The 112,296-nt window shown below is 74.1% G+C and carries 104 protein-coding genes (1 of these 104 only partly in view); 55 read left to right on the top strand and 49 right to left on the bottom strand.

Features of this window, described 5'->3' with window-relative positions:
* Nucleotides 1-26: 26 nt before the first annotated feature.
* From ATJ97_RS12650 to ATJ97_RS12640, 3 genes are all read left to right on the top strand, one after another.
* Nucleotides 27-2,135: a bifunctional copper resistance protein CopD/cytochrome c oxidase assembly protein gene (locus ATJ97_RS12650; RefSeq protein WP_098484052.1), complete on the top strand. Its 2,109-nt coding sequence runs from the start codon at nucleotides 27-29 to the stop codon at nucleotides 2,133-2,135.
* 66 nt (nucleotides 2,136-2,201) lie between these two features.
* Nucleotides 2,202-3,401, top strand: a complete 1,200-nt coding sequence (locus tag ATJ97_RS12645) for a sensor histidine kinase (protein WP_098484051.1) — start codon at nucleotides 2,202-2,204, stop codon at nucleotides 3,399-3,401.
* On the top strand, nucleotides 3,398-4,516 hold the full coding sequence (locus ATJ97_RS12640) for a hypothetical protein (RefSeq protein WP_143427016.1): 1,119 nt from the start codon (nucleotides 3,398-3,400) through the stop codon (nucleotides 4,514-4,516). Before ATJ97_RS12645 ends, ATJ97_RS12640 begins: the two co-directional genes overlap by 4 nt.
* Here the strand turns inward: ATJ97_RS12640 and ATJ97_RS12635 are convergent.
* Nucleotides 4,421-5,098 carry an LmeA family phospholipid-binding protein gene (locus tag ATJ97_RS12635; RefSeq protein ID WP_098484049.1) on the bottom strand — a complete coding sequence of 226 codons (678 nt, stop codon included), beginning with the start codon at nucleotides 5,096-5,098 and terminating at the stop codon, nucleotides 4,421-4,423. The two genes, ATJ97_RS12640 and ATJ97_RS12635, sit on opposite strands and share 96 nt — an antisense overlap.
* A 103-nt stretch (nucleotides 5,099-5,201) precedes the next feature.
* Here ATJ97_RS12635 and ATJ97_RS12630 point away from each other — a divergent pair, with 103 nt between their 5' ends.
* Together ATJ97_RS12630 and ATJ97_RS12625 are read left to right on the top strand one after the other, a co-directional pair.
* Nucleotides 5,202-5,849: a response regulator transcription factor gene (locus tag ATJ97_RS12630; protein WP_211287227.1), complete on the top strand. Its 648-nt coding sequence runs from the start codon at nucleotides 5,202-5,204 to the stop codon at nucleotides 5,847-5,849.
* A gap of 127 nt (nucleotides 5,850-5,976) precedes the next feature.
* A complete protein-coding gene (locus ATJ97_RS12625; protein ID WP_098484047.1) occupies nucleotides 5,977-7,641 on the top strand; it encodes a variant leucine-rich repeat-containing protein in 1,665 nt (554 codons plus the stop codon).
* A gap of 25 nt (nucleotides 7,642-7,666) precedes the next feature.
* Here the strand turns inward: ATJ97_RS12625 and ATJ97_RS12620 are convergent, their stop codons facing one another.
* On the bottom strand, nucleotides 7,667-8,530 hold the full coding sequence (locus ATJ97_RS12620; protein WP_211287225.1) for an N-acetylmuramoyl-L-alanine amidase: 864 nt from the start codon (nucleotides 8,528-8,530) through the stop codon (nucleotides 7,667-7,669).
* 142 nt (nucleotides 8,531-8,672) lie between these two features.
* On the opposite strand from ATJ97_RS12620, the gene ATJ97_RS12615 reads away from it, so the two are divergent.
* Nucleotides 8,673-10,766: a S9 family peptidase gene (locus ATJ97_RS12615; protein ID WP_245862473.1), complete on the top strand. Its 2,094-nt coding sequence runs from the start codon at nucleotides 8,673-8,675 to the stop codon at nucleotides 10,764-10,766.
* A 60-nt stretch (nucleotides 10,767-10,826) separates the two neighbouring features.
* On the opposite strand, the gene ATJ97_RS19850 is transcribed toward ATJ97_RS12615, so the two are convergent.
* On the bottom strand, nucleotides 10,827-10,982 hold the full coding sequence (locus tag ATJ97_RS19850) for a hypothetical protein (RefSeq protein ID WP_170037438.1): 156 nt from the start codon (nucleotides 10,980-10,982) through the stop codon (nucleotides 10,827-10,829).
* 241 nt (nucleotides 10,983-11,223) lie between these two features.
* On the opposite strand from ATJ97_RS19850, the gene ATJ97_RS12610 reads away from it, so the two are divergent.
* On the top strand, nucleotides 11,224-12,201 hold the full coding sequence (locus ATJ97_RS12610) for a helix-turn-helix transcriptional regulator (protein ID WP_170037436.1): 978 nt from the start codon (nucleotides 11,224-11,226) through the stop codon (nucleotides 12,199-12,201).
* A gap of 143 nt (nucleotides 12,202-12,344) precedes the next feature.
* On the opposite strand, the gene ATJ97_RS12605 is transcribed toward ATJ97_RS12610, so the two are convergent.
* A complete protein-coding gene (locus tag ATJ97_RS12605) occupies nucleotides 12,345-13,523 on the bottom strand; it encodes a lanthionine synthetase C family protein (protein ID WP_143427015.1) in 1,179 nt (392 codons plus the stop codon).
* A gap of 215 nt (nucleotides 13,524-13,738) precedes the next feature.
* Nucleotides 13,739-14,563: a UbiA family prenyltransferase gene (locus ATJ97_RS12600; RefSeq protein WP_245862470.1), complete on the bottom strand. Its 825-nt coding sequence runs from the start codon at nucleotides 14,561-14,563 to the stop codon at nucleotides 13,739-13,741.
* Between the two features lie 154 nt (nucleotides 14,564-14,717).
* On the opposite strand from ATJ97_RS12600, the gene ATJ97_RS12595 reads away from it, so the two are divergent.
* From ATJ97_RS12595 to ATJ97_RS12585, 3 genes are read left to right on the top strand one after another with little or no spacing between them, the layout of a single operon-like run.
* Nucleotides 14,718-15,782 carry a type III polyketide synthase gene (locus ATJ97_RS12595; protein WP_098484041.1) on the top strand — a complete coding sequence of 355 codons (1,065 nt, stop codon included), beginning with the start codon at nucleotides 14,718-14,720 and terminating at the stop codon, nucleotides 15,780-15,782.
* A 1-nt stretch (nucleotide 15,783) separates the two neighbouring features.
* On the top strand, nucleotides 15,784-16,308 hold the full coding sequence (locus tag ATJ97_RS12590) for an isoprenylcysteine carboxyl methyltransferase family protein (protein WP_098484040.1): 525 nt from the start codon (nucleotides 15,784-15,786) through the stop codon (nucleotides 16,306-16,308).
* Nucleotides 16,305-17,324: an NAD(P)/FAD-dependent oxidoreductase gene (locus ATJ97_RS12585; RefSeq protein ID WP_098484039.1), complete on the top strand. Its 1,020-nt coding sequence runs from the start codon at nucleotides 16,305-16,307 to the stop codon at nucleotides 17,322-17,324. The genes ATJ97_RS12590 and ATJ97_RS12585 overlap by 4 nt, the downstream gene beginning before the upstream one ends.
* 210 nt (nucleotides 17,325-17,534) lie before the next feature.
* Here the strand turns inward: ATJ97_RS12585 and ATJ97_RS12580 are convergent, their stop codons facing one another.
* The 3 genes from ATJ97_RS12580 to pdhA all read right to left on the bottom strand — a co-directional run bounded on the left by ATJ97_RS12580 (nucleotide 17,535) and on the right by pdhA (nucleotide 21,343).
* Nucleotides 17,535-19,130 (bottom strand): dihydrolipoamide acetyltransferase family protein, encoded by a 1,596-nt coding sequence (locus ATJ97_RS12580; protein WP_098484038.1) that lies wholly within the window; start codon nucleotides 19,128-19,130, stop codon nucleotides 17,535-17,537.
* 69 nt (nucleotides 19,131-19,199) lie between these two features.
* Nucleotides 19,200-20,198 (bottom strand): alpha-ketoacid dehydrogenase subunit beta, encoded by a 999-nt coding sequence (locus ATJ97_RS12575; RefSeq protein WP_098484037.1) that lies wholly within the window; start codon nucleotides 20,196-20,198, stop codon nucleotides 19,200-19,202.
* Complete coding sequence (pdhA, locus tag ATJ97_RS12570; RefSeq protein WP_245862467.1) at nucleotides 20,195-21,343, bottom strand: pyruvate dehydrogenase (acetyl-transferring) E1 component subunit alpha; 1,149 nt, start codon at nucleotides 21,341-21,343, stop codon at nucleotides 20,195-20,197. Before pdhA ends, ATJ97_RS12575 begins: the two co-directional genes overlap by 4 nt.
* A 406-nt stretch (nucleotides 21,344-21,749) precedes the next feature.
* Here pdhA and ATJ97_RS12565 point away from each other — a divergent pair, with 406 nt between their 5' ends.
* Nucleotides 21,750-22,613: a YwiC-like family protein gene (locus ATJ97_RS12565; RefSeq protein ID WP_245862464.1), complete on the top strand. Its 864-nt coding sequence runs from the start codon at nucleotides 21,750-21,752 to the stop codon at nucleotides 22,611-22,613.
* Between the two features lie 40 nt (nucleotides 22,614-22,653).
* Here ATJ97_RS12565 and ATJ97_RS12560 read toward each other — a convergent pair whose 3' ends face one another.
* From ATJ97_RS12560 to ATJ97_RS12550, 3 genes are all read right to left on the bottom strand, one after another.
* A complete protein-coding gene (locus tag ATJ97_RS12560; RefSeq protein ID WP_098485410.1) occupies nucleotides 22,654-23,706 on the bottom strand; it encodes an IS110 family RNA-guided transposase in 1,053 nt (350 codons plus the stop codon).
* A 267-nt stretch (nucleotides 23,707-23,973) separates the two neighbouring features.
* A complete protein-coding gene (gene hisC, locus ATJ97_RS12555) occupies nucleotides 23,974-25,074 on the bottom strand; it encodes a histidinol-phosphate transaminase (protein ID WP_098484034.1) in 1,101 nt (366 codons plus the stop codon).
* A gap of 194 nt (nucleotides 25,075-25,268) precedes the next feature.
* A complete protein-coding gene (locus tag ATJ97_RS12550; RefSeq protein WP_245862462.1) occupies nucleotides 25,269-25,868 on the bottom strand; it encodes a LysE/ArgO family amino acid transporter in 600 nt (199 codons plus the stop codon).
* Between the two features lie 64 nt (nucleotides 25,869-25,932).
* Between ATJ97_RS12550 and ATJ97_RS12545 the strand changes: the two genes are divergently transcribed.
* Entirely contained in the window at nucleotides 25,933-26,313 is a 381-nt protein-coding gene (locus tag ATJ97_RS12545) for a phage holin family protein (protein WP_098484032.1), read from the top strand.
* Nucleotides 26,314-26,333: 20 nt separating this feature from the next.
* Nucleotides 26,334-27,059, top strand: coding sequence for a PIG-L deacetylase family protein (locus ATJ97_RS12540; protein WP_098484031.1), 726 nt, complete (start codon nucleotides 26,334-26,336; stop codon nucleotides 27,057-27,059).
* A gap of 9 nt (nucleotides 27,060-27,068) precedes the next feature.
* On the opposite strand, the gene ATJ97_RS12535 is transcribed toward ATJ97_RS12540, so the two are convergent.
* Nucleotides 27,069-28,556, bottom strand: coding sequence for a hypothetical protein (locus tag ATJ97_RS12535; RefSeq protein WP_098484030.1), 1,488 nt, complete (start codon nucleotides 28,554-28,556; stop codon nucleotides 27,069-27,071).
* The gene (locus tag ATJ97_RS12530; RefSeq protein ID WP_098484029.1) at nucleotides 28,553-28,831 is read right to left on the bottom strand and encodes a hypothetical protein; all 279 of its coding nucleotides are present in this window, start codon (nucleotides 28,829-28,831) and stop codon (nucleotides 28,553-28,555) included. The genes ATJ97_RS12535 and ATJ97_RS12530 overlap by 4 nt, the downstream gene beginning before the upstream one ends.
* A gap of 257 nt (nucleotides 28,832-29,088) precedes the next feature.
* Here ATJ97_RS12530 and ATJ97_RS12525 point away from each other — a divergent pair, with 257 nt between their 5' ends.
* Nucleotides 29,089-29,880 carry a fructosamine kinase family protein gene (locus ATJ97_RS12525; protein WP_098484028.1) on the top strand — a complete coding sequence of 264 codons (792 nt, stop codon included), beginning with the start codon at nucleotides 29,089-29,091 and terminating at the stop codon, nucleotides 29,878-29,880.
* On the opposite strand, the gene hemQ is transcribed toward ATJ97_RS12525, so the two are convergent.
* The 3 genes from hemQ to ATJ97_RS12510 form a co-directional block, all read right to left on the bottom strand.
* Entirely contained in the window at nucleotides 29,881-30,600 is a 720-nt protein-coding gene (gene hemQ, locus ATJ97_RS12520; RefSeq protein WP_098484027.1) for a hydrogen peroxide-dependent heme synthase, read from the bottom strand. It abuts the gene before it with no gap.
* 158 nt (nucleotides 30,601-30,758) lie between these two features.
* A complete protein-coding gene (locus tag ATJ97_RS12515) occupies nucleotides 30,759-31,886 on the bottom strand; it encodes a ferrochelatase (RefSeq protein ID WP_098484026.1) in 1,128 nt (375 codons plus the stop codon).
* A complete protein-coding gene (locus ATJ97_RS12510) occupies nucleotides 31,883-33,490 on the bottom strand; it encodes a glutamyl-tRNA reductase (protein WP_170037433.1) in 1,608 nt (535 codons plus the stop codon). The genes ATJ97_RS12515 and ATJ97_RS12510 overlap by 4 nt, the downstream gene beginning before the upstream one ends.
* 51 nt (nucleotides 33,491-33,541) lie before the next feature.
* Between ATJ97_RS12510 and hemE the strand changes: the two genes are divergently transcribed.
* The 6 genes from hemE (at nucleotide 33,542) to hemL (ending at nucleotide 40,648) form a co-directional block, all read left to right on the top strand.
* On the top strand, nucleotides 33,542-34,609 hold the full coding sequence (gene hemE / locus ATJ97_RS12505; protein WP_098484024.1) for a uroporphyrinogen decarboxylase: 1,068 nt from the start codon (nucleotides 33,542-33,544) through the stop codon (nucleotides 34,607-34,609).
* On the top strand, nucleotides 34,606-36,024 hold the full coding sequence (locus tag ATJ97_RS12500) for a protoporphyrinogen/coproporphyrinogen oxidase (RefSeq protein ID WP_098484023.1): 1,419 nt from the start codon (nucleotides 34,606-34,608) through the stop codon (nucleotides 36,022-36,024). The genes hemE and ATJ97_RS12500 overlap by 4 nt, the downstream gene beginning before the upstream one ends.
* 158 nt (nucleotides 36,025-36,182) lie before the next feature.
* Nucleotides 36,183-37,250: a hydroxymethylbilane synthase gene (hemC, locus tag ATJ97_RS12495; protein WP_245862456.1), complete on the top strand. Its 1,068-nt coding sequence runs from the start codon at nucleotides 36,183-36,185 to the stop codon at nucleotides 37,248-37,250.
* Nucleotides 37,247-38,044, top strand: coding sequence for a uroporphyrinogen-III synthase (locus ATJ97_RS12490; RefSeq protein WP_098484022.1), 798 nt, complete (start codon nucleotides 37,247-37,249; stop codon nucleotides 38,042-38,044). Before hemC ends, ATJ97_RS12490 begins: the two co-directional genes overlap by 4 nt.
* A gap of 89 nt (nucleotides 38,045-38,133) precedes the next feature.
* On the top strand, nucleotides 38,134-39,105 hold the full coding sequence (gene hemB, locus ATJ97_RS12485) for a porphobilinogen synthase (RefSeq protein ID WP_245862849.1): 972 nt from the start codon (nucleotides 38,134-38,136) through the stop codon (nucleotides 39,103-39,105).
* Nucleotides 39,106-39,292: 187 nt separating this feature from the next.
* A complete protein-coding gene (hemL, locus tag ATJ97_RS12480) occupies nucleotides 39,293-40,648 on the top strand; it encodes a glutamate-1-semialdehyde 2,1-aminomutase (RefSeq protein ID WP_098484020.1) in 1,356 nt (451 codons plus the stop codon).
* A gap of 64 nt (nucleotides 40,649-40,712) precedes the next feature.
* Here hemL and mgtE read toward each other — a convergent pair whose 3' ends face one another.
* From mgtE to ATJ97_RS12460, 4 genes are all read right to left on the bottom strand, one after another.
* Nucleotides 40,713-42,074 (bottom strand): magnesium transporter, encoded by a 1,362-nt coding sequence (gene mgtE / locus ATJ97_RS12475; protein ID WP_098484019.1) that lies wholly within the window; start codon nucleotides 42,072-42,074, stop codon nucleotides 40,713-40,715.
* Nucleotides 42,075-42,193: 119 nt separating this feature from the next.
* The gene (ligD, locus tag ATJ97_RS12470) at nucleotides 42,194-43,156 is read right to left on the bottom strand and encodes a non-homologous end-joining DNA ligase (RefSeq protein ID WP_098484018.1); all 963 of its coding nucleotides are present in this window, start codon (nucleotides 43,154-43,156) and stop codon (nucleotides 42,194-42,196) included.
* 88 nt (nucleotides 43,157-43,244) lie between these two features.
* Entirely contained in the window at nucleotides 43,245-44,015 is a 771-nt protein-coding gene (locus ATJ97_RS12465) for an HAAS signaling domain-containing protein (RefSeq protein WP_098484017.1), read from the bottom strand.
* Complete coding sequence (locus ATJ97_RS12460) at nucleotides 44,012-44,362, bottom strand: PadR family transcriptional regulator (protein WP_098484016.1); 351 nt, start codon at nucleotides 44,360-44,362, stop codon at nucleotides 44,012-44,014. Before ATJ97_RS12460 ends, ATJ97_RS12465 begins: the two co-directional genes overlap by 4 nt.
* Nucleotides 44,363-44,604: 242 nt before the next feature.
* On the opposite strand from ATJ97_RS12460, the gene ATJ97_RS12455 reads away from it, so the two are divergent.
* Genes ATJ97_RS12455 through ATJ97_RS12435 form a run of 5 tightly spaced genes read left to right on the top strand, consistent with a single transcriptional unit; the run spans nucleotide 44,605 to nucleotide 50,353 of the window.
* Nucleotides 44,605-45,081, top strand: coding sequence for a hypothetical protein (locus ATJ97_RS12455; protein ID WP_211287223.1), 477 nt, complete (start codon nucleotides 44,605-44,607; stop codon nucleotides 45,079-45,081).
* Nucleotides 45,078-45,776 (top strand): gluconate 2-dehydrogenase subunit 3 family protein, encoded by a 699-nt coding sequence (locus ATJ97_RS12450; protein WP_098484015.1) that lies wholly within the window; start codon nucleotides 45,078-45,080, stop codon nucleotides 45,774-45,776. The genes ATJ97_RS12455 and ATJ97_RS12450 overlap by 4 nt, the downstream gene beginning before the upstream one ends.
* On the top strand, nucleotides 45,773-47,404 hold the full coding sequence (locus ATJ97_RS12445; RefSeq protein ID WP_098484014.1) for a GMC family oxidoreductase: 1,632 nt from the start codon (nucleotides 45,773-45,775) through the stop codon (nucleotides 47,402-47,404). Before ATJ97_RS12450 ends, ATJ97_RS12445 begins: the two co-directional genes overlap by 4 nt.
* A gap of 55 nt (nucleotides 47,405-47,459) precedes the next feature.
* On the top strand, nucleotides 47,460-49,250 hold the full coding sequence (locus tag ATJ97_RS12440; RefSeq protein WP_098484013.1) for a thiamine pyrophosphate-requiring protein: 1,791 nt from the start codon (nucleotides 47,460-47,462) through the stop codon (nucleotides 49,248-49,250).
* The gene (locus tag ATJ97_RS12435) at nucleotides 49,247-50,353 is read left to right on the top strand and encodes an enolase C-terminal domain-like protein (protein ID WP_098484012.1); all 1,107 of its coding nucleotides are present in this window, start codon (nucleotides 49,247-49,249) and stop codon (nucleotides 50,351-50,353) included. Before ATJ97_RS12440 ends, ATJ97_RS12435 begins: the two co-directional genes overlap by 4 nt.
* A gap of 82 nt (nucleotides 50,354-50,435) precedes the next feature.
* Here ATJ97_RS12435 and ATJ97_RS12430 read toward each other — a convergent pair whose 3' ends face one another.
* Nucleotides 50,436-51,026 carry a histidine phosphatase family protein gene (locus ATJ97_RS12430; protein ID WP_098484011.1) on the bottom strand — a complete coding sequence of 197 codons (591 nt, stop codon included), beginning with the start codon at nucleotides 51,024-51,026 and terminating at the stop codon, nucleotides 50,436-50,438.
* Between the two features lie 198 nt (nucleotides 51,027-51,224).
* Entirely contained in the window at nucleotides 51,225-52,109 is an 885-nt protein-coding gene (locus ATJ97_RS20595) for an RDD family protein (RefSeq protein ID WP_098484010.1), read from the bottom strand.
* Between the two features lie 160 nt (nucleotides 52,110-52,269).
* Here ATJ97_RS20595 and purB point away from each other — a divergent pair, with 160 nt between their 5' ends.
* Nucleotides 52,270-53,706 (top strand): adenylosuccinate lyase, encoded by a 1,437-nt coding sequence (gene purB, locus ATJ97_RS12420; protein ID WP_098485440.1) that lies wholly within the window; start codon nucleotides 52,270-52,272, stop codon nucleotides 53,704-53,706.
* Between the two features lie 98 nt (nucleotides 53,707-53,804).
* On the opposite strand, the gene ATJ97_RS12415 is transcribed toward purB, so the two are convergent.
* Complete coding sequence (locus tag ATJ97_RS12415; protein WP_098484009.1) at nucleotides 53,805-54,677, bottom strand: aminoglycoside phosphotransferase family protein; 873 nt, start codon at nucleotides 54,675-54,677, stop codon at nucleotides 53,805-53,807.
* 292 nt (nucleotides 54,678-54,969) lie between these two features.
* On the opposite strand from ATJ97_RS12415, the gene ATJ97_RS12410 reads away from it, so the two are divergent.
* The 4 genes from ATJ97_RS12410 (at nucleotide 54,970) to ATJ97_RS12395 (ending at nucleotide 59,462) form a co-directional block, all read left to right on the top strand.
* On the top strand, nucleotides 54,970-55,683 hold the full coding sequence (locus tag ATJ97_RS12410; RefSeq protein ID WP_483866853.1) for a DedA family protein: 714 nt from the start codon (nucleotides 54,970-54,972) through the stop codon (nucleotides 55,681-55,683).
* Nucleotides 55,684-55,862: 179 nt separating this feature from the next.
* Nucleotides 55,863-56,261, top strand: coding sequence for a YciI family protein (locus tag ATJ97_RS12405; RefSeq protein ID WP_098484008.1), 399 nt, complete (start codon nucleotides 55,863-55,865; stop codon nucleotides 56,259-56,261).
* 72 nt (nucleotides 56,262-56,333) lie between these two features.
* A complete protein-coding gene (locus tag ATJ97_RS12400; RefSeq protein WP_245862449.1) occupies nucleotides 56,334-57,632 on the top strand; it encodes an RNA polymerase sigma factor in 1,299 nt (432 codons plus the stop codon).
* 225 nt (nucleotides 57,633-57,857) lie between these two features.
* Complete coding sequence (locus tag ATJ97_RS12395) at nucleotides 57,858-59,462, top strand: Na+/H+ antiporter NhaC family protein (protein WP_098484006.1); 1,605 nt, start codon at nucleotides 57,858-57,860, stop codon at nucleotides 59,460-59,462.
* Nucleotides 59,463-59,557: 95 nt separating this feature from the next.
* Here the strand turns inward: ATJ97_RS12395 and ATJ97_RS12390 are convergent, their stop codons facing one another.
* Nucleotides 59,558-60,493, bottom strand: coding sequence for a Ppx/GppA family phosphatase (locus ATJ97_RS12390; RefSeq protein ID WP_098484005.1), 936 nt, complete (start codon nucleotides 60,491-60,493; stop codon nucleotides 59,558-59,560).
* Nucleotides 60,494-60,705: 212 nt separating this feature from the next.
* On the opposite strand from ATJ97_RS12390, the gene ATJ97_RS12385 reads away from it, so the two are divergent.
* The 4 genes from ATJ97_RS12385 to ATJ97_RS12370 all read left to right on the top strand — a co-directional run bounded on the left by ATJ97_RS12385 (nucleotide 60,706) and on the right by ATJ97_RS12370 (nucleotide 65,964).
* A complete protein-coding gene (locus tag ATJ97_RS12385; RefSeq protein WP_098484004.1) occupies nucleotides 60,706-62,217 on the top strand; it encodes a hypothetical protein in 1,512 nt (503 codons plus the stop codon).
* A gap of 286 nt (nucleotides 62,218-62,503) precedes the next feature.
* Nucleotides 62,504-62,785 carry a metal-sensitive transcriptional regulator gene (locus tag ATJ97_RS12380; protein ID WP_043497005.1) on the top strand — a complete coding sequence of 94 codons (282 nt, stop codon included), beginning with the start codon at nucleotides 62,504-62,506 and terminating at the stop codon, nucleotides 62,783-62,785.
* Nucleotides 62,786-62,805: 20 nt separating this feature from the next.
* A complete protein-coding gene (locus ATJ97_RS12375) occupies nucleotides 62,806-63,054 on the top strand; it encodes a heavy-metal-associated domain-containing protein (RefSeq protein WP_098484003.1) in 249 nt (82 codons plus the stop codon).
* 162 nt (nucleotides 63,055-63,216) lie between these two features.
* Nucleotides 63,217-65,964: a heavy metal translocating P-type ATPase gene (locus ATJ97_RS12370; RefSeq protein WP_098484002.1), complete on the top strand. Its 2,748-nt coding sequence runs from the start codon at nucleotides 63,217-63,219 to the stop codon at nucleotides 65,962-65,964.
* A 62-nt stretch (nucleotides 65,965-66,026) separates the two neighbouring features.
* On the opposite strand, the gene ATJ97_RS12365 is transcribed toward ATJ97_RS12370, so the two are convergent.
* A complete protein-coding gene (locus ATJ97_RS12365) occupies nucleotides 66,027-66,698 on the bottom strand; it encodes an HAD family hydrolase (RefSeq protein ID WP_098484001.1) in 672 nt (223 codons plus the stop codon).
* Between the two features lie 215 nt (nucleotides 66,699-66,913).
* Between ATJ97_RS12365 and ATJ97_RS12360 the strand changes: the two genes are divergently transcribed.
* The 4 genes from ATJ97_RS12360 to metH all read left to right on the top strand — a co-directional run bounded on the left by ATJ97_RS12360 (nucleotide 66,914) and on the right by metH (nucleotide 73,448).
* Entirely contained in the window at nucleotides 66,914-67,654 is a 741-nt protein-coding gene (locus ATJ97_RS12360; protein WP_098485438.1) for a CPBP family intramembrane glutamic endopeptidase, read from the top strand.
* A 17-nt stretch (nucleotides 67,655-67,671) separates the two neighbouring features.
* The gene (locus tag ATJ97_RS12355; RefSeq protein ID WP_098484000.1) at nucleotides 67,672-68,514 is read left to right on the top strand and encodes an SMI1/KNR4 family protein; all 843 of its coding nucleotides are present in this window, start codon (nucleotides 67,672-67,674) and stop codon (nucleotides 68,512-68,514) included.
* Between the two features lie 240 nt (nucleotides 68,515-68,754).
* Complete coding sequence (locus tag ATJ97_RS12350; RefSeq protein ID WP_098483999.1) at nucleotides 68,755-69,693, top strand: methylenetetrahydrofolate reductase; 939 nt, start codon at nucleotides 68,755-68,757, stop codon at nucleotides 69,691-69,693.
* 125 nt (nucleotides 69,694-69,818) lie between these two features.
* Complete coding sequence (gene metH, locus ATJ97_RS12345; RefSeq protein ID WP_098483998.1) at nucleotides 69,819-73,448, top strand: methionine synthase; 3,630 nt, start codon at nucleotides 69,819-69,821, stop codon at nucleotides 73,446-73,448.
* 91 nt (nucleotides 73,449-73,539) lie between these two features.
* Here the strand turns inward: metH and ATJ97_RS12340 are convergent, their stop codons facing one another.
* Both ATJ97_RS12340 and ATJ97_RS19845 read right to left on the bottom strand, forming a co-directional pair.
* Nucleotides 73,540-73,971, bottom strand: a complete 432-nt coding sequence (locus tag ATJ97_RS12340; RefSeq protein ID WP_098483997.1) for a hypothetical protein — start codon at nucleotides 73,969-73,971, stop codon at nucleotides 73,540-73,542.
* Nucleotides 73,972-74,102: 131 nt separating this feature from the next.
* Nucleotides 74,103-74,687 carry an HdeD family acid-resistance protein gene (locus ATJ97_RS19845; protein ID WP_170037430.1) on the bottom strand — a complete coding sequence of 195 codons (585 nt, stop codon included), beginning with the start codon at nucleotides 74,685-74,687 and terminating at the stop codon, nucleotides 74,103-74,105.
* A 181-nt stretch (nucleotides 74,688-74,868) separates the two neighbouring features.
* Between ATJ97_RS19845 and ATJ97_RS12330 the strand changes: the two genes are divergently transcribed.
* The 7 genes from ATJ97_RS12330 to ATJ97_RS12300 all read left to right on the top strand — a co-directional run bounded on the left by ATJ97_RS12330 (nucleotide 74,869) and on the right by ATJ97_RS12300 (nucleotide 83,798).
* Complete coding sequence (locus ATJ97_RS12330) at nucleotides 74,869-77,580, top strand: lysylphosphatidylglycerol synthase transmembrane domain-containing protein (protein WP_211287214.1); 2,712 nt, start codon at nucleotides 74,869-74,871, stop codon at nucleotides 77,578-77,580.
* The gene (locus tag ATJ97_RS20590) at nucleotides 77,577-78,905 is read left to right on the top strand and encodes a DUF4352 domain-containing protein (protein ID WP_143427014.1); all 1,329 of its coding nucleotides are present in this window, start codon (nucleotides 77,577-77,579) and stop codon (nucleotides 78,903-78,905) included. The genes ATJ97_RS12330 and ATJ97_RS20590 overlap by 4 nt, the downstream gene beginning before the upstream one ends.
* 142 nt (nucleotides 78,906-79,047) lie before the next feature.
* Nucleotides 79,048-80,580: a DUF2079 domain-containing protein gene (locus ATJ97_RS12320; protein ID WP_211287212.1), complete on the top strand. Its 1,533-nt coding sequence runs from the start codon at nucleotides 79,048-79,050 to the stop codon at nucleotides 80,578-80,580.
* 45 nt (nucleotides 80,581-80,625) lie between these two features.
* Entirely contained in the window at nucleotides 80,626-81,228 is a 603-nt protein-coding gene (locus ATJ97_RS12315; protein WP_098483993.1) for a copper resistance CopC family protein, read from the top strand.
* An 88-nt stretch (nucleotides 81,229-81,316) separates the two neighbouring features.
* Complete coding sequence (locus ATJ97_RS20065; protein ID WP_211287210.1) at nucleotides 81,317-82,240, top strand: helix-turn-helix transcriptional regulator; 924 nt, start codon at nucleotides 81,317-81,319, stop codon at nucleotides 82,238-82,240.
* On the top strand, nucleotides 82,170-82,793 hold the full coding sequence (locus ATJ97_RS12305; RefSeq protein ID WP_170037427.1) for a class I SAM-dependent methyltransferase: 624 nt from the start codon (nucleotides 82,170-82,172) through the stop codon (nucleotides 82,791-82,793). The genes ATJ97_RS20065 and ATJ97_RS12305 overlap by 71 nt, the downstream gene beginning before the upstream one ends.
* Nucleotides 82,794-82,856: 63 nt before the next feature.
* Entirely contained in the window at nucleotides 82,857-83,798 is a 942-nt protein-coding gene (locus tag ATJ97_RS12300) for a phosphoglycerate dehydrogenase (protein WP_098483991.1), read from the top strand.
* A gap of 170 nt (nucleotides 83,799-83,968) precedes the next feature.
* Here ATJ97_RS12300 and ATJ97_RS12295 read toward each other — a convergent pair whose 3' ends face one another.
* From ATJ97_RS12295 to ATJ97_RS12275, 5 genes are all read right to left on the bottom strand, one after another.
* Nucleotides 83,969-84,430 carry a hypothetical protein gene (locus tag ATJ97_RS12295; protein WP_098483990.1) on the bottom strand — a complete coding sequence of 154 codons (462 nt, stop codon included), beginning with the start codon at nucleotides 84,428-84,430 and terminating at the stop codon, nucleotides 83,969-83,971.
* A gap of 166 nt (nucleotides 84,431-84,596) precedes the next feature.
* Nucleotides 84,597-85,265 (bottom strand): histidine phosphatase family protein, encoded by a 669-nt coding sequence (locus ATJ97_RS12290; RefSeq protein ID WP_098483989.1) that lies wholly within the window; start codon nucleotides 85,263-85,265, stop codon nucleotides 84,597-84,599.
* A gap of 45 nt (nucleotides 85,266-85,310) precedes the next feature.
* Nucleotides 85,311-85,841, bottom strand: coding sequence for a gluconokinase (locus tag ATJ97_RS12285; RefSeq protein ID WP_098485435.1), 531 nt, complete (start codon nucleotides 85,839-85,841; stop codon nucleotides 85,311-85,313).
* A 122-nt stretch (nucleotides 85,842-85,963) separates the two neighbouring features.
* On the bottom strand, nucleotides 85,964-86,599 hold the full coding sequence (locus ATJ97_RS12280) for an SGNH/GDSL hydrolase family protein (RefSeq protein ID WP_170037424.1): 636 nt from the start codon (nucleotides 86,597-86,599) through the stop codon (nucleotides 85,964-85,966).
* A gap of 13 nt (nucleotides 86,600-86,612) precedes the next feature.
* Nucleotides 86,613-87,374: a 2,3-bisphosphoglycerate-dependent phosphoglycerate mutase gene (locus ATJ97_RS12275; RefSeq protein WP_245862442.1), complete on the bottom strand. Its 762-nt coding sequence runs from the start codon at nucleotides 87,372-87,374 to the stop codon at nucleotides 86,613-86,615.
* A 152-nt stretch (nucleotides 87,375-87,526) separates the two neighbouring features.
* Here ATJ97_RS12275 and ATJ97_RS12270 point away from each other — a divergent pair, with 152 nt between their 5' ends.
* On the top strand, nucleotides 87,527-88,084 hold the full coding sequence (locus ATJ97_RS12270) for a DUF488 domain-containing protein (protein WP_211287208.1): 558 nt from the start codon (nucleotides 87,527-87,529) through the stop codon (nucleotides 88,082-88,084).
* 61 nt (nucleotides 88,085-88,145) lie between these two features.
* On the opposite strand, the gene ATJ97_RS12265 is transcribed toward ATJ97_RS12270, so the two are convergent.
* Nucleotides 88,146-89,168 carry a Gfo/Idh/MocA family protein gene (locus tag ATJ97_RS12265; RefSeq protein WP_098483987.1) on the bottom strand — a complete coding sequence of 341 codons (1,023 nt, stop codon included), beginning with the start codon at nucleotides 89,166-89,168 and terminating at the stop codon, nucleotides 88,146-88,148.
* A gap of 72 nt (nucleotides 89,169-89,240) precedes the next feature.
* Here ATJ97_RS12265 and ATJ97_RS12260 point away from each other — a divergent pair, with 72 nt between their 5' ends.
* The 3 genes from ATJ97_RS12260 to pcm are packed head-to-tail and all read left to right on the top strand — an operon-like array spanning nucleotide 89,241 to nucleotide 90,781.
* On the top strand, nucleotides 89,241-89,387 hold the full coding sequence (locus ATJ97_RS12260) for a ribbon-helix-helix domain-containing protein (protein WP_098483986.1): 147 nt from the start codon (nucleotides 89,241-89,243) through the stop codon (nucleotides 89,385-89,387).
* Complete coding sequence (locus ATJ97_RS12255; protein ID WP_098483985.1) at nucleotides 89,384-90,151, top strand: VOC family protein; 768 nt, start codon at nucleotides 89,384-89,386, stop codon at nucleotides 90,149-90,151. Before ATJ97_RS12260 ends, ATJ97_RS12255 begins: the two co-directional genes overlap by 4 nt.
* A gap of 45 nt (nucleotides 90,152-90,196) precedes the next feature.
* Nucleotides 90,197-90,781, top strand: coding sequence for a protein-L-isoaspartate O-methyltransferase (gene pcm / locus ATJ97_RS12250; protein WP_342746897.1), 585 nt, complete (start codon nucleotides 90,197-90,199; stop codon nucleotides 90,779-90,781).
* 8 nt (nucleotides 90,782-90,789) lie between these two features.
* On the opposite strand, the gene ATJ97_RS12245 is transcribed toward pcm, so the two are convergent.
* Nucleotides 90,790-91,179 (bottom strand): VOC family protein, encoded by a 390-nt coding sequence (locus tag ATJ97_RS12245; protein WP_098483983.1) that lies wholly within the window; start codon nucleotides 91,177-91,179, stop codon nucleotides 90,790-90,792.
* A gap of 79 nt (nucleotides 91,180-91,258) precedes the next feature.
* On the opposite strand from ATJ97_RS12245, the gene ATJ97_RS12240 reads away from it, so the two are divergent.
* A complete protein-coding gene (locus ATJ97_RS12240; protein ID WP_211287206.1) occupies nucleotides 91,259-92,023 on the top strand; it encodes a TetR/AcrR family transcriptional regulator in 765 nt (254 codons plus the stop codon).
* A 4-nt stretch (nucleotides 92,024-92,027) separates the two neighbouring features.
* Here the strand turns inward: ATJ97_RS12240 and ATJ97_RS12235 are convergent, their stop codons facing one another.
* The 4 genes from ATJ97_RS12235 to ATJ97_RS12220 form a co-directional block, all read right to left on the bottom strand.
* On the bottom strand, nucleotides 92,028-92,828 hold the full coding sequence (locus ATJ97_RS12235; RefSeq protein ID WP_143427013.1) for a hypothetical protein: 801 nt from the start codon (nucleotides 92,826-92,828) through the stop codon (nucleotides 92,028-92,030).
* 114 nt (nucleotides 92,829-92,942) lie between these two features.
* Nucleotides 92,943-93,956: a glycine betaine ABC transporter substrate-binding protein gene (locus ATJ97_RS12230; RefSeq protein WP_098483980.1), complete on the bottom strand. Its 1,014-nt coding sequence runs from the start codon at nucleotides 93,954-93,956 to the stop codon at nucleotides 92,943-92,945.
* 89 nt (nucleotides 93,957-94,045) lie between these two features.
* Nucleotides 94,046-94,768, bottom strand: a complete 723-nt coding sequence (locus ATJ97_RS12225; RefSeq protein WP_098483979.1) for an ABC transporter permease — start codon at nucleotides 94,766-94,768, stop codon at nucleotides 94,046-94,048.
* Complete coding sequence (locus ATJ97_RS12220; protein WP_483866852.1) at nucleotides 94,765-95,427, bottom strand: ABC transporter permease; 663 nt, start codon at nucleotides 95,425-95,427, stop codon at nucleotides 94,765-94,767. Before ATJ97_RS12220 ends, ATJ97_RS12225 begins: the two co-directional genes overlap by 4 nt.
* Before the next feature lie 136 nt (nucleotides 95,428-95,563).
* Here ATJ97_RS12220 and ATJ97_RS12215 point away from each other — a divergent pair, with 136 nt between their 5' ends.
* Nucleotides 95,564-96,697, top strand: coding sequence for an LLM class flavin-dependent oxidoreductase (locus tag ATJ97_RS12215; RefSeq protein WP_098483978.1), 1,134 nt, complete (start codon nucleotides 95,564-95,566; stop codon nucleotides 96,695-96,697).
* 86 nt (nucleotides 96,698-96,783) lie between these two features.
* A complete protein-coding gene (locus ATJ97_RS12210; RefSeq protein WP_098485431.1) occupies nucleotides 96,784-97,770 on the top strand; it encodes an ABC transporter ATP-binding protein in 987 nt (328 codons plus the stop codon).
* A gap of 32 nt (nucleotides 97,771-97,802) precedes the next feature.
* On the opposite strand, the gene ATJ97_RS12205 is transcribed toward ATJ97_RS12210, so the two are convergent.
* The 10 genes from ATJ97_RS12205 to ATJ97_RS12160 all read right to left on the bottom strand — a co-directional run bounded on the left by ATJ97_RS12205 (nucleotide 97,803) and on the right by ATJ97_RS12160 (nucleotide 107,825).
* A complete protein-coding gene (locus ATJ97_RS12205; RefSeq protein WP_098483977.1) occupies nucleotides 97,803-98,264 on the bottom strand; it encodes a hypothetical protein in 462 nt (153 codons plus the stop codon).
* Nucleotides 98,265-98,330: 66 nt separating this feature from the next.
* Complete coding sequence (locus tag ATJ97_RS12200; protein ID WP_098483976.1) at nucleotides 98,331-99,599, bottom strand: aminotransferase class I/II-fold pyridoxal phosphate-dependent enzyme; 1,269 nt, start codon at nucleotides 99,597-99,599, stop codon at nucleotides 98,331-98,333.
* Between the two features lie 242 nt (nucleotides 99,600-99,841).
* Nucleotides 99,842-101,236, bottom strand: coding sequence for a dihydrolipoyl dehydrogenase family protein (locus ATJ97_RS12195; protein ID WP_245862439.1), 1,395 nt, complete (start codon nucleotides 101,234-101,236; stop codon nucleotides 99,842-99,844).
* A gap of 122 nt (nucleotides 101,237-101,358) precedes the next feature.
* The gene (locus ATJ97_RS12190) at nucleotides 101,359-102,132 is read right to left on the bottom strand and encodes a YqjF family protein (RefSeq protein WP_098485429.1); all 774 of its coding nucleotides are present in this window, start codon (nucleotides 102,130-102,132) and stop codon (nucleotides 101,359-101,361) included.
* A gap of 53 nt (nucleotides 102,133-102,185) precedes the next feature.
* The gene (locus ATJ97_RS12185; protein WP_098483975.1) at nucleotides 102,186-102,917 is read right to left on the bottom strand and encodes a DUF3618 domain-containing protein; all 732 of its coding nucleotides are present in this window, start codon (nucleotides 102,915-102,917) and stop codon (nucleotides 102,186-102,188) included.
* Nucleotides 102,914-103,348 (bottom strand): phage holin family protein, encoded by a 435-nt coding sequence (locus tag ATJ97_RS12180; protein ID WP_098483974.1) that lies wholly within the window; start codon nucleotides 103,346-103,348, stop codon nucleotides 102,914-102,916. The genes ATJ97_RS12185 and ATJ97_RS12180 overlap by 4 nt, the downstream gene beginning before the upstream one ends.
* Nucleotides 103,345-104,232: a DUF883 C-terminal domain-containing protein gene (locus ATJ97_RS12175; RefSeq protein ID WP_098483973.1), complete on the bottom strand. Its 888-nt coding sequence runs from the start codon at nucleotides 104,230-104,232 to the stop codon at nucleotides 103,345-103,347. The genes ATJ97_RS12180 and ATJ97_RS12175 overlap by 4 nt, the downstream gene beginning before the upstream one ends.
* A 270-nt stretch (nucleotides 104,233-104,502) precedes the next feature.
* Nucleotides 104,503-105,462 (bottom strand): carbohydrate ABC transporter permease, encoded by a 960-nt coding sequence (locus ATJ97_RS12170; protein WP_098483972.1) that lies wholly within the window; start codon nucleotides 105,460-105,462, stop codon nucleotides 104,503-104,505.
* The gene (locus ATJ97_RS12165; protein ID WP_098483971.1) at nucleotides 105,459-106,415 is read right to left on the bottom strand and encodes a carbohydrate ABC transporter permease; all 957 of its coding nucleotides are present in this window, start codon (nucleotides 106,413-106,415) and stop codon (nucleotides 105,459-105,461) included. The genes ATJ97_RS12170 and ATJ97_RS12165 overlap by 4 nt, the downstream gene beginning before the upstream one ends.
* Before the next feature lie 3 nt (nucleotides 106,416-106,418).
* Nucleotides 106,419-107,825, bottom strand: a complete 1,407-nt coding sequence (locus ATJ97_RS12160) for an ABC transporter substrate-binding protein (protein WP_098483970.1) — start codon at nucleotides 107,823-107,825, stop codon at nucleotides 106,419-106,421.
* A 300-nt stretch (nucleotides 107,826-108,125) separates the two neighbouring features.
* Between ATJ97_RS12160 and ATJ97_RS12155 the strand changes: the two genes are divergently transcribed.
* From ATJ97_RS12155 to ATJ97_RS12145, 3 genes are all read left to right on the top strand, one after another.
* Nucleotides 108,126-109,094: a PfkB family carbohydrate kinase gene (locus tag ATJ97_RS12155; RefSeq protein WP_098483969.1), complete on the top strand. Its 969-nt coding sequence runs from the start codon at nucleotides 108,126-108,128 to the stop codon at nucleotides 109,092-109,094.
* A gap of 224 nt (nucleotides 109,095-109,318) precedes the next feature.
* Entirely contained in the window at nucleotides 109,319-110,818 is a 1,500-nt protein-coding gene (locus ATJ97_RS12150) for an FAD-dependent oxidoreductase (RefSeq protein WP_098483968.1), read from the top strand.
* Entirely contained in the window at nucleotides 110,815-112,113 is a 1,299-nt protein-coding gene (locus ATJ97_RS12145; protein ID WP_211287204.1) for a cytochrome P450, read from the top strand. The genes ATJ97_RS12150 and ATJ97_RS12145 overlap by 4 nt, the downstream gene beginning before the upstream one ends.
* 3 nt (nucleotides 112,114-112,116) lie before the next feature.
* Here the strand turns inward: ATJ97_RS12145 and mug are convergent, their stop codons facing one another.
* Nucleotides 112,117-112,296, bottom strand: partial view of a G/U mismatch-specific DNA glycosylase gene (gene mug, locus ATJ97_RS12140; RefSeq protein WP_098483967.1) — the 3' portion only. The gene runs 408 nt beyond the window's last position; 180 of the gene's 588 nt are visible here — the last part of the coding sequence; its start codon lies off the right edge, out of view; it ends in the stop codon at nucleotides 112,117-112,119.

Genomic DNA, 112,296 nt, shown 5'->3' with positions numbered 1-112,296 from the left:
GGTCGGGCCACGCCTACCCTGGTGAGGTGCCCGACTCGACCCCCACCACCCCCGCGGACCGCACCTGGGCATGGGCGCTCGGCGCCCTCCCGGCCGCCCTGCTGGCGCTGGTCGCCGGGCTCGCCGTCACCGGCGCCGCCGCCCCCTCCCCGCTGTTCGACCCCGGCGCGTTCGTGCGCTGGGGCCTGCCGGTGGTCACCGTGCTCATGCACTCCGCGGCGGCCCTCGCGGTCGGCGCGTTCGCGCTGTGCGCGCTCGTGCTCCCGGCCACGCCGCGCCCCGGTGCACGCACGCGCGGGCACGTCGCCCGCCCCTCCCGCGCCACCGCCGTCGACGGACGCGCCTGGGCCCGGGCCGCCCGGGTGGGGGCCCTGGCCTCCGTGGTGTGGGCGCTGGCCCAGCTCGCCCACCTCGTGCTCACCCTCGCCTCCGTGCTCGGCACGCTCGGCGGCCCCGGGTACGGGGCCCAGCTCCAGCAGTTCGTCACCGACATCGAGCTGGGCCGCAACCTCATGTGGTCCACGGTGCTCACCGCGGTGGTGGCGCTGGCGGCCGCCGCCGTCGCCTCCTACACCTCCGCCGCCTGGGCCGGGGTGCTCGCCCTCGTCGCGCTCGTCCCGCTGTCGCTGACCGGCCACGCCGCCGGCGCCGCCAGCCACGAGCTCGCGGTCTCCTCCTGGTGGATGCACGTCGGGGCGGTGTGCGTGTGGGCGGGCGGGCTCACGGTCCTGTGCCTCGTGGCGGCACGGCTGGGACGGGACCTGCCCGACGCCGCCGAGCGGTACTCGCGCACGGCCCTGTGGTGCTTCGTCATGGTGGCCTACTCCGGGGTCGTCAACTCCCTCATCCGGCTGGGCTCCCCGGCGGACCTCGTCACGGACCCCTACGGCCGGCTGCTCCTGACGAAGATCGTGCTGACCGTCGCGCTCGGCGTCGCCGGCTGGGCGCACCGCCGCGCCACCATCCCGGCGATCCGGGCAGGCTCCGACGGCGGACGACGCCCCGGCGCGCCCTTCTGGCGCCTGGCGGGCGGCGAGGTGCTGGTGATGGGCGCGGTGATCGGCGTCGCCGTCGCGCTCGGCTCCTCCGCCCCGCCGGTGCCGCAGGAACCGGTCACCGACGCCAGCCCGACGTACCTCATCACGCGCAACCCGGTGCCGCCGTACCCCACACCACTGACCTACCTGACCCAGTGGCGCCTCGAGCCGGTGCTCGCCTTCGCCGCCGTGGCGGCCGTCGTCGTCTACCTCGCCTGGGTGGTGCGGCTGCGCCGCCGCGGCGACACCTGGCCGGCCGGCCGCACGATCGCCTGGGTGGCCGGGCTGCTGCTGTTCTTCTGGGTGACGAACGCGGGCCCGACGGTCTACGGGTCGGTGCTGTTCAGCGCGCACATGCTCGAGCACATGCTTCTCGCGATGGTCGTGCCGATCTTCGTGGTGCTCGGCGCGCCGGTCACCCTCGCGGTGCGGGCCCTGCCGCACCGGCGGGACGGCTCGCGCGGTCCGCGGGAGTGGCTGCTGGCGCTCGTGCACTCGCGGGTGGCGGGCTTCTTCTCCAACCCCGTGGTCGCGGCCGTCAACTTCGCGGGCTCGCTCGTGGTCTTCTACTACACGCCGCTGTTCGAGCTCGCGCTGACCACCCACGTGGGGCACATCCTCATGGTCGTGCACTTCACGCTGGCGGGGTACCTCTTCGCCAACGCGCTCATCGGCATCGACCCGGGCCCCGCGCGCCCCTCCTACCCGCTGCGGCTGCTCCTGCTGCTGGCCACGATGGGCTTCCACGCCTTCTTCGGGATCTCGATCATCTCGCAGACCTCCCTGCTCGCCGCCGACTACTTCGGCTGGCTGGGGCTGCCGTGGGGCGTCGACGCCCTGGCGGACCAGGAGAAGGGCGGCGCCATCACCTGGGGCGTCGGCGAGCTGCCGACGCTCGCGCTCGCCATCGGGGTGGCGGTGGCCTGGGCGAAGGACGACACCCGCGCCGCCCGCCGGTCCGACCGCGCCGCCGACCGGGACCACGACGCCGAGCTGCGCGCCTACAACGCCATGCTCGCCGCCCGGGCCGGGCAGACGCCCCAGGAGGTGCCCGGCTCCGCCGTCGGCGGCGAGGAGCGGCCGACGCCGGAATCCTGACCCCGGACCCCTGCAACGGACGGCTCCGGCCCAGTACCGTCGGCCACGACGGGAGGCAGCATCGACGTGGAGCTGTACGAGCAGGCGCGCCGGCGAGGGCGGAGCGGGCCGAACCACGGCCATGACCACCTCGTCCACGTCGTCGGCGGGCTCATCGGCGTCGGGGGGCTCGCGTTCTCGATGACCGTCGTGCACCTGCCCGCCACGCACCGCGACGACATCGCCCCGTGGTGGGTGGTCTCCGCCGTGGTTCTCGTCGGCGGCCTGGTGGTCCTGGCGGCGCTGGGCCCGCTCGCCCGTGTGCCCGCCGCGGCGGTGCGGAGGGTCGCCGGAGCCTGGGCCCTGGCCTTCCTCGTGGTGACGGCGTCGGTGCCGGTGCTGATGCCGGTCGGCTCGGTGGACCCCGGGGACCAGACCACCTGGCTCACGGGCTTTGTCGGGGCCGCCCTGACGGCTGCCGCGCTCGCGTGGCGGCCGTCCGTGGCGGTGGGCTACCTGCTGCTGACGTGCACCCTCCTGGGGGTGGCCCGGTGGTGGGACACCGGCCGCGACCACGAGCTCGTCGCCGCCCAGGACGGCGTGTACGCGGCGACGGCGGGGCTGATCCTGGTGGCCGTCGTCTGGATCATGCTGCGCACCGCGCGGGTCGTCGACGCCGCCGCGGCCGCGGACGCCGCGCAGGCCGCCGCGGAGGCGCGCACGGCCTCCCGCGCGGCGGAGCGGGAGCGGCTCGCCGCCGTCGTCCACGACGGCGTGCTGGCCGCCCTGCTCGCGGGCTCGGCCGGCACGGTGCCGCCCGACGCCGTCGCCCTGGAGGCGCGGCGGGCGCTCGACGACCTCGACGAGCTGCGCCAGCCCGCGGCCGCGACCGGGGAGATCACCGCGGAGGAGCTGGTGCTGCGCCTGCACGTGCGTGCCGCCGTCGTCGGTGCGGGCGCCGAGCTGCAGGCCGACGTGCGGCCGGCCGAGGTGCCCGAGGCGGTCGCCGTGAAGCTGGTCGCCGCGGCCGCGGAGGCGTTGCGCAACAGCGTGCGGCACGCCGGCGCCGGCGCGAGGCGGACCGTCACCGTATCCGTGCGGCCCGGGTGGGCGGAGATCCGTGTGCACGACGACGGAGCCGGGTTCGACCCCGGCGCCGTCCCCGCCGCCCGCCTCGGCGTGCGGGGCAGCATCCTCGGGCGCATGTCCCGGCTGCCGGGCGGGTACGCCGAGGTTCGCTCCGCGCCGGGGGCCGGCACCGAGGTGGTCCTGGGGTGGCGGGCGTGAGCCGCGTGCCGGACGTCGTGCCCGAGCTCCGGCTGAGGGGGCCGTCCGGGTGGACCGTGGTGCTCGCCTACGTCGCGTGCAACGTCTTCCTCGTGGCCACCACCCGGGCGGGCACCAACCTGCTGTGGCCGCACGTCGTCGGCCTGGTGCTGTTCGCCGCCGCGGCCGCGACCGCCGCCCTCCTGCCGGACCGCCACCTCACCCGGCCGGTGACGGCGACGCTCGCCGTGGTGCCCGGGGTGCTGGCGGTGCTCGTCTCGTGGGAGCTGCCGCCCGAGGGGCTCACCGGCTACGCCGCCTGGCACCTCGGCGCCGGCTCCTTCGTCCTGTTCTTCCTCGCGACCCGGGCGCACCCCGTCTCGGCGTGGTGCGGGATGGCGGGTGTGCTGGCCGCGACCCTGGCCCGCGTCGGCACGACCGACCGGGACTGGCAGGCCCTGCCCGACCTGCTCCTCACCCACCTGAGTCTGCTTCTCATCGGCACGGTGAGTGGTGCCGTCCTGCACCGGGCCACCCGGCAGGCGGCCGCGGTGGCCGCGCGCACCGAGGCACGGTGGACGGCCCAGGCAACCCGGCTCGCCGAGGCCGCGGAGCGGAACCGCCGCGTCGCCGAGCTGGAGCGGATGGTGCGGCCGGCCCTGGAACGGCTGGCCGCCGGGCACGTCCCGGGACCGGAGGAACGTCGTCGGCTGGCGGCCCTCGAGGCCGAGCTGCGCGACCGGATCCGGGGGGCCGCGCTGGACGTCCCTGCTGTCGTCGCCGCCGTCCGGGCGGCCCGACTGCGGGGCGTCGTCGTGGAGATCATGGACGACGGCGGACTCGCCGCCGTGCCCGACGCCGCGGCGGTCCTCGCGCCGCTCCCCGGCATGCTGGAGGCGGTCCGGGAGGGCCGGGTGGTCATCCGCATCCTTCCGCCCCGCCGGCCGGCCGTGGTCTCCGTCGTCGTGGAGACCACGGAGGGCACCTCACGGTCGACGATCGACAGCACGGGCACCGCGCACCGCGCCGACGGGAACGGCTCAGGGGGCGGCGAGCACCACGTCCTCACCGGTCAGCGACAGCCGCAGCCCGCCGTCGCGCGGCGTGACGTCGACGAGGGTCAGCCCGAGCGGTAGGTCGGGCACCTCCAGGTCGAGGTCGAGCAGGTCCTCCCCCACCAGGGGCGCGAGGTCCTCGGTGTCGACCTGCGCGCCGCCGAGCTCGACGCGTGCGACCCGGACGCCGATCCCGCCGTCCTGGACCCGCGGCTCGGCGACGAGGGCGAGGTCGACCCCGAGGACGGTCGTGGTCAGGTGGACGCCGTCCGTGGCCGAGGTGACGGTCACGCCGGGCGCCTTCTCACGGACGAGCTGCTGCAGCGCCTCGTCGGGCAGGGTCCCGGTCAGGTCGAGCTGCCCGGCGGTGCTGGGAGTCTCCACGGTAACCGCGCGAGCGTGCGCGGTGACGTCGACGAGCCGGACGCCCTCCGTGGTCACCGCGTCGGCGCGGGCGCGGACGCTGTCGAGCTCACCGGCGGCGAGCTGGGTGAGGAACGGGAAGCCCTCGACGGTGACGTCCGGCTGCCCCGTGACGTCCACCGCCGCACCGAGCTCGCCCGCGATCCTCTCCTCCGCGCTCGCGTGCAGGAACCGGTCGACGACCAGGGCCGCCACCACGAGCAGGGCCGCCACGACGAGGACGGCGATCAGACGACGCATGACGACCACCGTAGGTTCTCGGGAACTTCGGCGCCCGATTCACTGCGGTAATCCTCCGATTCTGGAAACATCAAGTGATTGGGGGCTAGGAGGGACCGAAAACGTGACGGTGCGTGTGGGGATCGTGGACGACCACCAGTCGGTGGTGCTCGGCATCGAGGTGGCACTGGGGCGTGAGCCCGCGTGCGAGGTTGTCGCCTCCGCTGACACGGTGGGAGGACTCCTCGCCCTCGGCAAGGAGATCGACGTCGCCATCCTCGACCTGCGGCTCGGGGACAGCTCCCACCCCGGCGAGAACGTGCGCGCCCTGCGGGCCGCCGGCATGCGCGTGCTCGTCTTCACCGCCGGCGACGACCCCCACGCCATCCGGCTCGCCGCCGGGGCGGGTGCCGTCGGCGTGCTCCAGAAGGCGGCGCCGGTCGAGACGATCGCGGACGCCGTGCTCGCCGCCACCCAGGACGAGACCGTGCCCTCGGCCACCTGGGCCGCCGCCATCGACGGCGACCCCGACCTCGACTCCGCCGGCCTCTCGCCGCGCGAGGCGGAGGTGCTGTCGCTGTACGCGGCGGGCGAGAAGACCGTGCGGGTGGCTCACGCGCTGGGCATCAGCGAGCACACGGTGATCGAGCATCTGCGCTCGATCCGCGTCAAGTACGCGCGGGACGGCCGTGACGCCCCCACCAAGGTGGACCTGTACCGGCGCGCCGTCGAGGACGGGTTCCTCCCGGCACCACGCCGTCGCCTGCGGTAGCCGCTCGCCCGTCTGCCAGCGCCTCCCACCACCCCGCTCGCCAGGCTGGCCAGCGCCTCCCGCACCACCCCGTTGGGCACCGGCGTGCGCGCCCTGTGTAATGTCGGGTCGGATCGCGGAGGTGAGAATGGACGGCGGGAACGATCTGGAGCGTCAGGCGGCCGACCCCGGCACGCCGTTGACCACCCTCCAGCAGCTCGCGCAGCACCACCCGGAGCTGCGCGCCATCATCGCCGAGAACCCCTCGACCTACCCGGCGCTGCTCGAGTGGCTGGGCAGGCTGCGCATGCCCGACGTCGACGCCGCCCTGGCCCGGCGGGCAGCTCGCGCGGCCGGCGGTGCGGCAGGCATGGCCGCACCGGTGCCGCCACCGTCCGCCGGGACGCCGACGGCGGACCCCGCGACGCAGCCGATGGAGCGGGTCGACCCGGTCCGGCCCGCCGGGGCCACCCAGCCGACGGCCGCGGTGCAGCCTGCCGACGCGACCCAGCCGATGAGCGCGGCGCAGCCCACCGACGAGCCGCTCCGCGAGGGCCCGGACATCGACCCCTCGCCCACTGTCGTCGTGCCGCGGGTTCCCCTGGCCGAGCGCCGCCAGGCTCCAGTCGAGCGGGTCCCCGAAGAGGACCGGCCCCACGACGCCGAGGCCACGGCCGTCTACAGCGACCCCGACGAGCTCGCCGCCCGCACGGAGTCGCCGCCGTCGTTCGCCCCGACGCAGCGGGTCGAACCGCCGACCGCCGCACAGCCCGACGCCCCGACCACCGCGATGCCTCCCGTCGTCCCCACCTGGACACCGACGCGGGGCACCCCGGCGCAGTCCGCGTCGCAGCCTGCTGACGACTTCACGGCGCACGTCCTCGAGCCGGCCACCGCGCACGACCAGCACGGACCGCGCCGCAAGGTCGGCGACCGCGGCCACCACCCGACCACCCCCGCGCACGGCCGCCCGGTCGCGGCGGCGCCGCCCGGCGAGCGGCGGAAGTGGCCGTCCTGGCTGCCGCTCGCGATCCTCGCCGCGGTCGCGCTGATCCTGGTGCTGATCGTGATCTTCCAGCTCTCCGGCGGGGAGGACGAGGCGCCGCCACGGCCGGGCGCCACGTCCGCACAGGCGCAGAGCAGCGCCTCCGCGACCGCCGAGAGCAGTCCCGCGGACAACGGCGAGGCGGCCAGGGCCGCGCTCGTCGGGCTGCCGGAGGCCACCTCCTGCGCCGACCCGGCCACCGACGCCGGTACCTTCGGCGAGTTCGCGCAGACGGCCGCCCCGGACGGGGCCTGGGCCGATCCGGCTTCCGGCGAGCTCGTCATCACCACCCTGCAGCAGCTGCAGGCGTCGTGCGACAGCGTCTACGCGGTCTCGGTCGCCTCCGCCATCACCGGCGACGACGCGGCCCCCGAGGCGCTGCGCACCACGGTGACCGACGCGGGCACCGGCTGGGTCGAGCTCGTCCGGGCCGCCCCGCCCGGGGCGCAGGAGACGTCCAGCTTCGCCTCGCCGTCGCAGAACATCGCCTGCGAGCTCGGCGACTCGGCTCGGTGCACCATCGGCGAGCACGACTTCCCGCAGCCGGAGGACTGCTCCGGGCCGACGACGATGGCGGTGAGCCGGGACGCCGGCGCCGGACCCGACTGCTCCCAGCCCGTCGGCGGCGCCGACGGTGTCCTGGACTACGGCCAGTCCGCGACGTCGGGCTTCTTCGCCTGCACGAGCGAGGAGAGCGGCATGACGTGCTGGAACACGCTGACCGGCCGCGGGTTCTCCGTCGCCCGCGCGGGCTACCAGACGTTCTGACCGGTCCCGCGCCGTCCCCGCCGGCCTACTCCCGGGCCGCCGCCCACGCACGCAGGCCGGCGGCTACCGCCTCCGCGTAGCGCTGCCGCCCCTCCGGGCTCTCGGTGAGCGCGGCATCCTCGGCGTTGCGCATCTCCGCGAGCTCCAGCAGCACAGCCGGCCGCTCGGCCCAGTTCAGCGTGCCGAGGTCCGCGCGCTCGCTCAGCGCCCCGGCGTAGGAGCCCGACGGTGTGAACCCCGCCTCCTCGAGCGCGGTGAGCAGTCCCGCGGCCAGCTCGCGCGACGGCTCGCCCTGCGCGTCGTTGAGGGGCGGCTCCGACACGATCGCGAAGTAGCCCCGAGCGTCCGGGTTCTCCGAGCCGTTGGCGTGGATGGAGACCAGGACGTCGGCGTCCACGTCACCGACCGTGCCGCCGCGCACGTCGACGCAGGGCCCGACACTGTCGTCGTCCTGCCGGGTGAGCGTGACCTGCGCCCCGTCCGCCTCGAGCAGCTCCTGCGTGCGAACGGCGACGTCCCACGTGAACGCGTGCTCCGTGTACCCGCTGAGCGTGGACGTGCCCACCGTGTTGCAGGCCTTGGTCCCGCCGCGCCCGTCGCCGACGGCGGCGTTGACCTCCGCCGGCGCCGCCGCGTTCCCGCCGTTGTGGCCGGGGTCGAGGACCACGTGCAGACCCGCCAGCGGCAGTGCGTGGGTGGGGCTGGCCGTCGGGGAGGGCGACGGCGACGGACCGGTCGGGGCCGGCTCCGCCGTCGGGGAGGGCGACGGGCCGCCGGGCAGCGGCCGGGACCCGACGAGAAGTCCCGCGGCGATGACGACGAGGAGCAGGAGGACGCCGAGGGTGCGCAGCACCCACGGCGCGGACCGCGGGCGGCTGGCAGCTGGCACGCCGACCATCCTGGCACCCGCTCCTCCCGGGCGCGGGCCGAGGGCAGCTCCGCGGCGCGGGACACCCGTGGACCCGGGGATTCTCGGCGCGGCCCGGCCCGGGCTTCCACCGGACCGGGACCGTCCGTGGTGGGATGTCGGGGTGACCGAGACCACACCTACCCGCACGCCGTTCCATGACCTCGACGCCTACGTCGCGCTCCCGCGGCTGGCATCGCTCACCCTCTCCCCGGACGGGACCCGCCTGGTCACGGGCGTCAGCACGCTGGACGAGGACGACACCCGGTACGTCACCGCCCTGTGGGAGGTCGACCCCGCCGGCGAGCGGCCCGCCCGGCGGCTGACCCGCGGGGCGAAGGGCGAGTCGCAGGCGCGCTTCACCCCCGCCGGTGAACTCCTCTTCGTCGCCGCCCGCCCGGACGCCGGGAACGACGCGGACGACGACGTCCCCGCGCTGTGGACGCTGCCCGCCGGCGGCGGAGAGGCGCACGTGCTGGCCCGTCACCCGGGCGGGGTGGAGGGCGTGCGGCCCGCCGAGACGGGCGCCACCGTCGTCGTCCAGGGGTCCGCGCTGCCGCGGGCGTACGACCTCGGGGAGGAGTCGCGGCTGCGGAAGGAGCGCAAGGACAAGAAGGTCTCGGCGATCCTCCACGCGGGCTACCCCGTGCGGTACTGGGACCACGATCTCGGACCGGCAGCCCCGAAGCTCTACACCCTCCGGCTCGGCGAGGGCGGCGCTGTCGTGCCGACGGACGTGGCCGCGGCCGCCGACGAGCCGCTGGAGCTGCACGACCTCACCCCCGACGCCCGCACGCACCTGGTCGAGACCAGCCACGACGTCGCCGCCGACGGCTCCTTCCTCGTCACGGAGTGGGTGGTGCCGGAGGGGCGCGGCTCGCAGCGGGTGGACCTCGTGCGGGTGGACGTCGGGACGGGCGAGCGCACCACCCTGCTGGCCGCGGACGAGGACGTCGAGTACTCCTCCCCGCGGATCTCGCCGGACGGCCGGTCGCTGGTCTACGTGCACGAGGTGCGGTCGACCGCCGAGCGGGCTCCCGTGCCGACCCTGCGGCTGCTCGACCTCGCCTCGGGCGAGAGCCGCCGCCTCGGCGAGGACTGGGACCGCTGGCCCGGGCCCGTGCGGTGGCTGCCCGACGGCAGCGGCCTGCTGATGACCGCCGACGACGACGGCCGCGCACCCGTCTTCCACGTCGACGTCGCGACCGGGGCTGTCACCCGCCTGACGCAGGACGGCGCCTTCTCCGACCTGGTCGTCGCCCCGGACGGCACGGCCGCGTACGCCCTGCGCTCCTCCTACGCGCACCCCGCAGAGGTGGTCCGGATCGACCTGAGCTCCCTCGCCGAGGGCACGGCCGAGGTGACCGTGCTGCGGGGCCCGGTGGCCCGGCCCGAGCTGCCGGGCACCCTGCGGGAGGTGGAGACCACGACGGCGGACGGCGTCCGCGTGCGCTCGTGGCTCGCCCTGCCGGACGGTGCGTCGGCCGAGACGCCGGCGCCGCTGCTGCTGTGGATCCACGGCGGGCCGCTCGGCTCGTGGAACGCCTGGAGCTGGCGCTGGAACCCATGGCTGATGGTGGCGGAGGGCTATGCGGTCCTGCTGCCCGACCCCGCCCTGTCGACCGGCTACGGCCAGGACATGATCCAGCGCGGCTGGGGCCGGTGGGGCTTCGAGCCGTTCACCGACCTGATGGCCGCCACGGACGCCGCCGTCGCCCTGCCGGAGGTGGACGAGTCCCGCACCGCCGCGATGGGCGGATCGTTCGGCGGGTACATGGCGAACTGGGTGGCCGGCCACACCGACCGCTTCCGCGCGATCGTCACGCACGCGAGCCTGTGGGCTCTGGACAGCTTCGGGCCCACCACGGACGTCTCGTACTACTGGTCCCGGGAGATGAGCCCGGAGATGCAGGAGGTGAACTCACCGCACCGGTCCGTGGCGGACATCCGCACGCCGATGCTGGTGATCCACGGCGACAAGGACTACCGCGTCCCGGTCGGGGAAGGGCTGCGGCTGTGGTTCGAGCTGCTCTCGGCCTCAGGGCTGCCACAGGCCGAGGACGGGTCGACGGCGCACCGGTTCCTGTACTTCCCGGACGAGAACCACTGGGTGCTCACGCCGCAGCACGCGAAGATCTGGTACCAGGTGGTGCTGGCGTTCCTGGCCGAGCACGTGCTGGGCGAGGAGTCGCGCGAGCTGCCGGAACTACTCGGGTGATGCTGGCATGCAAGTACGGGCGGGAGCGCGGTCAGCACTCCCGCCCGTGTTCTGGCGGAGTCAGTTGATCCGCTTCTCCGGCCAGCAGAACGCGCACGCCGTGGAAACTCCCCCACCGTCGCCACCCTTGGCGGGCGCCGCGGTCGCAGGCACAGCGGCAGCCGTCACGGTCAGTCCCACCGCGAGCACCGCACTCGCCACAATCTTCCGAACCATGGTCACGACCTCCTCAGTCACTCCGATGCCCGTTCGGCCATCTGCATCGATAATCGCCGCTCGCTGCCCGCAATTATCAGGATTACAAGGTGGAGTTCCTGCCATGGCAGGAAGTCCCGCGCGACCGGAAATCAGTTGCGAGGGACGGCGTGAGACCGGTCGACTCATCCCCGCCGTGGCGATTCGGCCCGCATCTGCCCGACGATTACCATCGGTGCAGGTCCGAGAGACGAGGAGACGCATGTTCGAGCCGCTGGGACTGAGCGCGGACGCCATCGAGGCGTACCGCCTGCTCCTGGCGCACCCGGACATCTCCCAAGGAGACCTAGCGCGCCACCTTGAGCGCGATGACGACGAGGTCACCTCCCTCCTGGCGTCTCTGGAGGACAAGGGCTTCGTCCGGCGCTCGCACTCAGACCCGACAAACCGCCGGATCGAGTCCCCGCAGGTCGCCTTTGAGCGCCTCGTGGGGCAGCACGAGAAGGAACTCCATCGAGCACAGGAAGAGCTCAGTACGATGCGCTCCGGTGCTGCGGCTCTCGTGGACGAGTATCACCGCACCATCCAGAACGCTCGTCACGGTGAGTTCGAACGGCTCGTGGGAACAGACCAGATCTTCGCCCGGATCCTGGAACTCGGACAGAACGTCGAGTCGTCGGTGGACTCCATCGTGACTAAGGCCCCGCTTCCGCACGTCCTCGGCCAAGCTCGCGCAGATGAGGAGCCCGCACTGGCCCGTGGCGTCAGAATCAGGACGCTCTACCCAGCCTCCGCACGCCATGACGACGCCGTGGTGGAATACGCAGGATGGTTCCGTGAGCATGGCGGACAGGCCCGGACCGCCATCGCTCTGCCGGTACGGGTGCTGATCTACGACGAGAAGGTGGCCGTCGTCACGTCGGACCCGCATGACTTCTCCCGCGGCGCCATCGTGCTCAACACCCCTGGAGCGATCACTGCGCTACAGGCCCTGTTCGACCTGCTGTGGGAGGCGGGGGACGACCTTCCGTCGCCGCCGGCCAGCGAGAATGAGCTCCGTCCGGAGGAGCGGGAGCTCCTGCAGCTGCTCTCCCGGGGACTCAAGGACGAGGCCATCGCGCGCTCCCTCGGTATCTCGATCCGCACGGTCCGCCGCATGATCAACGTGCTGAGCAACCGGGTCGACGCGACGAGCCGGTTCGAGCTCGGCGCCCGGGCCGTCGAGCGCGGCTGGCTCTGAGCAGAGCGCCCGAGCGCCCAGTCAGCTAGTTCCGCGTAAGGCGTCCGGCTGCCCGCACGCCTGCCTGGAGGAGGACCGGCCCAACAACGAGATCGGGGCCGCCGGCCTCAGCCGGACGACCCCGAGTCGCAACAACTCCGAACTCACCAGAAGAACGGCACCCGCCGGTCCCCTGAGCCGAGCAGGCCGGCAAGCGCCAGAAGGTGACCGGCCGCGCCGGTCTCGCGCTCGTCGACCTCTTCACCGGTGAGGTGGAGGTGACGGCGACCGCCGCAGAGGTCGAGGCGTCCGAGGTGCAGCCGCACGAGCGCGATCCGCTCGTGGGACGGCGTCCAGGACTCGGAGTGCATCGTCTGGTAAGCCATCAGGGCGCCGGCCCGCGCACGGAAGAGGGCGGGCAGGTGCTCGAGGCGGCGACCGGTGGCCACGGCGGCCGACCGGTGCGTCTCCTGGAGCCACGGCACGTCGAGGTGCTTGACCGCCTCGTGCAGCACCATGACGATGCCGTCCGTCCCGGTCCACACGGACGAGTTCTCGGTCGTGTTCCAGCGCCGACCGTCGGGACCGAGCCCGAGCCCGGCGAGATCACGCTGCAACGCCCGCTCCACGCCGACGAGCAGCTCCTCGTCCTCCGTCAGCCCGTACAGGTGCAGGAGGAACAGCGCGGTACCGGATCCGCCGTGGAGAAGGCCCGGTCCCCCCGGCCACGGGTCTTCCACCGCGAGGCGGTCGAGCAGCTCCGCGCCGATCGCCGTCGCACGCGCCAGGAGCGCGTCGACGTCGCGCACGGGCGCCCTCTCGAGGAGGGCGAGCCCGACACCGGGCAGGCCGTCGGCCAGCCCGGTGCCGAGCTCCACCAGCGGTACCTGCTCGACCTGCCCCCACAGGCGAGCAGCCGCTTCCGCGCGTCCGAGCCGGTCGAGCGCCAGGGCGATGCCGCTGGCTCCGTCGAACAGTCCTGGACCAAGACCGTCCGAGTTCTCGACCGCGCGTACGAGCCAGTCCACGAGCTCGTCCGGCACCTCCACGCCCGCTTCGGCGAGGGCCCAGAGGACCCCGGTCGCGCCGTGCCCGAAGCTCACCTGGCCGGCGGCACCCCCAGCGCCGCCGGCCATGAGGGCTACGTTGTCAGGGAAGAGACGGTCCGTCCGCTCCGGCGTCGCCGTCGCGAGGATAGCCTGCCCCACCTCTTCGAGGAGGCGGGAATAGTCCGCGGACTCGAGAGCTGACAGGTCGACCGCCCCACGGGCCGCCATGTCCACCAGCACTCCGGCAGGTACGGCGCCCCCCAGCGCCTCCCGTGCCGGACGCACGGCGGCCATCGCGTGAGCAGCCGTTCGCAGTTCGAACGGCAGCAGCATCGAAGCCTCGGACATGACACCCCCCGGATTTTTCCCGGTTCCCAACGCACCCACCCCGGGCACACTCCGACGGTAGCCCGGGGTGTTCCCGACGGACGACCTCCGGAGCAGGGCAGTGGATGCCATGGCAACAACGTGCCAACCGCGCAGCTTCGGGCGCCGGCGCCCGTGGGGACCTACGCCCTGACCAGCAGCATCACGACGTTGACCACCGCGATGACGAGCGCGGACCGGAACGGGGCGCGCCCTCCCCGCAGCAGCGCCCCGACCGCGAGCACCCCCGCACCCACGAGGAGCGCCCACGCCCATCCCGGTGCGGGACCGTCCGGGCCGAGCACCGCGACGGCGGACCCTGTGGTCAGCACCAGGACGGCCAGGACGCCCGTGGCCCGGGCACCGAGACGGTGAGGGAGCCCGCGGACGCCGGTGGCGGCGTCGTCCGCGAGGTCCGGGATGACGTTCACCAGGTGCGCGCCGAACCCCAGGAGACTCCCGACCGCCATGGTCCACACCGGCGGCAGCTGGGGCGGGTCGAGCGCCAGCCACACCACCGCCGGCAGCGACCCGAACGCGACCACGTAGGGCAGCCAGGACAGCAGCGTGCGCTTGAGCACCAGGTTGTACGCCAGGCCGGAGCCGACGAGCAGCACGACGTGCGTCAGCCCGGCGGCCATCCCGAGCAGCGTCGAGGCGCCGAGGCACACCACGACCGCCCCGGCCAGGGCGCCGCGCAGCACGGGCACGGGCAGCTCGCCGGTCGCGACGGGCTTGTCGCCCCGGCCGACGGCGCGGTCCCGCTCGGCGTCGAGCAGGTCGTTGGACCAGCCGATGGTCAGCTGCCCGGCCAGCACCGCGAGAGTCACCAGCGCGACCCCGGCCGCCGTGTGCCCGGCGACGACGGCGGCGAGCCCGGCCAGCACCGTGACGGCGACCGTGGGGGCCGGGTGGCACGCGCGCGCGAGCGCCCCGGCGAGGGCTGGCACGCGCGTACGGGACGGCACGCGAGCAGCGTAGGCGCGGAGACGCCGGCATGGAGGGGCGGATCACCGCGGCAAGGTGGCAGGCACCAGCAGACACCGCCTCAAGGCACGGGCAGGAGCACGGCCGGGACTGCGATCGGCTGCCCTCGGCGCGTGCAGAACGTACGCTCACCGAATGACGCACCTCGTCGGGGTGGAGGCCGTCCTCCCCGAACACCGGTACGACCAGCGCGAGATCACCGACGTGCTCGCCAGGGTGATGCGCGCCGACCGGCGCACCGAGGTGCTGCTGCGCAAGGTCCACGGCAGCGCCGGCGTCGACAGCCGCCACCTGGCCCTGCCGCTCTCCCGCTACGGCACCCTGGACGACTTCGGCGCCGCCAACGACGAGTTCCTCTCCGCCGCGGTCGAGCTCGGCACCGTCGCCGTGGCCGGCGCGCTGGAGCGGGCGGGGCTCGTGCCGCAGGAGGTCGACGTCTTCGTCTCGACCACCGTCACCGGGCTGGCGGTGCCGTCCGTGGAGTCACGCATCGCCGCCCGGCTGGGCATGCGTGAGGACGTGGTGCGCGTGCCGCTGATGGGGCTGGGTTGCATGGCCGGCGCCGCCGGCACCGCCCGCGTGCACGACCTCCTCGCCGGGCGGCCCGACGGCGTCGCCGTGCTCGTCTCGGCGGAGCTGTGCTCCCTGACCGTCCAGCGCGACGACGTCTCGACGGCGAACCTGGTGGCCTCGGGGCTCTTCGGCGACGGCGTGGCCGCCGTCGTCGCCGTCGGTCCGGAGCACCCTGCGGCCGGCACCGCCGGAACTCCCGCGGTGATCGCCAGCCGCAGCCGCACCTACCCCGGCACCGAGGGGACCATGGGCTGGGACGTGCGCTCCACCGGCCTGCGCATCGTGCTGGGCGTGGAGGTGCCCGAGCTCGTGCGCAGCCACGTGGGCCGCGACGTCGCCGCGTTCCTCGCCGAGCACGACCTGCGGATCGAGGACGTCGGGTGGTGGGTGTGCCACCCGGGCGGGCCGAAGGTGATCGACTCGATGGTCGAGGCGCTCGGCGTCGACGCGGACGACCTCGCCCTGACCACGGAGTCGCTGCGCACGGTCGGGAACCTCTCCTCGGCGTCGGTGCTGCACATCCTGCGCGACACGCTCGACCGGCGGCCGCCCGAGCCCGGTTCGTACGGCGTCATGATGGCGATGGGGCCTGGCTTCAGCCTCGAGCTCGTGCTGCTGAGGGCCTGAGATGACGTCGGAGATGCTGTTCACGGCGTTCGTGCTGGCGGTCGGGCTCGAGCGGCTGGCGGAGCTGGTGGTGGCGCGCCGCAACGCGGCCTGGAGCTTCGCCCGCGGCGGGGTGGAGTCGGGCGCCGGCCACTACCCGGTGATGGTAGTGCTGCACACCGGCCTGCTGGTCGGCGCCCTCGCGGAGGTCTGGCTCCTGGGGCGGGTGTTCGTCCCGGCCCTCGGCTGGCTGATGCTCGCCCTCGCGGTGGGCTCCCAGGCGCTGCGGTGGTGGTGCATCCGGACGCTGGGACCACGCTGGAACACCCGGGTCATCGTCGTGCCGGGCCTGCCCCTGGTGGAGGGCGGCCCGTACCGGTGGTTCCGGCACCCGAACTACGTGGCCGTCGTCGTGGAGGGGTTCGCGCTCCCCCTCGTCCACAGCGCCTGGATCACCGCGTCCGTGTTCACGGTGGCGAACGCGGTCCTGCTGAGGGTGCGCATCCGCACCGAGAACCGCGCGCTCGCCGCGGCCTACGCGCCGTGATCGACCTGATCGTGGCCGGGGGCGGTCCCGCCGGGCTGGCCACCGCGCTGCACGGCGCCCGTGCGGGGCTCTCCGTCGTCGTCCGGGAGCCGCGCCCCGCCCCGATCGACAAGGCCTGCGGCGAGGGGCTCATGCCGGCCGCCGTCGCCCGCCTGGCGGGTCTGGGGGTGGACCCGGCCGGCCAGCCGCTCCACGGGATCCGGTACCTCTCCGACGGCGCAGCCGCCGAGGCCTGCTTCCCCGCCGGCCCGGGCCGCGGGGTCCGCCGCACCGTGCTGCACGCCGCGCTGCGCGAGGCCGTCGACGCCGCCGGGGTGCCGGTGGAGCGGGGCAGGGTCGGCGAGATCGTCCAGCATCGCGACGGCGTCGAGGTCGACGGCACCCCGGCCGGGCACCTGGTGGTGGCCGACGGGCTGCTCTCCCCCCTGCGCCACCGGCTGGGGCTGGCGGCCCCCGCGCGCGGCCCACGCCGGTTCGGGCTGCGCCGGCACGTCCGGGTCGCGCCGTGGACGGACCTGGTGGAGGTCCACTGGGCCGACCGCGCCGAGGCGTACGTGACGCCCGTGGGGCCGGACGAGGTGGGGGTGGCGCTGCTGACCTCGGACCGGCGCCCGTACGCGGACCAGCTCGCCGCGTTCCCGGTGCTGCTCGACCGGCTCGGCGGCGCGGAGGCCACCACGACCGTGCGCGGGGCGGGACCGCTGCGGCAGCGGTCCCGTCGCCGGGTGGCCGGGCGGGTGCTGCTCGTCGGGGACGCCGGGGGCTACGTCGACGCCCTGACGGGCGAGGGCGTCTCGCTGGCGCTGGCCCAGGCGGAGGCGGCTGTCGCGGCGATCGTCGCCGGTCGGCCGGAGGACTACGAGGCGCGGTGGCGCCGGATCGTGCGGCGCTACCGGCTGCTCACCGAGGTGCTGGTGGTGGCCGCGTCGGTCCCGCCCCTGCGCCGGGCGCTCGTGCCGGCCGCCCGGGCGCTGCCGCCGGTCTTCACGGCGGCGGTCCGGCAGATCGGCCGCTGAGGCGCCGTCGCTCGCTTGCCCCGCCGTGGCTCTGCCGCTCGGCAGCCAGGCGCCCGGCGCCCGGCGCCCGACAACGCCCTAAGTGCTCGTTTCCGCGTGGGAACGAGCACTTAGGGCGTTCTCGACGTGCGGGTTGGCTCGGCCAGCGCGGCGCGGGGTGTGGCTCGGCGAGCGCGAGCGCGGGTGTGGCGCGGCGTACCGGTGCGGTGCTCAGCTCCAGACGAGCGCCTGGGACGGGTCCTCCAGCACCTTCGCGACGTCGGCGAGCACCCTGGCGCCCAGGCCGCCGTCGACCAGCCGGTGGTCCATGGACAGCGCCAGCTGGGTGACCCAGCGCGGCTTCACCTGGCCCTTGTGCACCCACGGCTGGCGGCGGATCGCCCCGAACGCGAGGATCACGGACTCACCCGGGTTGAGGATCGGGGTGCCGGTGTCGATCCCGAAGACCCCGACGTTGGTGATCGAGATCGTCCCGTCCGACATGTCCTGGGGCGAGGTCTTGCCGGCCCGGGCCTTGGCGGTCAGCTCGCCGAGCGCCACCGCGAGCTCGTGGAGCTTCATGCGGTTGGCGTTCTTGATGTTCGGCACCACCAGCCCCCGGGGCGTCGCGGCCGCGATGCCGAGGTTCATGTAGTGCTTGTAGACGATCTCGTTGGTGGCGTTGTCCCAGGAGGCGTTGACCTCGGGGTGGCGGCGCACCGCGTGGATGAACGCCTTCATGACGATGAGCAGCGGCGTCACGTGGACGTCCGCGAACTCCTTGCCCTGCTTGAGCCGCTCGACGAGCTTCATCGTGCGGGTGACGTCGACCGTGTGGAAGACCGTCACGTGCGGCGCGGTGAACGCCGAGGCGACCATCGCCTCCGCGGTCCGCTTCCGTACCGAGCGGGCCGGCACCCGGGTCTGGCGGCCGTCGGCCGAGACGGTCCCGCCCTCGAGCCAGGGCTCCTCGTCGCCGGGGTAGGTGGCCAGCGGCTGCGCCTCGGTCCGGGCCTGCTGGGCCATCACGTCCTCGCGGGTGATGATCCCGCCGGGCCCGCTGCCGCCGACCGTGGTGAGGTCGACCCCGAGGTCCTTCGCCAGCTTGCGGACCGGGGGCTTCGCCAGGACCCGTACGGCGCCCGGGCCGGCGGGGCTCGGCGCGGAGGCCGAGCCGGCCGGCGACGGCGAGCGCGGCGCGGAGGCCGAGCCGGCCGGCGACGGCGAGCGCGGCGTGGACGCGGCCGGGACGGTGCCGGGCGTGGACGCGGCGGGGACGGTGCGGGGAGAGGTCACCGCCGGCGCCTTGTCGGACGACGCGCTCGCGGGCACGGCGGGTGCGGAACCCTGCGGACGGCTGTCGCGCGCCGGGGCGGCGGGTGCGCCGTCGTGGCTCACGGCGGACCTGCGCGGACGACGGCCGACGGACGCTGGCCGGGTGCCATAGCCGACCAGGACGCTGCCGGAGCTGTCCGCGCCCTCGCCCGCACCGCCGTCGCCGGTACCGCCGTCGTCCGACCCTGCGGCGGCCGACGGCTCGGCGCTCGCGGGGGCGGCTCCGCCGTCGGGCGCGGGACCGCCGGGGTCGACGTCGATGACGACGATCGGGGCCCCGACCTCCACCGTGGTGCCCTCGGGCACCAGCAGCTGGTGGACCTGGCCGGCGTAGGGGCTCGGCAGCTCGACGACGGACTTGGCCGTCTCGATCTCGCAGAGCTGCTGGTTGACGGCCACCGTGTCGCCCTCGGCCACGGACCAGGTGACGATGTCGGCCTCGGTCAGGCCCTCGCCGACGTCCGGGAGTCGGAACTGCTGGTAGCTCGGCACGGGTACGGCTCCTTCAGGTACGGTCCGGCCGCCGGCGCGGCCGCTGTCAGGTTCGGGTGGGCTGCGACGTCAGTAGGCGAGGACGCGGTCGACGGCGTCGAGGACCCTGTCGAGGTTGGGCAGGTAGGACTCCTCGTGCTTCGCGGTGGGGTACGGCGTGTGGTAGCCGCCGACCCGCAGCACCGGGGCCTCGAGGTGGTAGAAGCACCGCTCGGTGACGCGCGCCGCGATCTCGGCGCCCGGGCCGAAGAACGTCGGCGCCTCGTGCGCGACGACGAGCCGGCCGGTGCGCTGCACCGAGGCGGTGATCGCGTCGAAGTCGATCGGCGAGACGGACCGCAGGTCGATGACCTCCAGCTCCGTCCCCTCCCCGGCGGCGACCTCCGCGGCCGCGAGCAGCGTCTTGACGGTAGGGCCGTACCCGACGACGGTCGCGTGCGACCCGGGGCGCACCACGCGGGCCGCGTGCAGGCCGGTGGTCACGCCGGTCTCGGAGAGGTCCACCTCCGCCTGGAGGTCGACGTCGGCCTTGTCCCAGTAGCGGGACTTCGGCTCGAGGAACAGCACGGGGTCCGGCGAGGCGATGGCCTGCTGGATCATCGTGAAGCCGTCCGCGGCGGTGGCCGGGGCGACGATGCGCAGCCCGGGCGTGTGCGCGAACAGCGCCTCCGGGGACTCGCTGTGGTGCTCGATCGCGCCGATGCCGCCGCCGAAGGGCACCCGGATGACGACCGGCATCTGCAGGTCACCGAGCGAGCGGTAGGTGAGCTTGGCGAGCTGGGTGGTGATCTGGTCGAAGGCCGGGAAGATGAAGCCGTCGAACTGGATCTCGCACACGGGCCGGTACCCGGCCATGGCGAGGCCGATGGCCGTGCCGACGATGCCGGACTCGGCCAGCGGGGTGTCGACCACGCGGTCGGGCCCGAAGTCCTTGTGCAGGCCGTCGGTCACGCGGAACACGCCACCGAGCGGTCCGATGTCCTCGCCCATGAGGATGACCTTGTCGTCGCGCTCCATGGCGGCGCGCAGCCCGGCGTTGATGGCGCGGGCGAGAGCCGTGGCGGTCATCGGGCCCCCTCCTCGTCGGCGAAGCCGGCCTCGAACTCGGTCATCTGCGCGCGTTCCTCCGCCACCAGCGGGTGGGGCGCGGTGTAGACGTGGTCGAAGAGCTGCTCGGGCGGTCCGGCCTCGAGGGTGCGGCAGTGGTCCCGGACGGCGGCGGCGAGCTCGTCGGCCTCCTCGTCGACGCCGGCGAGGAACGCCTCGTCGGCGAGCGACTCGGCCAGCAGGTGGGCCTTGAGGCGCGCGATCGGGTCCTTGGCGCGCCACAGGTCCTCCTCGGCGCGGTCGCGGTAGCGCGTCGGGTCGTCGGAGGTGGTGTGCGCCCCCATCCTGTAGGTCACGGCCTCGACGAAGGAGGGGCCGGCGCCGGAGCGGGCCCGCTCGAGCGCCGCGCGCGTCACCGCGTAGCAGGCGATCGGGTCGTTGCCGTCCACCCGTACCGACGGCACCCCGAAGCCGGGGCCGCGCTGGGCCAGCGGCACGCGCGACTGGACGGTGGTGGGCACCGAGATCGCCCAGTGGTTGTTCTGGACGAAGAACACGACGGGCGCGTTCGCGGAGGCCGCGAAGACGAGGGCCTCGCTCACGTCGCCCTGGGAGGTGGCGCCGTCGCCGAAGTAGGCGACGACGGCGCGGTCGCGCTCCGGGTCGCCGGTCCCGACGTCGCCGTCGCGCTGGACCCCCATGGCGTACCCGACGGCGTGGAGCGTGTGGGAGCCGATGACGATCGAGTACAGGTGGAAGTTGTGCGCCCGCGGGTCCCAGCCGCCGTGGCGCGTGCCGCGGAAGAGCGGGAGCAGGTCGCGCAGGTCGACCCCCCGCACGAGCGCGACGCCGTGCTCGCGGTAGGAGGGGAAGACGAAGTCACGCGGGGCCAGGGCGTGGGCGGACCCGATCTGGGCGCCCTCCTGACCCAGGCACGGCGCCCACAGGCCGAGCTCACCCTGCCGCTGCAGGGAGGTGGCCTGGGTGTCGAACGCGCGCGTGAGAACCATGTCCCGATACATCGCGCGCAGGGCGTCGGCATCGAGATCGGCGGCGAAGGGGCCGTACTCGGGGTGGTGGTGACGGTGCCCTTCGGCATCGAGGAGCTGGACGATCGTCGTGGGATCTGACGCAGTCCCCGGCTGGACGGTGAGCGGCTCGGTCAAGCGTGTCCTCCTCGGCAACGGCGCCTCGTGCGCCGCACGGTACCTCACGTGCACCCGCCGCGCTCGGCACTTGGGTGCGTGCGAGCGCGGCGGGTTCGTCAGGACCGCCGTGGGTGGTGGCAGCCCGTAACCTACGCCAGCGTAGGCTACGGCACCGTAACCTCTGGTTCGTGGATTCCTCCAAAGATGGGCCGCCGTGGCTGGTGGCACCGCTGCGTCCGGTGGAGGTTTCCACAGCGTCTCCCGCTGTCCCATGCCGTTCGTGCCTGATTGCGAGGGCGCGCGGAGCACTTGCGGGTGGCCCGCCGAGTGCGACGACTCTCGGGGCCCGGTGGCCGATCGCGGGCCCAGCTGTCTGGGACCTTCGGCGGAGCTGGGCACCGGTCGCGCTGGTACTCGTGGAGGGGTGAGTTCAGCGACCGTGGGCCGGCCGGCCACCAGGCGTCCAGGACGACGCCGCCGCGCACCCGGGTGGGTGCCCGACCAGCACGGCGCGTGGGCCATGATCACGGTGCCGCCCCTCGTCGGGATCGCACTGTCGGGCCCGGCGTGGGCGCACGTCCCGCTGCTGGGGCTGTGGTGGGTCGGCTACCTGGCGTTCTTCGCCGTCGGGCTGTGGCTGCGGTCGCGCCGCAGGCCGCGCTACCTGCCCGCTGCTCGGACCTACGCCCTCGCCACCGTCCCCCTCGCCGCCGCGCTGCTGGTCACCGCCCCGTCGCTGGCGGTGTGGGCGCTGCCCTACGCCCCGCTGGTCGCCGTGACGCTGTGGTGCTCGGCCCGCCGCAAGGACCGCTCGCTCCTCAACGACGCCGTCACCGTCACCGCGGCCGGCCTCATGACCGCGGTCGCCTACGACGCCGGGACCGCCGGCTGGTGGGGCGCCCCCGGCTCCGCCGTCGGGCTGCCGGGGACCTCTCCCGACGGGGCGCTGACCGGCTGGGCGCGGACCTGGCTGGTGACCGGCCTGGTGACGGCGTACTTCCTCGGCACCGTCCTGTACGTCAAGACCAACATCCGTGAGCGCGGCAACCGCACCTACCTCCTCGCCTCGGTGGCGTTCCACCTCGCCGGGGCCGTGGCGACGGCGGCGCTCGCCGTGGTGGGCACGGTCGGCGCGGCGCACGCCGTCGTCTGGGCGGCCCTGGCTGTGCGGGCCGCGGCCGTCCCGCTGGTCGGCGCGCGACGGGGCCGCCCGGTGCGCCCGCTTGCGCTCGGCGTCGGGGAGATCGTGTTCTCGGTGCTCGTGGCGGTGACGCTCCTGGCGGGGTAGGGGCGCCTGGGCGGCGTCAGGACGACGCTCCTATGGTTCGTCAAGTGGTGGGTGAGGGGTTCTCGAGGAGTCGGTAGAGGTCTCGGGCGATGTAGCGCTTGAGGCAGCGTTTGATCTCTCGCGGAGTCTTGCCCTCGCTGGTGCGGCGGGCGGTGTAGTCGCGGGTGGGCTGGTGGTAGCGCTGCCGGGACAGGGCGACGGTGTGCAGGGCGCGGTTGAGCTGGCGGTCGCCGTAGCGGTTGAGGCGGTACCTGGTGGTGGTCTGGCCACTGTTGGCGGGGATCGGGGCGACGCCGGCGAGCATGGCGAACGCGGCCTCGGAGTGCACCCGCCCGGGGTGGGACCAGGCGCAGAGCACGGTCGCGGCGACGATGGGGCCGACGCCGATCTGGTCGAGGAGATCGGGGCGCCAGGCCCGCACGATGGCCAGGATCGCCTTCTCGTGTTCCGCGGCCTCGGCGGCGAGGTCACGGGCACGCCGGGCGAGAGAGCGCAGCACGGTCACGGTCGTGGTCGTCTCGGTGTCCCAGGACGGGTCCAGCCGCAACACGGCGGCGGTGGCGACCATGGCGGGAATCTTCTTTCCGCGGAACCGGGCCCGGATCGGTTCAGGGGCGGCGATGACCAGGCTGAAGAGCTGACGCTGAGCGAGGGTGGCTGCCTCGACCGCGGAGCGGCGGGCGGCGAGCAGGACGGACAGGGCCTGGCGGTCCCCGCCCGCACGCGGGGTGCCCAACCGGGTCCGGGCCATCGCCTCCCGGGCGGCACGCTCGGCGTCGAGCGGGTCGGACTTGGCCCCGTTGCGACGGCGGGCCCGCTCGGGCCGGTCGAGCTCGACCACGACCTCCTGGTCATGGGCGAGGTGACGGGCCAGCCCCGCGCCGTGGCCACCGGTGCCCTCGATCGCCCAGGCCCGCAGGGCGGCGTGCTCATCGGCGAAGGCGGTCAGCTCCTCGTACCCGGCCGGGGTCGTCTCCACCGTGATCTGGCCTAGCAGCGCCCCGGTGCGGGCCTCGACGGCCGCGGCGGTGTGGGTCTGGACATGGGTGTCGACACCGATGATGACGTCGACAACCTCGGACAGTCTGGTCACACTGGTCATGCGTTCTCCTGTTGCCTGGACGGACGCGAAACGGTTCCGGTCCAGGTCGGAGCTTCGGCAGGACTGTGACGGGACACGTCGGCGCGGCTACGCCGACGGTCAAGCTCCTGATCAGGCCAGCTGCTCCGGCTGGGCCGGGGCCGGCGACCACGAACGGACAAGTCGCGCGCAAGGCACGAAGCCAGTCAGTCGAAGGGTCACGTCCGCAATCACCGCCCACAGCCCACCATCAACAGGCTGCAAGAGGAATCCTCACAGTCAGGAGACGGGCAGACCCGCGCGGTCGCGCAGCCAGTCGGCCGCGATGTCGAGGAAGAGGTCGTTGCCCTCCCGCTCCCCCATCGAGACGCGCACGCCCTCGCCGGCGAAGGCCCGCACGAGCACCCCGCGCGCCCGCGCCGCGTCCGCGAACGCGGTGGCGCGCCGGCCGAGGTCGAGCCAGACGAAGTTGCCCTGCGGGTCGGGGATCTGCCAGCCCTGCTCAGCCAGGGCGGCGGTCACGCGGGTGCGCTCGGCGACGACCTGCTCCACCCGGTCCCTGACCTGGTCCTGGCAGTTCAGGGCCGCGACGGCGCCCGCGAGCGCCATGGAGTTGACGCCGAACGGGGTGGCCGCCGCACGGAAGCCGGTGGTGAGGCGGCGGCGGGCGACGGCGTAGCCGACCCGGAGCCCGGCCAGCCCGTAGGCCTTGGAGAAGGTCCGCAGCACCACCAGGTTCTTGTGCTCGTCGACCAGCGCGACGCCGTCGGTCGGGTCGTCCTGGCGGACGAACTCCAGGTAGGCCTCGTCGAGGAGCACCAGCACGCCCGGCGGGACGGTCCCGAGGAAGCGGCGCACCTCGGACTGGGTCAGCGCCGGTCCGGTCGGGTTGTTCGGGCTGCACAGCAGCACCGCACGGGTGCGGTCGGTGATCGCGGCCGCCATGGCGTCCAGGTCGTGCCGGCCGGCGTCGTCGACAGGCACCTGGACCGCCCGGGCGCCAGCCACCTGGACGGCGATGGGGTAGGCCTCGAAGGAGCGCCAGGCCATCACGACCTCGTCGCCCGGCTCGCAGACGGCGGTCAGGACGTGGGCGAGCACCGCGACGGAGCCGTTGCCGACCGTGATCCGCTCCGGCTTGGTGCCGTGGTGCGCGGCCAGCGCCTCGACCAGCTGCGTGGCGTGCATGTCGGGGTACCGGTTGAGGTCGGGGCCGACGTCCGACAGCGCGGCGGCGACGGCCGGCAGGATCGGGAACGGCACCTCGTTGCTGGAGAGCTTGTAGACCTGCCGCCCCCTCGTGCCCCGCTCGCCGGGGACGTAGGCGGGAAGGGCGTCGATGTCGGGCCGCAGGATGACGGAGGTGCGTGCGTTCGCCATGGGGTCATTGTCCACCCCGCCGAGGATGCCCTGTCCCGCCCGTCCGCCCACCCCCGGCGAGTCGTCAACTCCTCCCCGAGTCGTCAACTCCTCCCCGAGACGTCAAGTTCTCCGTGAGCGGTCAAAATCTCCGTGAGACGTCAAGTTCTCCGTGAGCCGTCACGTCCTCCCGGAGAGGTCGTGGGCGCGGCCGGTTACCCGAGGAGCAGGCGGACGGCCAGGGCGATCATGACGACGCCGATCACGAGGTCCAGCACCCGCCAGGTCACGGGCCGGGCGAGCACGTGCGACGCAGCCCGGGCGCCGAACCCGAGCGAGGTGAACCAGATGACGCTCCCGGTGGCGGCGCCGGCGGCGAACCACCACCTGCCCGGGTCGCCGTGCTGGTTGGCGATAGAGCCGAGCATGAGGACGGTGTCGAGGTAGACGTGCGGGTTGAGGTAGGTCAGCGCGAGGGTCGTGACGACGGCGGAGCCCAGGCTGCCCGCGCGGGTCTGCGCCGCGTCCAGCCCCTGCGGCCTGCGTAGCCGCAGCAGCGAGAGGACGCCGTACCCCAGCAGGTACGCGGCGCCCACCCACCGCAGGACGGTCAGCAGGGTGGGGTGGTCCCGCACGACGGCGCCCACGCCGCCCACCCCGGCCAGGATGAGCAGCGCGTCGGAGACGGCGCAGATCGCGACGACCACGCCGACGTGGCGGCGTGCGAGCCCCTGACGCAGGACGAAGGCGTTCTGCGCGCCGATGGCGACGATGAGCGACAGGCCGGTGAGGAGCCCGGCGAGGGCTGAGGACACGGGCGCCGATCGTACGCGGGCGAAGTCCGTCACTTCCCGGACGCCCGGTGGCAGGATCGGCTCCATGAGGTTCGTCGTGCAGCTTCTCGTCAACGCCGCCGCCATCTGGTTCTGCGCCTGGCTGCTCGACGGCATCGAGCTCGCCCCCACCTCGAGCACCGGGTCGACGCTGCTCGAGCTCGCCGTGGTGGCGGCGGTGTTCACGGTGGTGAACATGTTCGTCCGGCCGGTGGTGGCGCTGCTGTCGCTGCCCTTCTACATCCTCACGCTCGGGCTGTTCTTCCTGGTCGTGAACGCCCTGATGCTGATGCTGACCGGGTGGATCACCTCGTTCACCGACTTCGGCCTGCAGGTCGACGGGTTCTGGAACGCCCTCGTGGGCGGGCTGATCATCTCGGTCGCCACCTGGGTGCTGCAGCTGCTCATCCCCGGCGACCAGCGTTGACCCTCGGGCACGCTGGGGCCATGGAGACGCTCAGCCTGTTCGACGACACAGACCTCGCGAGGGTTCTCGCCGTGGTCGCCCACCCCGACGACATGGAGTACGGCGGCGCCGCCGCGGTGGCGTGCTGGACGGCGCGCGGCGTGGAGGTGGCCTACGCGGTGGTGACCAGCGGCGAGGCGGGGATCGACTCGCTCGCACCGGAGCGCGCCAAGCCGTTGCGCGAGCGCGAGCAGCGGGAGGCGTGCGCACGCGTCGGGGTGACCGACCTGTGCTTCCTCGGCTTCCCGGACGGGACGGTCGAGTACTCGCTCCAGCTGCGGCGGGCCATCGCCGCACAGGTTCGCCGGTTCCGGCCCGACACCGTGGTCACCGGCGGGTTCCGTGAGACCTGGCCGGGCGGCGTGCTGAACCAGGCCGACCACGTCGCCGTGGGCCGGGCGGTGGTGGACGCGGTGCGCGACGCGGGCAACCGGTGGGTCTTCCCCGACCTCGTCGGCGAGGGGCTCGAGCCCTGGAACGGTGTGCAGACGGTGCTCGCGTTCGGCTCGCCGCTCTCCGCGCACGCGGTGGACGTCACCGAAGGCTTCGCGGCCGGCGTGGCGTCGTTGGAGGCGCACGCGGAGTACCTGGCCGGCCTTGGCGACTCCGCCCCGGTGCCCGCCGAGATGCTCGGCGAGATGCTCGGGACGACCGGGCGTGCGGTGGGGGTGGCCCACGCTGTCGCCGTCGAGGTGCTGCGGCCCTGAGGCGCCGCGTCATCGGCGCCGGATCTCGAACACGAGAGACTCTGTCCGCGCCCCCTCCTCCGTCACGCCCATGGCGTCCCGGCTGCGCGTGAGCCACTGCTCCACCGCCGGGTCCTGGATGCCGGGCAGCAGGTCAGCCGCGGCCCGGTAGCCGGGCAGCCGGTGCGCGTCACCGAGAGAGGGCGGCTCGGGCCCGCCGACGGCGACCGTGACGTGGTTGGGGGCGGGCTCGTTGGGGGCGCCGTCGAGCCCGACGACGGGGTCCTGGACGTGCTCCAGGCTGAGCACCTCCACCCCGGCGGGCACCTTCACGGTGGCGACCGGGCTGCCGGCGGTGAGCACGGTGGAGATCCGGAACTCTCGCCGTAGGACAGGGTCCGCGGCCAGGCGCGTGGCGACCAGCCCTCCCTGGCTGTGGCCCACCAGGGCGACAGGCTCGCCGCGGGAGATGCCCGCCTGGTGCATCGCCGCCGCGACCCCGATCGCCAGGTCGGTGCGCAGGCCGGCCATCGCGCGCAGGTTCGTCTCGTTGTCCATCGGGTTCTCGCCACCGGCCCACGGGTCCTGCGTGCCCGGGATGACCACGGTCCAGTGCCGGCTCCCGTCCGGGGCGGTGGTGCGCAGGATCTCCACCGCCCCCGTGCCCCGGAGCGCGATCTCCTCCTCCAGCGCGGGGATGCGTCCGAGCACGTCCGACTCGGTGCGCGGGACCGGCACGGGCCTGCCCAGCGTGGTGGCGAGCGCGCCCGCGGCGACGCCGTCGTAGGTGCGTCCGCGGTTCGGCAGCACGGAGAGGTTGGTGAGCCAGGGCAGCATCCCCACCGCCGAGCGCTGCACCGGGGTGAGGTCGCTGACGTCCACCAGCTCGCCGTCGAGCACGACCTTGCCGAAGACCACCTCGTGGTTCATGTACTGCAGGTGCTCGGCGAGGGCCGCGGTGTGGCGCTGGGCGAGGATCGCGTCGGGCACCGCCGACTGCTGCAGGCTCGCGCGGGCCGAGACCAGATGACCGCCGACCCTTGCGACGTCGAGCCCACGGAGCGCCAGCCACACGCGCGTCGGCATGAGCTTCGGCGGCGCGAGCGCGACCGCGTAGCGCAACGGCGGCGGGCCGAAGGCGGTCGTCGCACGCCGTTCTGCCTCCTCGTACCAGAGCCGCTGGAGCTCGAGGTCGTCGGCGAGGTCCCGGATGCGCCGCTCGAGCGCCTGCAGGCCGTCACCGAGGAACCGCGCCTCGCGTAGCCGTTCCTGCACCGTCAGGACCGACGGGACCAGCTGGGTGAGGTAGTCCAGCACGTGCGCCTCGATGGCGCCCGCCCGCCGGTCGGCGTCCGCGACGAGATCCGCGGCGTCGAGCAGCCTCGCACGCAGGGCGGCCAGCTCGGCCGTGTCGACGGACATGGCCGCCCTGCCGCCGGTCACCATGACCCGCGTGGCCCACGGCTCGCGCCCGGCGGGTGTCCATCCGACGTCCGGCTCGCTGCGCAGTCTGGTCATACCGTCCCTCCCGCGAGGCGGGCCTCGAGCTCGGCGTCGGCCACCGCCGCGGCGTGGTCCGCCACCCGCAGCGCCCGGTCGACGGACTGGGAGTGGTGCAGGACGGACAGCACCACGTCGGTGAAGGTGCTCGCCCCGGCGCCGGTCCAGTCGGCCGGGAACGCCGCGCGCAGCTGCGCCTGGGCCTCCCCGAGCCGGCCGAGCGCCGCCTGGATGTCGGCCCGCATGGCCGAGATCCCGCCGTCGCCCGGGTAGCACCTCGGCGCCTCGCTCATCCGTGCCCCCTCCTCGTGGCAGCCGCCGCCCGGACTGCACCGGCCGCGCCGCCCCGGCCCCGTCCGTCCGTCCCGGTCAGCACGCTAGGCAGGGCCCGCGGGTGCCGGTCGTCCACCGGCGCGCCACTGTGGACGACGACGCACCCCACCCTCCTGTGGACGGCCCCCGTCGCACTCGGCAGCTGTGTCGACAGCCGCCCCTACGCGGCGGGCCTGATCGCTGTGCGGGCAGTCCGAGGGGCGGCCAGGATGGCGCCATGTCGACGTACCGGAAGTCGGACCACGGCAACCCGCGCACGCTGCACTACGAGGTGGCCGGGCTGCGCTGGCTGGCCGAGGCGTCGAGAGCGGGCGGGGTGGCGGTCGCGGAGGTGGTCGCCGTGTGGCCGGACGCCCTGGAGACGCGGATCATCAGCCACGGCGCCCCGACCGAGCAGACGGCGGAGGCCTTCGGCCGGGCGCTGGCCCGCACGCACGCGGCGGGCGCGCCGCACCACGGCTGCCCGCCGCCGGGGTTCGGCGGGCACGGCTTCATGGGCCGGGCGACGCTGCCGCTCCGGGACGCGCCGCCGGAGGACGGCGGCACGTGGGGCGAGTTCTACGCCACGGACCGGATCCTGCCCTACCTCGAGGACGCCGTCGCCAACGGCTCGATCGACGACGACGGCGCCCGCACCGTCCGGCGCTGCGCCGAGCGGGTGGGGGCCGGGACGTACGACGCGCCGCAGCCGGCCCTGGTGGACGGCGTGGCACGACTGCACGGGGACCTCTGGTCCGGAAACGTGCTCTGGGCTCCCGGGACCGGTGCCACGCTCATCGACCCCGCGGCGCAGGGCGGGCACGCCGAGTCCGACCTCGCGCAGCTGGCCGTGTTCGGGGCCCCGTACCTCGACCGGGTCCTGGCGGCCTACGACGAGGTCTCACCGCTCGCCGACGGGTGGCCAGAGCGCGTCGGGCTGCACCAGCTGCACATCCTCATCGTGCACGCCGCCCTGTTCGGCGGCCCGTACGGTGCGCGCACCGTCTCCGTGGCGGAGCGGTACGCGTAGTCACGCGCGGGGCTGGCGCTCCGCCCACTCGGCCAGCTCCACGCGCGGGCCGGTGAAGAAGGGGATCTCCTCGCGCACGTGGCGGCGGGCCCCGACGGCGCGCAGCTCCCGCATGACGTCGACGATGCGGTGCAGCTCGGGCGCCTCGAAGGCGAGGATCCACTCGTAGTCACCGAGCGCGAACGCGGAGACGGTGTTCGCGCGCACGTCCGGGTAGTCCACCGCGGCCATGCCGTGCTCGCGGAGCATCGCGCTGCGCTCCTCGGCGGGCAGCAGGTACCACTCGTAGGAGCGCACGAACGGGTACACGCACAGGTAGTCGCCGGGCTGCTCGCCGGCCAGGTAGGCCGGGACGTGCCGCTTGTTGAACTCCGCCTGGCGGTGGAGCCCGACGACGGACCAGACCGGCTCGAGGAAGGCACCGAGGTCCGAGGCGAGGAGGCGGTGGTAGGCGTCCTGCACCTCCTCGATGGTCGCGGCGTGCCACCACACCATGAGGTCGGCGTCCGCGCGCAGCCCAGCCACGTCGTACCAGCCGCGCACCTCCACGCCGGTGCCGGCCACGGCCTCCTGGGCGGCGGCCACGAGGGAGGCCCGCACGTCGGCGTCCCCGGGCAGCGGGGCGGCCGTGGCGAAGACGGACCACATCGTGTAGTTGATCGAGGCGTTGATGCTCTCGACGTCGGCACCCTCGCCGATGCGCGGGACGGGCTGACTCATGGACACTCCTTCATCTGTTCCGCGGGGCGCGGAGCTTGGGTCTCGCGGTGAGATGTCGGCGGCCCGCCGACGGTGGGTGACGTCCCGGAGGAGCTGACGTCTCACCGAGAACTTGACCTCTCGCCGAGAACTTGACCTCTCGGCGAGAACTTGACGGCTCAGCGAGTGAGTGACATCTCGGCGGGGTCGCCGCAGGCGGCGGGGACGGTGGACTCGACGCCGGCGCGCAGACGGCAGCACCCGGGGGCGCACACGTCGCGCCAGGGACCGAGGGCGCCGACGGTGACCTTCTCCGGGTTCTCGCCGCGCTCGGACGCCGCGCGCTCGACCAGCAGGTCGACGAGACCGGCGACGAACTCCGGCGCGGTGCCCGCGGTGGCCGCCCGCTCCATGCGCAGGCCGAGCTCGTCGGCCGTCTCGCGCGCCTCGGTGTCGAGGTCGTAGATGACCTCCATGTGGTCGGAGACGAACCCGATCGGCGCGAGGACGACGTGCTCGGCGCCGTCGGCCTTCAGCGCCGCCAGGGTCCGGTTGACGTCCGGCTCGGTCCACGGGGTGAAGGGCGTGCCGGAGCGGGAGCAGTAGGCGAGCTCCCACGGGATCTTGTGGCCGAGGCGCTCCGCCGCCCGCTCGACCACGGCGGCGGCGACGTCGAGGTGCTGGGCCGAGTAGCTGGCCCGCGACTCCGTGCCGGAGGCCACCTCCATCGTCGTCGGGATGGAGTGGGTGACGAACACGAGCGGCGCCTGCGGCGACGGCGCGGCCCCGAGGCGCTCGTAGGCCTCCACGACCGCGTCGACGTTGGCCGCGACGAACCCGGGGTCGTTGAAGTAGGCGCGGACCTTGTCGATCGCGAGTTCGCGGCCCTCCTCGGCCAGCGTGAGGATGGACGCCGCCAGGTTCTCGCGGTACTGCCGGCACCCGGAGTACGAGGCGAACGCGCTCGTCACCAGGGTGAGCACCCGGCGGGCGCCCGACTCGTGGAGGTCGCGCAGGACGTCGGTGAGGTAGGGGTCCCAGTTGCGGTTGCCCCACACCACCGGGACGTCGACCCCGCGGGCGGCGAGCTCGGTGCGCAGCTCGGCGAGCAGGGCCTTGTTCTGGTCGTTGATCGGGCTCCTGCCGCCGAAGGCGTAGTAGTGCTCGCCGACCTCCTCCAGGCGGGAGTCGGGGATCCCGCGCCCGGCGGTGACGTTGCGCAGGAAGGGCACGACGTCCTCGGGCTTCTCGGGCCCGCCGAAGGACAGCAGGAGGACGGCGTCGTACGGGGTGAGGCTGGTGGTCATCGGGCTCGTTCTGTCTCGGGCGGCACGGGGGCCGGGGGCGGCGCCTCCACGGAGGCGGGGGTCGGGGCAGGAACCTGCGCCTCTGACGAGGCGGGGGTCGAGGCTGGTGCCGGGGTCGAGGCTGGGGTCGGGGCGGGCGCCTGGGTCGAGGCGGGGGCCGGCGCCGCGGGCGAGGCGGGGGCCGGCGCCGCGGGCGAGGCGGGGGTCGCGGCGCGAGCCGCGGCGTCCTCGGGGACGACGAGCGGGGCGGCCACCGGCACCGTGGGCACCGAGGGGGCGTCGCTCGCCTCGTCGGGGCTCGGCACCCGGACACCGAGCGCGATCTCGAGGGCGCGCAGGTGCTCCTCGGTACGTCCCTCCCGCCCCGCGGAGCGGGCGAGCACCGTGGGCTCGTGCACGAGGCGGGCGGCCAGGCGGCGCAGCGCCTGGGCGGCACGCTCGGCCGAGATGGCGCCGTCCGCGGGCAGGCGGTCGAGCTCGGCGGCGACGGCGTCGGCCACCTTCGTCCGGAGGGCGACGACGGCGGCGTCCATCCGCCGCTCCGCCGTCAACTCCGCGAGCGTCCGCACCCCGTCGGCCACGATCTCCCGGGCGCGCAGCACCTCGGCGGCCGTGGTGGCCGGCGCGTGCTCACGCACCGTGGCGAGGTCGACGAGCAGCACCCCGGGCAGGTCGGCGACCGCGGGCTCGACGTCCCGGCGCAGCGCGAGGTCGACGAGGACGAGCGGCCCGGCCCCCTCGGGACGCCCGTCCGCCGCTGCGGCGACCGTGGCGACGTCGAGCACGGGGGTCCCGGTGCCGCGGCAGGTGACGACCAGGTCCGCGCCGCGCAGGGCCTCGGCCAGGTCGCTGGCCGCGACGGCGATGTCGTGGGAGGCGGCGAAGGCCTCCGCCCGGCCGGAGGCCGACCAGACGACGACGTCGTCGGCGCCGCGCTCGCGCAGGGCGGCCAGGGACGCGCCGGCGTAGGAGCCGGTGCCCACCAGCAGCGTCCGGTGCCCGGACCAGCTGCCGTGGGGGACGGGGCTCTCGTGCGGGTCGGCGGGCCACTCGGCGACGCCTCGTTCGCACGCCGTCGCGGCGAGGCGGGCGGCCGCGAGGTCCAGGGCGACGGACACGACGGAGCGGCCGGCCCGGGCCAGGTCGGTGGCGACGGCCACCTGCCGCGAGGTGCGGGTGGCGTGCTGGAGCGTCTGCTCGAGCAGCGGGGAGGTGGTGCCCTCGGCGCGGGCCGCCGCGAGCGCCCGGCGGACCTGCCCGGTGATCTCACGCTCACCCACCACCATCGAGTCCAGCCCGGCGGCCACCTCGAAGAGGTGGGAGACGGCCTGCTCCCCGCTGGCCGGCCTCATGAGGCGGGCGACCTCGTCGACGTCGGCGCCGGCGCTGCGGGCGACGGCGCGGTAGGCGGCGGCCGTGGCGGCGGCCTCCCCCGCAGAGTCGTCGGCGTCGACGTAGACCTCGAAGCGGTTGCAGGTGGCCAGCACGACGGCCCCGTTGACGGCAGGGTCCTCCGCCACGACCTGACGGCCGAGGTCGTGCGCGCCCGAGCTGAGGCGGTCGATGTCGGCGAGGTCCAGGTCGTGGTGGTTGGCAGAGAGCATCAGAAGCACCACAGGACCCATAGTGAACCATTCCCCGGCCGGGAAGGCACAATGGCCAGCGTGACAAATTCGACGACGACCTCAGAGGTATCGGTGGAAATTCCCGCACCCGCGCTGCTCCAGGCATTTGGAGGACACCGCCCGGACACCCTCCCGGTGTGGTTCATGCGACAGGCCGGCCGCTCGCTGCCGGAGTACCGGAAGCTGCGCGAGGGGGTCGGGATGCTCGACTCGTGCCTGCGCCCCGAGCTGGCGGCGGAGATCACGCTGCAGCCGGTGCGCCGCCACGGCGTGGACGCGGCGATCCTCTTCTCGGACATCGTGGTGCCGCTGCGCCTGGCCGGGGTGGACGTGGAGATCGTCCCCGGTGTCGGGCCCGTGGTGGCCGAGCCGGTGCGCACCCGCAGCGACGTGGACCGCCTCGTGGCCCACCGCCCGGGTGACACGTCCCCCGTCGCCGAGGCGATCCGGATCGTCCTCGACGAGCTGGGCGACGCGACGCCGCTGATCGGCTTCGCCGGCGCCCCGTTCACCCTGGCCGCCTACCTCGTCGAGGGCCGTCCCTCGCGGGACCACCTGGCGGCGCGGGGCCTCATGCACTCGGACCCGGAGACGTGGCGACGCCTGATGAACTGGACGGCGGACGTCACGGGCGAGTTCCTGCGGGCCCAGGTGCTCGCCGGCGCCCGCGCCGCGCAGCTCTTCGACTCCTGGGCGGGCTCGCTCTCCCTGGCCGACTACCAGGCGCACGCCGCCCCGTACAGCGCCCGCGCGCTCGCCCGCATCGAGGACCTCGACGTCCCCCGCGTGCACTTCGGCACGGGGACGGGAGAGCTCCTGGTCGCGATGCGCGACGCCGGCGCCGACGTCGTCGGCGTGGACTACCGCATCCCGCTGGACGAGGCGAACCGCCGCCTGGGCGGGCGCACCCCGCTGCAGGGCAACATCGACCCGGCGCTGCTGACCGCGCCGTGGCCGGTGCTCGAGGCGCACGTGCGCGACGTCGTCGAGCGCGGCCGGTCGGCACCCGGCCACGTGGTCAACCTCGGTCACGGCGTCCCCCCGACGACGGACCCGGCCGTCCTCACGCGCGTCGTCGAGCTCGTGCACTCCCTGTGACCGCCTCGCGCCCGCCGGCCCCCCCGCCCTCCGCCGACGACGACGGCACGCTCGACGCCGTCGTCGCGGGGGCGGGGGTGGCCGGCCTGGTCGCGGCGCGCACGCTCGCGCTGCAGGGCCTGCGCCCCCTGGTCCTGGAGGCGGGCGAGGCGGTGGGCGGGCTGGTGACGGGCGGCGTCGTCGGCGGCCTCGAGGTGGACCTCGGTGCCGAGGCCTTCGCGCTGCGCCGCCCCGAGGTGCGCGCGCTCGCCGACGAGCTGGGCCTGCCGGTCGAGGTGCCCACGGGCGGGTCGTGGGTGTACTCGGCCGGTCGCGCCTTCCCCATCCCGGCCGAGAGCATCCTCGGGATCCCGGCCGACCCGTCCGCGCCCGACGTCGCGCCCGCGCTGGGACCGGAGGGCACCGCCCGCGCCGCCCAGGACGCCGAGCTCGACCCTGCCGTCGGCGCCGACGCCCAGGACCTCGCCGGCCTCGTGCGTGCCCGGATGGGCGAGGCGGTGCTCGACCGGCTCGTGCGCCCCGTCGCGGGCGGCATCCACGCCGCGGACCCCGCCGACCTGGCGGCCGACGCCGTCGTCCCGGGCCTGCGGGCAGCCCTCGCTGAGCACGGCTCCCTGGCGGCCGCCGTCCGGGCGCTCCGGTCCGCGGCACCGTCCGGGTCGGCCGTGGCCACGACGACGGGCGGGCTGTTCCGCCTCCCGCGCGCCCTGGCCGGCGCGGTGGCCGCCGCCGGCGGCGAGGTGCGCACCCGCACGACCGTGACCGGTCTGCGCCGGGCCGGCGGCGTCTGGGAGGTCGACGTCCTGGACGAGGGCGCCCCCGCCCGGCTCCGCGCCCGGCGGGTGGTCCTCGCCACACCGGGGCGCGCCGCGCTGGACCTGCTGGCGCAGCTGCTCCCCGGCCCCCTGCCGGACCTGCCCGCCGGCACCGCCCTGACGCATGTCACCCTGGCCGTGCGCGCGCCGGCGCTCGACCGGGCGCCGCGCGGCTCCGGCCTGCTCGTCGCGCCGGGGCCGGGCCCCGTCCGCGCCAAGGCCCTCACCCACGCCTCCGCGAAGTGGCCCTGGCTGGCCGCGGCGACCGCCGCCGGGGAGCACGTCCTGCGGCTGTCGTACGGGCGTCCCGGGGAGCCCCCCGCGGGCGTGGACGTCGACCGGGCCTGCTCGGACGCCGAGCTGCTCCTCGGCGAGGCGATCGCGGAGGTCCGCGACGCCGTCGTCGTCGCCCGCGAGGGAGCGCTGGCCCCGACCACCCCCGCCCACCGGGAGGCCGTCGCCGAGCTGCAGGCACGCGCGGCCGCGCTCCCCGGCCTGGCGGTCACGGGGTCCTGGGTCGCGGGCACCGGGCTCGCCTCGGTGGTGCCGCACGCCCGGGCGGCCGCCTCGGCGCTGGCCCCACAATTCCCGCAGGAGTGATTTCCGCCACGTTTCTGATAACATTTCTCTGGTCGTCCGAAAATTCATGGTGACGGGGCGTCAGGAAATGTGCTGACAGATCGTCATAACAATCGAGGTGACGCATTGTCAGGAAAGCGGCTTCGACATTTCCGGGCAGCGTTGCGACACTGGACGGCGTGAGTCTGACGACCGCGCCTCTGCGCATCGGAACCCGGGGCAGCGACCTCGCCCTCACCCAGACCAGGACTGTCGCCGATGCCCTCGGCGCCGCCTCTGGCCGGGAGGTCGAGCTCGTCCGTGTCCGCACCGAGGGCGACCGCTCGGCCGCCTCGCTGTCCGCGATCGGCGGCACCGGCGTCTTCGCCGCAGCCCTGCGCGAGGCGCTCCTCGCCGGCGAGTGCGACGTCGCCGTGCACTCGCTCAAGGACCTCCCCACCGCACCGACGGCCGGGCTGAGCCTCGGCGCCTTCCCGGAGCGGGCCGACCACCGCGACGTGCTGTGCGCGCGGGACGGCTGGACGCTGGCGACCCTGCCCGCCGGCGCCCGGATCGGCACGGGGTCCCCGCGGCGGGCCGCGCAGCTGCGGCTGGCCCGCCCCGACGTCGAGGTCGTCGACATCCGCGGCAACGTCGGCACGCGCCTCGGCCGCGTCGGTGACGACCTGGACGCCGTCGTGCTCGCCGCCGCCGGGCTCACCCGGCTCGGGCTGCTCGAGCACGTGACCGAGACGCTGGAGACCGACGTCATGCTGCCCGCGCCCGGGCAGGGCGCCCTCGCGGTGGAGTGCCGCACCGAGGACCTCCACGGCACCGAGCTGGGAACCTGGATGCGCAAGATCGACAGCGTGGGGACCCGCCTCACCGTGCTGGCCGAGCGCGCCGTCCTGCGCACCCTCGAGGCGGGTTGCACCGCCCCCGTGGCCGCCCACGCCGAGCTGCTCCCCGCTGACGGCGACGCCCCCGCGCGCCTCGAGCTGCGCGCCGGGGTGTTCGACCCCGCCGGCACCCGCAGCCTGGTCGGCACGGCCGTCGAGGAGATGGACGGGCTGCCGGTGAGCATGGAGGCGAACGGCATCGCCATCAAGCAGGACGTCTTCCTCAGCCTCGCCGTCGACCTGGGGGTCTCTGCGGCCGAGCAGCTGCTCGAGGACGGCGCGGCCGAGGTGGCCGGGCTCCGCACGCACGAGGTGGCTCCCGCCGTCGACGCCGCGGGCGAGGACCGGCCCGCCGGACCGGTGGCATGACCACGTCCGGACCTCGCGTGCTCGTCCCGCGCACCCGTTCGGACGACACCGTGGTCACCGCCCTGCGCGAGGCCGGGTACTCCCCCGTGCCCACCGCGCTGGTGACCTCCGCCCCCGTGGACCCGCCCGACGAGCTCGACCGGGCACTGCACGCCCTGGGCGAGGGAGCGCACTCGTGGCTGGCGGTCACCAGCGCCACCACCGTCCGGGTGCTGCTCTCGCGCGCCGCGGCGCTGGGCACCACACTGCCCGCCCTGGTCGGGAACACCCCGGTGGCAGCCGTCGGCCCCGCCACGGCCGCGGCCCTGAACGCCGCCGGCGTCGACGTCGCCCTCGTCCCCGACGGCACCGTCTCCTCCGCGGCGGCGCTCGTCGAGTCCTGGCCCGCGGCGCCGCGCGGCGGCATCGTGCTGCTGCCGCGATCGGAGATCGCCGCCCCCACCCTCGCCACCGGGCTGCGCGAGCGCGGCTGGCTCGTGGACGACGTCGTCGCCTACCGCACGGTGACGGCCCGGCCCGCCGACCCGGCCGTGGCGGCGGACCTGGCCGCCGGCCGGATCGACGCCGTCCTGCTCACCTCCGGCTCCACCGCGACGGCCCTCGTCGAGCTGTACGGCCCGCTGCCGGACCAGCTCGTCCCCGGCCCCCGACTGGTCGCGATCGGCTCCTCCACCGCGGAGGTGGCCGCCCGCGTGGGGCTGACCGTCCACGCCGTCGCCGCCGAACAGACCCCCTCCGGGCTCGTGGCCGCCCTGGGCCATGCCCTCGCCCACCGATCGGAGCAGCACCGATGACCGTTCCTCCCACCACCGCCGGGACCGCCTCCGCCGGTCCCGCCTCCGCCGGGACCGCCCTGGCCGGCCGCGCGTCCGGCGTCCCGGCCGTGCGCCCCGTCGACCGTCCGCGCCGCCTGCGCGCCACCTCGGCGCTGCGCGGCCTCGTCTCCGAGCACCGGGTCCACCCGCGCGACCTGGTGCTGCCCATGTTCGTCAAGGAGGGCGCGGACGCGCCTCTGGCGCTCGGCTCGATGCCGGGCGTCGTGCAGCACACGATGGACTCGCTGCGCCGCGCCGCCGTCGAGGCGGCGGAGGCAGGGATCGGTGGCCTGATGCTCTTCGGCGTGCCGGCCGTGCGTGACGCCGTCGGCACGGGCGCCACGGAGCCGGACGGCATCCTCAACGCCGGCCTGCGTGCGCTCGTCGAGGAGGTGGGGGACGCCGTCGTCGTCATGTCCGACCTCTGCCTCGACGAGTTCACCGACCACGGCCACTGCGGCGTGCTCGACGGCGCGGGCCGGGTCGACAACGACGCCACCCTGGTGCGCTACCAGGACATGGCGCTCGCGCAGGCCGCCACCGGCGCCCACATGCTCGGGCTCAGCGGCATGATGGACGGCCAGGTGGCCGCGGTGCGCGAGGTCCTCGACCGCGACGGGTACACCGACACTTCGGTGCTGGCCTACTCCGCCAAGTACTCCTCCGCCTTCTACGGACCCTTCCGCGACGCCGTCGAGTCCCAGCTGCAGGGCGACCGCCGCACGTACCAGATGGACCCCGCGAACCGGCGCGAGGGCTTGCGCGAGGCCACGCTCGACCTGGCCGAGGGTGCCGACGTCGTCATGGTCAAGCCCGCGATGAGCTACCTCGACGTCCTCGCCGACGTCGCCGAGGTCTCGCCCGTGCCCGTCGCCGCCTACCAGGTCTCCGGCGAGTACGCGATGATCGAGGCCGCCGCCGCCAACGGCTGGATCGACCGGCGTCGTGCGATCGAGGAGTCCGTGCTGGGCATCAAGCGCGCCGGCGCGGACTTCGTGCTGACCTACTGGGCCACCGAGCTGGCCGGCTGGCTGCGCTGACCAGCGACCCAGCTCCTGGCGGGCTCCCGATCCCGCCGTCAGTCATGATTCGGACCACTGCTACAACTTCGGTGCGGTAGTGGCACCGAAGTTGTAGCAGTCCCGGTCCGCAGCACCCCCGGAGCACGCCCTCTCACACCCACCACGCACGGACTGCGCGGAGCCGCAGAACAACAGAAGGAGACCGATGACCGGCGTCGACACCATGCACGACCTCTTCACCCGCGCCCGGGCCGTCATCCCCGGCGGGGTGAACTCCCCCGTGCGCGCCTACGGCTCGGTGGGCGGCGACCCGCGGTTCGTCGCCTCGGCGTCCGGCCCGTACATCACCGACGTCACCGGCCGGCAGTACGTCGACCTGGTGATGAGCTGGGGTCCCGGGCTCCTCGGTCACGCGCACCCCGAGGTCGTCCAGGCCGTCGAGGCGGCCGCACGCAGGGGTCTCTCCTTCGGCGCCCCCACGGAGGCGGAGGTCGAGCTCGCCGAGGCCGTGCGGGACCGGGTGCCCGCCGTGGAGAAGGTCCGCTTCGTCTCGACCGGCACCGAGGCCACGATGACCGCGATCCGGCTCGCCCGCGGCGCCACCGGGCGCGACATCGTGGTGAAGTTCTCCGGCTGCTACCACGGCCACGTCGACGCCCTGCTCGCCGAGGCGGGTTCCGGCGTCGCCACCTTCGGCCTGCCCGGCTCGGCCGGCGTCACCCCCGCCACCACCGCCGAGACGATCGTGGTGGCCTACAACGACGTCGCCGCGCTGGAGGCCGTCTTCGCCGAGCGCGGCGACGAGATCGCCGCCGTCATCACCGAGGCCGCCCCCGCGAACATGGGCGTGGTCCCTCCCGAGGAGGGCTTCAACGCCGCGATCCGCCGCCTCACCGCCGCGCACGGCGCCCTCATGATCCTCGACGAGGTGCTCACCGGCTTCCGCGTGGGCCCGGCCGGGTGGTGGGGTCTCGACGGCGCAGCGGCCGGCGGCGACGTCACCGCGACCGGATCGGCGCCCTGGACGCCCGACCTGTTCACGTTCGGCAAGGTCGTCGGCGGCGGGATGCCGCTCGCCGGGCTGGGCGGGCGCGCCGAGCTGATGGACCTGCTCGCCCCGTCCGGCCCCGTCTACCAGGCCGGCACCCTCTCGGGGAACCCGCTGGCGACGGCGGCCGGCCTGGCCACCCTGCGCCTCGCCGACGACGCCGTCTACCGCCACGTGGACCGGGCCGCCGGGACCGTCGCGGACGCCGTCGGCGAGGCGCTCGACGCGGCCGGCGTGGCCCACCGGGTGCAGCGCGCGGGCAGCCTGTTCTCGGTCTTCTTCGGCGAGGCCGCGGCCCGCGACGGGGTCCGGAGCTACGCCGACGCCCAGGCGCAGGACACGTTCCGGCACCCGCCGTTCTTCCACGCCATGCTCGACGCCGGGGTGGCCCTGCCGCCGTCGGTGTTCGAGGCGTGGTTCCTCTCCTCCGCGCACGACGACGCGGCGGTCGAGGCGATCCTCGCGGCCCTGCCCGGGGCGGCGAGGGCGGCGGCGGCCGCGCAGCCCGCCTGACGCGGCACCGCGCACGTCCGGACGGGGCGCCGCACACCTTGGTGAGCCCGCGCGGCGCACGCCGTCACAGACCGAGGACCGCCCGCGCGACGAGGAAGTAGATCACCAGCCCGGCGGCGTCGACGAACGTCGTGATGAACGGGTTGGAGAACACCGCCGGGTCGGCGCCCAGCCTCCGGGCCGCCAGGGGCATGACGCCGCCGACCGCCGCGGCCAGCGTGCACACGGCCAGGAGCGTGATGCCGATGACCGCACCGACGGCCGCGCCGTAGAACAGCGAGGCCAGCACGAACCCGGCGGCGCCCAGGACGAGGCCCAGGCTCGCGCCCGTGCGGGCCTCACGGGCCAGCACCCGGCCGACGTCCCGGGGTCTGACGTCGCCGAGCGCGAGCGCCCTCGTGATGGTCGTCGCCGCCTGGTTCCCGGTGTTCCCGCCCGTGCCGATGAGCAGGGGGATGAACACGGACAGGACCACCATCTGCGCGATGGTGGCCTCGAACGCCTCGAGCACCCGGACGGTCAGCGTCGCGCCGACACCGAGGACGAGCAGCCACACCACCCGCGAGCGCACGACCGCCCGCACCGGAGTCGCCAGGTAGGGGCGCCGCAACGGCTCCGAGCCACCGATCCGCGCCTGGTCCTCGCTCTCGGCCTCCTCGAGGATCCGCAGTGCGTCGTCGACCGTGAGGATGCCGACCAGCCGCTCCTCCTCGTCCACCACGAGCAGCGCGAGGAGCTTGAGGTCGGCGCAGCGCCGCGCCGCCGCCTCCGCGTCGGAGGCGGCCGGGACGGCGTAGGGGGCGCGCATGAGGTCCTCGACCCGGACCGAAGTCGGCTCGGAGCGCATGAGGTCGCGCAGGCTGACGACGCCGACCAGGCGACGCCCGTCGTCGACCACCGGGACCGTGTAGACCGTCTCGGCGTCGTCGATCCTGGACCGGACCCTGGCGAGCGCCTCCGGCACGGTGTCCCCCGGGTGGACGGTGACGTATCCCGGGCTCATCCGGCGGCCGATCGAGCGGGCGGGATAGCCGAGCACCACCGCGGTGAGCTCGCGCTCCGCGGGAACGAGCCCCCGGAGGAGCCTGCTCGCGACGGTCGCCGGCAGCTCGTCGAGCAGGCTGACGCGGTCGTCCGGGCCGAGTCGGGCGAACACGCCCGCGACGTCCTCGTCCTGCAGCCCGCGCACCAGCTCACCCTGGAGCGTCGGGTCCAGCGCCTCGAAGACCTCCAGCGCCTGCTCCTTGGGCAACAACCGGTACACGACCGCCCGGTCGCGGCCGGGGAGCCGCTCGAGCACCGCGACGACGTCCGGCACCGTGAGCGGCGCGAGCACGCCGGCGAGGTCGGCGACCCGCTGCTCACGAAGGGTCCGTTCGACCGTCGCGGTCGTCCGGTCCAGGTCCAGGTCCCCGACCCCAGTCATCGCCGCCCTCCTCCGTAGGTCCGCCGTCCACCCAACACCATGGGGGCGTGGGGCGCGGACCCGCGCGGGGGCTGAGGGTGCGGAGCGGCGCTACGGCTGGCGCGGGGGTCGCCGTCGTCTCAGTCCGGCTCGGGCGGGGCGGTCTCGCCCTCGGCCTCGTCGCGGTCGGCCCACTCCAGCAGCGGGGCGAGGTCGAAGGCGGCGTCGTCGATGCCGGCGTGGAGGTCGCCCAGCTCGGCGTAGCGCGCTGGCATCGTGGCCACGGTGAAGTCCCGCGGGTCGCAGTCGGGGACCTCGTCCCAGGTCACCGGCGCCGAGACGGTGGCCTGCGGGGTGCCGCGCACCGAGTAGGCGCAGGCGATGGTGTGGTCGCGGGCGTTCTGGTTGAAGTCGACGAACACCTTGGACGGGTCGCGGTCCTTGCGCCACCAGGTGGTCGTGGCATCCTCCGGCGTGCGGCGCTCCACCTCGCGGGCGAACGCCAGCGCCGCCCGGCGCACGTCGTGGAAGCCGTGCTCCGGCCTGATGCGCACGTAGACGTGCAGGCCGTCGCCGCCGGTGGTCTTGGGGAAGCCGGTGGCGCCGAGCTCGTCGAGGACCTCCCGCGCCACGGCCGCCACGCGTCGGACGGTGGCGAAGTCCGTGGTGTCGCCGGGGTCGAGGTCGATGCGCCACTCGTCGGGCTTCTCCACGTCCGCCCGCCGGCTGTTCCACGGGTGGAACTCCACGGTGGACATCTGCACGGCCCAGATCACCTGGGCGAGCTCCGTGACGCAGAGCTCGTCGGCGTCGCGGTCGTACCGGGGGAAGTGCACCCGCACGGTCTGGACCCAGTCGGGCGCCCCGTGCGGCAGCCGCTTCTGGTGGACCTTCTCCCCCTCGATGCCCTCGGGGAAGCGGTGGAGCATGCACGGCCGCTCCCGCAGGGCGTTGACCACGCCGTCGCCGACGGCGACGTAGTAGCTGGCGAGGTCGAGCTTGGTGTGGCCGGGGCCCGGGAAGTAGACGCGGTCGGGGTTGGAGATCCGCACGGTCCGGCCGCCTACCTCGAGCTCGGTCGCGGGCGCCTTCGCCTTGGCCATGGGGGTACTCCACCACAGCCGGGCACGGCGCACACCCGGGACAGGAGCACATCAGGCGGGCACGCCTGCCGGCACCGCCTCACGGGCGTCAGGCCGGCACACCTGCCGGCACCGGCTCCCGGGCGCGGCGTGCGCCCTCGCGCCACAGCCGCACGAGCACGCCGACCGCCGCCACCGCGACGGCGGAGCCGACCGCGACCAGGACGACGGACCTCGTGACGCCCGGCTGGACGAGCGACCCGAACCACGCGACTAGGCCGCAGCACGCCGCCAGCACGGGCGCGAGGAGCGCCCCGGCCCACTTCTGCCACGTCGACCACAGCGCCGACGACGCGAGCAGGATCGTCGAGACCAGCCAGGGCACGCCGACCAGCGGCAGCGGGGCCAGCATGTTCCAGAGGATGTCGTACGACGCGGGCAGGAGCGGCGTCGGCGTGTCCACACTCCCCGCGCCAGGTGGTGTCGCCGGCTGCTCCGTCACCAGGAGCGCGACGCTCACGCCCAGCACGAGGAGGTAGAGGCCCACCGTCAGTGCCGTCAGGAGGCCGACGGTGACCGGGACCCACGGCTGGGTCAGCGGCGGCCGGGACAGGGCTACCGGTGCTGTCGGCCGGTCGATCGGGCGGGGCACCGGACCCAAGGTGGAGAGGGCGGATGCCGCCACCCGGTCGGGCGGGCCGAGCTCGGTGAGGACCTGTCGGACGGTGGCGTCATCGACGGGCCGCTCCACTTCGGTGAGCGAGGCGTCGATGTGCTCCCGGAGCCCGGCGAGGATTTCCGCACGGTCCACGGGATCGATGCTCGCAAGCATGCGTGCGACGTCGTCGAGGTAGTCGTTGACGCGACGGTCGGCGGTCATGTCGGTTCTGCTCTCTGCTCGAGGGCCGCGTCGACCGCGTCCCGGAAGGGCTGCCAGACCTGGGCGAAGGCGGCGATCGCACGCTCGCCGTCGGCGGTGAGGGCGTAGTAGCGCCGGGGCGGACCGGCGGATGACTCCTGCCAGGCGGTCTCCACCAGGCCCGCGTTCCGCAGGCGGGCGAGGAGCGGGTAGAGCGTGCCCTCGCCGCTCATGAGAACGCCGTCGGCGGTCAGGGCCCGGGCGATGTCGAGCCCGTAACGGGGCTCGGGACGCAGGAGCGCGAGGACGCAGTACTCGAGCGCGCCGCGGCGCAGGTTCGAGAGGATGGCGTCGTCGCCGGGTACCATGCACCACAAGTTACCAGTTTCGGCGATGCGCGGCGCCAAGAGTGACGTGCTGCGTCAGGAGAACAGCCGCAGGAGGACTCAGCGTCCAGCGCCTGGCGGTCGTTCAGAGGGTGGCCCGCTCGGCCGACCTGCTGGACCGTGCGGCGAGGCGTACCGTCGAAAGTCAGAGAACCAGCACGCCCGCGCACCGCCCGGGGACAGCAGCAGCGACGATGTGCGAGCTCCTCGACCGAGGAGGCGTTGTGGCACCAGCACACGGGACCCTTCGGAAGGGCGGCGCACCTGCGAGCCTGGAGGGCATCGACCGGCTCATCGCCGACATCCGTACGGGCCACTTCGAGCGGAGTCTGGCGGCCCTCACCGCCGCAGGGGCAGCGGTCACGGCCGCCGAGATCTACTTCGAGCACGACCGGGCGAGCTTCGGCAACCGATGGATGTGGGCCCCGGTGGCCCTCGGCCCCGTCGGCGCGGCCGCGGGCGTGGCTGGGTTCGCGAGCCGGCGGATGGCGAAGACCCTGCTGCCGCTGGCGTCGGCGACCATCGTGGCGAACGGCCTGCAGGGCGTGTACCTGCACGCCCGCGGCGTCGCCCAGAAGCCGGGCGGGTGGCGCAACTGGCGGTACAACGTGGAGATGGGCCCGCCGATCCTGGCACCGCTCCTCATGACCATGGTCGGGGGGATGGGGCTCCTCGCGGCGGTGCTGCGGAGGGAGCAGTGAGCCGGCTCCCGCTCGCCCCGGACGACGGCGGAGGGCGCTTCCCCGGCTTCGACACGCTCTCCCAGTCCCGGCACTGGGACGCGGCGACCGAACGCCTCGTCCGGTCGCGCCTGGAGCCGCCGGGGCCGCTGCGGTTCTTCACCGCCGACCAGGCCCGCACCGCACGCGCGCTCTGCGACCAGCTGCTCGGCCAGCGTGGTGAGCCCAGGGTCCCCGTCGAGATCATGGTCGACGCCCGGCTCGCCGCCGGCCAGACCGACGGCTGGCACTACGACGACATGCCGGAGGACGGTGCCGCCTGGCGCCGCACCCTCGCCCACCTCGATGAGGACGCCGGCCACCTGGCGGGCTCCGCCGGACAGCGCTTCGCCGACCTGCCCCCGGCGCACCAGGAGCAGGTGCTGGCGACGGTCCTCGATCTCGAGGGTGAGCGCTGGCACGGCATGGTGGCCCTGCACGTGTGGAGCCTGTGGACCCGGTACGCGTGCACCGCCTTCTACTCCCACCCGTGGGCGTGGGACGAGATCGGTTTCGGCGGTCCCGCGTACCCGCGCGGGTACAAGAACCTCGGCCTGGACGCCCGGGAGCCGTTCGAGGTGGCGGACGCCCGCCCGTCGGACCCGACGCGCCGCGCGGCCCACTCCGGGGAGCCGGCAGGGTCGGAGGGCGCCCCCGTCAGCGGGGGTGCGACATGACTCGGGTGCAGGACCGGAACGCCTCGGCGTGGCTGCTCCCGCCGCGGCCAGGCACGAACCACGAGCTGCGGGACCGGATGCGCACCTTCGCCGACGCCGAGGAGGTCGACCTGGTCGTCGTGGGATGCGGTGCGGGCGGGGCCACCCTGACACAGCGCCTGGCCCGTGCGGGGTGGCACGTGGTCGCGATCGACGCGGGGCCCTTCTGGGACCCGCAGGAGGACTGGGTCAGTGACGAGGCGGGGTCGCACCACCTCTACTGGACGGAGCCGCGCGTGATCGGCGGTGACGACCCGGTCCCACTGGGGTCCAACAACTCCGGCCGTGGTGTCGGCGGCTCGATGGTCCACTACGCCGGCTACACCCCGCGCTTCCACCCGAGCGACTTCACGACGGCGAGCGTGGACGGGGTGGGGGCCGACTGGCCACTGCGGTACGAGGAGCTGCGCCCGTACTACGCCGACATCGAGGCGGAGCTGCCCGTGGCGGGCGAGCACTGGCCGTGGGGCGACCCACACGGCTACCCGCACCGTCCGCACCCGGTCTCCGGCAACGGCGAGCTGTTCCTGCGCGGCGCGGAGGCGTGCGGGATCACCGCCAAGGTCGGGCCGGTCGCCATCGCGAACGGCCGGTTCGGGCACCGGCCGCACTGCATCTACCGGGGGTTCTGTCTGCAGGGCTGCAAGGTCGACGCGAAGGCCTCCCCGCTGATCACGCACGTGCCCGACGCGATCGACCGCGGCGCCGAGATCCGGGCCGAGTCGATGGTCACGAGGGTGGAGGTCGACGACCGCACCGGCCGCGCGACGGGCGTGCACTACGTCCGCCACGGCAGGGCCGGCTTCCAGCGGGCCCGGGCGGTCGCCGTCGCGGGCTACTCGATCGAGACACCACGGCTCCTGCTCGTCTCGACGAGCCGACGCTTCCCGGACGGGCTGTGCAACGACCACGACCAGGTCGGCCGGTACCTCATGGTGCAGGGCGCCCCGCAGACGGCGGGCCGCTTCGACCAGGAGGTGCGGATGTGGAAGGCCCCGCCGCCGGAGGTCAGCACCGAGCAGTTCTACGAGACGGACCCGAGCAAGGACTACGCCCGGGGCTTCTCGATCCAGACCGTCTCCCCGCTGCCGATCACCTGGGCCGAGCACATGTCGGCGCAGGGGCACTGGGGCGAGACCCTGCGCGCCTACATGAGCGACTACGTGCACTGGGCCTGCCTGGGGGCCCTGTGCGAGTTCCTGCCGCGGCCGGAGAACCGCGTCACCCTCGCGGACGAGACCGACGGCAACGGCATGCCGGTCGCACACTTCGCCTACAGCCAGTGCGACAACGACAGGAAGCTGCTCGACGCCGCCCAGTCCGTGATGGAGGAGATCCTCGCCGGCGCAGGGGCGGACGAGACCGCCACGATCCGCCGGTACGCGCACCTCGTGGGCGGCGCCCGCATGGCCGCCGACGCCGAGCACGGCGTGGTCGACGGCGACTGCCGCACCTTCGCCGTGCCCAACCTCTTCGTCACCGACGGGAGCGTGCTGCCCACCCAGGGCAGCGCCAACCCGGCGCTGACGATCATGGCGCTCGCCGCCCGCACCGCCGACCGCCTGACCTCCGGGGCCGTCGTGCCGTGACCTCCCGCGCCGGGCGCACGCGGCCGACCCAAGAGGACCGATCCAGGGAGACAAGATGTCCGCAACCGTCGCCGACCACCTCCTCGCGCGCCTGCGCGCCTGGGACGTGGACACGGTCTTCGCCTACCCCGGGGACGGCATCAACGGGATCGTGGCCGCCTTCGGCCGCGCCGGCGACAGTCCGCGCTTCATCCACGCCCGGCACGAGGAGATGGCGGCCTTCGAGGCCGTCGGGTACGCGAAGTTCACCGGCCGGCTCGGGGTCTGCCTCGCCACCTCCGGCCCCGGTGCGATCCACCTGCTCAACGGCCTCTACGACGCCAAGCTCGACCAGGTGCCCGTCGTCGCGATCGTCGGGCAGACCGCCCGCAGCGGCCTCGGCGGCGCCTACCAGCAGGAGGTCGACCTCATGGCGCTGTTCAAGGACGTCGCCAGCGACTACCTGCAGACCGTCGTGGTCCCCGAGCAGCTCCCCAACGTTCTCGACCGGGCGGTCCGCACGGCGCTGGGACGTCGTTCCCCGACGGCGGTCATCATCCCGTCCGACGTGCAGGACCTCGAGTACACGGCCCCCACCCACACCTCCAAGATGGTCCCCTCCTCCCTCGGGGTGGAGTGGCCGACGGCGGTTCCCGACGACGCCGGCGTGCGCCGTGCCGCCGAGCTGCTCAACGCCGGCAGCAGGGTCGCCCTGCTCGTCGGGTCGGGCGCCCGCGGGGCCCGCGCCGAGGTGGAGGAGGTCGCCGAGCTGCTCGGCGCCGGGGCGGCCAAGGCGCTCCTCGGCAAGGACGTCCTCTCCGACGAGCTGCCCTGGGTCACCGGCTCCATCGGCCTGCTCGGCACCCGCCCCAGCTGGGACCTCATGCAGGACTGCGACACGCTGCTCACCGTGGGGTCGACGTTCCCCTACAGCGAGTTCATGCCGCCCTACGACCAGGCCCGAGCGGTCCAGATCGACATCGACCCCTCCCGGATCGGCATGCGCTACCCCTACGAGATCAACCTGGTCGGTGACGCCCGTGCGACGCTGCGCGCCCTGATCCCGCTCCTCGACCGCAAGGAGGACCGGTCCTGGCGGGAGAAGGTCGAGGCCGGGGTGGCCGACTGGTGGGGCCTCATGGACCGGCGCGCGCACGTGGAGGCGAACCCGATCAACCCCATGCTGCTGTTCGCCGAGCTCTCGCCGCGCCTGCCCGACGACGTCATCGTCACGTCGGACTCGGGCTCGGCCGCGAACTGGTACGCGCGGCACCTGCGGTTCCGGGACGGCATGCGCGGCTCGCTTTCGGGCAACCTCGCGACCATGGGTCCGGGCGTGCCCTACGGGATCGGGGCGAAGGTGGCGCACCCGGACCGGCCCGTCGTCGTCCTCGCCGGCGACGGCGCGATGCAGATGAACGGCATGGCCGAGCTCATCACGATCAAGCGGTACTGGGAGGAGTGGGCCGACCCGCGCCTCGTCGTCGCCGTCCTGCACAACGACGACCTCAACCAGGTGACGTGGGAGCTGCGCGCGATGGGCGGGGAGCCCAAGTTCGTGGAGTCGCAGACGCTTCCCGACGTCGACTACGCGGCGTTCGCCAGGAGCCTGGGGCTGGAGGGCATCTCCGTCACGACGCCGGGCGACGTCGGAGCCGCGTGGGAGCGGGCCCTGAGCGCCGACCGCCCCGCGCTGCTGGACGTCCGCACCGACCCCGACGTCCCGCCGATCCCCCCGCACGTCACGTACGAGCAGGCCGCGAGCACCGCGCGGGCCCTGTTCAAGGGTGACGAGGACCGCTGGGGGATCATCAAGGAGGGCGTGAGGACGAAGGCCCAGGACTTCCTGCCCGGCCGCAAGCCATGACCGACGGACCCTCCGTGACCGCGGTGACGGCTCGGGCGCTGACCGTGCCGACCGACGCGCCGGAGGCGGACGGCACGTTCGCCTGGGACTCCACCACCATGGTGCTCGTCCAGGCCCGCGCCGCCGACCAGGCGGGCACCGGCTGGACCTACGCTCCGGGCGCTACCTCCGCCGTCGTCCAGGAGCTGCTCGCCCCGGTCGTCACCGGCCGGGACGCCATGGACGTGCCCGGGGCCGCGGACGCCATGGCCCGGGCGGTGCGCAACGCCGGACGGCCGGGGTTGGTCGGGTGCGCGATCTCCGCCGTCGACGTGGCGCTGTGGGACCTCAAGGCGCGTCTGCTGGGTCTGGCCCTGCACCAGCTCCTCGGCGCGGTCCGGGCGGAGGTGCCGGTGTACGGCAGCGGCGGGTTCACCACCTACGACGAGGCTCGCCTCGCGGAGCAGCTCGGTGGATGGGTCCACGGGCAGGGCATCCCGCGGGTGAAGATCAAGATCGGGGAGGCCCGCGGCACGGCGGAGGACCGCGACGTGCTGAGGATGCGCCAGGCCCGTCGGGTTATCGACGACGCCGCGGAGCTCTTCGTCGACGCCAACGGCGCCTACGGCCGCGCCCAGGCGGTGCGGGTGCTCGAACGCGTCGGTGACCCCCGGATCACGTGGTTCGAGGAACCCGTGTCCTCCGACGACCTCGTCGGGCTGGCGCAGGTGCGGGCCGCCGTGCCCGCAGACGTGGCCGCCGGTGAGTACGCGTGGGACCTCTTCACCGTCCGACGGATGTGCGAGTCCGGTGCCGTGGACTGCCAGCAGCTCGACGTCTCCCGGTGCGGCGGCATCACCGAGTTTCTCCGGGCGGCCGCCGTCGCCGCCGCGCACGGGCTGGAGGTGTCCGGCCACTGTGCCCCGCACCTGCACGCCCACGTCGCGGCCGCGGTGCCCAACCTGCGCCATCTGGAGTGGTTCCACGACCACGTCCGGGTCGAGTCGATGGTCTTCGACGGCACGCTCGACCCCGCCGGCGGCACCGTTCGCCCCGACCCGGGTTCGCCCGGGCACGGTCTCACCGTGCGCGAGGACGTGGTGCCCGAGCACCTGGTCCGGTGACCGCGCCGCGCGTGGTCCGCAGCACCGTCGCGGACGAACCGACGGCGCCCGCGGGCGGCACCTACGCCGTCGGCGGGCGCACCTACGCCGTCGGCGGGACGCTCCAGTGCTTGACGACCGGCGCGCCGCGCTTGTGCCCGAGGACCGCCCAGTGCGCGGCGTCGAGCAGGAAGTTCTCCCCGTAGCGCCCCGGCAGGCCGAGCCAGCGCGCGACCATCATCCGCGAGAAGTGGCTGTGCCCGACGACGAGCACGTCACCGTCGTCGAGCAGGCCTCGGACGCGGGCCAGCACGCCGTCCACCCGGGCGACGACGTCGTCGACGCTCTCCCCGCCCGGCGCCCCGTCCGTCCACAGGTTCCACGCCGGCAGTCCCTCGGCCTCCCGCCGGGCGTTGACGTCGGCGGTCGTCACGCCCTCCACCTCGCCGTAGTCCCACTCGACGAGGGCGTCGTCGGTCTCGAAGTCCTCGATGCCGGCGAGCTCGGCGGTGCGGCGTGCGCGCTGGCGCGGGCTGACGAGCACCTTGGTGAACGTGTGCTCGCCGACGTTGTCGAGGAGCTGCCGTGCCTGCGCCTCACCGCGTGCGGTGAGCGGGATGTCGGTCCTGCCGGTGTGCTGCCCGGACAGGCTCCACTCCGTCTCACCGTGCCGGACGATGACGAGGTCGGACATCGTTTCCTCCAGGGATGGGGCTGTGACGAGCATGCCCGCCCGCGCGCCTGCCCGCACTGCGGGTGACACCTGGACGGTTCGCCCCGGGCGACGCCCACCGTCACCGGTTCTGTCAGTCGGTCTGCGCAGGTGAAGCCGACCTGCGGAGAAGAAGTCTGCCGGGGCCGACTTCACCTGCGCACGGTCACTTACCGACCGTCAGGCGCGCACGACGAGCGTGCCGCAGATCTTGTCGGCGAACGTCTGCTTCTTCTCGTCCCACAGCGGCCAGAGGTAGCCCAGGTAGAAGAAGCCGTCGAGGATGTGCGCGAACTCGCGACCCACCGCCAGACCGGCGCCGGTCGGCTGCCCGGTCTCCTCCTTGACGAGCCTGATGCCGAGGGCGGACTTGCCCAGCGACTGCCCCGTCCTGCCCTGACGCAGCACGCGGTTCCAGAGCCAGAGGCCGAACTGCAGGGCCAGACCCAGGAAGATCATGAGCACCCCGAACCCGGTCGGCTCGATGGTCGGCTCGCCCCACGCGTCGACAGCGGGCTCTCCGGTCACCATCGCGATCATGTAGCAGATGAGCGACGGGACAACTGTGACGAGGCTGTCGATCAGGGAGGCGCCCACGCGCTGGAACCAGCTGGCGAAGTCGTGGCGCACGCCCGGGCCGCCGTACCCCGGCGCGTAGCCGTACGACTGCTGGCCGTACTGGGACTGCCCGAACTGCTGCTGGCCGTACGGCTGCTGGCCGGACTGGGGATGGCCGAACTGCTGCTGGCCGTACGGCTGCTGCCCGACCTGCGGCTGCCCGTACTGGCCCTCGCCGTACTGGCCCTCGCCGTACTGGCCCTGGCCGAACTGCTGCTGGCCGTACTGCGGCGCGGCGGGGACGCCGTAGTCGCCGTACCCCGGCCGGCCGGTCTGCCCGTAGGCACGAACGGGCCGGCCGTGAGCCTGGGACTGGTCCCCGTAGGACGGGGCGGACTGGCCGAAGTCCTGTGCCGGCTGGCCGTAGTTCTGGTCGTAGCCCTGCGAGGCCGGCTGCCCGTGACCCTGCTCATCGGCGGGCGCGTACGGGTTGTGGTCGTTGCTCATGCGAGATCCCTCGGTCGATGTGTGCCTGCCGGGAGTTGTATCAGACCGCTCCCGCCAGAAAAGGCGGTTCCGACGGGTACATCTCCCCCTCCCCACCCCGGGGCGACCGGCCGACGGACGCCCCCGGCGGCCCGCACGGACGGCTGGAAGAATGCGGCGCATGAGCGATCGCGTCGACCTGGCCACCCTGACCCCGCCCGTCGCCCTGGGAGCTCTGGACGCCCGGTACCGGCGCACCGTCGCCCCGCTGACCAACCATCTCTCCGAGGCGGCGCTCAACCGCGCCCGCCTGCACGTCGAGGTCGAGTGGCTCATCCACCTCACCGACCACGGCGTCCTGCCCGGCGCCCCCCGCCTCACCGACGCCGACAAGGACTACCTGCGCGACGTCGTCGCCACCTTCGGCGCCGAGGAGATCGCCGAGCTCGGCGAGATCGAGCGCGAGACGCTGCACGACGTCAAGGCCGTCGAGTACTTCCTCAAGCGTCGCCTCGACGCCGCCCCGGCCACCCTCGGCGAGGACACCGTGCTGCCCCGTGTGCACGAGATCGTCCACATCTTCTGCACCAGCGAGGACGTCAACAACCTCTCCTACGCGATCACGGTGCGCGACGCCGTCGAGCAGGTGTGGCTGCCCGCCGCCGCCGCGATGACCGACGACGTCGCCGCCCTGGCCCGCGAGCACGCCGACGCCGCCATGCTCGCCCGCACGCACGGCCAGCCGGCCACCCCGACCACCCTCGGCAAGGAGCTGGCCGTCCTCGCGCACCGCCTGCGCCGCCAGCTGCGCCGGGTCGCGGGCACCGAGTACCTCGGCAAGATCAACGGCGCCACGGGCACCTACGGCGCGCACGCGATCTCGGTGCCGGGCGCCGACTGGGAGGGCGTCGCCCGGGCGTTCGTCGAGCACCTGGGGCTGACCTGGAACCCGCTCACCACGCAGATCGAGTCCCACGACTGGCAGGCCGAGCTCTACAGCGACGTCGCCCGCTTCAACCGGGTGCTGCACAACCTCGCCACCGACGTGTGGACCTACATCTCGCTCGGCTACTTCCGCCAGCGCCTCTCCGCGCAGGGCTCCACCGGGTCCTCGACGATGCCGCACAAGGTCAACCCGATCCGCTTCGAGAACGCCGAGGCCAACCTCGAGATCTCCTGCGCGCTGCTGGACACGCTCGCCTCGACGCTCGTGACCTCCCGCCTCCAGCGCGACCTCACCGACTCCAGCACGCAGCGCAACATCGGCACCGCCTTCGGCCACTCCCTCCTCGCCGTCGACAACGTGCGCCGCGGGCTCGCCGGCCTCGACGTCGACCAGGACGCCCTCGCCCGCGACCTCGACGCCAACTGGGAGGTGCTCGGCGAGGCCGTGCAGCAGGCCATGCGCGCGGCGTCGATCGCGGGCGCCACCGGTATGGAGGACCCCTACGAGCGCCTCAAGGAGCTCACCCGGGGGCGTCGCGTGGACGGGCCGGGCATGCGCGAGTTCATCGCCGGCCTGGGGCTTCCCGACGACGTCGAGGCGCGCCTTCTCGCGCTCGAGCCGGCCACGTACACCGGGCTGGCGGCGTCCCTCGTGCGGCACCTGGACGACTGACCGCCCGGCGGTCCGGCTCCGCGCCGGACCGCCCCGACGTCACGACCAAGAGGTCCCGTGCTGAGCAAGCCGGGGTGGACGTCAGGCCGAGTTAGGCGTCAGCCGTCCAGGACGTGGCACAGCGTCTCCCGCCCGACGGCGGCCAGCACAGGCTCGTCGTCGGAGTGGGCGACCATCGCGGTCGCCATGCACAGCGCCCAGCCGCGGCCGCGCTGCCAGGCCGCGTCGTCGTAGTGCCCGCCAAGGGCGTCCGCGAACCGCCGTCGGGCCGGCGCGTCGAGGGTGAGCCACGCGGTCGCCAGGTCGGTGGCCGGGTCGCCGGCCGTCATGTCGCCGAAGTCGAGGACGGCGGCCAGGCCCCCGGCCGCGTCCAGGAGGAGGTTCGCCGGGTGGAGGTCGCCGTGGACCCACGACGGCGGCCCCTCCCAGTGCGGGACCCTCACCAGCTCCTCCCACAGGCCTTCGACACGGGCGGCGTGCGGGACGGCTCCGGTCGCGAGGCGCTCACGGACGGCGTCCTCCCGGCTGGACAGCGGGACGCCGCGCACCGGGTTGTGCGGGGCGTCCGGCGGGGCGGGGATGTGGAGCGCCAGGACGAACTCGGCCAGCTGCTCCGCCGTCGCGTCACGCTCGGCCGCCGGCACGTGCGCGGCGGGAGACCCGGCCAGCCACGGCACGACAGACCAGTGCCACGGGTAGCCGGCCGTCGGGCCGCCGGTGCGGACGGGCACCGGGACGGGCACGGGGAGCCGGGGGGCCAGCTCGGGAAGCCAGCGCTGCTCGTGCTCGACGAGCGCGGCGGCCTGCCGGCGCCGCGGGACCCGGACCGCGAGGTCCTCCCCCAGCCGCCACAGGACGTTGTCCCAGCCGTTCGCGACGAGCCGCAGCGGCAACGCGGCGAGGTCCGCGTGCTGCTCGCCGAGCAGGTGCCGCACGAGCGACTCGTCCACGTCGACCTCGGCCACCGGCATGCGCGGCACGGGCTCCTCCGATCTGCGTGTCCGGGCGTCCCGAGCGGGTTCGGTCCCGGACTGTCCCCGCCGTCCTGCGCGTCCGCCGGTCCCGCGCGCGGCGCCTCGGTCGTCACCTTCGCGACAGCGTCCACCCTGCGTCAAGAGCGCCGCCCTCGGCGCCAGGACCGGACGACGAGGCGGCGGCGCCCGACGGCGACGCGGCGGCGCGGGCCTCGACCTGCGGCATGTGCAGGCTCACGACACGGGTGGAGGCGCCACCTTGCGGACCCCCGTACCGTTGGTGCCCGTGATCGCCTCCTTCCTCCCCGCCCAGTCCGCCGCCGCCGGCGCACCTCTGACCGGTATCGCCGCGTGGGCGGTGAACGTGATGGAGAGCCTCGGCGGTCTCGGCGCTGCCCTGCTCATCGCGCTGGAGAACCTGTTCCCGCCGCTGCCCAGCGAGGTGATCCTGCCGCTGGCCGGGTTCACCGCCTCGCAGGGCAGCCTCGGGCTCATCGAGGTGATCGCCTGGTGCACGGGCGGTTCCGTCGTCGGCGCCTGGCTGCTCTACGGCGCGGGCGCGCTGCTCGGCCGCGAGCGCACGCGCGCCATCATGAACTGGCTGCCGCTGATCAAGATCGAGGACGTCGACAAGACCGAGGCCTGGTTCCACAAGCACGGCAAGGGCACCGTCTTCCTGGGGCGGATGATCCCGATCTTCCGGTCGCTCATCTCGATCCCCGCCGGCATCACGCACATGCCGTTCTTGCTCTTCACCGCCCTGACGCTCGCGGGATCTCTGGTGTGGAACACCGTGCTGATCGTCGCGGGCTACGCCCTCGGGGAGAACTGGCACATCGTCGAGAACTACGTCGGCGTCTTCTCCAAGATCGTCATCGTCGCGGTCATCCTGTTCCTCGCGTGGTTCGTCGTGACCCGGGTGCGCGCCATGCGCGTGGAGCACCGCGCCGGGCACGGGGCCGAGCACGGGACCGGGCCGGCCGACGAGAACGACCCCGCCTGAGCCTCCGCCGCTCCCGCTGGGACACCGGGCACGGCCAGCGCCGTCGGCGACAGCCGCACGAAGCCCGGAACTCTCGGAGATTTCTCACCGCTCTGTCGATCTCGCCCACCCTCACCCGTCATGCTGACGGAGGGACTTCCTCCCGGCCGACGGAGGCCGCACGACGAAGGAGATCGACGATGACCGAGTACATGATCCTGCTGCACGGGGACGAGCGGGTCTGGGCCGAGGCCGACGAGACCGCCCGGCGCAGGGCGTACGAGAGGCACGGGGAGTTCTCGCGGCTCGCGGGCGAGCGGGGGCACCGCATCACAGGAGGAGCGGAGCTGGCCGTGGCGGCCGCGGCGACCGTCGTGCGCGGGACCGCTGAGGGCGTGAGCATCAGCGAGGGCCCCTACGCCGAGACGGTGGAGCAGCTCGGCGGGTTCTACCTGGTGGAGACGGACGACCTGCCCGACCTGCTCCAGCTCGTCGGGATCATCTCCGACGGCGAGCCGGTGGAGGTCCGCCCGACGGTCACCGAGACCGCGGACCAAGCCGAGACGGCCGGCACCATCCCGACGACGCAGGGCCCGTGAGGCCCGGTCCAGGCCGCCACGACGTTGTGACGCCGGGGCCAGGCAGTCCGGGCGGCGCGCCTCCCTCCCGCCGTGGTTGACCGGGGTCCGGCGGAGGCGGCCCTCGAGCAGGCCTGGCGCGAGCACTGGGGCCGCCTCATGGCGCTGCTGCTCGCCCGGTTCCGCCGGGTTGACATCGTCGAGGACGCCCTGGCCGACGCGTTCGCGGAGGCGGCCGACAGGTGGCCGCGGGACGGCGCACCGGCCAACCCGCCCGCGTGGCTCCACACCGCGGCACGGCGACGGTGCGTCGACCGGCTGCGCACCGAGGCGGTGGCCGCGCGCAAGGTGCCGCTCCTGGCGGTGCCCGAGGAGAGTCCCGTGCCGGAGCCCGACGACGAGTCGCACATCCTCGACGAACGCCTGCGGCTGGTGCTCACGTGCTGCCATCCCGCCCTCGCCCCGGACGTCCGGGCGGCGCTCACACTCCGGTTCGTCCTCGGCCTGCCGACCCGGGAGATCGCACGGTTGTTCCTCGTCCCCGAGGCGACGATGGCCGCCCGGCTCACCAGGGCGAAGAAGAAGATCGTCGCGGCCCGCATCCCGTTCGCCGTGCCGGGCCCCGACCAGCTCGAGAAGCGGCTGGCTGTCGCCACCGCCGTCGTCTACCTCGTCTTCACCGCCGGGTACGCACCCGGCGACGGACCCGACGCCGTGCGGATCGCCCTCGCCGGGGAGGCGGTCCGCCTGGGCCGTCTGCTGGACGAGCTGATGCCCGGACGTGCGCCCGTCCGGGCGCTGCTCGCGCTCATGGTGCTCCAGCACGCCCGCCGCGACGCGCGGACCGACGCCGAGGGACGCCTGGTGCTCCTGCCGGACCAGGACCGCCGGCGGTGGCGCCACGTCGAGATCCAGGAAGGTCTGCGGCTGCTCGCGAGCGTTCCGCCGTCGACGGGGCAGGCCGAGGAGTACCGGCTCCAGGCGCTCGTGGCGGCGGAGCACGCCCGGGCCACACGCGCGTCGGACACCGACTGGAGAACGATCGCCCGCACCTACTCCGCGCTCGACGCGCTCACCGGCTCCCCGGTGGTGCGGCTCAACCGGGCGGTCGCCGTGGCGGAGGCGGACGGTCCGGCGGCGGGGCTGGAACTGCTCGACGGCCTGGAGGAGTCGCTGCCAGGCAGTCATCGGGTCGCACTGGTCCGCGGTGAGCTCCTGGCACGGCTGGGACGGACGGTCGAGGCCGCGACGGCCCTCGGGGAGGCGGCCGACCGGTGCGCCAACGACGCCGAGCGGCGACACATCCTCGCCCGTCGCGACGCCGTCGCCGCCGCAACCGACGCGGCCGGGCCGGCGGAGAACCGCACCCTGCGCGCGACGAGAACGCCCTAACGCCTCGTCCAGCAGCCTGGACGGGGCCCGAGGGTGTGCTCGGCCGAGGATGCACCGGCCGGAGCGGGGCTTCGGCCGGCGGGCCGACGCCGCGGGTGCCGCCGTGTGAGATCGGGCGCCTTTCGCCGTCGGCACTCCCCCGGCCGCTGAGGTCGCGCCTACCCTGGCCTGTCGTCATCCGCAGGCGCGCCCGTGCGCGCCCGACTCCACCGGGGGACCTCCCGCATGCCGCAGACCGACCCGACGTTCCTGTCGCTCGTCCCGCCGCTCCTCGCGATCCTCATGGTGGTCCTCACCAAGAAGGTCCTGCTGAGCCTCGGCGTCGGCGTGGTCAGCGGGGCGCTGGTGGTGGCGGGCGGGAAGCCGCTCACCACGCTGCGGCTGGTGCGGGACGCGTTCGTCGGCATCTTCTGGGCCGACGGCGCCCTCAACACCTCGAACATCTACATCGTGCTGTTCCTGCTCATCCTCGGCGTGGTGGCGGCGTTCATCATGATGGCCGGCGGCAGCCGGGCGTTCGGCCGGTGGGCGACGGAGCGGATCAGCAGCCGGCGCGGGTCGCAGCTGCTCGCCGCCGTGCTGGGCATCGTCATCTTCATCGACGACTACTTCAACGCGCTCGCCGTCGGGCAGATCGCCAAGCCGCTGACGGACCGGCACCGGGTCTCCCGGGCGAAGCTCAGCTACATCATCGACTCCACGTCCGCCCCCGTCTGCGTCGTCGCGCCGTTCTCCAGCTGGGGCGCGAGCATCATCGGGATCATGGCGCCGATCGTCGTCGCCGCAGGCCTGGTCGACGTCACGGCCTTCGAGGCCTTCCTCGCCACCATCCCGATGAACTACTACGCCTGGGCGGCCCTCGCGCTCGTGTTCGCGACCGTCCTCCTGCGCGTCGACCTCGGCCCCATGCGCACGGAGGAGCTGCGCACGCTCACCGACGGCGCCCCGTACGCCCCCGGGAAGAAGGTTGCCGGCGAGATGGCCAAGGAGCTGCCCGAGCACCGGCCCGGCTCGATCAGCGCGCTGGTGCTGCCGTTCCTCGCGCTGGTCGTGGGCGTGGTGGGCGCGATCGTGTGGACCGGGCACGCCGAGTCCGGCTCCTGGAACCTCATGGAGATCTTCGCCGCCACGCTGGTCACCGAGTCGCTCATGGCCGGCGGGCTGCTCGGGCTCGCCGTGACCCTGGTGCTCTACCTCAAGGACACCCGCAGCAACGAGCGGTTCGGGTTCGGCACCTTCCGCGACGGCTGGACGCAGGGCATGAGCTCCATGCTCCCCGCGATCTACATCCTCGTGCTCGCGTGGATGCTGGTCGGGCTCATCGACCAGCTGGGCACCGGCCGCTACCTCGCCGACCTCGTCCAGTCGGTGTCCCTTTCCCCGCACTGGCTGGTGCCGATCATGTTCGTCGTGGCCGGCGGCATGGCGTTCGCCACCGGCACCTCGTGGGGGTCCTTCGGCATCCTGCTGCCCATCGCGGGTCAGGTCATGACCGGCGTCGACGAGCCCGGGCTCGTGATCCCGGCCCTCGCGGCGGTGCTCGCCGGCTCGGTGTTCGGCGACCACTGCTCGCCGATCTCGGACACGACGATCCTCTCCTCCACCGGTGCCGGCGCCAACCACATCGACCACGTGATGACGCAGCTGCCCTACGCGCTCGTCGGTGCCGGGGGCTCCCTGGTCGGGTACGTGGTGCTCGCGCTGACCACGAGCGCCTGGGCGGGGCTGGCCGCGACCATGCTGGTGCTCGCCGGCGTCGTGGGGTGGGCACGGACCCGCCGGCGTCCGGCCGAGGACGAGGTGCCGGCGTTCGAGGTCGCCACCGTCTGAGGGCGTCCGTCCCCGCGCGGCCGGCCCGCGCCCTCGCCTGCGCCTGTCCGGGGCTCGCCTACGTCGTCGGCGCGAGCGCCTGTCCGGAGCGCGCCCTACGTCGTCGGCGTCAGCTGGTCCAGCCGCCGCAGGATCACGCCCTCGCGCAGCGCCCAGGGGCAGATCTCCAGCTCCTCGACGCCCAGCGCCTTCATCGCACGCTGCGCCACGATGGCTCCGCCGACGATCTGGTACGTGCGCTCGGGCGTGATCCCCGGCAGCTCCATGCGCTGCTCGGCGGGGATCTTGGCCAGCCGGGGCGTCCAGTCGGCGAGGTCGGCGAGCCGCATGCGCCGCCGTTCCTCGGGCCCCACGACGGCGACCTGCTGACCCGCCAGACGCGCGAGGGAGCGGAAGGTCTTCGACGTCGCCACCACGTGGTCCGGCGGGGGCAGCTTGGCGAGGTCCTTCGCGACCGACGCGAGCACCTTCTTGGCGTGGTCCTTGGCCTCGCGGACCTCCTCCTCCGTCGGCGGGTCGGAGCGCAGGAACTGCCGGGTGAGCCGGCCGGCGCCGAGCGGCACGGACACCGCGAAGTCAGGCCGCTCGTCCAGCCCGGTGGCGATCTCCAGGGAGCCGCCGCCGATGTCGAGTACGAGCAGCCGTCCGGCGGCCCACCCGTGCCAGCGCCGCGCCGCCAGGAACGTCAGCTCCGCCTCCTGCTGACCGCTCAGCACCTGCAGCTCCACCCCGGCGAGCTCGGAGAGGTGGGCGAGGACCTCCGGGCCGTTGGCCGCCTCCCGGATCGCGGAGGTCGCGATCCCCACCATCTCCTCGACGCCGAACTTGTCGGCGGCCTTGACCGCCTTGCGCACGGCCGCGCCGAGGGTCTCGACGCCCTCGTCGGTGATGGCGCCGTCGTCGTCGAGGTAGCGCATGAGCCGCACGGTGCTGCCGACGTCTGCGGCCGGGTCCGGCCGGGCGTCCGGCTCGGCGTCGACGGCGAGCAGGTGCACGGTGTTCGAGCCGATGTCCAGGACGCCCAGTCGCATGCGCCTACGGTACGGCCCGGCCACGTTCCCGCCCGGCGAGGCGTCCCGCCGCCGCAACCTCGCCCGGGCCGATGGCGACCTCGGCGAGCCCCGGAGCGCGCGCCGTCGGCGCGCCCGGCCTGCGCGGGCAGTCCCACCGTGGGGAGCGGTTCCGCCCGCGGGAGGGGCAGCACCTATTGTCGTGGGGAACCCCACACCCGACCGGAGACCTCATGGCCACCATCCTGCAGAAGGCGATCACCCCACAGATGTCCGTCGCGTACCTCGAGCGCGGCCTCGACCGGGTCGCCGGCTACGTGGTGCCCGCGGCGGACGCCGCGTCCGTGACCTCGACGGCCGGGCTCTTCGAGCTCCACGGCCTCGGCTTCGCCGGCACGCCGTTCTCCCCGGACGCCCCGATCGACATCCTCCACCTGCCCGTCTCCCCGACGGCGGTCGTCCTGCCGGCCACCGGGGGCCAGGACGAGGAGGGGCGCCGCCGGACCGGCGGGCAGTTCCTCGAGCGCCCGCCGTTCGCCGGCACCGGCTTCACCAGCACGGGCGACCTGATCGTGCCGCTGTCCTGGGTCGAGCACACCCGCCTCACGCCCGGCGCACGGCTGTGGCGCTTCACCCCCGGCGAGGCGGAGCCCGAGCTGATCGGCACCTACCACGGCGTGGCGTTCGGCTGGCAGAACCACCTCGACGACGACACGTTCCACGCCGTCCTGCCGTCGAAGTACGTCGGCCACGTGGCCAAGATCGACCTCGGCACGTTCGCGGCCGACGTCACCACCGACGAGTCCGGCAACCCCACGGTCCTCACCCTGGTCAGCCCCTCCAAGGACGCCGAGGAGCACGGGTTCACCCGCACAGCGGCGGGTCTGTGGGCCCGGAAGGTCCCGGCCGGGGAGGCCACCGAGCTCTTCGAGATCCACGCCAGCGCCCGCTGGCACGGCATCCCCGTCCGGATCGTCGACCAGGGGCCGAACAAGGAGGGCGAGCAGTTCTGCCGTGTCGCCTCGCTCGCCCACGACGCCGACGCTGCCGAGCGGCTCCACATGGACAAGCTCGACCCCGGTGTCTACGAGACCACCGTGGCGCTGTCAGCGCTGACGGACGTGGTCTACGCCCAGCGCGTCCCGCGCGGGTGGGCCCGCGAGGGTCAGCTCGAGAAGATGCGGGCGCAGGAGTCGACGACGCCGGCGCCCGCCCCCGGCGCGCCGGGCGCGGTCCCGACCGTGGGCCGGCCGGTGGTCTCCGTCGGCGCGGCCGGCGGTGACGGCAGGCCAAACCCGATGAACAAGCACGCCGCCCACCTGCAGCGGGTCGCCCAGGGGCTGGTGTCCCAGGCCCCGGCCGGCTGGACCCGGGCGCGGGTGCTGTGCCGGATGGTCGGCACCCGGGGCGAGCTCCTCGCCGCGGCGACCGACGCCGACGGCAAGGAGACCGGGCTGGCGGGGCTGCCCGGCGACGTCGGCAAGGCGCTCGCCGAGATGCGGCACGCCAGCTTCGAGCCCGGCAGGGGCACCTGGTTCGCAGCGCTGGTCACCCTCGAGCCGTCCGGCAAGCTGACGCTGAACCTCGACTACACCCACGAGCAGAAGTGGTCCAAGCCGCTCGAGCCGGGCCAGTACACCGCGGACCTGCAGCGCTACCCGCGCGACGACGAGCACACGCCGGACTGGCTGCGGGAGCGGCTGGCGGAGGACGAGGCGTCGGGCGCGGGCGGTCCGGCGGACTGACCGGCCTCGGGGGTCCGGCGACGAGCTTCTCCGGGCGACGCCCCGACGATCCGCCTCCGGATCGCACAGTAAGTGCTCCTCCGCAGAGACAGTCGGCCTCCGCCGACTTCTTCTGCGCAGGTCGACTTACGGACCGCGAGGGCGCGAGGGCGCGAGGCCGCGACGTCTGCGGGTGCCGCCCCGCCGCTACTAGGACCTAGGTCACCTCGACACCCATACCCCCCATGGGTATCGTTTCTCCCGGACACCGGTCACAGGGGCCGGTGCTCAGTGACGGGAGGGCGCCATGGCCGGCTACAGCGGGACCAAGGACGACTACGCCCGGCGGCTGCGTCGCATCGAGGGCCAGGTGCGGGGTATCGCACGCATGGTCGACGAGGACACGTACTGCATCGACGTGCTCACCCAGATCTCCGCGGTCACCAAGGCGCTGCAGGCGGTCGGCATCGGCCTGGTCGAGGACCACCTCGGTCACTGCGTCGTCGAGGCGGCCCGGTCCTCCGACGAGGAGGGCCAGGAGAAGGTCGCCGAGGCCAGTGCGGCGATCGCCCGACTCGTCCGTTCCTGATTCGCACGCGAGGAGAACCCATGAGCACCACCGAGATCGACCGCACCACCGTCGTCGACGTCCAGGGCATGACCTGCGGCCACTGCGTGCAGCACGTGACCAGCGAGCTGGAGGCCCTGCCGGCCGTCAAGAACGTCTCCATCGAGCTCAACGCGGGGGGCGTCTCCCCCGTCACGGTGGTCTCCGACACCGTCCTGGACGACGACGCCATCCGCGCCGCCGTGGACGAGGCCGGCTACGCCGTGACCGGCATCCGCCGCGACGCCTGACGCTCGCCGGCGACGTCAACCGCCGACGGCGCACCAGGCCCGTGCCGCCCCCACCGCCGCGGCAGCCCGGGCCACAACCGAAGGGCGCAGCTCGCGCCCACCCGTGACGGCTCCGGCCGGCTGACGCCGGCCGGGCCGCCGTCGACCCCAGAAAGGTCTGGCGTGTCCACCTCCACCGATCCCCGTGCACCACTGACCCCTCTCGCCGAGGTCGACCTCGCGGTCGACGGCATGACCTGCTCGTCGTGCGTGGCACGCGTGGAGAAGAAGCTGAACAAGGTGCCCGGCGTCAGCGCCACGGTGAACCTGGCGACGGAGTCGGCGCACGTCGAGCTCACCGAGGACGTCAGCGACGCCGACCTCGTCGGCGCCGTCCAGGCCGCCGGGTACACCGGGACGGTCACCCGCCGACGCTCGACGGCTCCCGCGGCCGAACCCGCCTCCCCCGACGTGCTGCGCGAGATCGATCTCGCCGTCGACGGCATGACGTGCTCCTCCTGCGTGGCACGCGTGGAGAAGAAGCTCAACAAGGTCCCGGGCGCCACCGCCACGGTGAACCTGGCGACCGAGTCCGCGCACGTGACGCTCACCGAGGAAGTGGACGTCGACGCGCTGGTCGCCGCCATCGAGGCGGCTGGCTACACCGGTCACGTGACCGGTGAGCGGGGCGCCGGCGGGGCCGGCGCGACCCGGGCAGGCGGTGGGTCTGGCGCCGCCGGTGGCACGCCGGTCACGACAACCGACGGCGCACCTGCCGCGACGGGAGGCTCCGCGGCCGACGGCACCGCGAACGCCGCCGCCCCGGGCGACACCCACGACACCTCCTCCCCCGCCGAGCGCCGCGCCGAGGACCTGAGGCGCCGCCTCAAGGTCTCCGCCGTCCTCACCCTGCCGGTGGTGCTGCTGTCGATGATCCCGGCGCTGCAGTTCCCGGGCTGGCAGTGGGTCGTGCTGGTCCTCGCGCTGCCGGTGGTCACCTGGGGAGCCTGGCCGTTCCACCTGTCCGCGTTCCGCGCCGCCCGCCACGGCGCCTCCACCATGGACACCCTCGTCTCGCTCGGCGTGACGGCGGCGACGCTGTGGTCGCTGTGGGCGATCACGCTGGGCGGCGCCGGCGAGATCGGCATGCGCATGCAGTTCACGCTCTTCCCGGCCCAGGGTGAGCACGGCGCGGCGCCGGAGCTGTACTTCGAGGTCGCGGCGGTCGTGACCACCTTCCTGCTCGCCGGCCGCTACGCCGAGTCCCGCTCGCGCCGCCGTGCCGGCGACGCGCTGCGCTCGCTCCTCTCCCTCGGCGCCAAGGACGTCGCCCGCGTGACGCTCGACGCCCAGGGCAACCGGACCGAGGAGCGCGTCCCGGTCGACGCCCTCGTCGTCGGCGACCTCTTCGTCGTCCGGCCGGGCGAGAAGGTGGCCGCCGACGGCGTCGTCGTCGAGGGCACCTCCGCCCTCGACACCTCCCTGCTCACGGGCGAGCCCGTCCCGGTGGACGCCGGGCCCGGCGACGAGGTGGTCGGCGCCACCGTCAACACCTCGGGCAACCTGCTCGTGCGGGCCACCCGTGTGGGCGAGGAGACGACCCTGGCGCAGATCGGCCGCCTGGTCACCCAGGCGCAGACCGGCAAGGCACCGGTGCAGCGGCTGGCGGACCGCATCTCTGCCGTGTTCGTGCCGATCGTCATCACCCTGGCGATCCTCACGTTCGCCGTGTGGGTGCTGCTCGACAACCCGCTGCAGGCCGCGTTCACCGCGGCGGTCGCGGTGCTGATCATCGCCTGCCCGTGCGCGCTCGGGCTCGCCACGCCGACGGCCCTGCTCGTCGGGACCGGCCGGGCCGCCCAGCTCGGCATCCTCATCAAGGGCCCGGAGATCCTCGAGTCCACCCGCCAGGTCGACACGATGGTGCTGGACAAGACGGGCACGGTCACCGAGGGCCGGATGCAGCTGGCCGACGTTCTCGCGCCCTCCGCCGTGCCCACCCGGCACGTGGTCGGCATGGCGGCGGACACCGGCGTCGACGACCTGCGCGCCCAGGTCCTGAACCTCGCCGGCGCCGTCGAGTCCGGCAGCGAGCACCCCATCGCTCGCGCCATCACCGAGGCGGCGACGGCCGGCGGCACCACCCTGCCGCGCATCACGAACTTCTCGAACCACGCCGGCCGCGGGGTCTCCGCCACGGTCGACGACGGCGGCACGGCCCGGGAGGTCCTCGTCGGCCGCCCGTCGTGGCTCGCCACCCAGGGCGTGGCCGGCGTGGGGGACGACGACGAGGTGGCCCGCGCCCACCGTCACGCGGAGTCCGACGGCGCGACCGCCGTCGCCGTGGCGTGGGACGGGGAGGCCCGCGGCGTGCTGACCCTGCAGGACGAGGTCAAGCCCACGTCCGCGGAGGCCGTGGCGCAGCTCAAGCAGCTCGGCATCACGCCGCACCTGCTGACCGGCGACAACCGCGCCGCCGCCGAGCGGGTGGCCGCCGAGGTGGGCATCGCGCCGGAGAACGTCATCGCCGAGGTGCTGCCGGACCAGAAGCTCGACGTCGTCAAGGACCTGCAGGACCGGGGACGCGTGGTCGCCATGGTGGGCGACGGCGTGAACGACGCCGCCGCCCTCGCCCAGGCCGGGCAGCGCGGGCTGGGGCTCGCGATGGGCACCGGCACCGACGTGGCCATCGAGGCGTCCGACATCACGCTGGTGCGCGGGGACCTGCGGGCCGCCCCGACGGCGATCCGCGTCTCCCGCGGGACGCTGCGGATCATCAAGCAGAACCTGTTCTGGGCGTTCGCCTACAACGTCGCCGCGATCCCGCTCGCGGCGCTCGGGCTGCTCAACCCGATGATTGCCGGGGCCGCCATGGCGGCCAGCTCGGTGATCGTCGTCGGCAACTCGCTCCGGCTGCGCCGGGCCGGCTAGCACCCCCGCGAGATGTCATCTTCTCGGCGAGATGTCATCTTCTCCGCGAGTCCACCGGTGCATCAACGGCTGAGGAGGCCCTCGACCAGCTCGGGGGTCACCTCGTCAAGACTGGTGACCACGGCTGCGGCGCGGGCGAGCGCGTCGTCGGCCGGCGGGAACGCCTCGTGCGGCACGGCGATCACCTTCATCCCGGCCGCGGCGGCCGAGCGGATGCCGTTGCTGGAGTCCTCGATCGCCACGGCACGGGTCGGGTCAGCCCCGAGCAGCTCGCACACCCGGACGTAGCCGTCCGGCGAGGGCTTGCCCGCGGCGACCTCCTCGGTGGAGACCGTGGCCCCGAACCGCTCCGCGATGCCCAGCTCGCTGAGCACGGCGTCGATCAGGCGCCGGGGCGAGGACGACGCGAGGCCGAGCGGCCAGCGCTGCGAGAGCCGCTCGACGGCAGCCACCGCACCCGGCAGGGTCGGCAGGTGCTGGTGGTAGCGGGCCGCCATCTCCTCGATGGTGCGCTGCGCGACGGCGGCGGCGTCGCCGTTCACCCCGACCGTCGTCGCCATGTACTCGGACCACTCGGGGGTGGACATGCCCATCATCGCGCGGGTGGCCTCCTCGGGCCACGGCACGCCGTCCTGCGCGGCGAGGCCCTGACGGACCTCGTCCCAGATGGTCTCGGTGTCGGTCAGGACTCCGTCCATGTCGAAGACGACGGCGGAGACGGCGGATCCACTCATGCCTCCATCGTGCCCGACGCGCGGGGCGGAGCCCGGCGACGCCCGTCAGCCGCCGGGCCGGACCGGGACCGGCGCCCCGTCGGCTGAGGGACACTGTGCCGGTGGACGACAGGACGACACCCGCCGGCACCGACGCCGTCGTCACCGACGCGGCACCGCGCGACGCCGGCGCCGGGGAGACGACGACCTACTCGGCAGGCCGCCTCCGGTCCCGGCTGCGCGCGGAGGTGCTCATCGTCCTCGGCCTCTCGCTGGGGCAGTCCGCGGTCTACGCCGTGGTCAACATCGTCGCCCGGCTGACGCTCGAGACACCCCTGGGCCAGCAGAGCACCGCGATGAACCCGTCGCGCTCAACCCGCCCGTACCTGGACCTCACCTACCAGCTGCTATCCATCGGGTTCGCGCTCGTCCCGGTCGCGCTCGCGCTGTACCTGCTGTCCGAGCCCGGCCGGCGCGCGACGGCCCGCATCGGCCTGGACGGGCGGCGCCCCTGGCGGGATCTCGGCGCCGGCGTCGGCCTGGCCGCGCTCATCGGCGTCCCCGGGCTGGGCCTGTACCTGGCCGGGCGTGCGCTGGGCATCACGGTCGAGGTGCACGCGTCCACGCTGAACGCCCACTGGTGGACCGTCCCGGTGCTCATCCTGGCGGCCCTGCAGAACGCGCTGCTCGAGGAGGTCATCGTCGCCGGGTACCTCATCGAGCGGCTCGAGCAGCTCGGCTGGCGGCCGGCCGCGGTCCTCGCCACCAGCGCCGTCGTGCGCGGCGGGTACCACCTCTACCAGGGGTTCGGCCCGTTCGTCGGAAACGTCGTCATGGGCCTGATCTTCGGCGAGTACTACCGGCGACGACGGCGGACCATGCCGCTCGTGGTCGCCCACACCCTCATCGACGTGGTGGCCTTCGTCGGCTACGCACTGCTGCCGGCGAGCGCCCTGGCCGCGCTCGGCCTCGCCTGAGCGCCGGTCGGACGGCCATGACGGCGCACAAGATGGCCTTTCAGGACGTCCTCACGTTGGGCAACGATCTGGAGGTCGCCGGACACGGAGATGTGGACAGCGCCGAGCGTCAGATCGGTGCACCGTTCCCGGCCGGCTACCGCGAGTTCGTCACAACGCTGGGGGACGGGCAGTACAACGGCGGGTACGTTTACGTCCTCATGCCTCAGGCCATCGTGGGGCAGTACCGGCAACTGCAGAGAACCTGGCGGCAGCACGCCGATTTCTGGGAGGAGTCGGACCTGCTCACTCCCGAGGAGCTGGGACAGGCTGTCGTGCTGGCACGAACCGTGGACGGGGACGAGGTGGTCTTCCACCCGCAGAAGCCTTGCGCGGTCCACGTGCTCCCCAGGCACCATGACGAGATCCACCACGCCGGCGAGGACCTCGAGGAAGCACTGGAGTGGGTGGAGAACTCCGGTGTGCTCGCGAGCCGCACAAGGGTCAGTCGCCTGGAGCCCGACGGGAGGTTCGAGGACTGGAGCGGCGCGACGTTCAGGCCGTACACGAACGTCGCGCGCGCCGAGTTCCTCTGCCGCACGGCCGGGAACCTGTACGCCGCGCTGATGGCGCGCATGACGCGCCAGGCGTTGGCCGACGTGGATGGCACGGTGCTGATGGTGTTCGACGACGACGAGGCTGAGGGCGCTGAGGAAGGCCCGGTTGCCCTGTACCTGACGGAGTGCGCGGGCGAGATCAGATGCCAGCCGTACGGCGAGGGCACGATCCGAGTCCTCGTGAGCTACGACAGCAGAACGAGGTCGAGACGCATGGAGGAGTGGCTCGAGCATCTCGGAAGCGTCTCCGTGCAGGCCGGCTGACTCCCCCCGGAACCGGACCGGCGCGGCCGGTGTCTACCTGGTTCACGAGGTCCAAGGTGGCGTGCGACCGCAGGATCTCGCATCGTGGGCAACAGGTCTGCGTACGTCCGCCAGCCGGGTCACCATCCGACTGACGGTGCGCGACGTGGGGCGGCCGGGAGAAGATCAGGGTATGCACCGACCCCCACGACGCCGACCGCTCGCCCTGCGTCCCGCCGCATCCTGTCGAGTGACCTCTGCATGTCGACGTCGAGCCTGATCGCCCCCGAGACCGCGCTCCCGACGGTCTCCTTCGAGCTCTTCCCGCCACGGGGGACGGAGTCCGACGACGCCGTCTGGGCGCGGATCCGGCGCATGGCCGAGGCCGGCCCGGACTTCTTCACGGTGACCTACGGCGCCTCGGGCTCGGCCCGCACCTCCTCCGACGCGATCGTCCACCGCCTTCTCGCCGAGACCCACGTCCCGGTGGTCGCCCACCTCACCTGCGTAGGAGCGACGCGCGCCGAGCTCACCGCGCGCGTGCGGGACCTGCTCGACGCCGGGGTCCGGGACTTCCTCGCCCTGCGGGGAGACCCGCCCGCGGGACAGACCCGATGGGTCCCCGACCCGGAAGGTGTGGCCGGGTCCGCAGACCTGGTCCGGCTCATCCGCGAGGTCCACTCGGCCCGTTCGGCCACGGGCGACGTCACGGTCGCCGTCGCCGCCTACCCGTCCGGCCGCAACAGCGGGCCCGGTGAGATCGCGGCCCTGCGCGAGAAGCAGGCCGCCGGCGCGGACTACGCCGTCACGCAGGTGTTCTACGACGCCGAGGACTACGCGACACTCGTGCGCGACGCCCGCGCCGCCGGCGTCACCCTGCCGATCGTGCCCGGCATCCTGCCGATGACCGAGCGGCGCCGCCTCGCCCGGCTCGAGGAGCTCACCGGCGTGCCCGTGCCCCTCAGCCTCGACGCGCTGCTCGACGTCCGGGACGACGCCGTGCGCCTGCGCCGCGGTCTCGACGCCACGCTCGCGCTCATCGACCGGGTGCTTGCCGTGGGCGCGCCCGGCCTGCACCTGTACACCTTCAACCGGGACCGTCCCGCGCTGGACGTGCTCGACCACCTGCGGGCGCGCGGGGTGCTGAACCCCGCTCTCGTCAGCTCGGGCGCGACACCGGCGTCCGCCGCACCGGCCTAGGCACCGCCACCGCGGCCGGAGCCAGCCGCTCCCGTGCCGCGGCGGGCCGGCCGCAGCGTCCGCCCGAGCGCCCACCGCTCCGCGCCCGCCAGATCCATATCAAGTACCGACCTCAGGAGACCCGCATGACCCCCGACCTGCGCGAGGCAGCCCGCGCTCGCATCCTCGTCCTCGACGGGGCGTGGGGGTCGCTGCTGCAGCAGGCCGGCCTCGAGGAGTCGGACTTCCGGTTCGACGGCGCCGACCCGGCCCGCGCCTACACGGGCAACTTCGACCTTCTCGCGCTCACCCGTCCGGACGTGCTGCTCGAGGTGCACCGCGCGTACCTCGCCGCCGGCGCGGACATCACCACCACGAACACGTTCACCGCCACCACCATCGCGCAGGCGGACTACGGCACCGAGCACCTCGTGCCTGAGATCAACCGCCGGGCCGCCGCGCTGGCCCGCGAGGCCGCGGACGAGGCGGCCGCGGCGGACGGACGCCCCCGCTGGGTGGCCGGCGCCATGGGACCGACGAACCGCACGGCGTCCCTCTCCCCCGACGTCGACCGCCCCGAGTACCGCGCCGTCACCTACGAGGACCTGCGCGTCGCCTACGCCGAGCAGGCCCGCGCGCTTCTCGACGGCGGGGCGGACCTGATCCTCGTCGAGACGGTCTTTGACACCCTCAACGCCAAGGCCGCCCTGCACGCGGTGGACGACGTCGCCGCCCAGGTGGGCCGGGCCGTGCCGGTCATGCTCTCGGGCACCATCACGGACGCCTCCGGCCGCACCCTCTCCGGGCAGACCCCCGAGGCGTTCGTCATCTCCACCGAGCACGCCGACCTCGTCTCCGTCGGCCTGAACTGCGCGCTCGGCCCGGCGGCGATGCGCCCGCACGTGCGCGAGATCGCCGGCGCCTCCGACCGGCTCGTCTCCGTCCACCCCAACGCCGGACTGCCCAACGCCTTCGGCGGCTACGACGAGACGCCCGAGGACATGGCCGAGGTCCTCGGCGACTTCGCCCGCGAGGGTCTGGTCAACATCGTCGGCGGCTGCTGCGGCACCACCCCGGAGCACATCCGCGCGATCGCCGACGCCGTGACCCGCCACCGCCCGCGGACGCCGGGCGAGCGGACGCAGCACCTGCGCCTGTCCGGCCTCGAGCCGTTCACGCTCACGCCGGAGCTGAACTTCGTCAACGTCGGCGAGCGCACCAACATCACGGGCTCGCCGCGGTTCAGCAAGGCGGTGCTGGCCGGGGACTGGACCGCGGCGGTGCAGATCGCCCGCCAGCAGGTCGAGGCCGGCGCCCAGCTCATCGACGTCAACCTCGACGAGGGCATGCTCGACGGCGTCGAGGCCATGACCCACTTCCTCAACCTGCTCGCCGGGGAGCCGGACATCTCCCGGGTGCCGGTGATGGTCGACTCCTCCCGCTGGGAGGTCATCGAGGCGGGGCTGCGGTGCCTGCAGGGCCGGGGCGTCGTCAACTCCATCTCGCTGAAGGACGGTGAGGAGGAGTTCCTGCGCCGCGCCGCCGCCGTGCGCCGCCACGGCGCCGCCATGGTGGTCATGGCGTTCGACGAGCACGGCCAGGCCGACAGCTACCAGCGCCGCGTCGAGGTCTGCGAGCGCGCCTACCGCCTCCTCACCGAGAAGGCCGGCGTGGCGCCGCAGGACATCATCTTCGACCCCAACGTGCTCACGGTCGCCACCGGCATGAGCGAGCACGACCGCTACGCCCTCGACTTCATCGAGGCCACCGCCTGGATCAAGGCCAACCTGCCCGGCGCGCTGGTCAGCGGCGGCATCTCCAACGTCTCGTTCAGCTTCCGCGGCAACAACCCGGTGCGCGAGGCGATGCACACCGTGTTCCTGTTCCACGCGATCCGCGCGGGCCTGGACATGGGCATCGTCAACGCCGGGATGCTCGGCGTGTACGAGGACATCGCCCCCGTCCTGCGCGAGGCCGTCGAGGACGTCATCCTCGCGCGCCGCGACGACGCCACGGACCGGCTCATCGCCCTGGCGGAGACGTACCGCAACCAGGCCCGCGAGGGGGACGACGGCGCAGCCGCCCGGAACGCCTGGCGCGACGCAGGCGTCCAGGACCGGATCCGTCACGCCATGGTCCACGGCATCTCCGACCACATCGTCGACGACGCCGAGGAGGCCTACCAGGAGCTCGGCTCCGCGCTTGAGGTCATCGAGGGCCCGCTCATGCAGGGCATGGACGTGGTCGGCGATCTCTTCGGCGCGGGCAAGATGTTCCTGCCGCAGGTGGTGAAGTCCGCCCGCGTGATGAAGCGGGCCGTCGCCCATCTGACGCCGTACCTCGAGGCGGCGGCCGTCGACACGGGCGGCCGCTCGAAGGGACGGGTGGTGCTCGCGACCGTCAAGGGCGACGTCCACGACATCGGCAAGAACATCGTCGGCGTGGTGCTCGCCTGCAACGGCTTCGAGATCACCGACCTCGGCGTGATGGTGCCCGCCGAGAAGATCCTGGACACCGCCGCGGAGCTCGACGCGGACATCATCGGGCTCTCCGGCCTGATCACCCCGAGCCTGGACGAGATGGTGTCGGTGGCCGGCGAGATGGCCCGGCGGAAGCTGTCGACCCCGCTGCTCATCGGCGGCGCCACCACCTCCGCCGCACACACGGCGGTGAAGATCGACCCGGCGTACCCGGGCACCGTGGTGCACGTGGCGGACGCCAGCCGGGCCGTGGGCGTCGCGGCGGACGTCATCGGCCGGGAGACCGAGATCGCCGAGCGGGTGCGCGGGGAGTACGCCGAGCTGCGCGAGCGCCACGGCGCCAGGAAGGTCACCCTGGTGGACCTGGAGACCGCCCGCGCGGACTCCCGCACGGTCGACGCCCCGGGTCAGCCCGCGCCACGAAGCCTCGGCCGGCAGCTGCTCCGCCCGGACCTCACCGAGCTCGTCGAGATCATCGACTGGACGCCGTTCTTCTCCGCCTGGGAGCTGCGCGGCACCTACCCCCGGATCCTCGAGGACCCCCGCCAGGGCGAGCAGGCCCGTCAGCTCCTCGCCGACGGCCGCGCCCTGCTGGACCGGATCGTCGCCGAGGGGCTGTACGAGCCGCGCGGCGTCGTCGCCCTGTGGCCGGCGCGCCGGGAGGGGGACGACATCGTCGTCGAGCCCGACGGCGCAGCCGGCCCGGTCACGTTCCACACCCTGCGTCAGCAGAAGGAGCGGGCGGGCCGCTACGCGGCGCTCGCGGACTTCGTCGCCACCGGGGACGACCACCTGGGCGGCTTCGCCGTCGCGATCCACGGCGCGGACGAGCTGGCGAGGACGTTCAAGGCAGACCACGACGACTACAACGCGATCCTCGCCCAGTCCCTCGCCGACCGGCTGGCCGAGGCCTTCGCCGAGTGGACCCACCGGTACGTGCGCACCGAGCTGTGGGGCTACGCCGCCGACGAGGCGCTGGACGTGCCCGACCTCATCCGCGAGCGCTACGCCGGCATCCGGCCGGCGCCCGGCTACCCGGCGCAGCCGGACCACACGGAGAAGCGCACGCTCTTCGCCCTGCTCGGGGCCGAGGAGGCGGGCCTGGAGCTGACGGAGTCGTGCGCGATGTACCCGACGTCGGCGGTGTCCGGGCTGATCCTCGGGCACCCCGAGGCGACCTACTTCGCCGTCGGGAAGCTCGGCCGGGACCAGGTTGCCGACTACGCCGCCCGCAAGGGCTGGACGCTGGATGAGGCGGAGACGTGGCTCGCGCCGAACCTGGGGTACGTGCCCTGACGTGGCACCAGGGCGCCGCGCCACGAGGAAGCGTCGGCGGGGCGGGTCAGCGGCCCGCGGCGCCGAGGGGCGGCGCGACCAGGAAGTGCCCCTAGGCCCGACCGACCAGCGGCCCGCGGGCAGCCGGCTCCTGCGTACGCTCGTGCGGCAGCAACCAGCCGAGCACCGCGACGACGACGCCCACGCCGAGGAACACGGGGTGCAGCACCGGGTGGAAGACCTGCATCCAGACGAGCTCGACCCCCACCCAGGCGATGAGGCCGACGCCCGCGGCGATGGCGATGGTCCGGTGGTGCGGCGCGCTCGTCAGCACGGCGACACCCGCGAGGAACACGGCGAGCCCCGGTAACAGCATCGTGGCGAGGCCCGGGAGGGTCCAGGACCCGAACGGTGTGTGCGCCAGCCACGCGGCCGGGTCCATCTCCCACGCGCCGGTGGCGAGCATGTACCCGCCCCACATCGCGCTGACGCCGGTCACCAGCAGCATGGCGACGAGAACGAGACGGACGACGGTGTCCCTCATCGCGAACGACCTCCTTCGGTCGGCCCGTCCAGCGAGGGCAGCTACCCCTGGGGGCGCTTCCACACCCTGGAGGTTCTTCCACGCTCGCGCCGGTCCTGCCCCGCGTCCAGAGACCAACGTCCCTGGCACCTTCAGAGCCGCGCCAGCTGCTTCCACTCCCGGCGCAGCCGCCAGCCGTGGGCGACCAGCGCCGCCCCGACGAGGAGGGCGCCGATCCCGAGCGAGACCGTGGCCACCAGCAGGGCCACCGACGGGAAGACGATGAGGAAGGTGCCCAGGAGGGCGAGCAGGCCCCCGGCGACGAGGCCGCCCGACCACGTGCTGGGCGCGAGCGCCCGGGTCTGCACGGACACCGCGATCATGACCACGCCCGTGACGAGCCCGGCGATGCCGGCCAGGACGACCAGGCTCTTGGCCGAGATGGACGGCTGCCAGATCAGGAACAGGCCGGCGAGCACGCCGATCGCGCCGCGCACCACGCGCCAGCCGGCGCCCCACTGGCCGCGTCCGGCGATCCCCAGCACCACCGAGACGACGCCGTCGGCCAGGGCGCCGACGCCGAGCACGGTGACCACCGCGGCGAGGCTGGTCAGGGGCGCGAGCAGCAGCGCCAGACCCACCAGGAGGAGGATCAGGCCACGCACGAGCGGCACCCACCAGCTCCGGGCGGTGTAGCGCGCGAGCTGCTCGCCCATGCGCGTCTGCCCCCAGGACATCGTCCACCTCCCGGCCGAGCTCTGTCCCCGGCACTTGGTTTTACCCGACCAACCATACCTTCGTGCCCAGCCGCCTCCGGGGAGAGCTGCCCCGGGTGCGGCCGGAACGCACGAAATCGGCGCGGTGCCGCGCCCGGCAGGTGCGCCGTCGGCCCCGGGTCCCCGCCGTAGACTCGCGGGCATGAGCCTGCAACCGGGGGACGGCGGCGCCACCATGCCCGCCACGGCCCCGGTGGAGGACACCCCGCCGAGGCGCGAGGTGCTGCTCGTGGACGCGCCGGAGACGCGCGTGCGCCGGCCGGGCGACCTCCTGGCGCTCGTCGCCTCCCTGCTCGGCATCGGCTTCGTGCTCGTGCTGGCGGTCTACGCCCACGCCACCACCCAGGGCGTCACCGAGGACGTGCAGTCCGCCGTGGCCAACGTGCTGCGCCAGGTGCTGCTGCTGCCGGTCACCGTGCTCGAGGGCCTGGTCTCCTTCTTCGTCCCGCTCATCGTGCTGGTGGACCGGGTGGTGCGGCGCAGCTGGCGCTCCGCGCTGGAGGCGCTCGCCACCGGCCTCGTCGCCGTCGTCCTGGCGGTGGGGGCCCTGTGGCTGCTGGACAACGTCGCCCCCGTCTCGCTCACCCGCGGCCTGACGATCACCTCCGAGGGCGACACCGTCATCGGGCTCAACGTCTACGCCGCCGGCATCGCCGGCGTGCTCACCGCCGTCGGGGACCGCTCGCACAACCGCCTGCTCCGCTGGTCCTGGAACCTGCTGTGGATCGTGCTGGCGCTCTCGGTGGTCCAGGGCGACCAGACCCTGCCGGGCGCGATCGTCGCGGTGCTGCTGGGCCGGTCCGCGGGGCTGGGGATGCGCTACGCCTCCGGCGTGCTCCACGAGCGGGCCACCGGCGTCCAGCTCGTGCGGGGGCTGCGCCGCGCCGGCCTGGACCCGGTCAGGGTCGTGCGCATGGACCCGGTGCTGGTGGGCACCCACGCGCAGGCCTGGACCGTGACGACGTCCTCCCCCATCGGCTACACCGAACGTCTCCGCGAGCCGGCCGCGACGGCCCCGGACGACGACGGCGCCCGGGCCCGGCTCGACGACGTCCCGGCCGGGGACGCCTCGCCCGCGGACCTGCTCGCCGCCGTCGACCAGGAGGGGGCGACCGGGTCCGACACCATCGCGCCCGACCCGCTGACCGACCCGGAGCAGGTGCTGCAGGAGGTCTCCTCCTCGGCGGTGCGCACCCTCGACGTGGAGTCCGCCCATCGGCTCTACGCCATCTGGGACGTGGAGGGCCGCCGCCACGACGTCACCGTCCTCGACGGTGACCGCCACGTCGTCGGCGTGCTCGCCTCGGTGTGGGACAGCGTGCGGCTGCGGGGCATCGACCGGCGCCCCGCCCGGAGCCTGCGCGAGGCCGCGAACCGCGCCGCCCTCATGGCCCTGGCCACCCGGGCAGCCGGGGTCCGCGCACCGGAGCTCGTCGGGATCACCGAGTCGCGCGACTCCGTGCTCATCGTCTCGGAGCACCTCCCGGGTGCCCGCCGCCTGGACGAGCTCGCGCCCGCCGAGCTGGACGACGACCTGCTCGACCAGCTGTGGACGCAGGTGCGCGCCGCCCACGCCAAGGGCCTGGCGCACCGCGAGCTCAGCGCCGAGGCCGTGCTGGTCGACCGGGCGGGCCAGGTGCGGATCATCTCCTGGGAGGACGGGGAGATCATCTCCTCCGAGCTCTCGCGCCGCCTCGACCTCGCCCAGCTGCTGGCGATGCTCGCCACCCTTGTCGGAGCGGAACGGGCGCTGACCTCCGCGGCCCGCGTCCTGACGCGCGACCAGCTCGCGTCCATGGCGCCGCTCCTGCAGCCGGTGGCCATGCCCTCCACGACGCGCGCCGCCGTCGACGACCTCAAGGAGCTGCTCGCCACCCTGCGCGAGGAGCTCGTGGAGCTGATCCCCCGGGCCGACGTCGCGCCGCTGCAGCTCAACCGGTTCTCGGCACGCACGGTCATCACCCTCACGGTCGCCGTCGTCGCGGTCTGGGCGCTGCTGTCCTGGATGAACATCGAGGAGGTCACGGCGGCCGTCACGCGCGCCAACCCGGTGTGGATCGTCGTGGCGTTCGGCATGGGCCTGCTCACCTACGTCGGCTCGGCCATGGGCCTCGTCGCCTTCTCCCCGGAGCGGCTGGGGATGTGGCGGACGACCCTCGTCCAGGTGGCGGCGTCGGTCATCTCCCTCGTGGCCCCGGCGGGCATCGGCCCGGCCGCCCTGAACCTGCGCTTCCTCAACAAGGCGCGCATCTCCACGCCGATGGCCGTCGCCACGGTGGGCCTGGTGCAGCTGTCGCAGTTCATCACCACGGTGCTGCTGCTGGTGACGGTCGCGCTGGTGACCGGCTCGGCCGGCTCGCTGAGCGCGCCGTCGGGGTCGGTGATCCTCGCCGTCGCCCTGGTGCTGACGACCATCGGCGTCGTGCTGCTCGTCCCCACGGTGCGCGCGTGGGTGTGGGAGAAGGTCGCCCCCACCATGCAGCAGGTCTGGCCGCGGGTGGTGTGGGTGGTCTCGAACCCGCGCCGCCTCGCCACGGGCATCGTGGGGAACCTCGTCATGACCGCGGGGTACGTCGCCGCCTTCGGCGCCTCGCTGGCGGCGTTCGGGTACGAGCTGCCGCTGACCAAACTCGCGATCACCTACCTCGCCTCGAACTCGATCGGTGCGGTCGTGCCCTCCCCGGGGGGTATCGGGCCGGTCGAGGCGGCGCTGACGGCCGGGCTCACGCTCGCCGGGATCCCGGCGGCGACGGCGGTCTCGGTGGCGATCCTCTTCCGTGTCCTGACGTTCTGGGGCCGCGTGCCGCTCGGCTGGGCGGCGCTGCGCTACCTCCAGCACAAGGACGCCCTGTGACCCAGCAGGACCCCCCGTGGTTCCCCGGGCAGTTCGGCCGGCACGACGACGCCCGCCGGGAGTTCACCGGCGATCCCTACACCGACGGGCCGCCCGACGCCGAGCCGTACGCACCGGCGACCCTGAACACCCAGGCCACCAATCCCTACGGCGACCTCTCCATCCCACCGGCCGGCGGCCCCGGTCCCTCTCTTCCCGACGGCGCAGCCGCCCCGACGGCGGACGGCGCGGCTGACGTCCGGGTCACCTACCCGGCGGCGGCCCAGGACCGGCCCGAGGATCCCGCCCGGGTCGGCGGGGCCGGGCGGCGCACGTCGGCACCGGCGGCAGGCCCGGACGCACCGGCCGCCCCGCCAGGGTACGAGGACTTCTACGAGCCGGGCAGCGTCGACCGGCAGGACCTGCGCCCCTCGCGCGGGCCCCGGCGGCGGCCCTCCCGGCGCCGCCGCGGCCAGGAGGCCACCCAGCCGGGGCACGGCCCGCGTCCCGGACGCCGGAACCGACGTGGTCGCGCGGATGCCCCGGGGCCGGCCGACCCGGCGCCCGGCTCCCCCGCGGCGTCGCCCGCCGAGGCCGGCGGCCCGACGCCCACGATCACCGTCGTCCCCGGCGGCACCGCGCCGGCACGAGCAGGTGCCGCCGCCGGCACCGGCCCCGCAGGTCGTTCCGCGCCCGCGCCCGGCCGGGACGAAGAGGCCGAGGCCTCCGGCGGCCGGTGGCGGCGCAACCTGCTGGTCCTGGTCCTCGGCGGGGTGATCGTCAGCCTCGTCGTCGGCGTCGTCGGCGGGCTCGGCGACGAGCCCGACCCGCGGCCCACGACCGCACCGACGGCGTCACCGGACCCGTCACCCGCCCCGACAACGTCCCCCGGCCCCACGCCGGACCCGCTGCCCTCCCCGACCGCCGTCGCACCGCCCGACGGGGAGGTCGCCGTCGGCGCCGCCGTGGCCGACGGTCCCTTCGAGGCGGAGGTGCTCGGCGTCTCCACCGGGCTGACCGACCTCGCCGGCGCCACGGCGACGACGACGGCCGAGGGCGAGTACGTCGTCGTCCGGCTGCGCGTCACCGCCACCGCCCCGGGCACCTCCTACTTCCTCGACATCGACCAGCGGCTCCTCGACGCCGGCGGCACGGAGCACGGGCCGGACCCCGGCGCGGCGATGGCGGTCGACGGCAACCGCCTGTGGTTCGCCGAGCTCGAGCAGGGCGAGAGCGCGGAGGGCGTGGTGGTCTTCGACGTCCCCGTCGGCACCGTGCCCGCCGCCTTCGTGCTGCACGCCTCAGACCAGAGCGCCGGCGTGCCCGTGGAGCTGCCGACGCCGTAGGGCCGCCTCGGTGTGGGCGGCGGGCGTCCCCGCCACACCCTTGCGCTCGGACCCCGCTTCGGGTGGAGGCGGTCACGCGCCCGTGCGCGGCGGCGGTTAGGGTGGCGCCGACCGGTGGATGGGCGGCACGCGGAGGTAGACCGTGCGAGTCGGGTTGGAGCGTGCCGGGCGGCGTCGCTCCGCCGTGCGCCGGTCCGACGGCCCGTGGGTGCCCTGGCTGGTCGCCGCCGTCGCGGCCGCCGTGTACAGCACCTTCGCCGTCACGCAGTGGCGGCGGCTCGAGGTGCCGTCGTGGGACCTCGGCATCTTCACCCAGCTCGCCAAGGCGTACTCGCGCCTGGAGGCGCCGGTGGTGACGATCAAGGGTGCGGGCTTCAACCTGCTCGGCGATCACTTCCACCCGCTCCTCGTCGTGCTCGGGCCGATCTACCGGCTCTTCCCCTCGGGCCTGACCCTGCTGATCGTCCAGGCGCTGCTGCTCGCCCTGTCCGCGGTCCCCCTGACCGCCGTGGCCCGCGAGCTCCTCGGCCCGCGGCGGGGGGCGGCGCTCGGCGTCGCCTACGCGTTCAGCTGGGGTCTGCAGGGCGCCGTGGCGGTGCAGTTCCACGAGATCGCCCTGGCCGTGCCGCTGCTGGCCCTCTCCCTCGCCGCGTTCCTGCGCGCCCGGTGGTGGGCGTGCGCGCTGTGGGCGGCGCCGCTCGTGCTGGTGAAGGAGGACCTGGGGCTGACCGTCGCGGTGCTGGGGCTCGTGATCTGGTGGCGCAGCATCTCCGCCGGCCGGGCCGCCTGGCCGCGCCGGGCGCTGCAGGCCGTGCGCGGGGACCGGCAGGCACAGGTGGGCGCGGGCCTGGCCGCCTGGGGCGTGGTGTGGTTCGTGCTCGCGATCGGGGTCGTCCTCCCGGCCCTGAACCCGCGCGGGACCTACGACTACTACGACCGGGTGGCCACCGAGGGCCGCACGGGCGTCCTCGATCTCCTGCTCGGCGCCCTCGCGCCCGCCGAGAAGTGGGTGACCGTCCTGCTGCTGGTGCTGGCCGCCGGCGTGGTGGGCGTCCGCTCGCCCCTGGTGTGGCTGTGGGTGCCCACGCTGGCGTGGCGGTTCGTCGGCGAGGTGGAGCACTACTGGGGCTGGGAGTGGCACTACTCCGCCGTCCTCATGCCCGTGGCCGCCGCCGCGCTGCTGGACGCTGTCGCCGGGCCGCCGGCCGCACGCCGCACCGGTCGGGCGCCGGTGACCGGTCCTGCCGGGTCAGGTCAGCTCCGCGCCCCGGCAGGCCGGGGCGGCTGGGCGAGCGCCGCCGTCGCCCTGGCGCTGGCGACGACGGTGGGGATGACGGTGACGACGCCGGTCGCGCGGCTCGCCGACCCGGTCACGTACCAGCCCTCGCCGCGGCTCGACGGCGCACGGGCGGCCGTCGACGCCGTGACGCCCGGCAGCACGGTGGAGTCCGACATCTATCTCATGGCCTACCTGGTCCCCCGGGCCCAGGTGTACTGGGTGGGCAACCACGGCAACCCGGCCCCTGACTACCTCGTGCTCGACACCCAGGGACGGACCTGGCCCGACGTGACGGTCACCGACGCCGCCGCCCTGGCCGAGAGCCGTCACCCCGGCACCACCTACGTCCTCGTCGTCGACGCCGACGGCTACCAGGTGGCCGAGCGGGCCGGGTGACCAGCGGCTTTCCTCCGCGGCAGGGGCGGCGCCTATGGTGGCCACGTGTTCCCCCACACCCTCCGCCGCCGTCTCATCCGCACGCCGCTGCTGGCCCTCCTCGCGCTCGTCGCCGTCGTCCTCGCGCCGCCGGCGAGCGCGCACGACGTGCTGATCGGCTCCGAGCCGGCAGACGGTGCCCAGCTCGACGCCGCACCGACCGAGATCGTGCTGACGTTCAACAACCAGCTCCTCGACAGCGCCCAGGTCGTGATCGTCACCGACGCGTCCGGCGCGACGGTGGCCGAGGGATCGCCCACCGTCGACGGCGCCAAGGCCACGTTCCCCCTCCCCGCGCTCGACGCCGGCGCCTACAGCGCGACGTGGTCGGTGGTCTCCTCCGACGGCCACCGCATCGACGGCGAGCTCGGGTTCGACGTCGCGGGCGCGGCCCCGGAGACGACGACGGACGCCGCGGCTGCGCCGTCCGCCCCCGCGCCGAGCGCCTCGCCGGACGAGGTGAGCACGCCGGGCGCCACCACGACGGCGCCCGCCGAGGACGGCGCGAGCGCGTCCGGGGTCCCGGCGTGGCTGGTCGTCCTGCTCGCGGTGGGTGTCTTCGGCGGCGTCGTCGCGATCGCGGTGCGGCGCTGGCGCGAGCAGGGCTGAGCGAGGAACGACCGACAGGAGCGAACTCAAAACCGCCCGGCCCCGTCCGCCGCACCGCTACTGTGTGCCTCCTCAGCGGGGAGGGACGATGGGCGCGAGCAGGCGCGCGCTTGGATGGATCGACGTCAGCGCAGAGGTCCTGGCTGCGCCCGACGCGCGCTCGGCGCACGAGCGGCTCTCCCGGGCGCTCGCGGAGGAGTTCCACGCGTACTTCGTGGTGCGCACGCTGTTCGGTCCCGACGGCACGCCGACCGCCCGTTACCTGCCCGACGGGTCGGCACCGGTGCAGGCCTGGCCGAGGGTGCTCGCCGACGTCGACCGGCACCCGCTGGTGGCCCACCTCCGGCACGGGCGGCCCACCGGACCGGTGACGTTCGCGGACGCCGTGGCCGCCGGCCACGTCCTCACGGCCGGGACCCGGGAGCTCATCGAGGCGGTCGGCCTGACCGTCCACCAGCTGGCCCTCCCCGTGCCCGCGGCCGGCCCGGGCGAGGTCTTCGCCCTCGTCGCGGAGGAGCCGTTCCGGGAGGCCGAGGAGGAGGTGGCCCGGCTGCTCCAGCCGGTCGTCGCGGGGCTGGACCGGCACATCGGCCTCCTCGCGCGCATCGAGGAAGACGCGACGGCGCACCGGGCGACGCCCACGCCTGCCCCGTCCGGGCCGGCGCTGACGCCCCGCGAGTTGCTCGTGCTGCACGGCATCGCGGGCGGCAGCACCGTCCGGGGCATCGCGGCCCGCCTGGCGATCTCGCCGCGCACCGTCCACAAGCACCAGGAGAACCTGTACCGCAAGCTCGGGGCGGTGGACCGGCTGTCGGCGGTGCTCGAGGCGCAGCGTGCCGGCCTGCTGCCGGTGGGTGAACGGCCGGTCACGTCGGTGCCCGAAAACCCGGTGAGGACCGCCTTCCCGGGATTCAATGGGACGGGCGGGTCGGAGGTGCAGCATGTCGGAGACGTTCTGGGACCGGGTGGCGCAGACCTACGACGCCGACCAGGTGCACATCAGCGGTCCTGACCTGGCGTCGAAGATCGGCGCGCGGCTGGCCGCCGACCTCCACGGCGAGGTGGTGGAGCTCGCCTGCGGCACCGGGCAGCACACCCTCGCGTACGCGCCCCGGTGCTCCAGCGTGATCGCCACCGACCTCTCGGCCCCGATGCTGAAGGAGGCCGGACGCAAGCTCGGCTCGCTGCCGAACGTGACGGTGCGACCGGCTGACGCGACGTCCACCGGCCTGCCCGAGGGTTCCGCGGACGCCGTCGTCGCGGTCAACCTCCTGCACATCGTCCCCGACCCGGCCGCGATGCTGGCCGAGGCGCGTCGGCTGCTGCGTCCGGGAGGTGTGCTCGTCGTCGCCGACGCCACCGGGCAGGGACTCTCACCCCGGCAGATGGTCGTCAGCATGTGGCAGATCCTGCGGCGCTGGGGGCTGCGGTCCGGCGGTGGGAACCTGAACCAGAGGGCGCTGGAGAGGCTCGTGCACCAGGCCGGCTTCGTGCAGCTGCGTGGAGAGCTGCTCACCGGACGGCGGATGAACGCGGCGTACGTCCGGGCCGTGAGACCGGCCTAGCCGCACCGCGTCCGGCTGCGCCGCCGAGACCGGGTGTCCGGGAGGTCACATACGCTCGGGCACATGAAGATCCTCCTGCCCGACACCATGCCGCTCGACCCGTCCCTGCCCGACGGCGTCTCCTCCGTCGTGTACGACGCGACCGCGCCCGTGCCGGAGGAGCACCTGGACGCCGATGCGCTCGTGGTCTGGGGCAACCGTCAGGCGGACCTCGCCGCCGTCGCCGGCCGCATGCCGAACCTGCGTTGGGTGCAGACGCTGGCCGCGGGCCCCGACTCGGTGCTGTCAGCGGGCTTCCCGGACGAGGTGGTCGTCACCTCCGGCGTCGGGCTGCACGACGCCACGGTGACCGAGCACGCCCTGGCCCTGACGCTGGCGCTGCTCCGGCGGCTGCCGCAGTCGGCCGCCGCGCAGCGCGAGCACCGGTGGGCGGACGAGATCGGCGGGCTCCAGCCGCTCCGGCCCGACGGCGCCGTCACCTCGCTCATCGGTGCGCGCGTCCTCGTGTGGGGCTTCGGCAACATCGGGCGCACCCTGGCGCCGTTGCTGCGCGGGCTCGGGGCGGAGGTGCGCGGGGTGGCGCGCTCGGCCGGCCCGCGCGACGGGTTCGACGTGATCGCCGAGGACGACCTGACCGCCGAGCTGGCACGCACCGACGTCCTCGTCATGATCCTGCCGGCGACGCCGCAGACGGAGCGGGCGCTCGACGCCGACCGGCTCGCCGCGCTCCCGCGCCACGCCTACGTGGTCAACGTCGGCCGCGGGACCACGGTCGACGAGGACGCCCTGGCCGAGGCGCTGCGGGCGGGCGCGATCGCCGGGGCCGCCGTCGACGTCACCGCGGTGGAGCCGCTGCCCGCCGACTCGCCGCTGTGGGACCTGCCCAACCTGGTCATCACCCCGCACGCCGCGGGCGGCCGGCCGGTCGGCGCCGACGAGCTCATCGCCGCGAACCTCGCGGCTCTGCGCGCCGGTGAGCCGCTGCGCAACATCGTCGCACGCTGACCAGGCTGCGCCGCTCCGCCGTCGGCGCAACGAGGAACGGGCGGCTCCCGCGCACCTGATGAGGCGCACGGGGGCCGCCCGTTCGGGGCTGAGGGGGACCCGCCTGGCGGGGGGGTGGTTGGGGCGGGGACCCTCAGAGCCCTACCGGCCGGGGCCGGTGGTGCGGGAGGTCAGAAGCCGTCGCAGGTCTGGGCGAGGTCGGCGTCGATCGCCATGACGAGGACGCCGAAGTCGTCCTCGCTGAGGTAGGCGAAGCCCTTGGGGGCCTTGCCCTGGTAGGCGGCGCCGCTGCCGACAGTCGCCTTGGAGTGGATCAGCGGTTCCTGCGAGACGCCGGCCTGCTCCATCCATGCGGCGACGGCGACGTCGGCGGACCCGGCGCAGTCGGGACGGCCATAACCGCCCTGCTCGACCGGTGCACCGATGATCATGGCGCCCAGGTCGGACAGCGGCATCCAGGCCGTGCGGTTCTTGGCGAGCTGCTCGCGCGCGCTGTCGTTCCAGTCGACCTTGTAGCAGTGATGGGCCGATGCGCTCGTCGCGCTCGCGATGCCCATCGCTGCGACGGCGGCCGCGACGGCGCCCGCGCGGCGCCTCCACGTACGGGCGGTGCTGTGACGTGTCCCGGTCACGGGTACCTCCTCGATGGCGTGCCGCCCCGGTGGCGGCGTCATGGAGGGAAGTCTCGTGAGGGGCCTGCCCGGGCGCCATACGCACAAGTACGTATGGCGCCGCGACGATCAGGCCGTCACGGCGTCGTCACGCTGCCGTGCCGTGCCGTGCCGGGACCGGGGCGGCTCAGCCCTGGACGTCGACGGGCTCGGCGGCTGCGCCGTCGGCCTCGGGCCGGTCTACGGCGGGGCCGCCGAGGGCGTGCCCCTCCCACGTCAGCGCGGTCCACCCGTCCTCCAGGCTGCCCTCGAGGACGACCGCGCCGGTGTTGGTCACCGGGTGGGTGGCGGCGTGGTCGATGCTGACGTTGTCGGTCCGGGCGGCGACCCAGGAGCGGATCGCGGCGCCGTGGCTGACGACGACGGCGGTGCCCGCCCCGGTCGCCGCCACCTCCGCGACCACCTCGTCGTAGCGGGCGAAGAACTCGGCGCCGCTCTCCCCACCCGGGACGCGAGCGTCGAGGTTCCCGGCGCTCCACTCGAAGATCGTGCCGAGGTAGGTGCGCACGGAGGCCATGTCACCGCGCATCTCCAGGTCGCCGGCGTGGACCTCCCGGACGCCGCGTCGCACGAGGGTCTCCAGGCCGGCGTGAGCGGCCAGCGGGTGGGCCGTCTGCTGCGTGCGCACCAGGGTGGAGGCGACGATGAGGTCGATCGGCTCCTCGCCGAGCGCCGCCGGCAGGGCTGCGGCCTGCTCCCGGCCCAGGTCGGTCAGGTCGGCCCCGGGCTCGGCGGTGTCGAGCAGGCCGCCGACGTTGGAGCTGGTCTGGCCGTGCCGCACAAGGATCAGTCGCATACCGCCATCATCGCCGACGGCCGCGGGGGCCGGAAATCTTCGGCGTCAGCGGTCCTTGAGGTGGTCGAGGACCTCCGCCAGCACCTCGGTGGGCGTGCCGACGTTGTGGACCTTGAAGCCGTCCTCGTCCGGCTCGAGCTCCTCGAGCGTGTCGATCTGCGAGTCGAGCAGGCTGGCCGGCATGTAGTGGCCCTTGCGGCGGTTCATGCGCTCGAGCGTGAGGTCGACCGGCGGCGCCATGTGCACGAAGATCGTGCTCCCCTCGGCGCCGCGCAGGACGTCCCGGTACTTGCGCTTCAGGGCCGAGCAGGTGACCACGGTGGAGTGCCCCACCTGAGCCTCGGCGGTCATCCAGTCCTGGATGGACTGCAGCCACGGGGCGCGGTCGTCGTCGTTCAGCGGGGTACCGGAGCGCATCTTCTCGCGGTTGGCCTCGCTGTGGAACTCGTCGCCCTCGGCGAAGATGTAGCCGAGCTTGCCCGCGAGCATCATCGCGATCGTCGTCTTGCCGCCGCCGGAGACGCCCATCACCACGAGGTGGCGCGGGCCGCGCGCCTTCTTCGGCCACGGCGACATGGTGGCGGCGGTGCTCGCCTCGGTCATTCGATGCTCCGATCGGCTGGTGGTGCCCCGACCGTACCTGGGGCGGCCCGCCGCCTGCCACGCCTTGCCTCCGGTTGCCCGGGCCTCCGACACGGTTACCTCGTGAGGTACGGCGCGAGGTGTCTGGCCCAGCGGGCGTACCCGTCGGGGCCGGGGTGCAGGCCGTCGGCGGAGAAGTCCGCCGGGTTGAGCGCCAGGTGGTCGACGGGGACGTAGACGGCGCCGCTCGCCGCCGCCGCGCGCTCGGTCGCCCACCCGAAGCGCCGTGCCCGGCGGGCGAGCACCGGGCCGAGCGGCGGCGGGAGCGCCGGGATGGCCGTGACGTCCGGGAGCCCGCTGACGACGACGCGGGCGTCCGGGGACGTCCGCTGCACCACGCGCAGCAGATCGGCGACGTCTCGCGCCCACGCACCCCGCCACGAGCGCTGCAGATCGTTGATGCCGATGAGCACCACGACGTGGCTGGGGGCACCGCCGTCGTTCATCCGGGGCACGAGGTCACGGGTCACCACCCGCGCGCGGGCTCCGTTCCGGCCCAGCGAGCGCCAGGCCACCTGCCGGCCGTCCGCGGCAAGCTGGCGCGCGAGGTGACCGGCCATACCGGTCTCGTAGGTCGGGGCACCCGTACCGGCCGCCGTCGACTCCCCCAGCACCACCAGCCGCAGAACGGGAGCGGCGCCCGGCACGACGCCGTCCGGCGGGCCGGCGGGCGCACCGACCGGGAGGCGCACCGACCGGGGCACGTCAGGTCCCGCCCTGAGCGGCGATGAGGAGCGCCTCGGCCCGGGCTGCCTCGGGGTCGAGGTACGTGCCGCCGCGGACGAGCGGGCGCAGCCGGTCGCCGTCGTCGACGAGGTCGTAACGCAGCGGGCGGGCGTTTGGCAGGTTGAGCGCCGCGAGCTCGGCCGGGCCCAGGTCGTCGAGCAGCGCGCACAGGGCCCGCAGGGAGTTCCCGTGGGCGACCACGAGGACGTTCCGGCCGCCGGCGAGGTGCGCGCGCAGCTCCGGGAGCCAGGGCCGCAGCCGCGTGACGACGTCGGCGAGCGACTCGGTGGGCGTCAGGGCCTCCGTGGGGAGCCGGTCGAACGGGGGAAGCCGGCGCCACAGGGCGAGGGTGGCCTCGTCGAGCGCCGGGGGCCGCCCGGCGTAGGAGCGGCGCCAGTGCAGGAAGAGCTCACGCCCGTGCTCGGCGAGCACCTCCGCCTTCAGGTGGCCGGACAGGGCGCCGTAGTTGCGCTCGTTGAGCCGCCACGTGCGCACGACCGGGGCCGTCGATCCGAGGGCCGCGCGGACGAGCGCGGCGGTGCGGCGACCGCGGGCGAGCTCGGACGTGACGACGAGGTCCGGCGCGAACCCGGCGCCGGCGAGCCGGTCGCCCGCGACACGGCACGCCTCCTCGCCCGCCGGGGTGAGGTCGAGGTCGAGGACGCCGGTGAAGATCTCCAGCGCGTTGCCGACGGACTCGCCGTGGCGCACGAGCACCAGAGCGCCGAGAGAGCCGTCCACGCCGAACACTCTGGCACGCCGCCGCGGGCGCTCGCACGGGGAGCCACCTACCATCCGGACCATGCCGACCTACCGCCACCCGAGCCCGGCGACCCGCGAGCGGCGGGTCGCGACGTCCGCCGAACAGCTCCGGACGGGCCTCCGCTGACGTGGTGGCCGGCGAGGGGACGACGCTGCTGACGGTCGGTCACGCGGCGCTCGACCGGTCCGCGCTCGCGGACCTGCTGCGCTCTGCCGGGGTCACCACCGTGGTCGACATCCGCCGATTCCCCGGCTCGCGCAACAACCCGGACGTGCGCCGCGACGCCCTCGAGGAATGGCTGCCCGGCGCCGGGATCAGCTACCGCTGGGAACCTCGGCTCGGCGGGCGGCGTCACCTGCGCAAGGCGGAGGATGCCGCCTCGCCGGACACGTGGTGGCAGGTGGACGCCTTCCGCGCCTACGCCGGGTGGACGCGCGACCCCGAGTTCCGTGCCGCCATGGCCGAGCTGCTCGCGGAGGCGCGGGGACCCGGACGGGTCACCGTGATGTGCTCGGAGGCGGTGTGGTGGCGGTGCCACCGCCGGCTGGTCGCGGACGTCGCGGTCCTCGCGCACGGCGCCGAGGTGCGTCATCTCATGCACGACGGCGGACTGCGGGAGCACCCGGTGGCCGAGGGTGCCCGGCTCGCCGAGCCGGGCGAGGTCGTCTGGGACGGCGGCCCGCCCTGAGGCCATCCCGTACTTGAGGTCAGTCCCTCACCGAGCTCAGCCCGTCACTGAGCTCAGCCCGTCACCGTGCGGCGGCGACGCCCTGCTCGGTGCGCGCCCGGTGGTCCTCGAGCAGCGCGTCCACGACCCTCGCCGTGCGCAGCGCGCTCTCGCCGGTGCTCGGGCAGGTCCCACGGCCGGTCAGCTCGTCGACGACCAGCTGGATGAGCGGCTGCTGCACGACCTCGGGATAGGGCGCGTCGATGCGCTCCTCGCCGCGCGCGGTGCGCAGCACCAGCGGTTCCTCGCCGAAGCTGGAGAAGATCAGCGAGCCGGCGGTCCCGACGATCTCCACCTCGTCGCGGGGGTGCGCGGCGTCGAACGCCCACAGCCCCGTGCCGACGACACCGGACGCGAAGGTGAACGCGGCGGCCACGTGATCCTCGGCCGCGGACAGCCCGGAGAGGTTGGTGGCGGTCCCGGCGACAGTCTCGATCGGGCCGAGCAGGTGGTCGAGGAGGTCGAGGGTGTGCGTGCCGAGGTCGACGAACAGCCCGCCGCCCGCGATCTCCGGCTGCAGCCGCCAGGGCATCTCGCCGCCCTCCCAGGCGGGCGCCGGGCGCTGCAGGCGGACGGCGACCGCCCGGACGGCGCCGACGGCGCCGCCGTCGAGAAGCTCCTTGACGCGGACGAACCGGGGCATCGCCCGGCGGTAGTAGGCCACGAAGAGGGGCACGCGGGCGCCGGCGCAGGCGTCGATCATCTCCTCGCACTCGTCGGCGGTGCGGGCCATGGGCTTCTCGACGTACACCGGCTTTCCCGCCGCCGCCGCGCGCAGGACGTGCTCGCGGTGGCTGCCGGGCGGGGTGGCGACGTAGACGGCGTCCACCTCGGGGTCGGCCACCAGCGCGTCGGCGTCGTCGTACCAGCGCGGCACGCCGTGGCGGCGGGCGAAGTCGGCGGCCTTCGTGCCGTCGCGCCGCATCACGGCCACGAGCGAGGAACGCTCGGCGCGCTGGAAGCCCGGCCCGGACTTGCGCTCGGCGACCGCGCCGGCGCCGATGATCCCCCAGCGAACCTGCTCGAGCCCCGTCCGTGACGTCATGGGCTCACGGTACTGGTGGCCGGGCGCGCATATTCGCTTGCTAGCAACCTAGCCGGGAGCTAGGTTGCCGCCATGGCCGACAAGGCACAGTTCAACGTGTACCTCCCGCCCGCGCTGGTGCGGGCGGTCAAGCACCGCTGCATCGACGAGGGCGTGTCGCTCTCCACCTTCGTCGAACGCGTCCTGACCGAGTACCTCGATGAAGTGGAGCCCTCATGACCGCGTGGACCGGCCCGACCCCGACCGTCCGGCCCATCCAGTTCGTCACCGATCTCCCGACCTGGCGCCGGTTCTACACCGATCTCGGCCTCGTCGGCACGGGCGAGGACGCCGACGGCTGGACCGTCCTGGCCGCCCCGTCCGGGCGCGTGGCACTGCACGCCGCCGCGCGCGGTGGTCCGCTCGAGGGTCGCACCAAGCTCGGTCTGGAGGTCGACGACCTGGGCGCCTACCGCGACGCCGTCGAGGCAGCCGGCCTCCCGGCCCGGCCGGTCACACTGGGGCACGGCTCAGCCCTGGAGGTCCGGGTGCCAGGCATCGGCAGCGTCGTCGTCGACCGGAGGCAGACGCCCGCCGGCGCCGCCCCGGTGACGCCCGCTGTGCTCAGCGTCGTCGGGCTGGTCCACACCGAAGCAGTCCTCGAGGGCGCCGCGGCGGCCTCCCGCCTGGGCTTCCGCCGTCGCATCACCTCGGACGGCGGCGGCTGGGCCGACCTTGTCGGGCACGGGATCCTGGGCCTCCACGCGGGCGAGGCAACAACGGTCGACGGCACCACCGCCTGCGAGATCAGCCTCGAGGTCGGTGACCTGGCCCCGCTCCTCGGGAAGGTCACGGAGTCCGGCCTGCAGGCTCACCTCATCGACGAGGCCTACGGCCGGACGCTCCGCGTCACGATGCCCGACGGGAGTGAGCTGTGGGTCAACGAGACCCAGCGCGACCTGTACGGCTACCACGTGGAGGAGGAGACGCAGGAGACACGCTGAGGTTCCCGGCGGGAGGATGGCGGTGCGCTTCGAGCGCCATTGGAGGTGCGCACGGTGTCGGAGGGGTCGCGGATCCGCGCGGCAATGAGCGCCGTGGACCGGCGGTCCTTCCTGCCGCCGGACCAGCTCCGCTTCGCCCATGCCGACATGCCGCTGCGCATCGGCCACGGCGCGACGTGCTCCCAGCCGAGCACCGTGGCCGCCATGCTCGAGCTTCTCGACCCGCGTCCGGGCGACAAGGTGCTCGACGTCGGCTCGGGCTCGGGCTGGACGACAGCGCTGCTCGCCCACCTCGTCGCCCCGGGCGGCAGCGTGCTGGGCGTCGAGCTGGTGCCGGCGCTCGTCGAGACCGGTGCCCGCAACCTCGAGGCGGCGGGCATCGCCCACGCGAGCATCGAGGTCGCGGAGCACGGACGGGTCGGCCGCGCCGCGGCGGCACCGTTCGACCGGATCCTCGTCTCCGCGGAGGCTCGTCACGTCCCTGAGGGGCTGGTGGACCAGCTCGCCGACGGCGGACGCATGGTCATCCCCGTGCGCGGCCACCTCCTCACCGTCGACCGGGACGGTGACGAGGTGCGCACGCAGGCCCACGGCTCGTTCAGCTTCGTGCCGCTCCGCGCGGCCGAGTGAAGGGGCGCCTACTGCGCCGTCGGCCCGTTCCAGTCGACAAGCTGGACGATGACGCCGTTGGGGTCGCGGACCTGGAAGGCGCGCTCGCCCCACTCCTCCACGGTCAGCGGCATGGTGATTCCCACCCCCTCCTCCTGCAGGCGGGCGAGCTCGCCCTCGAGGTCGTCCACGACGAACGCGAGAATCTGCCCCTGGGCGTGGACGTCGCGCTGGTCCGGCGGCAGGGTCGGCATGCCGGTGCGCAGGTAGACGACGTTGAACCCGGCGTCCGGACGGGCGAGCGAGGAGAAGCCGTCGGCCGACATCTGCTCGGCGAAGCCGAAGTGGTCGACGAGGAACCGCGCCGAGGCGGCCGGGTCGGCGACGTTGAGGCTGACGGCGGATGAGGTGATGTTCACGGGACTCCTGTCGGTCGGTGCTGGACCGCCTCTCGGTACAGCGTACGTCGTACAACGTACGATGATTCAGAATGTTCCCGTGCCCTCACCGCGAACCAGCACCGGAGACCCGGCCCGCACGATCGCCCTGCTCTGGCGCCACTCCCTCGACGAGCGCGCGTCCGCCCGCGGTCCCCGGCAGCGCCTGAGCCTCGACACGATCGTCGACACGGCGGTGGAGCTGGCCGACACCGACGGACTCGACGCCGTCACCATGCGCCGGGTGGCGACCGCCGTCGGCACCGCACCGATGACGCTGTACACCTACGTGCCGGGCAAGGCCGAGCTGCTCGACCTCATGCTCGACCACGTCTACTCGCAGATGCTCCGGCGGACGACGGCGGAGCGGCCCTGGCGCGAGCGGGTCCGGGAGGTGGTGCTGGAGAACCGGGCGCTCTTCGAGCGCCACCCGTGGGCGGCGACCGTCTCGACCACGCGACCCGCCCTCGGGCCCGGGGCGCTGGCCAAGTACGAGCACGAGCTCGCGGCGCTCGACGGCCTCGGCCTGGACGACGTCACGATGGACGCCGCCCTGGCGTGGGTGCTCGCGTTCGTCCAGGGCTGGGCCCGGACGGCGGCCGACGCGGCGGCTGCGCGGCGCGACTCGGCGCTCGACGAGCAGCAGTGGTGGGAGTCGGCGGGACCGTTGCTCGGGCAGGTGGTCGACCCCGGGGCCTTCCCGCTCGCGTCGCGGGTCGGCAGCGCGGCCGGGCAGGCGCAGGGCGCCGCGTGGGAGGCGGGGCGGGCGTTCGACTTCGGGCTCGCCCGGGTGCTCGACGGGCTGGCGGCGCTGATCGAGCGCTGACCCGTCAGCTCTGCGGCTCGGCCACCGGCGGTGGCGCGTCCCCGCACGTCACCGTCCGGGCCTGCGTGACGGCCGGGTCGTCGTCGGGCACGTCCTTCGCGAGCACCTCCGTCCTGCCGTTGCGCGCCGAGGCACCACGGTCCTGCAGCTCGATCGGTGTCCGGGTCACCTCGAAGGTGGTGCCCGACGCCGACGGGGCGGCGTTCAGCCCCACGAGCTGCAGGCCGTTGCCGACGTCGGCGCAGCCCACCCCGGTGCCGTAGCCGGTGAAGCCGAGGTCGAAGGTGTACTGGCCGCCCTGGACGTTGCGGGTGGGGACGAGCTCGCAGTCCACGACGGCGTACAGGGCGACGGACCGCCCGGTGTCGAGGAGCACGACCGCGGAGCCGTCCGCGAGGCGCTGCCCCAGGGCCTTGGCCGCGATCGGCGAGCCGCTGCTGAAGCGGGTGGAGAGCACCGCGCCGGAGGCGGTCCGCACGCCGAGCGTGCGGGTCGGGCCGCCGGAGAGCCAGAGCGTGTCGGCCCGCCTGTCGCCGTCCAGGTCCGCCGTCGGCGCGGTCGCGGCACCGTCCGGCACCGTGCCGCCGGCGGGGCAGCCCGCGCTGGAGGCGGTCGGTGAGGGCGTTGCCGTGCCGCTCGGCACGCCCGACGCCGCGGTGCTGGACGGCGCGGCGGTCGACGCAGTGGGTGGCGCCGTGCCGCCGCCTCCGGCGGGCGCCGCGCACGCGGCGACCGCGAGCGTCACCAGCGCCGCGGTGACCAGCCCGCTCAGACCTCGGGAGACACGCACAGCCAGCCCTGCCACGGGAACCACCTCACCCAGGCGCGGCGACCCGCCGTCGTCGACACCACCGGTGTAGCACACCGGGACGTCGCGTGGTGGTGGAGCGTGGGGCACGGTCAGCGGCCGGCCCCGCAGCTAGTCGGTGGCGAGCGCCGCGTCGGAGCTGAACACCATGCCGAGCGCGATGTCCCCGGCCGTCAGCGCCTGCTTGGTCAGCGGTCCGCCGGCGTCGAGCGAGACGAACTCGGAGAACTTCAGGCCGTACGTCTTCTCCAGCCCCGGCTGGCAGAACGGCCGGTCCGGGCACTCGACGGGGCCGCCGAGCGTGAGCTCGCCGCAGGCGTCGGCAAGCTCGGACAGCGTGGACACGTCATGCTCCTGGGCGAACGCCGTCGTCACCGCGTAGGCGTTCTGGTCCGCCGCGTCGGACGGCTTGCCGAAGACCAGTCCGACCTCCTTGCCCAGGGCGGTCAGGTTGTCCGTGGTGGAGGCCAGGTCCGAGCTCGCCTGGGGGTCCTGCGCGGTGGCGTCGGGGCCGTTGACCTTGACGTTGAGGAACTCGGTCAGGGTGCCGACGTACTCGGGCACGACGGTGAGCTCGCCGGACTCGAGGGCGGGCTCGTACGTCTCGCGGTTGCCGATGGTGCGGACCTCGACGTCGTAGCCGGCGTCGGTGAGGGCGAGCGCGTAGAGCTCGGCGAGCGTGGCGGACTCGGAGAAGTTGGCCGCCCCGACCACCACCTTCCCGGAGCCCGAGGTGTCGCCGACCTCGATGCCGGCGGAGTCGTAGAAGGCCTTCGCGGCCTGGTTGGAGGTGTTCCGCTCGACGTCGACCTGCTTGTTGAGATCGATGAGCTTGTCGGTGTCGAGGGCCGCGGAGACGGCGTCCAGCGCCGCGATCATGGCGGGCTGCGACGCGTCGGCGTTGACCGCCGGGATGACGTTGTCGACGGTCTGCAGATGCTTGTCGTCCTCGAGGACGACGATCTGGTCGCCCGCCACCGGGTCGCACGCCGCGGCGGCCGAGGTCCCGGTCGATCCCGCTGCGGAGGTGGCGGCCCCTCCCCCGCCGGCGGAGCCCGGCTCGCCGCAGGCGGCCAGGGCGAGGAGGGCGAGTCCGCCCAGGACGGCGGTGACTGAACGGCGCATGGTGTCCTCCCCGAGCCGGGCCGGTCCCGGTCGTCGTCGGCCATTCGACCGTGCCCGGGCCACGCACGCAAGCAGTTTCGCCGTCGCGCTCACGCTCCGGCCGGAGCCGGGTCGGCGACCGTGACGCCGCGGCGGCGCCCGTGCGCCGCCCGCATGGCGCGCGGGGTCAGCAGGTGCTGCACCCCGGCGAGCAGACCCTCGAGCCCGAGGCAGAGGACGACGACGAGGAGCGCCCCCGCCAGCGCCTGGCCGTAGCGCTGGGTGAAGATCCCGTTGGAGATGATCAGCCCCAGCCCGCCCCCGCCGACCAGCGAGGCGAGGGAGACGGTCGCCACCACCTGGACGACGGCGGTGCGCAGGCCCGCGGCGACGAGCGGCAGCGCGAGGGGAAGTTCGACGTCGCGCAGCAGCCGGGCCCCGGACATACCCATCCCGACGCCGGCGTCGCGGGCCGCGGGGTCGACGTCGCGCAGGCCGGTCCACGTGTTCGACAGGATCGGGGGCACGGCGAAGACGGCGACGGCGAGGATGGTGGGCCACTGCCCGAGGCCCAGTGCGGCCGTGAAGATGTAGAGCAGGGCCAGCGTGGGCAGGGCCCGGGTGAGGTTCGCGGTGGCCACCACCGCGGCGCCGCCGCGGCCGGCGTGCCCGAACCACAGTCCGAGCGGCAGGGCGACGACGGCGGCGAGCAGCACCGCCACGAACGTCATCCACAGGTGGTCGCCGAGCAGGTCGAGGATCCCGCCGGGGCCGGTCCAGCTGAGCGGGTCGTTGAGGTAGGCGAAGGCGTCGCCGAGCACCGCCCCGCTCATGCTCGCCTCCGTAGCCACGGCGTGACGAGTCGGCCGAGGGCCAGCAGCACGAGGTCCGCGACGAGGGCGATCGCCACGCACAGCAGGGAGGCGGCCATGATCTCGGCGCGGTAGGAGGAGGTGAACCCCCGGTACATCGCCTGGCCCAGGCCGCCGTAGCCGACGACGACGCCGACCGTCACCAGCGCGACCGTGGTGACCGTGGCCAGGCGGATCCCCGTGATGATGGCCGGCAGGGCGAGGGGGAGCTCGACGGCGAGCAGGCGCCGCGCCCGGGAGTACCCCATGCCGTCGGCCGCGTCCACGACGGCGGGCGGGACGCCCCGCAGCCCCACGAGGGTGTTGCGCACCAGGACGAGCATCGCGTACGCGACCAGGCCGATCAGCACGGTGGTGCGGCCGATGCCGGTGAACGGCGCGAGGAGCCCGAACAGGGCGAGGGAGGGAACGGTGTAGAGCACCGCGGAGGTGCCGAGGACCGCTCCGGACAGGGCCGGCCGGCCCCGCGCCAGCACGGCCAGCGGCACGGCCAGCAGGAGCGCGATGAGCACCGCCTGGACCGTGAGGCTGACGTGCTGACCGGTGAGCTCGACGAGCGTGCGCCAGTTGTTCTCGAGGTAGCGCCACGAGAACCACGGGTTGTCCGCGCCGGTCTGCATCGGCATCACGCCGACCGACGCTACCGGGTGCGGCTGACGTCCGAGGCCGCCGGTGCGACGGAACGTCATTCCTGCGGGTACGAACACTCGGCCCCTGGCCGGGAATACCTGGCGCCGGCGCCGGGCTGGCCAGAACATGAGCAGCCACCCGCACTCCCCGGCCGAGACGTCGTCCACGTCGGCTCAGCAGCCTCTCGTCCCGTCCCTGTCCGTGCTCGACCTGCTCCCGGTGCGGACCGGGCAGACCACGGCCCAGGCGATGACCTCGACCCTGGAGCTCGTGGGCGCCGCGGACCGTCTCGGCTTCACGCGGTACTGGTTCGCCGAGCACCACAACATGCCCGCGATCGCGGCCTCCAGCCCGCCGGTCATGATCGCCGCCGCGACGGCGCGCACCGAGCGGATCCGACTCGGGTCGGGCGGCGTCATGCTCCCCAACCACGCACCGCTGATCGTGGCCGAGCAGTTCGCGGCCCTGGAGGCCCTCGCTCCGGGTCGCATCGACCTGGGCATCGGCCGTGCCCCGGGCTCGGACCCGGTGATCACCGCGCTGCTGCGCTCCTCGGGCCCGACGGCGGACGTCGAGCAGTTCCCGCAGCACGTGCGCGAGGTCATCGCCCTCATGAGCCCGGAGGGCGCCACCGCGCAGATCCCCGGCCGCGGCGGGGCGCGGGAGACGTACACCGTCCACGCCACGCCGGCCGCGGTCGGGAGCCCGGACGTGTGGCTGCTCGGATCCTCCGACTACTCGGCCTCCCTGGCCGCCGTGCTCGGCCTGCCGTACGTGTTCGCCTACCACTTCGCCGGCCCGAACCTCGAGCGCGTCCTGAGTCTGTACCGGGACAACTACGAGCCGTCTGAGCGCTTCCCGGAGCCGCGGACGTTCCTCACCGTCAACACGGTGGTCGCCCCCACCCAGGCCGAGGCCGAGGAGCGGGCTCTGCCTCACCTGCGTCAGATGGCGCGGCTGCGCACCCCGGCGCCGCAGCGTCCCCAGGAGACGGTCGAGGAGGCGCTGGCCACCCCGCTCGACGGCGTCGCGGAGCAGGCCCTGGACGCGATGAGGCCGCGCTGGGTGATCGCCGAGCCGCACCGTGCCGCCGAGACCCTGACCCAGCTGGCCCGGACCCACGGCGTCGACGAGGTGATGCTCGTGCCGGTCGCTGGGTCGTACGAGAGCGAGCCCCTGGACAGCACGCCCGGCCGCCTGCAGACCCTGGAGCTCCTCGCCCGGGCGCTGCGGCAGGAGATGGCACCGACGGCGACCTGATCGTCCGCCGCCAGCCCCGGTACCGTCTGACCGTGACGCAGACCGAGACCCCCAGCGAGGCGCTGATCCGTTTCGACGGCGTGGGGATGACCTACGCCGACGGGACGGTCGCCGTCGGCCACCTCGACCTCGACGTGGCCCCGCACGAGCTGCTCACCCTCGTGGGCCCCTCGGGGTCCGGGAAGTCCACCCTGCTCCGCATGGTCAACCGGCTGGTGGAACCGACGAGCGGGCGGGTGCTGCTCGAGGGCGAGGACGTCGCCCGGATGGATGCGGCGCGGCTGCGGCGCGGCATCGGCTACGTCATCCAGGACGTGGGGCTGTTCCCGCACCGCACGGTCGCCCAGAACGTCGCCACGGTGCCCGGCCTCCTCGGCTGGGACCGGCGCCGCACCCGGGAGCGGGTGGAGGAGCTGCTGACCCTGGTCCGGCTGGACCCGGCCGTCCACGGCCCCCGCTACCCGCAGGAGCTCTCCGGCGGTCAGCGCCAGCGGGTCGGGGTGGCGCGGGCGCTCGCGACCCACCCGAAGGTCATGCTCATGGACGAGCCGTTCGGCGCCGTCGACCCGGAGGGCCGGCGCTCGCTGCAGGCGGAGTTCCGCCGCATCCACGACGAGCTCGGCACCACCGTCCTGCTCGTCACCCACGACATCGACGAGGCGGTCATGCTCGGCGACCGGGTCGCCGTCCTCAGCCAGGGCGGCCGGCTCGAGCAGCTCGCGCCGCCCGCGGTGCTGCTCTCGCGCCCCGCCAACGCCTTCGTCGAGGGCTTCATCGGCGACGCGCGTGCGGTGAAGCTCCTGGCGCTGACGGAACTGGTCCGCGCCGACGTGGAGGTCTCGTCACCGGCGGGCGCCGGTCCGGCCGCGGAGCCCGCGCGGCGGGCGGCCGGCACGCCGGGCGCACCGACGGTACGCCTGGGCGACACGCTCAGCTCCGCCTTCTCCGCCCTCGCCACGGCCGAGGACGGCGCCGTCACCGTCATGGACGACGGCGGATCCGCCGTCGGCACCCTCACACCCGACGGCCTGCACGCCGCCCTGCGCAGGGCGGTCGGGACGGGCGCGCGCTGACCCGCCGGTGGACCGACGACGGCTGACCGCGGTCAGATCCCGGGCTGCTCGGTGGCCGGTGAGGTGCGCTCCACCACGTTGAGCCGCCGCACGGTGAGGTCGTCGACCTCGAGCTCGTGGATGCGCAGCTGGCGGAACTCCGCCTTGCCGACCGTGAGCCGCCACACCGCGACGAACGCCAGGGCGGACGCCCCCACCGCGATCGCGAGCATGTTCGCGACGGCGATGCTGCGGGCGCCGGTGGCGAATCCACCGATGGCGAGCGCCGGCATGGCGTGCGGGCCGCTCACCGTCGGCCGCATCTGCCCGTGGCCGTGCGAGCTGGCGGCCTGCGCCGTCGGGCCGTGGGACTTGACCATCTTCTTCGCCATCTTGGCCTTGCGGCCGGACGACTTCGCCAGGTGCGCCCCGGACCCGTGCGAGCCCGGCATCCGTGTCATGGGCGAGGACTGCAGCATCTGCCGCATCGACGCCTGCTTGGTTCCGTGCCCCATCGCACACCTCCGTGTAGGCGGTTCGTCGGCCGGGGCGCCACGCTGCGCACCCGACCGCGTCCATGTCTACTCCGGTATCGCAGATCGGTCCAGACCCGACCGGCCGTCGGGACCCGCCTCGGCCCGGAGCCGCCGCAGCCCCTCGGCCGCCCGGGCCAGCACGTCCGGCGACTTCACGAAGGTGAGACGCACCCAGGACCGCAGCTGCTCCGCCACGGGGCCGCCCGGCGTGCAGAAGGCCGAGACCGGGATGGCGACCACGCCGGCGCGGGCGGGCAGATCGCGGCAGAGCTCGACGGCGTCGTCGTACCCGAGCCCGGCGCCGTCCGCCACGACGAAGTAGGTCCCGCGCGGCACCACGGGCGCGAGACCGGCCGCCGACAGGGCCTCGACGAGGGTGTCGCGGCGCTCCCGCAGCGACTCGGCCAGGCCCGCCACGTACGCGCCGGTGCGGCCGTCCTCGTCCGCGAGCGCGGTGGCGACGGCGTGCTGGAACGGACCGGAGGCGACGTAGGTGAGGAACTGCTTGACCGTGCGCACCGCGGTCACCAGCTCGGCAGGCCCGTGCATCCACCCGACCTTCCAACCGGTGAACGACAGCGTCTTGCCCGCCGAGGAGATCGTGAGGGTGTGCCCCGCCATGCCGGGCAGCGTGGCCATGGGCACGTGCTCGGCGCCGAAGGTGAGGTGCTCGTAGACCTCGTCGGTGACGACGACGGCGCCGCGGGCCCGGGCGTGCTCGCCGAGCAGAGTGAGCTCCTCGCGGGTCAGGACGGTGCCGGTCGGGTTGTGCGGGGAGTTCACCAGGACCAGGCGGGTGCGGTCCGTGAAGGCGGCTGCGACGTCGGCCGGGTCGAGGTGGAAGCCGTCGGGGCCGGGCCGCAGCGGGACGGTGCGGTGGGTGGCCCCGGCGAGGGCGATGGTCGCCGCGTAGGAGTCGTAGTACGGCTCGAGGGTGACCACCTCGTCCCCGGGGCCGGCCAGGGCGAGCACCGCGGCGGCGATCGCCTCGGTGGCGCCGGCGGTGACGAGAACCTCGGTCTCCGGGTCCACCTCGAGGCCGTAGTGGCGGCGCTGGTGCGCGGCGACGGCCTCGCGCAGCTGCGGGATGCCCGGTCCGGGCGGGTACTGGTTGTGTCCCGCGAGGATGGCGGCGACGGCGGCGTCCCTGACGTGGGCGGGACCGTCGACGTCCGGGAAGCCCTGGCCGAGGTTGACGGCGCCCGTGCGGGTGGCGAGGGCCGACATCTCGGCGAAGATCGTGGCGGCGACGGCGCCGTCGGGTCTGATCAGCCCGGTGGCCCGGGCGACGTCCTGCCAGCGGCGTTCTCGCATCGGCCCATTGTGCCGGGCCGGTGCGCGCGGCGCCGAGCGGCGGATCTCGGGCCGGCGCTGACAACGGTGAGGGATTATTGATCCTTCTGGAGCATCGAAGCCTCACCGTTGTTGGTCTTGTGCCCTTCACGGCTAGACCCCGCCGGCTAACTGATCCGCTTCGAGAGATCTCCGTCGGCCGACGCCCCGGCCCACGACAGGGAGATAGCGCTGGTCTCCTGGGTGGCCGGTTCCCCCAGCTGCTAGTCCCCGAGGGTGTCGAAGAGCAGGTTGAGGCCCTCTGCCATGGTCGGGTGGGTGATGACGGCGTCGCGCACCTGCTGGTACGGCAGCCCGCCGAGCATGGCCATCTGCACGGCGGAGAGCACCTCGCCGGAGCCGTGGCCCAGCAGTGCGACGCCGAGGATCCGATCGGTGGCGGCGTCGACGACCGCCTTCCAGGTGCCGGTGGTGTCGTGGAGGGTCTTCGCGCGCGGGATCGCGGCCACGTCGAGCCGCGCGACCTTCACCTCGTAGCCCTGCTCCCGCGCCTCCGTCTCGCTCAGCCCGATCCGCGCGAGCTCGGGCGTGGTGAAGACGGTGTAGGGCACGAGCCGTCCGTGGGTGGTGGCCTCCCCGCCGGTGAGCTGCTTCCTCAGCACGCGGTAGTCGTTCCAGGAGGCGTGGGTGAACTGCGGGCTGCCCGCGACGTCGCCCACCGCCCAGACGTGGTCGGCGCTGGTGCGCAGGTGCGCGTCGACCGCGACGAAGCCCTTCTCCGTCAGCTCGACCCCGGCGACGTCGATCCCGAGGTCGCCGGTGACCGGCGCGCGGCCGGTGGCAGCGAGCAGCTCCTCCGCCCTGATCTCGCTGCCGTCCTCGAGCGTGAGGACGACGTCGCCGCGCCCCTCCCGGCCGCCCTCGCGCCGGACGGCCCGCGCCCGGGCACCCAGCCGGAGCTCGACGCCCTGCGCCGAGAGCACGCCGGCGACGCCGGCCGCGACGTCGGGGTCCTCGCGCGGCAGGACCTGGTCGCGGCCCTGGACGAGGATCACCTTCGTGCCGAAGACGGCGAACATGGAGGCGAACTCGCAGCCGACGTACCCGCCGCCGAGGACGATCATCGACTCCGGGATCCTCTCGAGGTGCAGGATCGTCTCGGAGTTCCACACGTCGGCGCTCTCGATGCCGTCCAGGGGCGGGACCGCGGGGGTGGTGCCCGTGTTGATGACGACGTCGCGGCCGCGGAGGACGCGGGTGCCGCCGTCGTTCAGGGCGACCTCGACGGTGCGATCCCCCGTGAACCGGGCGGTGCCCATCATGAAGTCCATGCCGGAGGCGGGGAACATCTTCGCGTGGGCGGCCACCATGCCGCCGACCACTGACTCCTTGTGCTCGCGCAGCAGGTCCAGCGAGATGCTGGGCTCGCCCGCGAGCTCGACGCCCATGACCGCGGCGCGCCGGGCGTCCAGCAGCGTCCGCGCCGACCCGACGAGCGACTTCGTCGGGATGCAGGCGACGTTGATGCACGTACCGCCGATCTTGTCCCGCTCGACCATGGCGACCTTCCACCCGGCCTTCGCCCGGTCCATCGCCAACGACTTGCCCGCCTTGCCCCCGCCGATCACCAGCAGATCGACGTCCTGCACCTCAATCACCTGTGTCCTCCTTCGTCGCGCACGTCCTCCCTCCTCCGTATCACGCCCCTGAGCTGTCCCGCCTGTTCGCGCCCGTGGGGCGGTCGGCAGCGCGCACCGCCCCCGCCGTCCTGAGCTCCGTGTCAGTCACCCACCGGCACAGGCGCGCCGAGCCGGGTGCGGACACCGGGCGAGAAGTGGACGAGGGGATCGCCGGCGACCGCGGGCAGGCCGGCGGCCCTCACCAGGTCGTTGACCGCGGTGCGGGCGCGGGCGGCGCGCAGCGGCCACGGCTCGTGCTCGACGTCGATCCGCCACAGCCGCCCCAGCCGCCGGACGTAGGCGGACCAGCGGCCGGTGAGGAAGTCGGTCAGCGCGTCGGGCTCGAGAGGCTCCCCCACCTCGACGCTTGCGCGCATCCCGGCCGGGCCGGAAGAACCCGCGCCGCCTACCGGCCCCGCGTCTCGGCCGGCCGAGGCCGGCCCCGCGTCTCGGCCGGCCGAGGCCGGCCCGGCGCCCCTGCCGACCCCCGCCGGCCCGCTCCGCCGTCGGGAGCGGTAGTGGACGTGGCCGGGGTCCGCCCGCATGGCGGCGTCGGCCCACACGTACGGCACCCCCACCGCACGCAGGGCGAGGACGACCGGCAGCCGCGGGCACTCGAGCGAGAAGAACCAGAGACCGTCCCCGCCGTCGGGCCCGCGGACGTAGGTGCGGACGTTGATCTCGGTGAACGTGGAAAGGTGCGGCACGGCCGGCCCGAAGGCCGGCCGGGCGTGCATGCGGAACGGCGTCACACCGAGCCAGGCCCGGCCGTCGAAGGTGTCGACGGCCAGGCCTGGTGGGAGACACTCCTGGATGGTGGCGGCCGGAAGGGACCAGTGCAGGAAGGTGAGGTCCTCCCAGCGCTGGAGAGTCACCGGGTGCCGGACCTCACGGTCGGGCCACCGTCCGGACACCGTTCGACCAGCGGTCAGTAACCGGTGGCGGGCGGGTAGCCGGTGCCGGCGGAGCCGCTGCCGGACCCGGCGGAGCCCTGGATGCGGTCCCTGGAGTCCTGGGCCTCGCCCTTGACGTCCTCGGCGGCGTGCTGCGCCTCCTGCTTGACGTCCTGAGCGCCGCTGGTGGCGGTCTCCTTCACCTGCTGCGCCCCCTCGGTGGCCGTGGCCCGCACCTGCTGCGCCGCCTCCTGGGCGGGCTCGCGCAGGTGCTCGGCCATCTCCTGGCCCATGCCCTTGGCGCCCTCGGTGACGTCCTTGAGGGTCTGGCTCTCCTTCGCCTGGGTCACCACCTCGCGCTCCTTGCGGGAGGCGGGGATGAGCGACGAGGCGAGCAGGCCCACGCCGAAGGCGATGACGCCGGCGGCGAGCGGGTTGCCCTCCGCCTTCCGCCTGACCTGGTGGGGTGCCTGCCGGGCGCTGTCCGTGACGGACCCGGCTCCCTCGCGGACGGACTCGGCGCCGCCGGAGACCGAGTCGCGCACGGACTCCGCCCCGCCGGTCACCTTGTCCTTGGCGTCCTCGGCGACGCCGAAGACCTTGTCCTTGACGCCGGAGACGGCGCTCTTGACCTTCTCGGTCTGCCGCTCCGCGACGCGGGAGGGGCTGACCTTCTCGGCGAGCGCGTCCACGTCCCCGCTGAGCTCGCTGCGGGTCCGCTCGATGTCGGCGCGGATCTGGTCGGGGTCGTTGCTGCTCGTGGTCATGGCCTGTCCTCTCCCTTGAGAGCGTCGGGAATCTTCTTCACGGTCTCCGCGGTCTGGGGCATGCCGCGGACCTGCTGCATCTTCTTCTTGCCCTGCGCGTAGAGCACGGCTGCGACGACCGCCCAGACGATCGCGACGATGAGCCCGGACCAGCCCAGTGCGGGCCAGTCCTCGCCACCGATCAGCCAGCCCAGCCCCCACCACACGGCGAGGGAGAGAAAGAGGAGCACGAAGTGCCCGGCCACGCCGGCGCCGCCGTACATCCCGGCGCCCGCCCCGGCCTTCTTGGCGGACTCCGTGGTCTCCGCCTTCGCGAGGGCGATCTCCTGACGGATCAGCGTGGAGAGGTCCCTCGAGATCTCGCCGAAGAGCTCACCGACCGACGCCTGCGGGGGCGGCTGCGCCCGCCCTGGCTCGATCGGGGCGCTCATCGCTGCTCACCCGTGCCGTACGCCCCGCCGGTGCCGTACGTGCCACCTGTGCCCGGCTCGGTGCCGTAGACGCCCTGCGTGCCGGTGCCCTGCGTCCCAGGCTGTGCGCCGTAGGCCCCGCCCGCGACACCGGTGGTCCCGGTGGTGGGCGTGCCGTAGCCCTGGTACTCCGTGGTGGTGCCGTACTCGGGCACCGGCGGGGGCGGCGGCGGGTAGGCGGCGGCCGGCGGGTACGACGGCGGCACGTAGGTGCCCTGCATCGCGGCCGCGCCCGTGGCCTCGCCCTGGTCCGCGGACTCGTCCTTCAGGCTGCGGGCGACACGGCCCGCGAGCAGGCCGAGCCCGGCGGCGATCGCGATGAAGGTGCCGGGGTGGCGGCGCGCGTAGCGGCTGACCTCGTCGAGCACGTCGGCCGGCTCGCGCTCGTCGAGCCAGCGGCCGACCTTGTCGGCGTACGAGGACGCCTGGCGCACCAGGTCGGTGGCGAGCCCGTCCTGGGCCTCGCCGGAGGCGAGCGACTGCAGCTCGCCGGAGAACGAGCGGATGCCGCCGGCCAGGCGGCGCTGCTGCGTGCTCGACTGCTCGGACACCTCGCGGCGGGTCTGGTCGAACAGGTCGCGTGCCTGGTACTTGACCTCGGCGACCGCCTGCTGAGCCTGCCCCTTCGCCTCGGCGACGGTGTCCTTGGCCGTCTCCTTCGCCGTCTCACCGACCTGCTGGGCGTTCTGCCCGGCAGTCTCGGCGAGGTGGGAGGCCTCCTGCTTGGCCGCGTCCTTGGTGCTCTGGGTGTCCGAGGAGCCGGGGTAGCCGGCCGTGCCCGCGGTGGCGGGCTCGCCCAGCGGGTTCCCGACGGAACCGGTCGGTGGGGTCGGTCCTTGCGTCATGGCCTGTCCTTCTCTCGAGGTGTGGGTCACTGTGAGCGCTCGTCCTCATCGTTAGGCACGTGCGCCGATCTCGCCTCCCGAGGGGGATATCGCGGGACCAAGGGTCTTGTGGTATACGGACGGCTCTGGTATGACCGGTGCCGCACCGACGTCCCGCATGGTCTGGTCGTGGCGCGTCGGTCTGCCTCGTCGGGCGGCACGACGACGACGGCCGGGCCGCCATGTCGGCGACCCGGCCGTGGGCGGCGCAGTCGGGGCTGCGCCGGTGGCTCAGCCCTTCGCCCCGGTGGTGGCGATCCCCTCGACGAAGTGCCGCTGGCCGAGGAAGAACAGGATGATCATCGGGATCGTGGTGATGACGCTGGCGGTCACGACGATCTCCCAGTGCCACTCCCCGCCGAAGCCGAACTGGTCGAGCAGGGCCTTCAGGCCGCGCGGGATCGTGAACTTGTCCGAGTCCCGGAGGTAGATCAGGGGGCGCATGAGGTCCGTCCACGCCGCCTGGAACTCGAAGATCAGCGTCACGATCATCGCCGGCTTCGTCAGGGGCAGCGCGATCCGCGTGAACAGCGTCCAGTTGTTGGCGCCGTCGATCTTCGCCGCCTCGAACGTCTCCCGCGGCAGGCTCAGGAAGAACTGCCGCAGCAGGAAGATGTAGAAGGCGCTGCCGAACAGGTTCCCGGCCCACAGCGGGGTCAGGGTGTTGACCATGCCGAGCGAGTTCCAGATGAGGAAGACCGGCACCATCGTCACCGCGCCGGGCAGCATCATCGTGGCGAGGACCAGCCCGAAGAGCGCGTCGCGTCCCTTGAACCGGAAGTAGGCGAACCCCCAGGCGACCAGGGCGCTGGAGATCGTCACCGTCACCGCCGCGAGCACCGTCACGAGCAGCGTGTTGCCGAACCACAGGAGCATCGGGGCGTCGGCCCAGACGTTGAGGTAGTTCTCGAACGTCAGGGTCTCGGGGATCAGCTTGTTGTCGAAGACCTCCCCCCGCGGCTTCAGCGAGGCGCTGACGAGCCAGACGAAGGGGTAGATGAACACGACCGTCAGCGCCACGAGCGCCGCGACCACCAGCACCCGGCCCACGGTCCAGCGGCTCGGCCGCCGGTCGCCGTTGCGGCCGGGGCCCGGCGTGCCGGCGCCGGGGGTCCCCGCGGGGCCGCCGGCCGTGAAGACCGGCTGGCTCGGGTCCTGAGCCCTGCCCACGTCGAGCGACTGGGCGCTCATCGCTGCTCCCCCTCGTAGTAGACGAGCCGTTTGGAGACCCGGAGCTGGACCAGCGTGATGAGCAGGATGATCACGAAGAGCACCCACGCCATGGCCGAGGCGTAGCCCATGTTGAGGAACTCGAAGGCCTGCTGGAACAGGTAGATGACGTAGAAGAGCGCCGCCTCGTTGCCGTACGTGGTGTTCCCCGACCCGAAGAAGGCCGTGTACGCCTCGGTGAAGGTCTGGAAGGCGGCGATGGTGTTGATGACCACGACGAAGAACAGGGCCCCGGAGATCATCGGGATCGTGATCCGCACCGTGCGCTGCCAGCCGTTGGCGCCGTCGACGCGGGCCGCGTCGTAGAGCTCCTGGGGGACGTTGCGCAGGGCCGCGAGCAGGATGATCATCGACGACCCCACGGACCACAGGCTGGTGAGGATGATCGCCGGCTTCACCCAGTTGGGGTCCGTCGTCCAGTTGGGCCCGTCGATGCCGAAGAAGCCGAGCACCTCGTTGATGAGCCCGTTCTGGCCGTTGAAGACCAGCAGGAGCAGCACGCCCACCGCGACGGGCGGGGTCATGTTCGGCAGGTAGAACGCCGTCCGGAAGAACCCCGCCGCCCGGCCGGCCTTGTTCAGGAGCATGGCCAGCGCGAGGGAGACGAGGACGTACAGCGGCACCTGGACCGCGGCGTAGAACAGCGTGTTGCCGAGGGACGTCGCGATCTTGGGGTCCTCGAAGAGCTGGCGGTAGTTGTCCAGCCCGACGAAGTTCGGGTCGTTGATGACGTCGTAGTCGGTCAGGGAGAGGTAGGCGCTGTTGACGAGCGGCCAGGCGGTGAAGACGAGGAACCCGATGATCCACGGGCTGATGAAGAGGAGGGCGGCGCGCGTCTCGCGCCGCCCTCTCCTCCGTCGCGCCACCGCCCGTGTCCGCTCCTCGGCAGGCAAGGAGTCGACGACGGCGGCCATGGCCTAGCCCTCCTGCTCCCACTTCTGCCACGCCTGGTCGAGCGCGGCCTGGGCCGTCTCCTGCGCGGCGTCGAGCGCCTCCTGCGGCTCCGCCTGCCCGTTGAGGACGCTGTTGACGGCGTCCTGCCAGGCGGTCTTGAACTCGGCGTCGGCGGGGTTGGCGGGCAGGGAGAACGTGTTGTCGTTGGCCTCGTACATGGCCGTCACACCGGCGTCCCAGACCTCGTCGCCGCTGGGCTCGACGAGCTCGCGGACCGCCTCGTCGGCGGCCTCGTTGCCGGTGAGCACGCCGGTGAACGGCTTGCCCTCCTCGGCGCGCAGGCTCTTGCGCGCCTCGGCGGCGGCCACCCAGCTGTCGACCTCGGTCATCACGCGGGCCCAGCGGCACGCGGCGGCCGGGTTGTCGGTGCCCTTCGGGATGGCCCAGGCCGAGCCGCTCGCGTAGGCGATCGGCTCGCCGTTGCGGTCGTGGACCGTGTCGAAGGCCATGGGGGCGTCCGGGGAGACGTCGTTGAGGACGTTGATGTACCACTGCTCCATCGGCATCGCCCCGAGGGAGCCCGCCGCGAACTGGTTGCCCGCGCCGAAGAAGTCCGCGGAGTCGCGGAACGCCTTCACCGCCGGGAAGCCGCCCTGGGCGTCGTAGATGGAGATCGCCCACTCCAGCGCCTCGACCACCTTGGGGTCGTTCAGCTGGGCGGTGCGGCCATCCTCGGAGATGAGGTCGGTGCCGTTGGCGTGCGCCCACAGCGGGAGGAACTCGGGAAGCTTGGAGTCGTAGCCGATGACGCTCAGCGACCCGCCATCGCCCTTCTTCAGCGCCTCGTTGGCGGCGCTGAGCGCCTCCCAGTCGGACCCGTTGACGTCCTCGATCGTCAGCCCGGCCGCGTCGAGCAGCTCGGAGTTCGCCATCGTCACCTGGATGGAGTTGAACTCGGGGATGCCGTAGATCTCACCGTCGAAGGTGACCTGGTCGATGGCGGGGTCGCGGAAGTCGTCCGTGGTGATGCCCTCGCCGGCGATGCACTGGGTCAGCGGGATGATCGCGCCGCGGGAGGCGAAGGTGCCGATCTGGTCGCGGTTGGCGTAGATGAGCTCCGGCGGCTGGCCCGAGGCGACGGCGGAGAGGAACTGCTGGATGTCCAGGTCGCCCTCGACGAGCTTGACCTCGACGTCCTCGCCGAGAGCCTCCTTCGCCCGGTCGACCCGGGTGGTGGCGATCTCGTCGCCGGTGCCGAACCCCATGACGTCGAGGGAGCCGCTGAGCTGAGCCTCCGGGTCGAAGTCCCCGGCAGCTCCGGCGTCCGCCGTCCCGTCGTCGGACCCGCCACCGGTCCCCTGCGCACACGCTCCGAGCGTCAGTGCGACGGCGGTTGCGCCGACCACCAGACGAGCGACCGATCTCCTCATCGACCCACACCTTCCAGGTCCGTGGGGCATCCCTGCCCGAGCCTCCCGGCGCACCGTTCGCGCGCCGGTCCATTCCCGACGGATGCCCGCCGGATGCCTCACAGTGACATAGAAGCGCTTCACCCGCACGAGAACCGCTTCTCCCGCTTTCGGCGTGTTGCTGCGGATATCTGCCACTTCTCCCCTTCGTCCCGGGTCCGGGCGGCGGGCCGTCGCCGTGATGCGGCGGCCTTCCCCGACGGCGATACTCGCGAGCGAGCCGGAGCGTGTGCCGGCGAGCGACGGAGGAGGCCGCCCCGCATGAGTCACCCCACGCCGGACCACGAGGACCGCACGGAGGCGCCCGACGCCGGCCCACGGCTGAGCGTCCTCGCCGTCGGCCCCATGCTCGAGGTGACGGTGGAGACGCTGCGGGGCGAGGACGAGCCGCACGTGCACGTGCACGCCGGCGGGCAGGGCCTGTGGGTGGCCCGGATGGCGAAGACGCTGGGGGCCCGTCCCGTGGTGTGCGCGCCGTTCGGCGGCGAGGCGGGCGTCGCGGCCGCCGCGCTCGCACGGGCGGAGGGCCTGGACCTGCGGACCACGAGCACGCCGGACATCTCCGCGCACGTGCTCGACTACCGCGGCGGCGAGCGCGAGGAGCTCGTCGTCATGCGGAGCCCGGCGCTCGACCGGCACGCGCAGGACGACCTGTACGGCACCATGCTCGTCCACTCCATGGACGTCGACCTGGCCGTGCTCACCGGCGCCGACCCGGACCTCGGCGTCCCCGACGACTTCTTCGGCCGGCTCGCCCAGGACCTCCGCGCCGCGGACAGACCGGTGGTCGCCGACCTCTCCGGCGACCACGTCCGGCAGATCCTGCGGGCGGAGGGCGTGGTCCTGAAGATCAGCCACGAGGAGATGCTCGAGGGCGGTTTCGCCGAGGACGCCGAGGTCGCCACGCTGCGGGACTCCGGCCGGCGGATGCTCGAGGAGGGGCTGCGCGCCCTCGTCATCTCCCGCGCGGACGACCCCACCCTCGTCGTCACCCACGACGAGGCGCGCCTCTACACGGCGCCGCAGGTCAGCACGCGCGAGCACAAGGGGGCCGGTGACTCGATGACGGCCGGCATCGCGGTCACCCTGGCCCGGGGCGGGAGCCTGGACGACGCCGTCCGTCTCGGCGCGGCCGCCGGGGCCCTCAACGTCACCCGGCGCGGTCTCGGCACCGGGCGGCGCGACCAGATCGAGGCCTTCGCCGACCGCGTCTCGGTGGAGCCGGCCTGACGCGCGGCGGACCGCGCGCGAAACGTCCTCCTCATTGCTTCGTAAGTGACCTTGCGCACATGAAGTCGGCCTGGACCCGCTTGATCTGCGCAACGCCACTTACGGAGGGCGCACCGGAAATCGGTGGCGTTGCCCGTCACGCCACCCCACGACGACCACCCACCGTTCCGGTGGCTCTCGCCGCTGCCCCCGGCCAGGATGAAAGCCCGACCAGGAGGTGTGCGATGACCTCGCTGTGGCTCGACCGCCCTGATCTGCCGACGTACCCGGAGGTCCCCGCGGGTCGCTCCTACGACGTCGTGGTCGTCGGTGGCGGCCTGACCGGCCTGACGACGGCGCTGCTGCTCACCCGGGCGGGCGCGTCCGTGGCCGTGCTCGAGGCCCGGCGCCTCGGCGCCGTCGCCACCGGCAGCACCACCGGCAAGGTCACGCTGCTGCAGGGCAGCAAGCTCGCCCGGATCGCCCGCCGCCACTCCGCCGCCACGCTGCGCACCTACGTGGAGGCGAACGCCGAGGGCCAGCAGTGGCTGCTGCGCTACTGCGACGAGCACGACGTGCCCTACCAACGACGCCCCGACCTCGTCGTCGCGCAGAGCGAGGAGGGCCGCGACGCCGTCGGCAACGTCCACGACGCCGCCCACGAGGCGCACCTGCCCGTGGAGTGGGTCGAGGACCCGGGCCTGCCGTTCCCCACCTTCGGCACCGCACGGCTGCCGGACCAGGCGCAGCTCGACACGACCGACGTCGTCCTCGCCCTGGCCCGCGACCTCGAGCGGCACGGCGGCGAGATCTTCGAGGGCAGCCGGATGACCGGGCTGCACCAGGGTTCCCCGAACCGGGTCGCCGTCGGGGAGCTGGAGGTCGAGGCGGACCGCGTGGTCCTGGCCACCGGCACACCGGTGCTCGACCGCGGCGGCTTCTTCGCCCGGCTCGCCCCGAGCCGCACGCACGCGATCGCCCTCGACGTGCCCGGCCCCCTCCCGCAGGTCATGGCGATCACGGGCGACGCCCCCTTCCGCTCCCTGCGCACGGCGCCGACGGCGGACGGCGAGCGCCTCGTGGTCGCCGGGGCGGGCCATCCCACGGGCCGGGCCGTCTCCACCCGCGAGCTCGTCGAGGGGCTCACGCGCTGGGCCACCGACGTCTTCCCCGGCGCCGTCACGACGCACGTCTGGGCCGCGCAGGACTACCGCGGCCACGACGAGCTCCCGTCGGTCGGGCCGCTGCTCCCCCGCTCCGACCGGGTCCTCGTGGCCACCGGCTACGACAAGTGGGGGCTCGCCATGGGCGTGGCCGCCGCGCTCGCGATGTCCTCCGCGATCCTCGAGAGCCAGATGATCTGGACGCACCCGCTGCGCACGTGGCGCCCGGGCGGGCTCGTCGGCCTCGACCGGGTGGTGACGCTCAATGCCGGGGTCGCGTCCCGGCTAGCGCAGGACAAGCTCAGCCCGCGGGTTCACAGCTCCGACGTCGTCCCGCCCGAGGGACAGGGCCGCGTCGAGCGCGACGCCGGCCGGGACGTCGCCGTGAGCACCGTCGACGGCGTGACGCGCCGGCTCTCCGCCACGTGCACCCACCTGGGCGGGGTCGTCTCCTGGAACGACGCCGAGCGCAGCTGGGACTGCCCGCTGCACGGTTCGCGGTTCGCCCCGGACGGGCAGGTGCTCGAGGGGCCCGCCACCTGCGCGTTGCGCGCGGCCGGGCGCGGGCAGGGGGCGCCGTGACGGCGTCGCTGCCCCGCGCCTCCGTGCGCGAGACGCTGGCGGTGACCGCCGGGGTGCTCGCGCCGATGCTCGCCCAGGGCGTCATCGTGCGCCGCCCCGCCATGACCGTGCTCGCGGACCGTCTCCAGACCGACCGGCGGGCCGCCGCCATCCTGCGCGGGCTGCGCGACCGCCACGGCGCCGGGCCGGTGCTGCTGCGCATCCCGGGCCGCGACCTCGCCGTCGTGCTCGACGCCGGCGACGTCGACCGCCTCCTCGCCGGCGCGCCGCACCCCTTCACGCCGGCCAACCGGGAGAAGCGGTCGGCGCTGCGGCACGTCCAGCCTTTCGGGGTGCTCATCTCCGACGACGCCGGTCGCACCGTCCGCCGCCCGTGGAACGAGGACGTCCTGGACCACGGTGCCGATCTGCACCGCCTCCACGAGCGGCTCGTGCGGGTGGTCGAGGAGGAGACCGACGCCCTCGCCGCGGAGCCGGTCCTCACCTGGGACCGGTTCCACCAGGTGTTCTGGCGCATCGTGCGCCGCGTCGCCCTCGGCGACCCGGCCCGGGACGACGAGCGCGTCACGGAGCTCATGACGCTCCTGCGCGCGCAGGCGAACTGGGCGTTCCTGCGGCCCCGCAGCACCCGGCGCCTGCGGGAGCTGGGTCGGCGCCTGCAGGCCTACGTCGCGGACGCCGACCCGCTCAGCCTCGCGGGGGTGGTGGCTCGTACGCCGGCCGCGCCCGGGACCGCCCCGGTCGGCCAGATCCCGCACTGGCTCTTCGCGTTCGACGCCGCGGGCATCGCCGCCTACCGGGCGCTCGCGCTGCTCGCCGCGCACCCGGACGTCCTCGCCGCCGTGCGGGAGGAGGACCCGGCCGACCAACGGGGGCTACGGCCGCTCGCACGGGCCAGCGTCCTCGAGTCCGTCAGGCTCTGGCCGACGACCATGGTGATCCTGCGCGACAGCGTCGAGGACACCGAGTGGGCGGGACGGCGGGCACGTGCCGGGACGGGCTTCGCCGTCGCCTCCTCGTTCTTCCACCGCGATGAGGAGAACCTCCCGTGGGCCGACCGCTTCGAGCCGGAGATCTGGCTGGACGGGCGCGCCGAGGCCTCCCGCGCGCTGGTGCCGTTCAGCGCCGGGCCCGCCCGGTGCCCGGGCCGCACCCTCGTCCTCGACCTGACGAGCGAGCTGGTGGCCGCCGTCGTCCGGGACCGCGGTCTTACGCTGTCCGGCCCGCGCAGACTCGACGGCGGTGCGCCGTTGCCGCGCACCCTCGCCCACACGCGACTCGAGTTCCGGGGCTGAGCCTCAGTCCCGCGCCGCCGCGGCGCGCAGCTCACCGAACTTCTCGGCGAGCTCGGGCAGCTGGAAGTGCGCGTTGAGCCCGCTCGGGTTGGGCAGCACCCAGACGCGGGTGGACCCGAGCGTGCGTTCCTGCGGGCCGAGGGCGGCCCTCGGCTCCGCGAAGGCGGCCCGGTAGGCGGTGAT

Origin of the sequence: Georgenia soli (assembly GCF_002563695.1) — a bacterium.
GTDB lineage: Bacteria > Actinomycetota > Actinomycetes > Actinomycetales > Actinomycetaceae > Georgenia > Georgenia soli.
Note: the sequence above shows the minus strand (reverse complement) of the source record. Positions and strands in the feature narration are given on the sequence as shown.

Excerpts from the sequence above, each read along its gene's own strand:
- ATJ97_RS12635 (WP_098484049.1), bottom strand. The coding sequence starts at position 5,098 with ATGCGTCGTCTGATCGCCGTCCTCGTCGTGGCGGCCCTGCTCGTGGTG.
- ATJ97_RS12625 (WP_098484047.1), top strand. The coding sequence starts at position 5,977 with ATGGACGGCGGGAACGATCTGGAGCGTCAGGCGGCCGACCCCGGCACG.
- ATJ97_RS19850 (WP_170037438.1), bottom strand. The coding sequence starts at position 10,982 with ATGGTTCGGAAGATTGTGGCGAGTGCGGTGCTCGCGGTGGGACTGACC.
- ATJ97_RS12610 (WP_170037436.1), top strand. The coding sequence starts at position 11,224 with ATGTTCGAGCCGCTGGGACTGAGCGCGGACGCCATCGAGGCGTACCGC.
- ATJ97_RS12605 (WP_143427015.1), bottom strand. The coding sequence starts at position 13,523 with ATGGCCGCCGTGCGTCCGGCACGGGAGGCGCTGGGGGGCGCCGTACCT.
- ATJ97_RS12595 (WP_098484041.1), top strand. The coding sequence starts at position 14,718 with ATGACGCACCTCGTCGGGGTGGAGGCCGTCCTCCCCGAACACCGGTAC.
- ATJ97_RS12590 (WP_098484040.1), top strand. The coding sequence starts at position 15,784 with ATGACGTCGGAGATGCTGTTCACGGCGTTCGTGCTGGCGGTCGGGCTC.
- ATJ97_RS12575 (WP_098484037.1), bottom strand. The coding sequence starts at position 20,198 with ATGACCGCCACGGCTCTCGCCCGCGCCATCAACGCCGGGCTGCGCGCC.
- hisC (WP_098484034.1), bottom strand. The coding sequence starts at position 25,074 with ATGGCGAACGCACGCACCTCCGTCATCCTGCGGCCCGACATCGACGCC.
- ATJ97_RS12545 (WP_098484032.1), top strand. The coding sequence starts at position 25,933 with ATGAGGTTCGTCGTGCAGCTTCTCGTCAACGCCGCCGCCATCTGGTTC.
- ATJ97_RS12540 (WP_098484031.1), top strand. The coding sequence starts at position 26,334 with ATGGAGACGCTCAGCCTGTTCGACGACACAGACCTCGCGAGGGTTCTC.
- ATJ97_RS12535 (WP_098484030.1), bottom strand. The coding sequence starts at position 28,556 with ATGACCAGACTGCGCAGCGAGCCGGACGTCGGATGGACACCCGCCGGG.
- ATJ97_RS12530 (WP_098484029.1), bottom strand. The coding sequence starts at position 28,831 with ATGAGCGAGGCGCCGAGGTGCTACCCGGGCGACGGCGGGATCTCGGCC.
- ATJ97_RS12525 (WP_098484028.1), top strand. The coding sequence starts at position 29,089 with ATGTCGACGTACCGGAAGTCGGACCACGGCAACCCGCGCACGCTGCAC.
- hemQ (WP_098484027.1), bottom strand. The coding sequence starts at position 30,600 with ATGAGTCAGCCCGTCCCGCGCATCGGCGAGGGTGCCGACGTCGAGAGC.
- ATJ97_RS12515 (WP_098484026.1), bottom strand. The coding sequence starts at position 31,886 with ATGACCACCAGCCTCACCCCGTACGACGCCGTCCTCCTGCTGTCCTTC.
- ATJ97_RS12510 (WP_170037433.1), bottom strand. The coding sequence starts at position 33,490 with ATGCTCTCTGCCAACCACCACGACCTGGACCTCGCCGACATCGACCGC.
- hemE (WP_098484024.1), top strand. The coding sequence starts at position 33,542 with ATGGCCAGCGTGACAAATTCGACGACGACCTCAGAGGTATCGGTGGAA.
- ATJ97_RS12490 (WP_098484022.1), top strand. The coding sequence starts at position 37,247 with ATGACCACGTCCGGACCTCGCGTGCTCGTCCCGCGCACCCGTTCGGAC.
- hemL (WP_098484020.1), top strand. The coding sequence starts at position 39,293 with ATGACCGGCGTCGACACCATGCACGACCTCTTCACCCGCGCCCGGGCC.
- mgtE (WP_098484019.1), bottom strand. The coding sequence starts at position 42,074 with ATGACTGGGGTCGGGGACCTGGACCTGGACCGGACGACCGCGACGGTC.
- ligD (WP_098484018.1), bottom strand. The coding sequence starts at position 43,156 with ATGGCCAAGGCGAAGGCGCCCGCGACCGAGCTCGAGGTAGGCGGCCGG.
- ATJ97_RS12465 (WP_098484017.1), bottom strand. The coding sequence starts at position 44,015 with ATGACCGCCGACCGTCGCGTCAACGACTACCTCGACGACGTCGCACGC.
- ATJ97_RS12460 (WP_098484016.1), bottom strand. The coding sequence starts at position 44,362 with ATGGTACCCGGCGACGACGCCATCCTCTCGAACCTGCGCCGCGGCGCG.
- ATJ97_RS12445 (WP_098484014.1), top strand. The coding sequence starts at position 45,773 with ATGACTCGGGTGCAGGACCGGAACGCCTCGGCGTGGCTGCTCCCGCCG.
- ATJ97_RS12440 (WP_098484013.1), top strand. The coding sequence starts at position 47,460 with ATGTCCGCAACCGTCGCCGACCACCTCCTCGCGCGCCTGCGCGCCTGG.
- ATJ97_RS12435 (WP_098484012.1), top strand. The coding sequence starts at position 49,247 with ATGACCGACGGACCCTCCGTGACCGCGGTGACGGCTCGGGCGCTGACC.
- ATJ97_RS12430 (WP_098484011.1), bottom strand. The coding sequence starts at position 51,026 with ATGTCCGACCTCGTCATCGTCCGGCACGGTGAGACGGAGTGGAGCCTG.
- ATJ97_RS20595 (WP_098484010.1), bottom strand. The coding sequence starts at position 52,109 with ATGAGCAACGACCACAACCCGTACGCGCCCGCCGATGAGCAGGGTCAC.
- purB (WP_098485440.1), top strand. The coding sequence starts at position 52,270 with ATGAGCGATCGCGTCGACCTGGCCACCCTGACCCCGCCCGTCGCCCTG.
- ATJ97_RS12415 (WP_098484009.1), bottom strand. The coding sequence starts at position 54,677 with ATGCCGGTGGCCGAGGTCGACGTGGACGAGTCGCTCGTGCGGCACCTG.
- ATJ97_RS12405 (WP_098484008.1), top strand. The coding sequence starts at position 55,863 with ATGACCGAGTACATGATCCTGCTGCACGGGGACGAGCGGGTCTGGGCC.
- ATJ97_RS12395 (WP_098484006.1), top strand. The coding sequence starts at position 57,858 with ATGCCGCAGACCGACCCGACGTTCCTGTCGCTCGTCCCGCCGCTCCTC.
- ATJ97_RS12390 (WP_098484005.1), bottom strand. The coding sequence starts at position 60,493 with ATGCGACTGGGCGTCCTGGACATCGGCTCGAACACCGTGCACCTGCTC.
- ATJ97_RS12385 (WP_098484004.1), top strand. The coding sequence starts at position 60,706 with ATGGCCACCATCCTGCAGAAGGCGATCACCCCACAGATGTCCGTCGCG.
- ATJ97_RS12380 (WP_043497005.1), top strand. The coding sequence starts at position 62,504 with ATGGCCGGCTACAGCGGGACCAAGGACGACTACGCCCGGCGGCTGCGT.
- ATJ97_RS12375 (WP_098484003.1), top strand. The coding sequence starts at position 62,806 with ATGAGCACCACCGAGATCGACCGCACCACCGTCGTCGACGTCCAGGGC.
- ATJ97_RS12365 (WP_098484001.1), bottom strand. The coding sequence starts at position 66,698 with ATGAGTGGATCCGCCGTCTCCGCCGTCGTCTTCGACATGGACGGAGTC.
- ATJ97_RS12355 (WP_098484000.1), top strand. The coding sequence starts at position 67,672 with ATGACGGCGCACAAGATGGCCTTTCAGGACGTCCTCACGTTGGGCAAC.
- ATJ97_RS12350 (WP_098483999.1), top strand. The coding sequence starts at position 68,755 with ATGTCGACGTCGAGCCTGATCGCCCCCGAGACCGCGCTCCCGACGGTC.
- metH (WP_098483998.1), top strand. The coding sequence starts at position 69,819 with ATGACCCCCGACCTGCGCGAGGCAGCCCGCGCTCGCATCCTCGTCCTC.
- ATJ97_RS12340 (WP_098483997.1), bottom strand. The coding sequence starts at position 73,971 with ATGAGGGACACCGTCGTCCGTCTCGTTCTCGTCGCCATGCTGCTGGTG.
- ATJ97_RS19845 (WP_170037430.1), bottom strand. The coding sequence starts at position 74,687 with ATGTCCTGGGGGCAGACGCGCATGGGCGAGCAGCTCGCGCGCTACACC.
- ATJ97_RS12330 (WP_211287214.1), top strand. The coding sequence starts at position 74,869 with ATGAGCCTGCAACCGGGGGACGGCGGCGCCACCATGCCCGCCACGGCC.
- ATJ97_RS20065 (WP_211287210.1), top strand. The coding sequence starts at position 81,317 with ATGGGCGCGAGCAGGCGCGCGCTTGGATGGATCGACGTCAGCGCAGAG.
- ATJ97_RS12305 (WP_170037427.1), top strand. The coding sequence starts at position 82,170 with ATGTCGGAGACGTTCTGGGACCGGGTGGCGCAGACCTACGACGCCGAC.
- ATJ97_RS12300 (WP_098483991.1), top strand. The coding sequence starts at position 82,857 with ATGAAGATCCTCCTGCCCGACACCATGCCGCTCGACCCGTCCCTGCCC.
- ATJ97_RS12290 (WP_098483989.1), bottom strand. The coding sequence starts at position 85,265 with ATGCGACTGATCCTTGTGCGGCACGGCCAGACCAGCTCCAACGTCGGC.
- ATJ97_RS12285 (WP_098485435.1), bottom strand. The coding sequence starts at position 85,841 with ATGTCGCCGTGGCCGAAGAAGGCGCGCGGCCCGCGCCACCTCGTGGTG.
- ATJ97_RS12265 (WP_098483987.1), bottom strand. The coding sequence starts at position 89,168 with ATGACGTCACGGACGGGGCTCGAGCAGGTTCGCTGGGGGATCATCGGC.
- ATJ97_RS12260 (WP_098483986.1), top strand. The coding sequence starts at position 89,241 with ATGGCCGACAAGGCACAGTTCAACGTGTACCTCCCGCCCGCGCTGGTG.
- ATJ97_RS12255 (WP_098483985.1), top strand. The coding sequence starts at position 89,384 with ATGACCGCGTGGACCGGCCCGACCCCGACCGTCCGGCCCATCCAGTTC.
- ATJ97_RS12230 (WP_098483980.1), bottom strand. The coding sequence starts at position 93,956 with ATGCGCCGTTCAGTCACCGCCGTCCTGGGCGGACTCGCCCTCCTCGCC.
- ATJ97_RS12225 (WP_098483979.1), bottom strand. The coding sequence starts at position 94,768 with ATGAGCGGGGCGGTGCTCGGCGACGCCTTCGCCTACCTCAACGACCCG.
- ATJ97_RS12220 (WP_483866852.1), bottom strand. The coding sequence starts at position 95,427 with ATGCAGACCGGCGCGGACAACCCGTGGTTCTCGTGGCGCTACCTCGAG.
- ATJ97_RS12215 (WP_098483978.1), top strand. The coding sequence starts at position 95,564 with ATGAGCAGCCACCCGCACTCCCCGGCCGAGACGTCGTCCACGTCGGCT.
- ATJ97_RS12210 (WP_098485431.1), top strand. The coding sequence starts at position 96,784 with ATGACCTACGCCGACGGGACGGTCGCCGTCGGCCACCTCGACCTCGAC.
- ATJ97_RS12205 (WP_098483977.1), bottom strand. The coding sequence starts at position 98,264 with ATGGGGCACGGAACCAAGCAGGCGTCGATGCGGCAGATGCTGCAGTCC.
- ATJ97_RS12200 (WP_098483976.1), bottom strand. The coding sequence starts at position 99,599 with ATGCGAGAACGCCGCTGGCAGGACGTCGCCCGGGCCACCGGGCTGATC.
- ATJ97_RS12185 (WP_098483975.1), bottom strand. The coding sequence starts at position 102,917 with ATGACCACGAGCAGCAACGACCCCGACCAGATCCGCGCCGACATCGAG.
- ATJ97_RS12180 (WP_098483974.1), bottom strand. The coding sequence starts at position 103,348 with ATGAGCGCCCCGATCGAGCCAGGGCGGGCGCAGCCGCCCCCGCAGGCG.
- ATJ97_RS12175 (WP_098483973.1), bottom strand. The coding sequence starts at position 104,232 with ATGACGCAAGGACCGACCCCACCGACCGGTTCCGTCGGGAACCCGCTG.
- ATJ97_RS12170 (WP_098483972.1), bottom strand. The coding sequence starts at position 105,462 with ATGAGCGCCCAGTCGCTCGACGTGGGCAGGGCTCAGGACCCGAGCCAG.
- ATJ97_RS12165 (WP_098483971.1), bottom strand. The coding sequence starts at position 106,415 with ATGGCCGCCGTCGTCGACTCCTTGCCTGCCGAGGAGCGGACACGGGCG.
- ATJ97_RS12160 (WP_098483970.1), bottom strand. The coding sequence starts at position 107,825 with ATGAGGAGATCGGTCGCTCGTCTGGTGGTCGGCGCAACCGCCGTCGCA.
- ATJ97_RS12155 (WP_098483969.1), top strand. The coding sequence starts at position 108,126 with ATGAGTCACCCCACGCCGGACCACGAGGACCGCACGGAGGCGCCCGAC.
- ATJ97_RS12150 (WP_098483968.1), top strand. The coding sequence starts at position 109,319 with ATGACCTCGCTGTGGCTCGACCGCCCTGATCTGCCGACGTACCCGGAG.